This is a genomic window from Xylanibacter ruminicola (genome assembly GCF_900142525.1).
GTDB lineage: Bacteria > Bacteroidota > Bacteroidia > Bacteroidales > Bacteroidaceae > Prevotella > Prevotella ruminicola_A.
The window spans coordinates 1-115,343 of record NZ_FRBD01000011.1; the positions used below are offsets into that span (position 1 = coordinate 1).

The window sequence follows — 115,343 nt, forward strand, 5'->3', positions numbered from 1 at the left end:
GAGATTCGTCGTCTCATTTACACGACCAATACAGTCGAAGGCTATCACCGTCAGATACGCAAGGTTACGAAGAACAAGGGCGTATTCCCGTCTGATACAGCCTTGGAGAAACTCGTCTACCTGGCTTACCGTAACATTAGCGAGAAGTGGACTATGCCCCTGGCGAACTGGGCACTTATTTCACAACAAATAGCGATAAAATTTGGAGATAGGTATGAAATTATGTAACTTTGCAGCTAGAAAGGCTCCTCATCTGGAAAACACGATTAAAAATCGTGTCCCCCATCTGAGGTTAATATAATAAGGGAAATGGCCTTGACACAGTTCAACTTACACTACCGTAAAATATCGTATTCTTATGCTATGTTTTTATGTAAAATATCGCGTTTTACGTTTTTTCTTCGTATCTTTGCACCCAAAATATCATCGTTATGGTTGACAGAGAATCCTCGACCGATGGCCGAGGATTCTTCTTTGAAACGTCTAAAACATCTTATGCGTTTTTAAGCGTTACTCCACATATGACAGGATCAGATCGGCGATCTGTTCTTCGGTCTTGCCTGCGGCATTGAAGACGAGGTCGTAGTTACGGGTGTCGTAGCGCGTGGTACCTGTGAAGCGCTTCACATAGTTCTCGCGCATCTTATCCACCTTCTCGATGATCTTACGGGCCTCTTCCTCTGAGATATGCTGTTTGGCGACGACACGTGCCACACGGAAAGATAGCGGTGCCTGAATGAGGACGCTCAAATGGTTAGGATGGTTGCGGAACAGAAAGAATCCGCAACGGCCTGCAATAACACACGACTCTTCAGCTGCAATCTCATGCAGGATCTCGGTCTCTGCCTTAAACACGTTTTCAGTGGTCAGCACATTGGGCTCCTTACCGTATTTTGCAATACAGAATCTGCTATCGACCAATCCATTACCGATATCAGCTACGCGCTTGAAGTCTTCCCACCATCTGGTCTTGCGGCCCTTCAGCTTCTCTATTTCATCGGCTGTGAGGTTATACTTCTCTTTCAATGCCTTTATCAGGGCCTTGTCGTAGAAGCTAACGCCCAGTTTCTTGGCTAAGATCTCGCCAACGGTGCGACCGCCACTGCCTAACTCACGATTAATCGTAATGACAAATTGCTCATTCTTATTCATAAGTACCCAAATTCCGCAGCACTTTAATTAAACTTTCTTTATACCATGTCAGATTTTTCACTTACCTTAGTGCTGCAAATCAAGACAAGCAAAATCATCAATGACATATAGGCTATTGCATTTTCTTGGAAATGTGGTGGGTTCCTGCTGTGAATATCTTGGATTCACTCTCGCCTGGCATGGTAACGGAGGCTGTGCAACCCTCTGGAATGGTGAACTCCCATATCCATAGATCGCCTTGGTATTTCCAACAACTCTTAATTGTTCCGGCAGCTGAGGGATATTCTGCCTGGATGAAACCTAACCGCCTGTCGGGGAGTGGCTTCATGATGATATGTTTGAAACCAGGTTTGGAAATATCAGCGGAAATACCCGCAACAGTCTCCCAGAGCCACTGACAAACACAACCGTATGCATAATGGTTGAAACTGTTCATGCCGTTGGGGCCCAGACCTTTGTCTTTCATATAGCTGTTCCAGCGCTCCCAGATGGTGGTGGCACCATTGTCGATAGAGTATATCCAACTTGGGTTCTTCCTCTGGAATAGCAGTTCGTAGGCGATGTCTGCCATGCCATTGTCGGTGAGTGTTTGCATCAGGATGGAGGTGCCCAGGAAGCCTGTCTGCAGACAGTTGTCATGGGATGCGAAGTTCTGGCGCAGTCGGACTGCCATGTTCTCTTTGGCTACACCCTCCACAAGACCGTTCTTCAGTGCGAAGAGAGCTGGGGTCTGCATGGTGTTTAGAATGGGGGTCTTGAAGGTGCCGTCGCTGTTGAGGAAGTTGTCCTTTAGGTAGGCTTTGGCTGTTTCAGCCATTTCCTGGTATTTCGAGCCGTCTCGCCCTGTTGCCTTTGCCATGTCGCGCATCATTTCTGCATCGATTTGCCAGTAGCAGGCACTGAGGTAGTTCCAGTAAGTAACGGCATCAGGCTTGCGTTTCCCGTTGTCGTCAAAGGCCAGATTCGAACAAGTCTCCAATGGCTCGTAGCTCAGCCAGTCTGCCCACTGGTAGTGGTCATTCTCCTTGATGAGTGTCATGTGGTCGTACTTGGTCTCGTTGACGTGCTGCATGAAACGGTTCATGGCCTCCCAATTCTCATCAATGATAGTCGGGTCGTCGAACTGTTTCCAGATAGTCCAAGGCACGATAATACCAGCATCAGCCCAACCCAGGCGCATCAGTTCTGCACCATATTGGGCTGCGGGTGACACGCCAGGAAATGCTCCCGTCTCGCCTTGGGAGTCACGCACGTCTCGCATCCACTTATGGAAGAAACGGTCTGTATTTGCGAAGAAAGTGCCAGTCTCTGCAAAAACCTGTGTGTCGGCCATCCATCCGAGACGCTCGTCGCGCTGTGGACAGTCTGTCGGTACGGAGAGATAGTTGGAGCGCTGTCCCCAGATAGTATTGGATATGAGCTTGTTGATAAGTTCGTGGCCTGTTGTGATCTTGCCTGTTTCCATCGACTGGGCAATAGATGTGATAGGAATCGACTCGATAGTCTTGAAAGTTACATCGTCAGTAGCTGTAACAGAAATGAATCGATAGCCGAAGAAGGTGCAGTGTGGATAGTAGGTTTCAAAATCGGGCTTGCCGCTAAAGGTATAGTCCATCCTCATGCAGCTCTCTTGAAAACGGAGATTACGGCGGTGAACACTGCCTTCAGGACCGTCCATGCCCCTGCGCTCTGCTCCGTTTCCATCATTGAGAATCTCGCCTGGCAAGCAACTGAGCACGGTTCCTGATTTGGCTTTGAACACAAAATAGGGCACTCCGGAGCAGTTTTGCCCAAAGTCCACGACAAGGGACTCACCTTTCTTCAGTGTGATGGCCTGACCGCTGGCATATTGTTGCTTGATGATCACTGTGCCATGCTCTATGTCTTGTTTCTTCTCTGCCTGCCTGGCTCCTGTCACCCCTTCCCAGATGTAGGACTTGACGGGGTGGAGAGTTAGGTCTTTGCGCAGATAAACTTCAGCTCCTTCAGAAGGCAGTATCTCACCATTAAATTCCCTGTTTATCTCAGGCTTTGAAAGTTTCTCGGGTGTGTCATAGCCTGGCTGTACACGGGCATCGTATTCCTCACCGTCGAAAATGCCTGCATGCTTCACTGGTCCTGCGATGCCAGCTTTCCATGTCTCACAGTTGGTGCCATAGTTTTTTTTCGTTCCATCGGCGAAAGTCAGTTCCAGAACACAGCGGAAAGCGCATTTCTTTCCTTGCATTCCTTCCATATCTCCGGGAGTGACGATTTTGTCGGCCCACCAGCCTGGCGTTACCTGTGCCGACAGTGTATTCTTTTTTCCTTTCTCTTTGGTGAAGGCATCGGTAATGTCGTAGGTAAAGCTTCGCTTGGTCTTGGCATAATGGGTAAAGCCTGGCTTAAGTATTTCCTGTCCTACAGGCTGACCGTTCAGGTAGAGTTCATACACTCCCAGTCCGGCTGTCATCCATTTGGCAGAAGTCACAGTTTGTTCATTCCTGATGTTGGTCACGAACCAATTTGCTCCGTCAGCCGCACGTCGAATCTGGCCTGCACGCCCCTTGGCAACTGGAGCATCTGCTGCAGATATCCATTCCGAACAATCCCATGATTGGGTGTCTAGTGCAGTCACTTTCTGTCCTACGTTGTTTGTTTGTCCACAGGTAATGCCAGATATAGTCAGCAGACCTGCAATTAGCCAGAATTTGAATCTTCTCATCATCCTTTTTAATAAATCATTAATGACATGGCAAAGGTACAACAAAAATCTGAGAAAATCAGCGCTTTTGGCGGAATATTTTTCGTTTTGGACAGATTTGACTCTATTCTCTTACCTTTGCACCAGATTATAGATTATGTTCTAAATGTCCGATGTTAAACATCGTATAAGTTTAGGACATGCGGTCATGATTTTGTAGTTTTGCTAGGGATTGTGGCCGAGTGCACAAAAAGAACCGTCCCTTTTGTGTTAAAAACGTGTTCCTGAGTTAAACGTACAATCTTCATTACCTTTGCTTACTGGTTAGAAAGAAAAAGTAAGCAATGATCTGATGAAAGCCGCCCCCTTAGCAACACGCGCTTTCTCTTCGGCAGAAGCTTTTTTCTGCTTTTCCATCTCAGCTACGAACTCGTAAGCATCGTCGCCTTTCAATACTGGTGTAGGTTCAATCGGTTTTGCCATAATCTTACTTATCTAAATATTTCGGGTGCAAAGTTACAACAATCTTTTGAAACTTGCAAGTGTTTTGCAAGAAAAATGCCTCGCACCATATTCCGATGCGAGGCATTTATTATTACACTGCCACACCTGTTCGCATTACGTCGTGGTAGAGTGGCGACTGGCGGTCTTCAGCCATGAGCACTGGCTCGATGAGGAAGCTGACCTCACGGACATCACGCCATAGTTTCTTGGATATTTCGAATTTGCTGTCACCATAAGTGGGTACGATTACAGCCACGTCGATATCGCTGTCAGGGTTGGCATATCCCTTACTGTAGGAACCGAACATCATTACCTTCGGCTCCACATCGAAGCGGGCGCTTATTACTCGCTTGTATTTACGTACGAGCTCTAGGGCCTCGTCGCGGGTAAGTGTTCTTCTATCCATTGTTGCATCTGTTTGGTTTCATCTATGATATGTCGACAGGTCTGCGGTGTGAGCGTGCGGGCGAGTTCCTCTTTGTCTTCGGGGTAGCGTGCCTCGATGTTGTAGTTTGTGATGGTGTCAAGGAAGTCGCGCTGATCATCGTTCATCAGGTCGTATAATCCGCATCCTGTGGCCAGTCGCTGGTGACTGTGCGTGTAAGGTGGGTCTGTGGGCTGTGTGGCACACCAATATGCCTTGAGGGTTTTCTCTATAACCTGGTGGCACATGAAAGCGACATAGAGCCAGCGGCCCGTTTGGTGCATGGCCTCGGCTGTGTCGAGGTCGTAATTGGCTATGTCGAGCCAGTACTGCACTTGTTCGTCTCTTGTCATTTTGGGTAAATGTTGTACCTTATATTTAATATATTCTGCTGCAAAGTTACAACAATCTTTTGAAACTTGCAAGTGTTTTTCAAGAAAAAATGCCTCGCATCATTCTTCCGATGCGAGGCGTTTGCGTTATAGTTGTTATGTGTGATATGATCAGGAGCGCTTGACTCTGTGATCGTCTTGATCGCACTTTAATAAAGATCAAAGACCTTCGCAATCTTTCTAGAACCGCCGATTCGAGAGCCGAGAGGAGCTTCGTCTGAGCGGCTTTTGTCTTCTAATATGTTCCGACGAAATAGAAATTCAGGGTAGGATCGATGGTGTTATTGAGACCATCTTCGCCAAACTGCTGATTGCCGTCTATGGACAAATCACCCTGCGCTCCGCCATTCTCTCTATAGTACATGGTTGATTCACCCCAACCTGCCCATGTGCTCCAACCAAATTCGCCATTCTTGTTTTCGATATGGTCAGCGGCTTGCTGATAGGTATCGCCAGTTTGGTAGAACAAGAGCTTGGCACCTTTTAATGGGGACGTACCTTTTGGAATAATCAATGCCTTGAGCGACGATGCGTTCAGCTTCACTACAGATTGATAGTAAGAACCTGCCGTGAACGAAATGCCAGTCTTGGATTTAATATAGATGTTGCTTCCGGCACCAAAAGCGGTGAATTTGACTTCCTTGCCGCTGATGGCGGGAAGGGCAACGAAAAGCTCGTTTGTTGCAGTCGCTGGTGTAACGATGTAGTCGTACGTATCAATGGAAACGATAAAAGGTTTGACATCGATGGTAGCCGAGCCGTCGGCATTCTTGACGGTGAACTTGAAGATGGCGAACTGGTTGGTGAGCGTCACGTCATCGTTAAGTGAAGCCGTGCCACTGACCTTCAGCGTACCATTACCTTTACGCACGTCATATTTCGCAGCAACGTCATCCAATGTACCGCCGCTCTGAGCGTACAGCAGGTCGGCCTTCACATCCTTCGTATCGAGGTCGACAGCACTGTAAGGAAAGATAACCGTCACGTCCGCACCGTCGGCATCAGTCGTGATAGTACCGGAGATGGTAGCATCGTTACCGCTGACGCTGGCGACCGTCACCTTGTCGATTATGCCGTTATGAATCAATGCTACCTCTTCGTCCACAATCCATGTGGCCGTGAGACCTGAGCCGTTGTCGCTGAGTGCGCGGGTAGTGGCTTTATCTCCGCCCATGCTGATGGTGGCGGTGAAGGGGATGCCCTGAGCCTCGGCGGGCTGCTGGGCGGGGTTCTCGAAGTCGTTGTCGTCGTTGCTGCAAGCGGCAGTCATCAGAGCCAGTGCAGCCATAAAGAATAATTTCGTTGTCTTCATTGTCTTTACGTTTTTAAATTGTTCTACACTGTGATTGCTTATTCATCTTCGAACGGGTCGTAGTTGCTTTTTTCATAATTCTGGCCTTTCAGCCCGCCGTTACTGCCAGCCAGCAGTTGCTGCTGTTGTTTCAACTCGAAGACCTGCATCGAGGGCTTCTCATACTTTTTCTTTGTTGTCATAAGCTAATAGAATTAAATTGTTTATTACTATTGTTTCGTTATATCAAAATTTGACTACAAAGATATATATTTAACTGATAAAACTGTTAGTTTATTTTAACTACCCCCCCCCATTTTTAAGAAACGTTAACTTTGTGGTTTTGTTGTTATCGTGCACGTGTATTGGCGACATTAATACTACAGATTAGAAAAACATGCTGTAGTTACAAATATAGTAGTTACAATTTTCGATAAGCAGAATATTAAAAAAGAGAAAAATAAAACTGGTTGGTTAACTTTACGAAAAATTGGTGCGTTTATATTTGCTCATTTCAGAAATTTGTCGTATCTTTGCACCAGTAAGTTTAACTAAAATTTATACGATTATGAAGCAGAATGAAATGAACAGCCAGAAGGCTCAGGAGTTGACAGAGGAAGAGTTGGAGCAGGTAAACGGCGGTGATGTTACTATCGAAGATATATTGAAATCTACCACTGCTATATTGATGTTTCCGTGAACTCACAGAGGAGTACACCTGATTCATGAAGAATAAGAAAGATGCTCATAGTCTTAGGCATTGACGCGTGGATTACCATCGTGACGCTCGTTGCGGTGATGGCAGCGCTATTGTTTACGCGGCTCAGGTCTGACGTAGTCTTTCTTGGTGCCATCGGCATCTTATTCGTGACAGGTGTGCTGGACACCACTGAAGCCTTTTCCGGCCTTGTCAGTTCGACGGTCATCATTGTGGGTGTCATGTTCGTTGTCGTCACAGGACTGTCCTTCACAGGTGTTCTTCAGTGGATATCGAAACATGTGCTTGGACAGCCCAAGGGAGAGGTCCATGCCCTGCTGCGCCTGATGGTGCCCGTGGCGCTGCTGAGTTCATTTGTGAACAACACTTCCGTCGTGGCGCTCTTTGTAGGAGTTGTCAAACTGTGGTCCAGGAAATTGGGCATCCAACCCTCCAAATTGTTGATTCCATTGAGTTATGCTGCTGGAATGGGCGGCCCTATGGCCGCTATTGCCACGCCGACGGCCTTATTGCTGAGCCACATGTACGAATACAAGTCCGGTCAGCCCCTGAGCATCTTTACATCCACGCTACCAGCGTTGGTCTGTTTGGCTGTTGCCATGTCGGTCATCATCATCTTCCGCAGGCTCTTGCCCGACACCAACAACCCGGAGTCGGCTTTTGAGAATACCGGCGAGTACACCTTGGAAATGCTGGTCCCATCGAACAATCGTCATATTGGCCAGACCGTCGGCGAACTGGGGCTGAACCATGTGCCTGCCGGCAGCCTCATGGAACTGATTCACTTCGACAACGACCGGCTGGTGTTGCCGGTGCGCGAAGAGGAGCCCCTGCTGGGAAGCGACCGCCTCATCTTCTCGGGTCAGATTGACCAACTGCTGGAACTGACTAAGACCTTTCAGTTTGTCATTCCCGACCATACCGTATTCAGCGTCAAAGAGCCAGGTGGCAAACAGTGTTTCAAGACGGCATACATCTGTTTCGGCAGCAACCTGATAGACACCCGAATGGGAGATACTACTTTCGAACGAGACCATGAGATAACGCTGGTTGCCGTATCGCGACGGGGTGAACGCATCAAGGTGCCTCCACGCGATGTCGTCCTGCATGCCGGCGACTCACTGCTCTTTGTCCATCAGTCACACCAGAAGATCAATACGGAAGCTATGAAATTACAGCTGGAGTTCTTTGATTCTCCTGAAATTCCTGTGACTGGTCTGAAACCGCTGGTCTCGACGGTCATTATGATCAGCATGGTACTTTTGGCCACTACCGGCATCATGTCGCTGTTGCAGAGTGCCTTCCTCGCCGCCGGTGCCATGCTGGTGTTTGGGTGCTGTACGCCAACGCAGGCCATGAACGCCATCAAATGGAACATCCTGATATCCCTGGGAGGAGGTATTGCATTGGGTACGGCCCTTCTGAAGACAGGTCTGGCCGATCAGATGGCGACGGGTGTCCTTCATTTGTGCGGCGGCCAGCCTCTCCTGGTGATGATTGCTCTTTGTCTGTTGGCAGCAATCGTCACTGAGTTCATTTCCAATTCGGCAACCATCGCCTTGATGTTTCCCATCATCTATGAAGCTGCTGTGAACATGGGCTGCGACCCACTTCCGTTTTCCCTCGCACTCTTGCTGGCGGTGAATGCAGCCTTCCTGACTCCCATCAGCACACCCCTCAACCTGCTGGTCTACGGTCCGGGCGGTTACAGCGCCACGGACTACCTGCGCATCGGACTCCCCGTGAAGCTGGCCTATCTGGCAATTTCCATCATCGTCATCTGTCTTATTTATGGTATATAAAACAAGTGACGTTACCGAAATGTTGTGCCAATTTTACAAAACTTGTTTTTTTGCTTTGCCGATTACGGATTATTTCTTATCTTTGCCGCAGAAATCAAACAGAACAATAATATTTTAAACTTATACCACTATGGCAGAAAACAAAATCAAAAAGCAGGAAGAGCAACTCAACGAACAACAGCTCGATGATGTAACTGGCGGAAGAAATAGAAATACTGGACAAGAAGATGAAGAAGGTTTGGACCCAGGTGCTCACTATAGAGAGAGGCGGTCATTTTTTCAAACAACTTGAACGTTATCTATAGGGGAATCCAGAGCCAGAAGGTGGAGCCGTGGCCTTCGCCATCGGAAATCAAACCTATGTCGCCATGACTGGCGTCGGCAAAGGCCTTGCAGATAGACAGACCGAGACCTGTGCCCTGAACAAAGTCGTTGACCTTGAAGAAACGCTCAAAAATCTTGTCCTGGGCCTCAACAGGGATGCCTGAGCCGGTATCCTCGCAGTAAACGTAAAGACCATCATGTTGCTGCCCGTCGACTGTGCGGGCCTCGCTACGATAACCCAGCTTGATGTGGCCCTGAGTGGTGTACTTAACGGCATTGGTAACAAAGTTGATGATGACCTGCGATACGCGGTCGGCATCGACATTGATGGGGAACGAGGGGTAGGGGTTGTCGCTGATAAACTCGACGCCTATCTCCTGCACACGGGGGCGAAGCGACTCGAACAGCTCGTTGAAGGTGCGAGAGAAGTCGACATCAACAGGTTTGATTTTCATGCTGCCACTCTCGAGCGATGATGCCGTGAGGATATCGTCGACCAGACGTAACAGCATGTCGCAGTTGTTCTTGATAATCTTGATGACTTCGTTGCGGTCGTCGGAAGGCGGAAGCGATGAGAGCAGCTCGGCAAAGCCCACGATGGCATTGATGGGGGTGCGTATCTCGTGGGTCATATTGGCCAGGAACAGAGTCTTAAGCTGGCCCGACTCCTGAGCTCGCTGGGTTTCGCGGCGCAGCAGGTCTTGCTTATGCATCACATCGTTGATGTTGCGCCATACACCAAAGGCGCCCAACAGGCGGCCCTCGTCGTCGAACTCGGGGATGCAGTTGATATGCACCCACTGCAATTCGGTGGTGCTCTGGGTTACTACCGGATGCATCTGACCCACATACACAATAGGATGGCTAAGCGTCTGGCTGAGCGTAGAAAGCCCAAGCGACTTCACGAACTCGTTCTCCTGGTCAACAAAGATCTTCTGCATCTGCTTAAGATTAAACGAGCGCACCACGGTGTTAAGGCCGCTGTAGAATTCAATCACATCGCGGTCGAGACTGATGCGGAAGGCCTGCATCTGGCAGAACTGCATCAGAATGCCCAGTTCGTATTCGTAGGTTCTGATGGCATTGCTGATGCGCTGCATATCTACATCGTTCTGCCGCACACTGAGATACATGTTGCGCTCTTCGGTCACATCGCTGGCTGTAACCGAGATATACAGCAGCTTGCCGTCGGCATTGTAGATAGGGTGAACGCTGATTTCGAGATAGACGTGCATGTTGCGCTCGGGAATAATGCTGAGCGAGCATGCCCAGTAATCTTCGGGGTGGTAGCGATTAAGCACCTCGTTGAACGGCGATATATCGAAAAGATTGATCTTTGAGAAGAACTCATCGTTATTGTCGCTATCAAAGTTACATATCTTGCGCATGATGCGGTTGGCATCTACAAGCCATCCGTCGGGTGTATAGAACGACTGGCCGATAACAGAGTTCTCGAATATGCTGTGGTAACGCTCGGATATCCTCTTGATTCTGTTCTCCTTGCGAATGGTCTCGGTCTCGTCGGTCAGCGTAGAGAAGATGTTGATGGGCTTGCCATCTTCGTATTCGGCTATGGCATAACCGTACATATCGTGCCAGTCGGGGGTGTCGCCATCCCTATTGAAGTTCCAGCGGAAACGGCACTCGTCTTCCTTCGCAGTGCCATTGATAAGGCGCTGAAACAACTGGCGGAATGCGTCGAGGTCGTCGGGATGTACATAGGTGAAGCACTCCTCGAGGCCTACATTGGTTTTGAACATAGCCTCACCATGAATGTCGTACACGCGGTCGTGCACCAAGTCGAGGCACATAACGTGGCTACCACTGATGTCGAGGGCCATCTGCATGACCTGCTGCTCGTCGAATATCTTATTGTCTTCCATCATTATCTCTTTTCTTGTCGATAGTATAAGCTGTGCAAGGTATTGAAACCCAGATGCTGGTACCTTTTCTGAAATTAGACTGAATGTCGATAGTGCCGCCCATCTGCTTTGTCAGCATCTGTGTGATAGGCAGATCGAGGCCTGAACCCACCATGAGGCCCTGGTTGTTACGCGCAAAACGATCGAAGATATGAGGCAGGACTTCGGGAGGAATGCCAGTACCGGTGTCTTCGAGATGGAAGGTGAGCTCGCCGCCGTGATACTCGTAGCTGGTGATGATAGAACCACTGGTGGTTAACATGCACGACAGCTTGCACAGACGTTCGATAATCATCTGCAGGTGGGCGCGGTCTATTTCGACTTCAAGGCATGTATAGGGCTGAATCACCTCGGCCGAAACCTGAGCGTTGACAGACGAAAGGGCACTGCGGCAAATACTCTCGAAGATTGCAGCAAAGTCGGTCTTCTCGTAGGCGTATTCTTCCATATTTGCCTCAAGGCGAGAGATATACAGCACATCGTTAACCAAAAGCAGCAACTCGCCGGTGCTCTGTTTGATCTGCTCGAGGAAGAAGGGTTCGTCGGCCTCATCGTGTTCGGTAGTGAAGAGTCCGGCATATCCTACGATGTTATTAAGCGGCGTACGTATCTCGTAGCTCATATTGGTCAAGAAGGCCTGCTTAACCAGCTCGGTATCCTGCGCCTTCTTGGTCTCTACGGCAAGTTGCTGCTCGGTTTCTACCATATCGGTAATATCACGGAACATGCCGAAATAGCGTTCTACCTCTCCATTGGCATTGAGCATGGGCACCATGTGGAACAGCAGCCATATCTGGCGGCCCTTCTTATCGCGTATCTCAATCTCGATGGCCTGTGTGATACCACGCTTCGTCAAGTGGTCCATACGGTTGAGCAGACTGTTGACGGTACGGCGGAAACGCATAGTGGCCAAGCGTATGCAGCGCAGCTGCGACATGTGGAGCTTGCTGTTGTTGCTGCGGTTGATAATCTCGAAGGTGTAAGAATGAGGGTAGTAGTTCACCAACTGTACACTGCTCACACTGAGGGCGTAGTCGATATTGGCAATATACTGCCTGATATGTTCGGTGCCTTGCTGCAAATTGCGCACACCTTCCTGCAGGCGATGGAACGACTCTACCATCTCGGTGATGTTATGGCCCGCCATATAGATACCTTCGAGCTCGCCATCGTCCTTGCGTATGGGATTAATGGTCGACTCGTAATACATCTTGCCCTTCAGCTGCAGCTCATCCACACGGTACTCAGGACTCTGGAACTTGGCGAAATCGATAATGCTGCCGGTGTTAGAGTTCTCCATCTTGTCGATGGCTATCTGGCTGTAGAAGGGGTTATTCTTGAGCAGAAAACTGCCATCGAGCGCCATGTCGCGGCTGGGAACGTTGAACGACGTACAGGCGCGCTCGTTGATGTCGCGTAGCACACCGTCCTTGTCGTAGTACAGCATGTCGAGCAGCGACGAGTTGAAGATGGTCTGGTAGCGGATAAGCATCTCGTTGACTTTATCCTGACGGCGGCGCTCTTCGGTTATATCATGCTGGATGGTCATGATCAGCGAAGGCTCGCCGTTGGCATCGCGATGGGCCACAGAGATAGACATATTATAGTATCTGCAATCGGCATCATTGTCGGCACGATTGCGTATCATCACCTTGCCCTTTTCCTGTTTACCTTCGCAGACGTCGAAGATAATCTTGCGCATCAGATCGAGATCGTCGCGATGAAAGAACTGAGCAAACTCAGCTGGATTGTATTCACGCTCATATTCGCCCGTATCTGAGAGATAAAAATAATGGCGCGTAGCGGGGTGGAAAAACCAGAGACGTAATTTACTGGTTTTTAGTATCAGCGCTAAACGTGCCTTCTGTTTCATGGTGTCCATTTCTTCTCCCATAGACCTAATTATGCTTCAAATTAGTAGTATTGCGCTGCAAATATAACTAAATAATTCAGAAATAGCAAGATTTTTGTCTATTTTTTCACATAAAAGGCGTGGAGACCTGCATTTTTACATACAAGCCCCCACAGTATGAAAGAATAAATTTGGAAAAATCTAATTACTGAATGCCCTCTTCGCGCAGTTTCTGCTGCCAGCGCCATGCGGTGCGCAGAATCTCTTCGGTTGGGGTTTCGGCCTTCCAGCCAAGTACCTTGTTGGCCTTATCTACATTGCCCCATACCTGCTCGATATCGCCCTCGCGACGTGGAGCGTAGGTCCAGTTAACCTTGACGCCGGTAGCCTTCTCGAAGCCCTCAACAACCTCGAGGGTTGACAGACCCTTACCGGTACCGATGTTGAATACCTCGACAGCCTCGCACTCTGGCTTATCGAGCACGCGCTCCATAGCCTTCACATGGGCCTTGGCCAGATCAACTACATAGATGTAGTCGCGGATACAGGTCTTGTCGGGGGTGTTATAATCGTTACCGAAGATCTTGAGCTGCTCGCGAATGCCCATAGCTGTCTGGGTAACGAAAGGAATGAGGTTCATGGGCACACCGTTAGGCAGCTCGCCGATGAGTGCTGATGGGTGAGCACCAATGGGGTTGAAGTAACGCAGGATGATGCTCTTGATAGGAGCGCCGCTGTGGATGTAATCCTGGATGATCTCCTCGTTAATCTGCTTGGTGTTGCCGTAAGGGCTCATAGCCTTCTGGATAGGAGCATTCTCGGTTACAGGCAGATTCTCAGGGGCTGGCTGGCCGTAAACGGTGCAGCTGCTTGAGAAGATGATACCCTTGACATTGTACTTAGGCATGAGCTCGAGCAGGTTGACAAGCGATGTGAGGTTGTTGCGATAATAGAGCAAAGGCTTCTCAACGCTCTCGCCTACAGCCTTAGATGCTGCAAAGTGGATGATACCCTCGATGTTAGGGTACTTCTTGAACACACCCTCGAGAGCATCGAAGTCGCAGCAGTCTACCTTCTCGAAGGCAGGGCGCTGACCAGTGATCTTCTCGATACCGTCGACAACATTGGCATTAGAGTTTGACAGATTGTCGATGATGACAACTTCGTAGCCTGCTTCCTGCAGTTCTACGGTGGTGTGACTGCCGATAAAACCGGTTCCACCAGTAACAAGGATAGTTTGTTTCATAATGCTTTATTATATTAAAATAGTTGATTTGAATGTTCCTTCCTGATTAAACTCATCCAGACAGAGTGGCTGGCGTGAGAGTGCGAAGAGGGTAGAGCCAGAGCCCGACATAGCCGCATAAGTGGCACCCTGCTGATAGAGGCGATCCTTGACGGCGCCCAGCTCGGGATGAGCAGAGAAGACGCTGTACTCGAAATCGTTGGTAAGCTTATCGGCCCACTGCTCTACGGGCAGTTTCACTACGTCGCGGCAGCACACCTCAGGGCGCTGGGGCTTGATGAGCGCAAAGGCCTCGCGAGTGGGCACGGGGATATCGGGGCGTACCAGAGAGAGATACCATCCTGAGAGGTCGAGATCGATGGGCTGCAGCTTCTCGCCAATGCCCTCGGCATAACAAGGGCGGTTGAGGATGAAGAAAGCGCAGTCGGCTCCCAGACGAGCGGCATAGTCGATCATCTGCTGATCGGTAAGTCCCAACTGGAACATCTGGTTGAGCAGGGTAATCATAAAACCGCAATCGCTGCTGCCGCCGCCCATACCGGCTTGTGTGGGTATGCCCTTAAAGAGGTGGGCATGGATGCGAGGCAGGGTGGGGAAGTCGGCCTTCAACAGGTTGTAGGCACGCACCACCAGGTTGCGCTGTTCGTCGCCATCGATATGGATGTTGGAAACCTTGAGGTCGCAATCCACAGCTGATGGGAACTCAGGGTCCATAGCATACACCTCGAGCGCATCGGTGATGGGCACGGGATAGAAAACCGTCTCGAGGTTATGGTAACCGTCAGGACGTTTCTCTACGACGTTTAGACCGAGATTGATCTTTGCTATTGGCTTTGTTAGCATGGACTTATTTTACTATTTGACAATTTTCTTCTTTCCGTGACCGTGGCCTTTAGAGTGCCAACGTCCGTTACGACGGCTGGTAGGCTTCTTTTCACGTTTCTTGTATTCGGGGGCTTCGCCGAGGCCTTCGGGCAGAGCTATCTTCTCAACTTCCTTGCCCAGAAAGTGCTCGATGCCCTGGAAACGATAGATGTCGGTATCGCTGACGAAGGTGATGGCCTCGCCGTCGCGATCGGCACGGGCTGTACGGCCGATGCGGTGTACGTAGTCCTCGCTGTCGGCTGGCACATCGTAGTTGATGACCAGACGGATATCGTCTATATCAATGCCTCGGGCCACAATGTCGGTGGCTACCAGTACATCGGTCTGTCCAGCCTTGAAGCGATACATGGCTTCGTCGCGCTCGGACTGCGAGAGGTCGGAGTGCATCTGGTCGCAGTTGATGTGCATGGACTTGAGTTTGCGGGTAACCTCTTTTACGCGCTCCTTCTTGCCCGAGAAGATGATGACGCGCTGCAGGTTGCCATTCTTGAAGATGTGCTGGATAATCTTGAGCTTCTGAGGCTCATAGCACACGTAGGCCATCTGGTGAATTTTCTCAGCTGGGCGCGATACGGCTATCTGCACTTCTACAGGATGATGGAGCAGCTGTACGGCAAGCTCGCGTATCTTTTTAGGCATGGTGGCCGAGAACATGATGCGCTGGCAGTTCTTGGGCAGCTGCTGTACTATCTTCATGATGTCGTCGACGAATCCCATGTCGAGCATGCGGTCGGCCTCGTCGAGCACAAAGAAGCTGCATTGCGAGAGGTCGAGGTTGCCCACCTTAAGGTGACTGAGCAATCGGCCCGGTGTGGCAATGAGCACATCGGCACCCATACGCATAGAGCGCAGCTCCTGGTCGTAGCGGTTGCCATCGTTGCCGCCATAAACGGCTACGCTGCTCACATCGTCGAGATAGTAGCCAAAGCCCTGCATGGCTTGGTCAATCTGCTGTGCGAGTTCGCGCGTAGGCGACATGATGACGCAGTTGATGGCATCCTTGGGATAGTCGCCATCGTCGAGTTGTGAAAGAATAGGCAGCAGGTAGGCTGCGGTCTTTCCTGTTCCCGTCTGGGCGATACCCAGCACATCGTAGCCGTCCAGAATCTCAGGAATGCAACGCTCCTGGATGGGCGTCATATCTTCGAAGTGCATGTCGTAAAGCGCATCGAGAATATTATCGTTCAAATATGTTTCTTCGAATGTCATAACTGTCAATTATCAACTATCAATTAGTTGGGGGCTTGTCTGTAACACAAATAAGCTATAAATAAATATAATATGTTAGGTATCCACGCAGCCAACAGGGCTGGTGTATCGGCATTGACGGCAAAGGTGGAGCTGATGGTCTGCAACAAGATGTAGCTGAACGAGAGCGCCAGACCGATGCCAAGATAAAGACCCATGCCGCCCTTACGCTTGCGGCTGGAGAGAGAAACACCGATGATAGTAAGGATGAACGAAGCAAATGAGGTGGCTATTCGCTTGTGATACTCTACTTCGTACTGCACAACATTGGTTGAACCGCGGTCTATCTGCTTGGATATATAGCGGTGAAGCTCGCTAGATGTGAGCGTCTCAGACTGACCGTCGGAATAGATCAGGTCCATAGGCTCCATCTGTACAAGGGTATCGATGACTGCACCCGACTGGATCTCCTCGCGCAGACCTTTCAGGGTACGTATCTTGTAATTCTGTGCCTTCCAGTGATAGCGCGAATCGCTGATAGAATCGTAGCGGATGACTGAGGCCGTCATGTGGCTAACAAGCTTCTTGTTCTCGAATTTATCGAGCGAGAAGCCATAGCCGGTCTGAGTCTGGGCGTCGTACTGCTGCAGATAGGCAATAACACCTGGTGCCACCATGAGCTGCACATTGGTGGCAGAGACTGTCTTCTTGTTGTTCTTATACTTCGACTCGAACTCCATTTTGACCTGATTGCCCTTTGGAATCACAAATCCGCCCAGATAGAAATTGGCTGCAGCAATAAGTGCTGCCGAAATCATATAGGGGCGCAACAGACGCTTAAAGCTGACACCTGCTGCCAGCATGGCTATAATCTCGGAATTGCCCGCCAAGTTGGATGTAAAGAAGATGACGGCAATAAATACGAACAGTGGCGAGAAGAGGTTGGCAAAGTAGGGCACGAAGTTGGCGTAGTAATCGAATACAATAGCCTTGAGCGGTGCACCGTTAGTAGAGAACTTGGCCAGATTCTCGTTGATATCGAATACAATCGAAATAGAAATAATCAGAACGATTGCAAAGATGTAGGTTCCGATGAACTTGGCTATCAGATAGCGGTCAAGACGAGACACGTATCTGAACGGATTGATATAGTTCAGATAGCGCAGGTATTTCAGCCATCGTAAGTATTTAGCTACTTTCATCGTCTTCTGCCTAATTGGTCAATTACACTACGTTTCCACTGAACGAAATCGCCAGCGATGATATGCTGTCGGGCATCGCCTACCAGTCGGAGGTAGAATGCCAGATTATGAATCGATGCTATCTGCATGGCCAGCAGCTCCTGTGCCTTGAACAGATGGTGCAGGTAGGCCTTGGAGTGGATGCGGTCGATATCGCAGCCATCAGGATCGATAGGCGAGAAGTCGTTCTCCCACTTCTTGTTACGCATGTTCATGGTGCCCTCGTAAGTGAAGAGCATGGCGTTACGGCCGTTACGCGTTGGCATGACGCAGTCGAACATGTCGACACCACGCTCAATGGCCTCGAGGATGTTTTGAGGTGTGCCTACGCCCATCAAGTAACGGGGACGGTCCTTAGGCAGGATCTCGTTAACCACCTCGATCATCTCGTACATCACCTCGGTAGGTTCGCCTACGGCCAGACCGCCGATAGAGGCACCACCGCCATCGTTAAGCTTGCCCAGAACGTCGCACACGTGCTTGGCAGCATCCTGGCGCAGGTCCTTATAGGTACAGCCTTGAACAATGGGGAACAGCGTCTGGTTATAGCCGTAGAGAGGCTCGGTCTCGTTGAATCGCTTGACACAGCGCTCCAGCCAACGCTGGGTGAGGCGCAAACTGTTTTCGGCATACTTGTAGTCGCTCTGGCCTGGAGGGCACTCGTCGAACGCCATCATGATATCGGCTCCGATGACACGCTCGGTATCCATCACATTCTCTGGTGTAAAGATGTGGCGCGAACCATCGATATGACTCTGGAACTCGCAACCTTCCTCACGGAGCTTACGGATGCCGGTGAGCGAGAATACCTGGAAACCGCCCGAATCGGTAAGGATGGGGCGATCCCAAGTGTTGAACTTGTGCAGTCCGCCTGCCTGGCGCAGGATGTCGAGACCTGGGCGGAGATAGAGATGATAGGTGTTGCCCAGAATAATCTGAGCCTTGACCTGCTCGCGCAGTTCGCTGAAATGTACACCCTTTACACTACCTACAGTGCCTACAGGCATGAAGATAGGTGTCTGTATCTGGCCGTGGTCGGTGGTTATCAATCCGGCACGGGCGTCGCTGGCTGCATCAGTATGTTGTACTTCGAATGTCATTACTTCTTCTTTTCGTCTTCAGTTTCTTCGGGAATAGTGAAATCAAGAGGATTCTCTACAATCTCATCGGTAAGGGCATAATTCCATACATCCTGCACATTCTCTACATAATGGAATGTGACACCATTGAGGTAAATATCGGGAATCTCGAGGATGTCTTTCTCATTCTCCTGACACATCACAATATCGGTGATGCCTGCACGCTTGGCTGCAAGAATCTTCTCCTTGATACCGCCTACGGGCAGCACCTTTCCACGCAGAGTGATCTCGCCGGTCATAGCGGTGTTCTTGCGAACCTTGCGCTGGGTGAGGGCAGAGGCGATACTGGTGGCGATGGTGATACCTGCCGAAGGACCATCCTTTGGTGTGGCACCCTCGGGCACGTGGATATGAATGTTCCAGTGATCGAAGATGCGATAGTCGATGTTAAGCGTCTCGGCATGGGCCTTGACATACTCGAGTGCAAGGATGGCCGACTCTTTCATTACATCGCCCAGGTTACCGGTGAGTGTGAGCTTAGCGCCCTTGCCCTTAGAAAGTGATGTCTCGATGAAGAGAATCTCACCGCCCACAGAAGTCCACGCAAGACCAGTAACAACACCAGCATAAGAGTTGCCCTGATAGATGTCGCGATAAAAAGGTGGCTTGCCAAGCAGGTCCTCAATCTCGCTCGGGGTAATCTTCTTGTAGGCTTTGGCCTCGTCCAACTGGCGGTTGAACGCAATCTTACGAAGAGCTTTGTTGATCTGCTTTTCGAGCTGACGAACACCGCTCTCACGGGTATAGCGCTCAATAATCATCTCAATGGCAGCCTTATTGAATGTGGGCTTCATACCAGGCTTGTTAAGACCTGTATTCTCGAGCTCACGTGGAATCAAGTGACGCTTTGATATTTCAATCTTTTCCTCTGTAATATAACCACTTACGTCGATAATCTCCATACGGTCGAGTAGGGGGCTAGGGATAGTGCTGAGGTTATTGGCGGTAGCAATAAACAGCACCTTAGACAGGTCGTAATCTACATCGAGATAGTTGTCGTGGAAAGCATTGTTCTGCTCAGGATCGAGCACCTCGAGCAGTGCTGATGCAGGGTCGCCGTTATGTGTATTCTGTGTAACCTTGTCGATCTCGTCGAGAATGAATACTGGGTTGCTGGAACCTGCTTTCTGGATGCTCTTAATGATTCGGCCTGGCATAGCGCCGATATAGGTACGACGGTGACCACGAATCTCGGCCTCGTCGTGAAGTCCACCAAGTGACACACGGACATAATTACGCTTCATGGCTGCAGCAATAGACTTGCCGAGCGAAGTCTTACCAACTCCTGGAGGGCCATAAAGACAAAGGATAGGCGACTTGAGATCGCCACGCAGACCAAGCACGGCCATATACTCAAGAATACGCTCCTTGACCTTCTCCATGCCATAGTGATCTTTGTCGAGAATCTTCTGGGCACGTTTCAGATTCAAATCGTCGTGGGTATATTGGCCCCATGGCAGATTTACCAACGTCTGCAGATATGTGAGCTGTACATTGTACTCAGGACTCTGGGGATTTAAGTTGTCGAGCTTATCACATTCTTTGCGGAAGAAACGATTCATCTCGTACGACCAGTTTTTCTTCATGGCCTTACGAAGAAGTTCGCTCTTCTCGATCGATTCGCCGTTGCCCATCTCAGCCTGCATGTTCTTGATCTGTTGCTGCAGGAAGTAATTGCGCTGCTGCTCGTCGATGTCCTCACGGGTCTTATTGCGAATCTGGACCTTCAATTTCTGCAGATTAATCTCTCGGTTCAATACCTTCATAGTCATGAACAGGCGCTCCTTCACTGTTTCGGCCTCGAGCATCTTCTGCTTCTCCTTATGACTGAAAGGCATGGTGGTACACACGAAATTGAGCATCATAATCGGATTAGAGATGTTCTTGATGGCAAAGCTGGCCTCATCGGGAATCTCTTCGGTTACCGATATGTAATCGTATACTAAGTCGCGTAAATCTGCTAATGCAGTATTAAACTCTCGGTCTTTCTGTTCGGGTTCAATCTCCTCAATAGGGGAGGTTCGACCTTTAAGATAAGGCTCGAAAGATTCGATTTCCTCGAGCTTCATACGGCCAAATCCCTGTACAATAGCAGTAATGTTTCCATTGGGCAACGTAAGAATCTTCATGACTTTGGCATATACACCAACACGATACAGATCGGACATGCTGGGATAGTCGACCTCAGGGTCACGCTGGGAAACAACGCCGATAATATTGCCTTTACGTTCAGCTTTTTCTACTAGTTTCTTGCTTGAAATACGGCCAATTAGGATTGGTGTTACCACGCCAGGAAACAAGACCATATTGCGTAAAGCTAACACTGGTACTTGTTCGGGAGTTTTAACATTCAAAAAATCACTTAAATCTCCTTCGATGTCAGCAATCATCTGGAATGCTGAATTGTTATTCTGATTACTCATTATTCAAACTATTAATTTGGGCTGCAAAGTTACTAATAATAATTAAGAATTAAGAATGATAGGCTGATAATTTACAAATAATTAGTATCTTTGCTGCGATTATGGGAAAAAATAGCTTTCAATTCAAACAATTCACGATCAATCAAGAGCGCTGTGCCATGAAAGTAGGTACAGACGGAACGCTGTTAGGAGCATGGGCAAATGCACCTGAAAGACCATGCAGAATATTGGATATAGGCACCGGTACTGGGCTGCTGGCGCTGATGATGGCGCAACGTTATCCTGAAGCATCTGTTGTGGGTATTGATATTGATAAGGATGCAGCCATGCAGGCTCAGGAGAATGTTGGCGCATCGCCATTTAGTGACAGAATTACAATTATTCATGGTGATGCTACAAAAATTGAGGACAAAGAAGAATTCGATGCCATTGTATGTAATCCGCCTTATTTCGTTGATTCGTTGATTTGTCCCAAAGACCAAAGAACGTTAGCCAGACATACAGTAAGTCTGACGTACGAGCAGTTGATGGGAACTGCATATAAATTATTAAAAAATGATGGTGTATTCTCAATCGTTGTTCCAACAGAGAATAACGACGCTATAGAATCTGCAGCCGCATTTGCCGGATTTTTAATCAGCAGAATCTGTATGATAAAAACAACACCCAATAAACTTCCTAAACGACAACTTATAGAACTGAGAAAGGTCAGAACTGAGGATTTGGATTTTAAAGAAGTCATTCTAGAAGAAGTTCATAATCAGCGCAGCGAATGGTATTTCGAATTAACAAAAGAATTCTATCTTAAATAATTTACAATGAGAGTAGTACTAACAAATACTACCTTATATATCCTATTTATCATAATGCCAATTCATTTTTTAAAAGAATAGTCCGCCGAAACGGACTATCTTTAATCAAATCGCACTGTTTTAGAATGGCAGATCGTCAGATGATCCTTCGCCAGCAGGCTCCTGTGCTGGTGGGAATGGTGACGTTGCTGCAGATGGAGCTGCTACAGAACTCTGAGGAGCTACTGCAGGCTGCTGACCGCGAAGAACATTCCATGCACGAATCTCGTTGAACCAACGTCCGTTATACTCATGAGCATCGATATCAAACTGGATAGTAAGATCTTCGCCCTGCTGAATATTGAACTGCTTGATTTTGTCCTCACCAAACAGACGGAAAACGCATTTGCGTGGATATTGGCCAGGTACTTCGATTACATATTCCTGAGACATCCATGAATTGCCTGTGCGGGCTGAAACGCCACTTTGAGCTGCCATAACGGCGATAATTTTACCTGTTAATTCCATTACTTTTATTGTTTTTATTTGTTTTTATTTGTTGAAATTCTCGTTTTCACTGCGCGAAATTACTAAAAATAGTTTGAATAGAGAAAATTTCTCCTTTTTTTTTTGCTCATTACAACGTTTTTTTGTAATTTTGTACTCAATAATATAATATGTAGAATAATAAAATAACTATAAACTATGCGTTTTACATTATCAAGTACAGCATTGAGCTCTAAGCTCACCGCTCTTTCGAGAGTTATTAACAGTAAGAATGCACTCCCGATTCTGGGCGACTTTTTATTCGAGATTGACAACAATACTTTGTTTCTGACTGCGTCGGATTCAGAGAATGTTATGAAGACTCAGCTCGAACTGACAGAAAGTGACGGCAGCGTTCGTTTTGCTATCGGTAACCACGATATGCTTGAGGCTATCAAAGGTATCTCCGAGCAGCCAATCACATTCGATGTGAACCTGGAGCAGTCTCTCGTTAAGATTAGCTACCAGAACGGTTTGTTCTCGCTACCAATTGATAATGCTGATGAATATCCTGTAGCACAGACAGTTAGCGATTTTGCTAAAATTATTACTTTGCCAAATGCAATCCTTGCTGAGAATATTAATCGTAGCATTTTCGCAACAGCTCAGGATGAACTGCGCCCAGTAATGAATGGTATCTACTTCGACCTGACTGCCGATCATCTGGCTGTAGTAGCATCGGATGGTCATAAGTTGGTTCGTAATAAAGTGTTTACCATTAAGAGCGAAGAGCCATCAGCATTTATCCTTCCAAAGAAACCAGCTAACCTGCTGAAGAATCTGCTTGGAAAAGACGGCGGTGATGTAACCATCCGTTTTGACGAACGTAATGCGGAGGTTAACTATGGAGACGGTGTGCTTCAGTGTCGTCTGATTGAGGGTCGCTACCCTAACTATAACTCTGTAATCCCACAGAATAACCCTAACGAGGTTCGTGTAGACCGTCTTGGTCTGCTGGCAGCTCTGCGTCGTGTACAGCCATTTGCTAACGATTCGAGCAATTTGGTAAGATTCCACGTTGAAGGCTCTACACTGCAGCTCGATGCAGAAGACTTCGACTTCTCAAAGACTGCTACCGAGCGCATGACCTGCGATTATAATGGAATACCTATGAGCATCGGTTTCAAAGGTAATGCGTTTATCGAGGTTTTGAGCAATATCGACTGCCCAGATGTTCTTATTCAGCTGGCTGATGCAAGTCGTGCAGGACTTGTACTGCCAAACGAGCAACCAGAGAATCAGGAGGTTGTGATGCTGATGATGCCAATGCTGATTAATAACTAAACAGTGGAGAGGAAGAGAAAGTGAAACTGAATCTTATTAAACCACTGGTTATATTTGACCTGGAGACTACGGGACTTGACTTGGTTAAGGACCGTATTATCCAGATATCATATATTAAAGTTTATCCCGACGGACGCGAGGAACGTGGAAATGAGTTGGTTAACCCTGAGAAGCCCATTGAGCCTATTATTACTCAATTAACGGGTATATCAAACGAGGATGTAAAGGATAAGCCAACTTTTAAGCAGTTAGGTGCCGTATTAGCCGAGAAATTCACAGGATGTGATTTCGCAGGTTTTAATTCAAATCATTTTGATATTCCTTTGCTGGCTGAAGAGTTTCTGCGTGCTGGCATTGACTTTGATTTCAGTAAATGCAAGATGATTGATGCTCAAACCATCTTTCATAAAATGGAGCGTCGTAATCTGGCAGCAGCATATAAGTTCTATTGTGGCCGCAAAATGGAAGATGATTTCGAAGCACATCGTGCCGATCAGGATACCGAGGCTACATATCGCGTACTGATGGGTGAGTTGGATAAGTATGCTCCTGGTGCCAATGAGGATCCAGAAAAGGTGTTGGAGAACGATATGACGAAGCTGGCCGAGTTCTCACGTGTTAATAATAACGTAGACTTTGCTGGTCGTATTGTATGGGGTGAGGTAAAAGACCGTAATGGTAATCCCCTACTCGATGCTGATGGTAATCCCCAACTTACCGAAGTATTTAATTTTGGTAAGCACAAAGGCATTCCTGTTGCCGACGTGTTGCACATAGATCCCGGTTACTATAGCTGGATTCTTGCTGGAGACTTTACCTATAACACCAAACAGGTACTTACCAGAATCCGTCTGCGTGAATCAAAACTTAACGGATGATAAGGAAAGAGGCTTTATTAATAACAATACTTATGCTTGCAGTTCTTGGAATTAATGCTCAGGAACTGCAAGTTAAAGTTAATATTAATCATAGCCAGATTCAAGGAACTGATGCCAGTGTGTTCGAAAATCTGCAACAGACTATGGAACAGTTTCTTAATGAACGCACATGGACTGAACTACAGTTCCAGCAGAACGAGCGTATCCAAGCTACTATCAGCATTACCGTTAACAAGTATCTGCGTGACGAAAACCGTTTTGAGTGTACAGCGCTTATACAAGCTAATCGTCCTGTATACAATTCGGCATATAACTCTACCTTATATAATAATAGAGATGCCAATTTTAACTTTGATTTCCAACAGTTCGACCAACTGAACTTTACCGAAGAGAATGTCGACAATCAGCTGACAGCTCTCCTAGCCTACTACGCTATGCTGATTATAGGGCTCGACCTGGATAGTTTTTCACCGATGGGGGGTACTGATGTACTACAACGCTGTATGGTGTTAGTAAATAATGCTCAGAATCTGGGATTTGCTGGATGGAAATCGTTTGAGGATAACCGTAACCGCTTTGCGGTCATCAATGATTATCTCGACGAGGCAATGAAATCATTCAGGCAGTTACAGTATGATTATTACCGAAAAGGTCTTGACGAGATGGCTAATAATGCTGAAAGAGGCAGAACAGAAATAACTGATGCACTAGAAAATGATTTGCAAAAGGCTCACGCCGACAAACCTCTAAGCTTATTGCCGCAGATATGGACAGACTTCAAGAAAGATGAGTTGGCAAACATCTATAAAGGTAAAGGTACTCAGAAAGAGAAGCAACGCATATATGATATGCTGATGGGGTTAAACGCATCGCAAAACAATAGTTGGGAACAAATCATCAAATAGTAACTATTATGCTTAAGCATTTATATATTAAGAACTTTACGCTGATTGACGAGCTCGATATCTCGCTCTATGAGGGATTCTCGGTTATAACCGGCGAGACTGGAGCTGGTAAAAGTATCATACTTGGTGCCATTGCTTTATTGTTAGGTCAGCGTGCTGATTCAAAAACTATCAAGCAAGGTGCAGACAAGTGTATTATCGAAGCACACTTCGATCTGTCGCGCTACAATCTGCAGCCGTTCTTCGACGAGAACGATATAGAATATGATGCCGACGACTGTATCATACGTCGAGAACTAACTGCAGCAGGAAAGAGTCGTGCTTTTATCAACGATACGCCAGTGGCACTGTCGATGCTAAAGGAGCTTGGCGACCAACTTATGGATGTTCACTCGCAGCATCAGAATCTGTTATTGAACAAACAAGACTTTCAACTGGAGGTTGTAGACATTATTGCTAATGATGCTGCACAACTGGCAAAGTATCAACATACTTATGTTGAATATCAGAAGGCAGAAAAGGAATTGGCAGAAATGATGTTTGCCATAGAGCGTAATCGAGAAAACCGTGACTTTCTGCATTTCCAATTTGAGGAACTTGAGAATGCTCATCTGCAGGAAGGTGAGCAAGAAGAACTGGAGCAACGTAGCGAGACGATGGAACACTCTGAGGATATCAAAAGTGCTCTTTATACTACAGATAATGCTCTGTCGGCCGAACAAGTTGGTGTGATAGAGTCGCTCCGTACATCGCTATCAGCACTGCGTAGCATTGAATCCGTCTATCCAGAAGTAAGTGAGCTGGTAGAGCGTATTGATAGCAGCTATATCGACCTGAAGGACATCAGTCAGGAGATTAGCAGTCTTCTTGAATCGGTTGACTTTGATCCAGCAGAACTTGATCAAGTAAATAATCGCTTGGACAGAATTTACGAATTAGAGAAAAAGTACCACGTAGATACAGTAGAAGAACTGATTGCTAAGCGCGATGAGTTACATCTGCAATTGGAGGCGATTGAAAATGGCGATGAATCGTTGGATGCTCTCAAAGCACGTAGGCATGAGTTAGAGACTCAGGCACGTAAGGAGGCTGATACACTGACAAATCTACGCGCAAAAGCAGCAAAGACAATTGAGTTAGAAATGCAGAAGCGACTGGTTCCATTAGGAATGCCACATGTAAGGTTTAGTATACAGCTCAATCCTATTGAACTTGGTGCAAATGGTGCCGATAAGGTTTCGTTCCTCTTCAGCGCCAATACCTCTACCCCACTCCAACCTGTGTCTCAGGTAGCATCGGGAGGAGAGATAGCTCGTGTTATGCTTTCACTTAAAGCCATGATCAGCGGTGCTGTAAAGCTACCGACAATCATCTTTGACGAGATTGATACCGGTGTCAGCGGAAAGACTGCAGAAATGATGGCTCAGATTATGAAAGAGATGGGTGGTCATGGGCGACAAGTTATCAGTATCACGCACCTGCCACAGATTGCTGCACTTGGTTCTGTACACTATAAAGTAGAGAAAAATGAAACAGCTAGTGGGACAACAAGTAAGATGCGCCAGCTTGATGATAAAGAACGTGTACGTGAGATAGCCCAAATGCTTAGTGGTAGTGATATATCAGAAGCCGCCATACAGAATGCAAAAGAATTACTCAAAACAATAACAAATTAAAAACAATATTTCGATGAACAAGGATTTTTTTGTTAGATGGATAAAAATTATACTCTTACTTTTCTTCTTCTTGCCCTTAATGGCAAAGTCTCAGCCAAGTTGGGTGAAGAAGGCAACAAAATCAGTATTCACTCTGAAGACCTTTGCCGATGACGGCTCTCTCATCGGTAGTAGCAATGGTTTCTTTACCAGTGCTAATGGTGATGCTGTTAGTAACTACACGCCATTCAAGGGTGCATCGCGAGCCGTGGTTATAGATGCCACCGGTAAGGAGCTACCTGTAGTAAGTATTGTTGGTGTTAATGATATGTATGATGTGGTTAAATTCCGTGTAAGCGGCAAAACGCAGCCACTCATTATTAGTTCGACAACAACTCCTGTTGGCTCACAAGTTTGGTTATTACCTTATCACGAAGTGAAGAATGTTCCTGTGGGAACTGTTCGCAAGGCAGAGACGTTTCAGAAAGAATACGAGTATTATACCATAGCAATGACAATGCCTGCCAATACCGTAAGTACACCGCTAATTAATCAGGCCGGTGAGGTTGTGGGTATGATGCAACAGCCTGCCAATGATAAAGATACACTTAACTATGCTGTTAGTGCGCGTTTTGCTGATTCACTCAAAATATCTGGTTTTGGAATGAATGAGGCAACACTGCTACTGACTAAAATCAAAAAGGAGTTACCTGATAACATCAAAGATGCAGTGTTGGCTCTATACATGGCCAGCAGTCGTCAGGATTCTGCGACCTATGCTAGTCTTGTTGAAGATTTCATTCAGAAGTTTCCAAAGGCAGCAGATGGATATCTGTATCGTGCCCAGTTGAAGGCAAACGAGAATGATTTTGCTGCTGCCGAGAACAATATGGAGATTGCTATCAAGAATTCTACCCAGAAAGATGATATTTATTATAATTATGCGCGCATGATTTATAACAAGAATCTTTTCCGGGCTGATAAACCTTACGACAGTTGGTCGCTGGATAAGGCTCTTGAACAGATTCGCCTGGCTTACACCCTTAATCCACAGCCCACGTATCGCCAACTGGAGGCAAACATCCTATTCGGACAGAAGAAATACAACGAGGCTTATGATATTTTCATGCAGCTTACCAGTAGCAATCTTAACGGGCCTGAATTGTATTTCAGTGCAGCACGTTGTAAAGAAATGCTTAAGGATTCGACAGCGATGCTGGCCCTACTTGATAGTACAATGAATTGTTTTACCAAGCCTTATCTCAAGGAGGCTGCTCCCTATTTATGGGCTCGTGCTCAGGCTCGTATGCAGGCTAAGAAGTATCGTGAGGCAGTAGCTGATATGAACGATTACGAGGAACTGATGATGGCAAACATTAATGATAACTTCTATTATATCCGTCATCAAGCTGAAGTTGAGGGACGACTTTATCAGCAGGCTTTAAACGATATTACTCGTGCCATCGTGATGAATCCTAAGGAGTCATTCTATTATGCTGAAAAAGCTTCTCTAGAGGTTCGCGTAGGATTATATGACAAGGCTATTGCTACAGCTAAAGAAAGCCTTACTGTAGATCCTAACGATAGCGACGGTTACCTGTTCTTAGGTGTTGCCCAATGCCTTAAAGGAAACAAGAAAGAGGGAATAGCCAATTTGCAAAAGGCAAAAGAATTGGGAAATCTTCAAGCTGATAAGCTAATAGAGAAATATAAATAAAAAAATCTCTCCCCAATCAGGGAGAGATTTTTTATTTAGAATGGTAGTGGTCCATCTTCCATTGGTGGTGGTAATGGATTGTCTTCACCATTAACTTTCGAACCTATAATTTCTCCTCCGCCTATTGGAGCACGATTATCAACGGTCTTGTCTTCAGGATTCTCAAAGCGTGTAAACTCACCACGGAATGTAAGTAAGACATCACCCGTTGCACCTTTACGATGCTTGGCAATGATAATCTGGGCCATGCCATGCAAGTCGCGACCATTATCATCTTGATAAATATGATAATACTCTGGACGATGCACGAATAATACCATATCCGCATCCTGCTCGATAGCTCCTGATTCACGCAAATCGGACAATTGGGGGCGCTTACCCTCAAGGCCTTCACGACTCTCAACGCCACGGTTAAGCTGACTAAGTGCTAAGATAGGAATGTTCAGTTCCTTGGCAAGACCTTTAAGTGAACGTGAAATAGTTGAAACTTCTTCCTGTCGGCTGCTGAATCGCATGCCATTTGCATTCATCAGCTGCAAATAGTCAATCATAATCAGTTTAATGCCATGCTCACGAACTAGTCGGCGTGCCTTTGTTCTTAGTTCGAATACCGATAGACCTGGTGTGTCGTCAACATACAAAGGTGCTCCCAGCAGGTTATTGATATTCTTATCCAGTCTCTCCCACTCGTCTCGTTGCAGTTGTCCGTTCAGAATCTTAGAACCTTGAATCTCGCACGCATTCGAAATCAATCGGTTAACTAGCTGAACGTTTGACATTTCAAGAGAGAAGAAAGCCATAGGTGTACGTAGGTCGGCAGCTATGTTTTTGGCCATCGACAAAGCAAACGATGTTTTACCCATCGCAGGACGTCCTGCAATAATTACCAAGTCGGAAGGTTGCCAACCACTAGTAATATCATCAAGCTTAAAGTATCCTGTTGATACACCTGTAAGTCCATCTGTGTTCTTGGCTGCATCTTGTATTCCTTTTACTGCCAGTGCAATAACAGGGTCGATAGCAGTATAGTCTTTCTTCATATTGTGCTGAGACAGTTCAAACAACGAACCTTCAGCCTCCTGCATGAGATCTTCTACATCGATTGTTTCGTCAAAAGCTTTCGTCTGTATTGAACTTGCGAACGAAATAAGCTGACGTGCCAGCGATTTTTGTGCTATAATATTAGCGTGATACTCGATATTTGCAGAAGTTGCAACGCCAGAACTGAGTTCTGCTATATATCCTGGGCCGCCTACCTGTTCCAATTTGCCCATCTTTGCCAACATGTCGGCAACTGTGAGCATATCAACAGGTTTCTCCTCCATACTCAAGTCACGGATGGCTGTATATACCATCTGGTTTCTTGGTTCGTAGAAACTTTCAGGGCGCAATATTTCACACACTATCGCATATGCGTCCTTATCAATCATTAGTGCACCAAGTACAGCCCTTTCTATATCAGTAGCCTGCGGCTGCAGATGCCCCAAACTAGGATCAAGTGGCTGTGTGGCCTTTTTTCTTCTATTATTTGTTTGTTCTGCCATATATTTTTATTATTTTTCTTTTAGCACAGGAAGAGACAAGTGGTAACGAACTGCCAAGAAACGTATCAGGCAGGTAACGGCAAAGCTTATTCCTGCACTAACCTCTGCAGGCATGCCTAATTCTGCAAGTCCCCAATACGCTATACCGCCTATAACGCAAGCCATAGCATAAATCTCTTTATGAAATATTACAGGCTCATTGTTAAGCAGTACATCGCGGATAACGCCACCAGCTGAGCCCGTAATGCAACCCATGATAATGGCAACCCAGAAAGGCTGACCGAAAGCTAGACTCTTCTGTATTCCCGCTATGGTGAAAAGCGCCAGACCCAATGTGTCGAACACAAACCACGCATTCTTTAACGGCTCCATCCATTTTCCAAATACCACAACAGTTATCAGGGCTACTGCAGTACATATTAAATATATAGGGTTAGTCATCCAGAATGGTGTAGTACTCAACATTACGTCGCGAATAGTACCGCCACCGATTGCAACAGCAACCCCGCATACATAACCTCCAAACCAATCGAAATGCTTGGCGGCCGCATGTCTAATACCCGAAATGGCAAAGGCAAACGTACCCAGCAGTTCTATTATACCTATAATGAATCCTTGCTCCACTCTCTAAATTCTTATATCTATATTTTTAATCCTCGTATCTTTTTCCCCAATAATTTACCATCCGTTGATACATTTTCTCTTCAGTTGGGTTATGCTGTCCGTGCCAAATGCGTTCGTCTTGTAACTCGTCGGGCATATATTGCTGAGGAGTAAAATGACCGGCAAAGTCGTGTGGGTATTTATACCCGTCGTGATAACCTAAATCTTTCATCAATTTAGTAGGAGCATTCCTAATTGGCAGTGGCACAGGCTGATTACCTGTACGGCGTACTAATTCGAGTGCAGTGTCAACGCCTAGATATGCACTATTACTCTTTGGAGAAGTGGCCAGATATACTGTAGCCTCGGCCAGAGGAATTCTGCCTTCTGGCCATCCTATCTTCATCACAGCGTCAAATGCAGCATTTGCTAGGAGCAATGCGTTGGGGTTTGCCAATCCAATATCCTCGCTAGCGCTTATAACTAGTCGGCGTGCAATGAATTGCGGGTCTTCGCCCCCTTCAATCATACGGGCAAGCCAATATAATGCAGCATCAGGATCACTACCACGTATACTCTTGATGAAAGCTGAGATAATATCATAGTGCATCTCGCCATCCTTATCGTATGCCAACGGGTTCTGCTGCAGCCGATTTACCACCTTTTCATCGGTTATCAATACCTCATCTTCTGCTTCAGCTTCTACAACTAATTCTAAGATATTCAGTAATTTACGCGCATCTCCTCCGCTGTATCTAAGCATAGCATTGGTCTCCTGAAGTGTGATGTTCCGTTCCTTCAGTATGGCATCGCAGTGTATGGCTCTATCTATCAATTTCAGCAGGTCGTCCTTTTCCAACGATTTCAGAACATAGAGCTGACAGCGCGACAAAAGCGGTCTGATAACCTCGAAAGATGGGTTCTCGGTAGTAGCGCCTATCAGCGTTACTATACCCTTTTCTACCGCTCCTAGCAGCGAGTCTTGCTGCGATTTCGAAAAGCGGTGAATCTCATCTATAAATAAAATAGGTGATGCTTCGTTGAAGAATCTGCCCTTTTGCGCCTTCTCAATCACATCGCGTACATCTTTTACTCCGCTTGTTACAGCAGATAATGTGTAAAAAGGTGTTTCTAATCGGTTGGCAATGATTTGAGCTAGTGTTGTTTTGCCCACTCCTGGGGGGCCCCAAAGTATAAACGACGGTATGCGTCCTGCGTCAATCATTTTACGCAGAACTGCTCCTTCGCCTACCAGATGTTCTTGTCCAATATACTCATCTAATGTGCGAGGACGTAGTCTTTCAGCCAGTGGTTGTGCCATATTCGGGCACAAAGTTACGTTAAATTGCGAAATTTACAAAAAATAATAGCTAAAAACTTGCTAATAAAAAATAAAGTGGTTACATTTGCACAAAAATTAGTAGAATAATATGGCAAGAACAAAACAACAACAACCGGAAAGTAATCCGTCATTATCAATTAAGAGTGTAACAAAGAGTAGTGTTTGGGATATCCAAGAAAACGATGTTATCCGTATGTGGGAGGCTGCATGTAAGGATGCTGAAGTAAAGGAAAATGTTAAGCACTACCTTCAGATTTTCAAAAGTGCATTCTTCGTCGAGGATCTTCGAGAAGATTCTGCTCCAATTCGTAAAAGTTTTGAGGCTCGTGGATATAAGGTCGCAGTCATTAAGTTTGATGATAGCATGAAGTTTATCTGGGCTATTAAGAAACGCCCAATTTCGCGCGTAACGGACCTTACTTATGAGAATATTCGTCACATCACAGCAACACAGCTGCTCGAGGTAATTGATCGTAACTTTGGTGGCGGCTGGGATTCTTTGTCACAGTCAGTTCAAGACGTCATTCAGAGTGGTTTTGACATATCGACAACAACTCTGCCTAAGGATCGCCTACATAAGAAAGGTGGTATGTATGAAAAGAAAGTTGAAGATGGTTATGAAGTACTTGAAGTTGCCAAGGGTGGATGGGTTGAAGCGATTTTCGCTAAACTTAAACCCGAAGAAATTAAACTGCGTATGCAGATTAAGAATGGTGACGATGATTTTAACGAAGAGGACGATGACTCTGACGTAGTTGTTGAAGATAACTATAGTTCGCACGATGAAGAAGATGAGGAGGTAGATGGTCCAAACGACGATGATATCACTGAGGACAACTACTCTACGATGATGGATCTTGGTGGCGAAGAAGATGAAGAGGCTGCTGAGCTCATCGACTTCTCTGAGGAGTAATCCAATGAGCGATATTTCCTAATCAACAAATCCAATAAAACTAAAACCTATTATGATGATTCCCAACGTTTTCTGGCTAGTGCCCGTCGCATCGATTGTGGCACTAGGCATGGCGTATTACTTCTTCACTCAGATGATGAAGGCTGACGAGGGTACGCCACGAATGAAAGAGATTGCGCTCTATGTGCGCAAAGGTGCAATGGCTTATCTCAAGCAGCAGTACAAGGTCGTAGGCATTGTTTTTGCGGTGCTCTGTGTACTGTTTGCCTTTATGGCCTACGGACTTAATGTCCAGAACCCCTGGGTTCCATTCGCCTTCCTCACAGGCGGTTTCTTCTCTGGCTTGGCAGGTTTCTTCGGTATGAAGACAGCAACTTATGCCTCTGCCCGCACAGCTAATGCTGCCCGCGAGAGTCTTGATGCAGGTTTGAAGATTGCCTTCCGTTCTGGCGCTGTTATGGGTCTCACCGTAGTAGGTCTTGGTCTGCTCGATATCGCTATCTGGTTCATTGTGCTTAATCACTTCGATGCCGATGGCCTTATCTCTATCACCACCACCATGCTTACCTTTGGTATGGGTGCATCGTGCCAGGCACTGTTTGCTCGAGTTGGTGGCGGAATCTATACCAAGGCGGCTGATGTTGGTGCCGATATCGTTGGTAAGGTTGAAGCCGATATCCCTGAGGATGATCCACGTAATCCTGCTACGATTGCCGATAACGTAGGTGATAATGTGGGTGATGTGGCAGGAATGGGTGCTGATCTCTATGAGAGTTATTGTGGATCTGTGCTCAGTACTGCTGCTCTTGGTGCTGCAGCCTTTGGTGTAGCAGGACTCGATATTCAGCTTAAAGCTGTTATTGCTCCAATGCTGATTGCTGCTGTTGGCGTATTCCTCTCTCTGTTAGGCATATTTCTGGTTCGTACAAAGGAGGGAGCTACCATGAAGGATTTGCTACGTTCACTCTCTGTTGGTACTAACGTCAGTGCTGTGCTCATAGCGGCAGCTACCTTTGTCATTCTGTATCTGCTTGGTATCGAGAATTGGCTCGGACTTTCGTTCTCAGTAATATCTGGACTTGCTGCTGGCGTGATTATCGGTCAGGCCACCGAATATTATACTTCTCACTCTTACAAACCCACCCAACAGATTTCTGAGGCTGGACAGACAGGTGCGGCTACCGTTATCATCAAGGGTATTGGCACAGGTATGATTTCTACTTGTATACCTGTTATTACTATTGGTGTTGCCATTATGCTCAGCTACCTTTGTGCTAACGGGTTCGATCTTTCTATGTCATCCGAATCGTTGGCTCACGGTCTTTATGGTATTGGTATTGCTGCTGTAGGTATGTTGTCAACTCTTGGCATCACATTGGCTACCGATGCTTATGGTCCTATAGCTGATAACGCTGGAGGAAATGCTGAGATGTCGAGTCTTGGCGAGGAGGTTCGTCACCGAACTGATGCTCTCGATGCTCTTGGAAATACCACTGCTGCCACTGGTAAGGGTTTTGCCATTGGATCGGCTGCTCTCACTGCTCTAGCACTGCTGGCATCTTATATTGAGGAAATCAAAATTGCTATGGCCCGAGCTAATGTTGCAATGGAGAATCTGCAAGGCGATGTAATCTCGGCTGCCGATGCAAATATTCCAGACTTCATGAACTTCTTCCAGGTCAACCTCATGAATCCTAAGGTTCTGGTTGGTGCCTTTATCGGTGCTATGGCCGCCTTCTTGTTCTGTGGTATGACGATGGAAGCTGTGGGTCGTGCAGCTGAAAAGATGGTACAAGAGGTTCGTCGCCAGTTCCGCGAGATTGCTGGCATCCTTGAGGGTACAGGCACTCCCGATTATGGTCGTTGCGTTGAGATTTCAACCCGTGCTGCTCAGCACGAAATGATAGTTCCATCCGTACTAGCCATCATCATTCCTATCATCGTGGGTTGCGTGCTTGGTGTGGCAGGTGTACTCGGATTGCTGGTTGGCGGTCTGGCTGGAGGCTTTACCCTGGCTGTGTTCATGGCCAATGCCGGCGGTGCATGGGATAATGCCAAGAAGAATATCGAAGAGGGTAACTATGGTGGTAAGGGCTCGTTTGCCCACAAGGCCTGCATCGTTGGCGACACCGTTGGCGACCCATTCAAAGATACTTCAGGCCCATCACTCAACATTCTGATCAAACTCATGTCGATGGTTAGCATCGTCATGGCAGGTCTTACCGTAGCATTTATGTAATCAAAAAAAATTATTATAATGAGAAACAAAACACGAAGAAACGAAGAAACGAAGGTCAGTGCTAAGTGTATTAAAAAACTTCGCATCTTCGTATCTTCGTGTTCATTAATCCTATTTCTGCTTTGCACGCTCAGTGCACAAGGTCAGACCTTTTTTTCTCAAGCTATTCCCGATAGTGTGTGGGCAACCATGCAGGGCCGCACCTGGCACGATAATCCTTACATTAGCCGGGCCGACCTGCGCTATCTGCGTATATCGCATTACGACCTTGAGGGCCGCACTCATGTGGGAGAACTCATTTGCAACAAGTTGATTGCCGATAAGTTGATAACCATCTTTCGCGAACTGTATCGCGCCCACTACCCTATCCAGCAGATGCGCCTGCCCGATAACTATGGAGCCGACGACGAACGGCAGATGCGAGCTAACAACACCAGCTGCTTCTGCTATCGTAACGTGTCGGGGTCAAAAAAACTGTCGAAACATGCACGTGGATTGGCCATTGATATCAATCCACTTTATAATCCTTATGTCAGGAACAGCAAGAAGGATGGTAGTCAGATAGTAGAGCCCGCTACAAGCAAGCCTTACGTTGACCGCAAGGCCGACTTCCCTTATAAAATCACTACCAGTGATCTCTGCTATAAGCTATTTATCAAGCACGGATTCAGCTGGGGGGGCACTTGGCGCACTATGAAAGATTATCAGCACTTCGAGTTCCGCTTGTAAGCCTGCATTACCCTGAATCCGTAGTCAAGTATAACTGCTGATTCCACAAACCTGCTTCTGAAACTTCGACTGTTCAATAGCACTAATGTTAGTGTTATTCCGTCGCGTGTAGCCTGTGATGCTAGGCAGTATCCAGCTTGGCGTGTAAAACCTGTTTTTATTCCTGTGCACCCCTCGTAGGTATGTATCAGCGCATTGCTATTGCGGCAGTCCAGATGTCGACCGTCCATCATTGGTATCTGTTTTTCGGCAGTACCAACTATGGCGGCAAAGGCGCTATCACGCATGCAGTATCTTGCTAGCTTTATCAGGTCGGCAGCACTGCTGAAGTTATTATCGTTAGGCATACCGTTAGGATTGGCAAAGTGAGTGCTATCCATCCCTAAATACATAGCTTTGCGGTTCATCATGTCATAGAATGACAACGTGTCGCCAGCCACATGCTTAGCTAATGCATAGGCGGCGTCATTGTCACTTATCATCATCATTTCTGTTATCAGGTCTTCCATCAGGAAAGCGTAGCCTGGTTTTACACGACTATCTTTATTAATATACATATCCTTGGTTATCTCGATAGTGTCAGTCATTGTACCATTCTCAAGTGCTAACAATGCTGTCATCATCTTTGTAATTGAAGCCATATATCGCTTGCAATATGCGTTTTTGGCTGAAATCACGATACCTGTAGTATCATCTACAAGTATCCAAGCATCAGCGGTTAATGAGTCGAGTTTATGGTGTCCCTCTATTGTATCAGGGTTAACTATCATCAACAATTCTATGGTGTCCAAGCGACTTATTTCTTCTAAACGTATCTGTTCAGGTGTTTTGTATGGTTTAGATTCTTTCTGTAAACCACATGATGCTAACATTGTTGTCAGCATCATCATAAATAATACAATATATATTTTTTTCATTTTGGTATTTTCTTATTTTTGAGCAGAAGTAACATTAATATCATCTCTGTACAAAAATAGTATTATCAGAGGTGTTTTAGTGTTCGTGGATAATAATCTTGATTTTAGAAATACGATGGCCATCTATTGCTGTTGGCTCAAAAGTAAAGTTCTTATAGTCTAAATGCTCATGCAACTCAGGGAAGTCACCTTTTATTTCTAGCAACAATCCTGCCAATGAGTCGGCATCTCCCTCTACATCATCAAATATTTCGTCATCAATATCAAGAATCTTATAGAAATCACTTAATAATGTCTTACCCTCAAAAATGTATGTATTAGCATTTATACGAGTATAAGTCTTCTCTTCTTCATCATATTCATCATTAATCTCACCAACGATTTCTTCAAGTATATCCTCGAGGGTTATGATTCCGCTAGTACCTCCAAATTCATCAACTACGATGGCTATATGTACCTTATTTGCCTGAAATTCGCGAAGAAGATCGTCAATTTTCTTAGTCTCTGGAACAAAATATGGTGGACGTATAAGCGACTGCCAACGGAAGTTGGCCGGTTTAGAAATATGTGGCAAAAGATCTTTAATATAAAGAATTCCACGAATATTATCGATTGTATTCTGATATACTGGTATACGCGAATAATTGTTTTCTACGATACATTTCAATACATCAGAGAATGGTAATGAAAAATCTATATCAACAACGTCTTGACGGGAGGTCATAACCTCCTTTGCAGTTTCATCACCAAATCGCACAATACCCTCAAGCATGTTTTTCTCATCCTTGAGTTCGTCTTCATCGGTAAGTTCGAGGGCTTGTTCAAGATCGTCGACAGATAAAGCATGGTTTTCCATCTGCACCACTCTCTCGGCAATAATACCAGAGCGAATAAGAACAGATGAAAGCGGATAAAAGATCTTACGAAGTACCATTATACTGCCTGCAACGTGACGACAGAAGAAAAGAGCTCGTTGACCTGCATATACTTTAGGCATTATTTCGCCAAATAGTAGCAACAAAAAAGTTAATAAAACAGTAATAACAATAAACTGTAACCAATAAGCTTCACCAAAATCAATGATATTGGCAAAGAAATAGTTACATAACATGATAATAGTTACGTTGACTAAATTATTTGTTATTAAGATGGTCGCTAATGTGCGTTCGGAATCCTGGCGTAATTGTGTTATTTTACGATCAGAATCGTTTTTATCGACATCCAATTCACTTAAATCAGTGGGCGTAAGCGAATAAAATGCAATCTCAGACCCCGAAGCAAAGCCAGAGAATATAAGTAAAATTGCTGCTATAATAATAGCTATCAATGGTCCCCATGTAGGAACATTGACAGTTACTTCACTCAGTAGCGGTTGAAGATAATCCATTTTCTGATTTTGGTGAAAGCATTTCCATATTATCAGCCCATATCTCAGTGGCGTATCGACGTTGTCCTTGCTTATCGTCGTAAGTCGTATAACGTATACGTCCTTCTATGTAAAGCTTATCGCCTTTATGTACATACTTCTCGACAATCTCAGCTAATCTACGCCATAAAATTACATTATGCCAATCGGTATGATCAGGTACCTGAGTACCGTTTTGAAGTGTATATCCTCGTTCAGTGGTGGCCAATCGTATACGAGCCACGGCTACCCCCTGATCAACATATTTGATTTCTGGCTCTTGTCCCACATTGCCGATAAGCATTACTTTATTCATAATAAAAGCATTTAGATGATGGACACACTATATTATTTGCATTTTCCTAGGTAACGGAATTTGAAATTCTTACCTTTAGGTGATGGGAATTGACTGCGATCGTCAACACGTTCACGAAGATAATCAATCATGCGCTCGTAGCACTCCATACCTGAAATCGCTTTGAGACGGGCAACGAACTGAGTATCTCGATACTGGAATTTACCGGTACCAGGAACAAGGAGAACTCGTTTAAAATCGACGATACCTTCGTACCAGCCATCATTAATTTCATTGAGACGTATAACAGCAGGTGTAGCTTTAGATATAGGCTGTACAGTATCTATCTCGTGAACAGCTTTCTTATCCTTAAAATCCTGCATTGTTTTAGCTTCTGTTTTGATTATAATGAAATAAACTCGTGGATGAACCTTATAGCGTTTAGGATAATATACATCGCTAGCAACATATTCGCGGATATCAGCCTCAAGCAGCGGGGTCATTTCTATATCTTCGATTGAACGTAAAAAATCAATAGCCTCGTCGACAGTATACACGAGTACTTCCTTATCAAAATATCTTAAATATAAATTCATTGTTTTTGTTTTTGAAAAAGATGTGGTTTCCTTATAAAATAGAGCGGAAAACGGGACTCGGACCCGCGACCCCAACCTTGGCAAGGTTGTGCTCTACCAACTGAGCTATTTCCGCAAAATTTCAAATTAAAAATGGTGAAGAGGAGGAGACTCGAACTCCCACGTCGCAATTGACACTACCCCCTCAAAGTAGCGCGTCTACCAATTCCGCCACCTCTCCAACATACGCTGAATAAAAAAGAGTGCCCAGAACAGGACTCGAACCTGCACGCCTTGCGGCACACGCACCTGAAACGTGCGCGTCTACCAATTCCGCCACCTGGGCATTTTTATCATCTAGGCCATTCCTAAATGTCTCTTTTTTGTTCAACAAGTGAGCGGAAAACGGGACTCGGACCCGCGACCCCAACCTTGGCAAGGTTGTGCTCTACCAACTGAGCTATTTCCGCATTTTGCATCAAGACTTGCTTTATATTTTGCTTGTCTTAGCAACCTCTCTCGATTGCGGATGCAAAGGTAATGCTTTTTTTGAAACTGACAAAATTTTCGGGCGTTTTTTTTCAAAAAAGTGCGATTTTATCGAGTTTTTTGACAAATGTGGCCCTAATCCATGCGATTTCGGTAGTCTTCATACCCAAAATGGCGTAGAATCTCCAATTTTCCATCTGAGTGAAGCATACCTATTGCAGGATGTGAAATTCCGTTAAAAGTACAAGTTTTAACAGTTGTATAATGAATCATATCCTCGAAAATAACTTCTTCGCCAATTTTTAATTCGTGATCAAAACGCCATGATGACATAAAATCACCACTCAAACATGAATTACCACCGAGACGATAAACAAACTGTGAATTACATTTTTGATCTTCGGGCTCGACAATTTCTGCACCACGAACCTCTGGCATGTATGGCATTTCGAGACAATCAGGCATGTGACATGTAAAACTAACATCTAGAATTGCTGTACGAATACCTTTATCTTCAACAATATCGACAACATGTGATAAAAGTGGACCAGTTTGCCATGCAAATGCACTTCCTGGTTCAAGAATAATTTTTAGCCATGGATAACGTTTATGGAAATCGTTCATCAATTTGATTAGCAAATCAACATTATAGTCTTTTCTGGTCATAAGATGTCCTCCGCCAAAGTTTATCCACTTTAGTTGTGGAAACCATTTGGAAAATTTCTCTTCTATATGAACCAAAGTTCGTTGAAACACATCTGCCCCACTCTCACAATGACAATGACAATGAAAACCTTCAATATCAGAAGGCAATTCCTCTGGCAGTTTGTCGGCAGTAACACCAAAGCGAGTGCCAGGAGCACAAGGATTATATAATAAGGTTCCAACCTCGGAATATTCAGGATTTACACGTAGGCCTATAGAAACAGACTGGGCCTGTGAGTGGAATCGCTCATACTGCGATAACGAGTTAAACGTGAGGTGAGATGAGCACTTAACAATCTCAGGAAACTCATCCTCTGTATAGGCAGGCGAATAGGTGTGTGCGGGAGCCTTAAACTCTTCAAACGCTAAACGCGCTTCACTAAGTGAACTTGCCGTTGTGCTATTAATATACTCACGGAAAATTGGGAACGTCTTCCAAAGAGCGAATGCTTTGAAAGCAAGAATAATCTCTATATCGGCTTTCGCCGCAACTTCACTAATTAGAGCGAGGTTACGGCGAAGCTTTGTTTCTTCTATAATATAAATAGGTGTATTCATTTATTTCTTTAATGGTACAGTAAAGCTAAAAGTACTACCCTGTCCTTCGACTGATTCTACATAACAATCTCCACCGTTCTTACGGGCAAAGTCCTGGCAAAGCTGAAGTCCTAAACCTGAACCTTCTTCACCACCTGTGCCATATGTGGTATCACCTTTCTTAAAAATAGAGCCAAGTCGTTCGGCTGCTATTCCAACGCCATGGTCGGTAACGCTAATTTTTGCAAAATCGCCCATAACTCCCATTTTAATTTCAATACTAGAATTCTCTGGTGAGAACTTGATAGCATTAGAAAGGAAATTTCGCATAACTGTCTTAAGCATATCATTATCAGCTGTAACGATGAGGCTTTCGGGCGACGGTTGTAAATCAAGTTTGATATGCTTTGTCTGAGCTATCATCTCGAAAATATCAACAACACCAGGAACAATATCATTTAAATCGAGATCCTGAATGACCACTGTTAGGCGTCCTGTCTGACTCTTTGTCCACTTGAGAAGATTATCAAGCAAATCATGTACCTCTTCAGATTCACGATTGGCCTTATCTAGGAGTTCGTAAAGTTCGGGGCCAACAGTCTCAGGGGTAGCTGATGCCACAACCAAATTGAGCACCATACGTATGCTGGCCATTGGTGAACGCAAATCATGTGCGATAACCGAGTACATCTTGTCACGGTTGCTAAGTGTGGCACGCAGTTCGGCATTTTGTTGCTCGATGATACGCTTGGCGGCAACAAGAGAAATCTGTTGCATAACACGCATAACTAGCTCTTCCTTATTAAAAGGTTTAGTAAGGAAATCACTTGCTCCAACCTGGAATCCATGAACTAGATCCTGAGGTGTATTCAAAGCCGTAAGGAAGATGATAGGAATATCCTTGGTGTCCTCTTCCTTTTTTAAAACTACAGCTGCATCGAAACCACTGATATCCGGCATCATTACATCTAGAAGAATAAGATCGGGATGCTCTTTACGGGCCTGTTCTATACAGGTAGTACCATTGTTTGCGGTAATAACTTGGAATTTTTCGTTAGTGAGTAATATTTTAAGCAACAAAACATTGCTCACAACATCATCTACAATAAGTATCTTATACTCACTGCGATTTATTTTGGACTCGAGAGTGTCTGCTACATCCATAACTTTTAGCTAGTAATGCACTTATAAAACGTTTTATATGGTTGCAAAAATAGTGCAATAATTTGAAATTACCAAATTATTACACCATTTTTTTGCATTTTAGGGCTTATAATGCCTATTTCTACTTATATTCTGACCATGATTTGATACCAATACCCTCGATACCAACCGTGCAGAATGCATGGATAAATGCACTTGCCAAACGGCTGTTGGTAATAAGAGGTACATTAAGATCGATAGCTGCACGGCGGATTTTATAACCGTTTGTCAGCTCGTGGGTGGTAAGGTTCTTCGGGATGTTCACCACCATATCAATCTTATGTTCGTGAAGTAGGTCTAGTGCCTGAGGCTGGGCATCCTCAGATGGCCAATGTACCAAAGTGTTCTGGATACCATTGTCGGTAAGATACTTTGAAGTACCACCTGTGGCATAAAGTTCGTAGCCGTTTTCAACTAACTGTCGTGCAGCATCAATCATCTCTGCTTTTTGTTTGGCTGAACCTGTTGACAGCAGGACTGTCTTCTTGGGAATGCGATGGCCTACGCTAAGCATAGACTTAAGTAATGCAGTATCAGTATTGTCTCCAATACAACCAACCTCGCCAGTTGATGCCATATCTACGCCAAGAACAGGGTCGGCCTTCTGTAAACGGTTGAACGAGAACTGAGAAGCCTTAATTCCAACATAGTCGAGATCAAAGAGATTCTTCTCCGGCTTTTCTACAGGCAAGCCAAGCATTACTTTTGTGGCCAAATCAATCAGATTGAGTTTGAGCACCTTACTTACAAATGGGAATGAGCGAGAAGCACGTAGGTTACACTCAATAACAAGGATATCGTTCTCGCGAGCCATATATTGAATGTTGAAGGGACCATTGATATGTAGTGCTTTGGCAATCTGACGAGAGATACGCTTGATACGGCGAACTGTCTCTACATATAGTTTCTGTGGTGGGAATTGTATTGTGGCATCGCCAGAGTGAACACCTGCAAATTCGATATGTTCGCTGATGGCATAAGCCATAATCTCGCCATCCTTGGCTACAGCATCCATTTCAATCTCTTTGGCATTTTCGATGAACTTAGATACTACGACTGGATGATCCTCAGAGACATTTGCAGCAAGCTGCAGGAACTTCTCAAGTTCTTCCTTATTTGAGCATACGTTCATGGCTGCACCAGAGAGCACATATGAAGGACGAACCAAAACCGGGAATCCAACACGATCTACGAAGTTATCAATATCCTCCATAGAGGTGAGCGCACTCCATTCTGGCTGATTAACACCTATCTCGTTAAGCATCTGTGAGAACTTAGCGCGGTCCTCGGCTCCATCAATATCAACAGCTTGGGTACCAAGGATGTTAACGTGCTGCTCATCAAGGTAGACTGCTAGATTATTAGGTATCTGACCACCAGTAGAAACAATCACACCATAAGGCTGTTCCATATCGATAATGTCGAGAACACGCTCGAATGTTAGCTCATCAAAGTAAAGACGATCACACATATCGTAATCGGTTGAAACGGTCTCAGGGTTGTAGTTGATCATAACCGAACGCCAGCCTTCCTTACGGATGGTATTCAAAGCCTGAACTCCGCACCAGTCGAACTCTACTGACGAACCGATGCGATAAGCACCTGAACCAAGAACGATGATAGACTTCTTGTCGGCCTCGAACTTAATATCGCTTGCAACACCACTATATGTAACATACAAATAGTTAGTCTGTGCAGGATACTCAGCTGCAAGAGTATCTATCTGCTTAACTACAGGTAGGATGCCAAATTGCTTACGGCGATTACGCACCAACAGAAGTGCCTCGTGCATATTGCGGGTTTCACCCTCAAGACCAATGGCGCGAGCTATCTGGAAATCAGTAAATCCATATACTTTTGCCTGGCGAAGAAGATCCTTATCAAGTGTATTGATATTCTGCTTCTTCAGTTGCTCATCAATGTCGATGATGTGCTTCAGTTTCTGCAAGAACCACTTATCAATCTTTGTCAGCTCGTGGATGCGGTCGATATCATACTGAGGATCATGCATAGCCTTCGAGATGACAAAGATACGCTTATCGGTTGGCTCGCGCAGGGCTGCATCGATATCGGTAATCTTTAATTCCTTATTCTCAACATATCCATGCATGCCCTGACCAATCATACGCAGACCTTTCTGGATAGCCTCCTCAAAGTTACGTCCGATAGCCATAACCTCACCTACCGACTTCATTGAAGAACCAAGTTCCTTATCTACACCGTGGAACTTAGAGAGGTCCCAACGTGGAATCTTACAAACCACATAGTCGAGTGCAGGCTCGAAGAATGCACTGGTAGTCTTTGTTACGCTGTTCTTAAGCTCAAACAGTCCATAACCCATACCCAACTTAGCAGCAACGAAAGCCAATGGATAACCTGTAGCCTTAGAAGCCAAAGCCGAAGAACGACTCAAGCGAGCATTAACCTCAATAACTCGGTAATCTTCTGATTGAGGGTCGAAAGCATACTGTACATTACACTCACCCACAATACCGATATGGCGGATAATCTTAATGGCAAGTGCACGCAACTTATGATATTCAGAATTGGTAAGTGTCTGAGATGGAGCAATTACAATTGATTCACCAGTATGGATACCTAGTGGATCGAAGTTCTCCATGTTACATACTGTGATACAATTATCGTAGCGGTCACGAACAACCTCGTACTCAATTTCCTTCCATCCTTTCAGAGACTTCTCAACCAATACCTGTGGAGAGAAAGCGAAAGCTTTTTCTGCAAGTTTGTTAAGCTCTTCCTCGTTATCACAGAAACCTGAGCCCAGACCTCCAAGTGCATAAGCTGCACGAAGGATGACTGGATAGCCAAGTGATGCAGCAGCCTTACGGGCATCTTCAATATTATCGCAAGCCTGACTCTTGATGGTCTTTACACCAATCTCATCCAACTTCTTTACGAAGAGCTCACGGTCCTCAGTATCCATGATAGCCTGAACAGGTGTACCTAGAACCTTGACATTATACTTTTCGAGTACGCCACTCTGATAAAGTTCAACACCACAGTTCAATGCTGTCTGACCACCAAAGGCCAACAGAATACCATCAGGACGCTCCTTAGCTATAACCTTTTCTACGAAATAAGGCTGAACAGGAAGGAAATAAATCTCATCAGCCACACCCTCAGAGGTCTGAACTGTAGCAATATTCGGGTTAATCAAAACCGTTTTAATACCCTCTTCGCGAAGAGCCTTAAGGGCTTGAGATCCACTATAGTCGAACTCACCGGCTTCGCCTATCTTCAATGCACCTGAACCAAGTAACAGGACTTTCTTTATACTATTATCTTTCATATCTATCAATTATTAGAGGGTTTCAATAAAGCGATCAAACATAAATTCTGTATCAACAGGACCTGAACAAGCCTCTGGGTGGAACTGAGAAGAGAACCAAGGATGTGAAAGATGGCGAATACCTTCATTAGAGCCATCATTCATATTGACAAACAATTCACGCCAATCGTTTCCTAGTGTACTTGCATCAACTGCATAACCATGATTCTGTGAAGTTACGTAACAACGATTTGTGCCAACCTCACGAACTGGCTGATTGTGTGAGCGGTGACCATATTTAAGTTTATAGATGGTGGCTCCGCCCGCTTTTGCTAATAACTGGTTTCCCATACAGATACCACAGATTGGCTTGCGCGATGCAGACATCTGCTTCTTTAAGATCTCAACAGCATCTACACACATATCAGGATCGCCAGGACCGTTTGCAAGGAAAAGTCCATCAAACTGCATGTCTGTATAGTCGTAATTCCAAGGAACTCGGATAACCTCAACATCACGGTTAATGAGGCAACGGATGATATTATTCTTTACGCCACAATCAACAAGAACAACCTTACGTCCTGCACCCTCATTATAACGAACAACGTCCTTACATGAAACCTTATCAACCCAGTTAACGCCTTCGTATTCTGCTGATGGAATATTCTCTGGCTCATCGTCAAAGATAATCTGTCCCATCATAACTCCGTGCTCACGAAGTACCTTTGTTAGTTGGCGTGTATCAATACCGGTAATGCCGGGAACTCCCTCACGCTTAAGCCAATCTGCAAGACTCTCGTTAGCATTCCAATGTGAATAGGCCTCGCTATAATCGCTAACAATAATAGCAGAAGCATAAATCTTGTCGCTCTCCATAAATGTGGCCAGGCCATTCTGTTCAATAGTGAATGGTGGTACACCATAATTACCAACCAACGGATAAGTAAGTGTCATCAATTGTCCGGCATAGCTGGGGTCTGTAAGCGATTCGGGATAACCCATCATTGCTGTATTGAACACCACTTCGCCAGCTACGGCTTTCTCGCTACCAAAGCTCTTGCCGTGAAATTTTGTTCCGTCCGAAAGGACAAGTGTTACATCTCTCATATTTTTCCTTTATTATATCTTATTTCTTTTTAGAAAAAAGGCGAAACGTTAAAAAACGAATCGCCCTCTATTTATTCAACAGTAACAGATTTTGCTAAGTTTCTCGGCTGGTCAACGTTCTTACCTTTGCAAACAGCAACGTGATAAGCCAACAACTGAAGAGGAATCGTTGCAACCAATGGTTCGAGACACTCCAAAACGTCTGGAAGTTCAATCACCTCATCGGCAATCTTAGAAATGGTGTCGTCACCCTTAGATACCAAAGCAATGACCCTACCCTGACGTGCTTTAATTTCCTGAATATTCGATAGAACTTTTTCGTACATCGCGTTATGTGTAGCGATTACAACTACCGGCATGTCAGAATCAATAAGGGCGATAGGTCCGTGTTTCATCTCTGCAGCTGGATAACCTTCTGCATGTATATACGATATCTCTTTGAGCTTCAATGCACCTTCTAAAGCAACTGGATATGAGAATCCACGACCAAGATAGAGGAAGTTATGTGCATATGTAAATGTGCGTGCCAAATCAGCAACCTTATCGTTGGTCTGCAGCACCTCACGAATCTTCGTAGGAATCTCACTAAGACCTTTTACAATCTCAAGATATTCCTTGCGGTTTACAGTACCCTTTGCCTCGGATAATGCGAGGGCAAACATTGTAAGTACAGTTACCTGACCAGTAAAGGCCTTGGTAGAAGCAACGCCAATCTCAGGACCAACGTGGATGTATGTACCAGTATCGGTGGCACGTGGAATACTTGAGCCAATGGCATTACATATACCATATATAAATGCGCCCTTCTCCTTAGCCAACTGTACAGCGGCAAGGGTGTCGGCAGTTTCACCACTCTGGCTGATAGCAATAACAACATCGTCCTTGGTTACAACTGGGTTACGATATCTGAACTCTGATGCATACTCTACTTCAACCGGTATGCGGCAGAGCGTCTCTATAATCTGCTTACCGATAAGACCTGCATGCCAAGATGTTCCGCAGGCTACGATAACCACACGCTTAGCGTTAACCAGTTGGCGGCGGTAATCGATAAGAGCCGAAAGCGTAACATGATCAGCCTCTACGTTAACACGTCCGCGCATACAGTTAGTAAGGCATTCTGGCTGTTCGAAGATCTCCTTCAGCATGAAGTGCGGATAACCACCCTTCTCAATCTGTCCGAGATCTATATCAACAGTCTTAACTGCCAGCTCCTGATCTTCACCATGTATATTAACCACATGAAGATCCTCGCCACGACGGATAACAGCAATGTTACCATCTTCGAGATAAACAACCTTGTCGGTATACTCCACGATTGGGCTTGCATCTGAGCCGAGGAAGAATTCATCCTCACCTATACCCACAACCAGTGGACTCTGCTTACGTGCACAGATAATCTGATCCGGATCACGCTTGTCAAGTACTGCTATAGCATAAGCACCGATAACCTGATACAAAGCAACCTGAACAGCCTCCAAAAGAGTAAGCTGCTTATGTTCCTTAATATATTCGATGAGCTGTACCAGCACCTCGGTATCTGTATCAGAGACGAAGTGTACGCCTTTAGTCTGAAGTTTTTCCTTCAACTCGGCGTAGTTCTCTATAATACCATTATGTATTATTGCCAGATTCTTGCTTTCTGAATAATGTGGGTGCGCATTACGCGATGAAGGCTCACCATGTGTAGCCCAACGGGTATGAGCAATACCTATAGTACCGCTAATATTCTTATCGTTACAATATTCACAAAGATTGTCGACTTTACCTTTCGACTTGTAAACATTCAAGTCGCCATTATCGTTGATGAGTGCTACACCGGCGCTATCGTAACCTCGATATTCCAGTCGGCGTAAGCCTTTTATTAGTATTGGGAAAGCTTCTTTATTCCCGATGTATCCTACGATTCCACACATAACCTGTTTTGTCGTTTTGTCGTATATATTGTAATTTCGGCTGCAAAATTACAATAAAAATCCGAAACCACAAACATTTTGCTAAAAAATCTTTGTATTTTCTTACATAAAACAAAAAGTCCACCAAGATTCACATCTGGGTGGACTCTCTGCGGTGCGTACGAGATTCGAACTCGTGACCTCCTGCGTGACAGGCAGGCATTCTAACCTACTGAACTAACGCACCATTACTATGGAACGAATGAAAAAAAACTTGCGGTGCGTACGAGATTCGAACTCGTGACCTCCTGCGTGACAGGCAGGCATTCTAACCTACTGAACTAACGCACCTTAAAGCTCTCTTGCTTAATTGCGGGTGCAAAGGTAGTGATATTTTTGGAAATACCAAAACTTTTCGGCACTTTTTTGCGATTAAATCGCATTTTTTTCTAAAAAACATACTGAAAGAGCACAGAATCGCTATATTTTGCCCCATCAAAGAGCCAATCTTTGATTTCTGCACCAATCTGGAAACCTGCTTTTTTGAACAACAGAATTGATGGTTTATTATTGGTATCAACATAAGCATAAAGCTGATGAAGATGCAAAATCCTTAGTGCGTAATCAGAAATCTTGTTTAAAATAGCGGTACCATACCCCTGACGACGATAAGAATTCAATATAATCAGCCCCACCTCAGCGCGACAATTTGCAGGGTCGAAGTTGACAAGATCAACAACTCCAACTATTTTTCCTTCTATATTCTCTACCATCATACGTACCTGTCGATCGGTATAGATATCGTTTTTTGCATTTGCCACATAGTCGTGGAGCAGATAACGTGAATAAGGAACGTTAGAAGTACCAACATTCCAAAGCTCCACATCATTCTCAATGCGATAAAGAAGATCGAGGTCTTCAGGCTCGATAGCTCTCAGTTTTATCTGTTTCATCCTAAATGTAGTTTTTTACGTATTATATCAGCTAAAGCCAACGAGGCGCGAAAATATATAGCGCACTTTACTGGCAGCGTAAAGAAAAAGCTAAGATGACTATAATGCTTGCGAAAGAAGATGAGCATGGCTTGATAGAACACATGCACATAACGAAAATCAGATTTCTTGGTCGACTGCCCTTTATAATGTATAATAGAATAAGGTAGATACCAGTTCTGCCATCCTCCCTTTAATAGTCGATATGATAGGTCGATATCTTCGCCATACATAAAGAAATCCTCATCGAGAAGTCCTATCAGGTCTAGTGCTTTACGACGAACCATAAAGAAGGCTCCACTAACAACCTGAATCTGTCCAGGTTCATCCCACGAGAGATGGCTCATATAATAACGCCTGGTAAATCCCAGCATTTTGCGGGCAGCTACCCATGGTGTTGGTATAGCTCTACGACTTTCAGGAGCTAGGGTGCCATCGGCATTATGCATCTTAACGCCTGCAGCTCCAGCTTCAGGATGTTCGTCCATAAAAGTAAGGACGTTACGTATAGTGTCTTCGGCTACAACTGTATCAGGATTTAGCAACAAGACATATTCTCCCATACTCTGTCGTATGGCTATATTGTTTGCCTTTGAGAATCCAAGATTCTCTATATTATTAATAAGGTGTACCCATGGATAATCTCGGGCTATTACCTCTGCGCTATCATCCGTGCTGTTATTATCCACAACAAATACTTCGCTCTCAACATCTTTAAGAGCTAGTGCGACACTATCAATACAAGCAGTAAGGTATTGTCGAACGTTATAGTTAACAATGACTACAGATAGTTTCATTCTTCTGATTCAACCTCAGATTGACAACGGCTCATGGTGGGGAATACGAAAGGCAAACAAAGCAACTGGATGATTGCCATGTAGCCAAAGGTGGTATTCATGAACATATAATATAAATAGGTATTAGCCACCATAGGAATCAATAGAAGAGCCAAACGCAGAATGCCCCACTTAAATAGAGCATGTTCCTTCTTGGTTACAAGATCTTGGTGTACTTTGGGGAATTTAAACAAGCGCAAAGCTAAAAACACACCACCAAGAGTTAACAACTCCATGAGCGCAGTAAGAAGGAATTCGGAATTCTTTTGTTCTACAAACAAGCCTGATTCCATGAAGCCGGTCTCATAAAGCACTACCGCACCTATTGCAAATAGTAATGCAAATATAAATACAGCCATCAATTGGTTTCTTGTCTCTTTCATATTCTATAGTTTTTATTTTTCTTCAAATAATGTGCGGTTGGTGATTGAGCGTCCAAGTGTAACCTCATCGGCATACTCAAGTTCGTTGCCTACAGCTATGCCACGGGCTATCACGCTGACTTTAACCCCAAGGGGGGCAAGCTTGCGATAAATATAGAAGTTCGTTGTATCGCCCTCCATCGTAGGACTAAGTGCTAGAATAACCTCCTGCACCTCACCCTCGCCTACTCGATTAATCAGCGAGTCAATCTCGATATCAGCTGGCCCCATTCCGTCCATTGGCGAGATGACTCCGCCGAGCACGTGATAGAGTCCTTGGAATTGCTGGGTATTCTCAATGGCCATCACGTCCTGAATGTTTTCAACTACGCAAACCGTAGTCTGATCACGACGATGGTCGGCACAAATAGGACAAATATCACTATCGCTGACATTATGGCAAACCTTACAGTATTTCACTTCGGCCTTCAGTTTACTAACTGCTTCGGCAAAACTGGCTATATCAGCATCGTCCTGACGAAGCATCCAGAGCACAAGGCGCAAAGCAGTCTTTCGACCAATACCGGGAAGTTTCGAAAACTCTTGTACGGCCTTTTCCAGTAACTGTGATGGGTATTGTTGCTGTATCATATCTCTGAAAGTTCTAACCAACGCATTGATTTCTCATCTAGTTCGTCTTTAAGTAGTGGCAAACGTTTGCTCTTCTCTGTCAGTTCATCAACCGAAAGAGTTCCGCTGCATAAAGCCTCTTCAAGTTCGCGTTGTTCTGTTTCAAGTTTTTCTATATCAATCTCAAGTTGTTCCAACTCACGTTTCTCTTTGTATGTGAGTTTGCGTTTCTGCTGGGTATTATTCTCAGGTGCAGTTTTTGTTTCTTTATCTGTTTTTGTTTCCTTTGACTCTTTGGGCTCATTAGGTTGAAGCTGACTCCATTGGCGATACTGTGTGTAGTTTCCAGGGAAATCCTTTATATCTCCATCACCATTAAACACTAAAAGATGGTCTACAACTTTGTCCATAAAGTAACGGTCGTGACTTACAACAATCACGCAACCTGGAAAATCCTGCAGATATTCCTCAAGAATCTGTAGCGTTACAATATCCAAGTCGTTGGTAGGCTCGTCGAGTACCAGGAAGTTGGGGTTCTTCATCAGAACCGTACAGAGATAAAGCTTACGACGCTCACCTCCACTCAGTTTATAAACATAGTTATGTTGCTGTTCGGGGGTAAACAGAAAATACTGTAGGAATTGTGATGCTGAGAAGTGCTTACCGCCCCCCATATCTATATATTCAGCAATATCTTTTACAACATCTATCACCTTCATCTGATCGTCGAACTGCAATCCCTCCTGCGAGAAATAGCCGAAACGAACGGTGTCACCAATATCAAATTTTCCTGTATCAGGAGCCACTTGACCTAGCAGCATTTTTATAAATGTAGACTTGCCGGTACCATTATTACCTACGATACCCATTTTCTCGAATCGCGAGAAGTTGTAGTAGAAGTCCTTCAGTATAACCTTTTCATCAAAGGCCTTTGATACATATTGGCATTCAAAGATTTTAGAGCCAATATATACATTACGTGATTTCAGTCGTATCTGGCGTTCCTCAATACGCTGCTTAGCCACTTTCTCGAGTTCATAGAAGGCTTCTTCGCGATAGCGGGCTTTATGTCCACGAGCCTGAGGCATGCGACGCATCCACTCTAACTCTGTGCGATACAGATTGTTAGCTCTCGCTATCTCTGCACGACGATTGTCGATACGCTCTTGGCGTTTCTCTAGATAATAACTATAGTTGCCGCGATAGCTGTAGATAGTCTGATCGTCTAGCTCCAAAATAACAGAACAGACACGATCGAGAAAGAATCGGTCGTGAGTTACCATCAGCAGGGTTTTGTTGCCTCGATTCAAGAAACCTTCAAGCCATTCAATCATCTCCAGATCTAGATGGTTAGTAGGCTCATCCAGAATCAGCAAGTCAGGATCGGTAATCAGTACATTTGCTAAAGCTACACGCTTCTGCTGTCCGCCACTAAGTTGTCCCATTGGCTGATTAAGGTCGCGAATCTTAAGCTGGGTAAGAATCTGTTTGGCTTTCAACACCTTCTCTGGGTCATCTTTATGATTAAAGCAGGCATCGAGAACACTCTCGGCTGGATCAAAGTCGGGCGACTGCTCAAGCATACCCACGCGAAGATCACGACGAAAGATGATTTCGCCATTATCATAACCCTCTTTGCCAGACAGAATAGAAAGCAGTGTACTCTTACCAGTTCCGTTTTTAGCAATCAATCCAACCTTCTGTCCCTCGGAAACCGAAAAGCTAATGTCATTAAATAACACTAACGAGCCAAACGACTTCGTTAGGTGTTGTACGTCTAAATAAGGTATCTCTTTAGCCATTTTTCAGCTCATTATTGATACCTTCTATATAATCAAGCACTTCATCACGCCCCTGTTTCTTCTCCGAAGATGTGACGAAAATCGGCGGCAACTCCTCCCAGGTCTCGCTGAGCACTTTTTTATATGCAGCTACATTTTGTGCTGCCTTTGATGCACTCAGCTTATCGGCCTTAGTAAATATGATGGCAAAGGGAACGCTACTTGTGCCAAGCCATTCAATAAACTCTAGGTCTATCTTCTGTGCCTCCAGTCGGATATCAATTAGCAGAAACACATTCACCAGTTGCTCTCTCTGCAGAATATATCCGTTAATCATCTGCTCAAGTTTCTGAATCTCCTTTTTTGAACGCTTGGCAAATCCATAACCAGGTAGGTCAACCAGATACCATTCATTGTTAATGATGAAATGGTTTATCAACAACGTCTTACCCGGAGTAGCACTAGTCTTTGCCAGATTTTTCTTTCCTGTAAGCATATTAATCAAACTTGACTTGCCTACATTCGATCTGCCAATGAATGCATACTCGGGCTTAGTATCCTTCGGACACATCGACTCCATTGGAGCACTAAGTGTAAATTCTGCTTTCTTAATTTCCATTATATATCTATTTTGGGTGCAAAGATAAGAAAAAAAAACGAAAATATTTGGTGGTTCGCAAAAATATGCGTACCTTTGCATCGTTTTTCCAAAACAATGCTTCCAGTCGCGAAGCATTTCCACTCGTTTTTTTCGAAATAAGAATTAATTTAAGTACATATTGTATGTATACAAAAGAAGAACTAGAATCTATGGACATACCCCAGCTTGTGGGTATTGCCGACCAGCTTGGCATCAAGGTTTCGCCAGATGACCAGTTGGAATCCGTTGTCTATGCCATACTTGACAAGGCTGCTGAGAACAGCGCAAGTGCCGATGATGCGCCCAAACGCAAACGTACACGTATTGCTAAGAAAGATACAAGCCGAGTTTATACAGTTAACGGTGAGGATGGTGAGAACCTCGACTCTAAGTCGAACCGCACACGTAAGAAAACCGAAACCCCATCGTTATTTGCCGACATGCCTATAGAAGCACCAGCAGAAGAGACATCGGCAACTGTTGCTGTGGCAGAAAAGCCTAAGAAGCGTGGACGTAAAAGCAAGGCAGAGAAAGAAGCAGAAGAGGCTGCTGCCCGAAAGGCTGCAGAAGAAGCTGCAGCTGCTGAGGCTAGCGCTCATGAAGAGATGCAGGCAGCTGCCGAGGATTTCGTTGTGCCCGAGGCTGCTGAGTTTGCCGTTGGTTCAGGTAACGATGACGAAGCCACACCAAATGCTATAGAACAGTTACGTGAGAAAATGGCTGCTAACAAGCTTGTTGCTCCCGCTCCTGAGGAGCCCGAGGAATTCGCAGAAGAGAAGCATGATCCCCTGACTGACGAAGTAGACGAAAATGGTGTGTGGTTAGGTGATCCTGGTGATGGAACCGACTTTATTACAATTGTCGACATTCCCATCGAAGATCAGGCTGCTATCCCTACCCTTGACATCTTCGACCGTCCAATGGCTCCGCAAATCAACGAAGCCCCAGTTGCCAATCGTCCTGCACCCAATCCTCAGCCACGTTTTGACTTTGCTGATCTGATTGATGCTAATGGTGTGCTCGAGATGCTTTCGGATGGATATGGATTCCTGCGTTCGAGCGATTACAACTATCTCTCATCGCCCGATGATGTTTATGTATCGCCGCAGCAGATTAAGAAATATGGTCTGAAGACAGGTGATGTTGTAGATTGCAAGGTACGCCCACCTCACGATGGCGAGAAGTTCTTTGCCCTGACAGATGTGAAGTCTATCAATGGTCGCGACCCTGGTGAGGTGCGTAACCGTGTAGCATTCGAGCATCTTACACCACTCTTCCCAGAAGAGAAGTTCAATCTTTGTGGCGATCGTTCTACCGTCAATCCAAGTGTGCGTATTGTTGACCTCTTCTCGCCAATCGGTAAAGGTCAGCGTGCCTTGATTGTGGCTCAGCCAAAGACAGGTAAGACTGTGTTGATGAAGGATATTGCCAATGCCATTGCTGCCAACCACCCTGAGGCTTATATCATGATGCTGCTTATCGATGAGCGCCCTGAGGAGGTAACAGATATGGCCCGTACTGTTAATGCCGAGGTAATTGCTTCAACATTCGATGAGCCTGCCGATCGTCATGTTAAGATTGCCGGTATCGTCTTGGAGAAGGCAAAGCGTATGGTTGAGTGCGGCCACGATGTAGTTATCTTCCTTGACTCTATCACCCGTCTGGCCCGTGCCTATAATACCGTTGCTCCTACTTCTGGTAAGATTCTTACCGGTGGTGTAGATAGTAATGCCCTACAGAAGCCTAAGCGCTTCTTTGGTGCTGCTCGTAACATCGAGGGTGGTGGTTCGCTTACCATTATCGCCACAGCTCTGGTTGATACCGGTTCTAAGATGGACGAAGTTATCTTCGAGGAGTTCAAGGGTACTGGTAACAGCGAAATCCAGCTTAACCGTTCGCTCTCTAACAAGCGCATCTTCCCAGCTATCGACTTGGTTCTGTCGTCAACTCGCCGCGACGATCTGCTGCTTGACGATACAACACTGAACCGCATGTGGATTATCCGCAAGTTTATTGCTGATATGAACCCAATCGAGGCAATGAGCACTATTCGCGACCGACTTGTTACAACCCGTAGTAACGAGGAGTTCCTAATGTCGATGAACGGATAATGAAGAAAATATTATTTGTATGTCACGGTAACATCTGCCGCAGTCCGATGGCAGAGTTCGTCATGAAATACTTAGTAGAGAAAGAGGGGCTGACCGATCAATTCCTGATCGAGTCAGCCGCTACTTCTACTGAGGAGATTGGTAATCCGGTATATCCACCTGCCCGCCGCAAATTGGCCGAACACGGCATTCGTTGCGATGGACATTCAGCACGCCAAATGACCCGCGCTGATTATAACCGTTTTGATTTGTTGATTGGAATGGACCAATGGAATCTGCGAAACATGGAACGCATCTGCGGAGGAGATCCTGAAGGCAAGATTCATCCGTTACTCGTCAATAAAGACGTAGCCGACCCATGGTACACAGGCGACTTTGAGGCTACTTGGCAAGATGTTCTAAAAGGTTGTAAGACGCTTTTAGACTTATAAACCACATGTTTTAATTATTAATACCATATCCATCACAATGCAAAACAACTTGTTTTGATCAGTAAAACCTATGCATCTTTCATCTAAAACATAAGGTTTTCAACACCAAAACAAGTTGTTTTACTTTATATAGCCATACCTTTTATATTGCAATAGCTATGACTTTCTATTTCAGTTTATCTTTCATCAAATCAAGAGGACTCAATTTCTTCTTTATCATCTCACGAGCCTGTTCTTCATTTAGCGTATATACGTGATTTAATACACCTACCGAAACTAGTTGGAACTCATTGTTGTAGTCTATGAATCCCAAGCTATAGAAACGATGGTCGCGTACTAGGAAACTGGTATTCAGATATTGGTCTACAGCCGTTGTTGCAGCTACCGAAGCAATAGATGCCAACGGCCCGTCTATGTTATTATCGCGTAATTCTGCATTTACAGCACCCGATATCACTGATTTGATGGTGTCGGCATGCTGTTGTCTGTCGGGTGTTGTAGCCATCAGGGCTACAGCAATAACTGCGATAATGCCCAGGAAAATCAAGAATTTCTTCATTGCTTAGTCAAGTTTATATGTTATACGTAATATCTTTGTGGTTTCAGAAGATACCTTAAACCTGTTGTCTGTGCGGCAACCTACAAGCCACACGATAGCCCCAGAGGCATCGGTCAAAGTCAACTGTCGGCGCTTCTGTAAGATGGTGAACTTCCTATCTGTCAGATAATCGCTCACCAGCTTTCGCCCTGTCATACCGAATGGTATAAACCAATCGCCATTCTCTATCGGACGCACAGTAAGCGGAAATTCTACCTTATCCGCATCAACTGTAGCAACACCAGCCGATTTAGAGATGTTTATCTCGTCTGTAATTTCAAACTTATAAGTCGTCGATTCATCGTAGCGATATGTGCCAACTTCTGGAATCTTAATCGATTTCATCGGCTTGCTGATAGGTTCTACAATCAGCTTTTCGCGATCAATCACCAAGGTGTGAGTTGGCGATGTAAACTCCCGGCCAGGTTCGCCGTTTACTGCACCTAGAATTTGTTCTGTCTGTGATGAATTGAATCCTAATGGCATCAGCCACTCATGCAGAAATGCTGAGGGAGATGGCTGTTTGAAAAGATAAGAAATCATCATTTCGCCAGAATCAGCCTTCAAGGCAATCTGTTCTTGCACCATTTCGGCATCGTAAACCTTCTCAGCCTCGCGCAGATAATTGGCGGTTTTATCGATGTTGGCTGTAGCGCCAGGTGCGATTTCTTCGAGAAGAGGTAATACGCGCAGGCGTATCTTATTGCGAAGTACATCGTCTACTAGATTGCTTGAGTCGGTAACATAGGTTTGTCCGATGGAATCTAGATATTCTGTAATCTCTGCCCTACTTAGGCAAAGCAACGGTCGTACTATGATATCGTTCTTCGGACGAATACCGGTCAGCCCATGGATTCCTGCTCCTCGTAGAAGATTCATCAGTAAGGTTTCAACGGCGTCGTCACGATGGTGAGCAATACAGATGCCTTCGGCGCCGATATCCTTACACAACTGCCTGAAATAGCCATAGCGTAAATCGCGTGCAGCCATTTCGATGCTTACTTTATGTAAGTTGGCGTATTCTGTTGTGTCAAAGTGGATTACGTGCAACTTTATAGAGTGCTTCTTGCACAATTCGCGTACAAAATTCTCATCTCTGTCGCTCTCGTTGCCTCGCAACTTAAAGTTACAATGCGCAGCCTCAATCTGGTATCCCAGACCTCGCAGAATCAGCATCAAAGCCACAGAGTCGCCCCCACCGCTTAGTCCCACAAGATAAAGATTGTGGATGTCTAGAAGATGATTCTTCTCGATGAAATGCTGAATTCTGGATAACATGACTATTCTACGAACAGAACAAGTCCCTTCAGGTATTCGCCCTCTGGGTGGTATATGTTAATAGGATGATCGGCGGGCTGATGCAGCTGGTGCAGAATGCGCACCTTGCGTCCGGCTTGAGCAGCTGCAGTAAATACTGCATTACGGAAGTGCTCCTTTGTAACCACCTGCGAACAACTAAACGTAAAGAGTATTCCGCCTGGCTGTATCTTCTGGAACGCCTTGTTATTCAGGCGGGTATATCCTTTCAGTGCATTGTGCAGAGCACCACGATGTTTGGCAAATGCAGGAGGGTCAAGAATGATTAAATCGTAATTGTTGCCAGCCTGCTCCAGATATTTGAATGCATCTTCGCAATAGGCCTCATGGCGTTTATCGCCCTCAAAGTTCAGAGCAACGTTGCGGTTGGTTAGCTCAATGGCTTTAGCGCTGCTGTCTACAGAGTGCACCAGCTTAGCGCCTCCACGCATAGCATAAACCGAGAAGCCGCCGGTATAGCAAAACATGTTCAGCACGCTCTTACCTGCCGAATACTTCTCAAGCAGCGAACGGTTGTCGCGTTGGTCAACAAAGAATCCGGTCTTCTGTCCGCGCAACCAGTCCACATAGAATTTCAAACCATTCTCAAGTGCCACATTATCCTCAGAACCGCCGTAAATAAAGCCGTTCTCCATATCGTCCATAAATGGCAGCGTGGTCTCGCTCTTATAGTAAACATTGTCTATACGATGCCCCATAACCTTTACCAACTGCTCGGCTATCTCCTTACGGCACAAGTGCATGCCTATGCTATGAGCCTGCATAACTGCGGTACGATCGTAAACGTCGATAATCAGTCCTGGCAGGTTGTCGCCCTCGCCATGAACCAGACGATATGTGTTGTTTTGCGGATTGTCTGCAATACCGATGGATTGGCGCACTTGTAATGCCGAAGCCAGGCGCGAAGCCCAGAATTCTGCATCTATAGTTACGTCGCGGAACGAAAGAACTCGCACGGCTATCGAACCTTTCTGGAAATGACCCACAGCGATGAAATCGCCATGATTTGTAAGCACGCGAACCAGATCGCCATCCTTCAAATCTTCGTCGGCCTGCTGAATGGCGCCCGAGAATACCCAAGGATGGAATCGCAATAAACTCTCTTCCTTACCACGTTTAAGATATATTTTCTTCATCTTTCTTATTTGTTACTTCTGGAACTATAACCAGCTCATAGTCATTATGTTCCAACATTCTTTTAAACTCACTATATAATCTTACACAAGCCCATGCGTCGATAGCGGCATAACGCTTTTGCGAATCCTCAAGTACGTCGCGCTCCCAGTTGGTTAGCTGCTCTCGTTTGCTGATGCGCTCACCAAACACATTGGCATATAGTTTCATCAAACTCTGATCCTCTATTCCTATCTTGCGGGCCATATCCTGCAGGTCAACAAATGTGCCCATCTTGAATTCGCCCAGTTCCTGCAGCCCGTGGGCATCGTTGCTCCAAGCCAGTCCTACTTTTGTCACTTTGGTATCTTCAAGCAGGCGCTTCACTGCGGGACACATGCCGATGTAGTTCAAGCGGAACAAGAAACAGCAATCGGCAGCAGATACCTGCAACAGCGAACATTTGTGATGCACACCCTTCTTGAAACTTGGTCGAGTCTCCGTGTCGAAGCCAAGCACAGGTTGTGACAAAAGATAATCAACTGCACGTTCAGCCTCTACAGCCGACAGAACCACAACGATTCTGCCTGGGAAATTAACCCTGGGATAGTTAGCAATTGTCTTCTTATCTACCTTATTTTGTATCAACTTTTTCATTTCTGTGTGCAAAAATATAAAAAAAATCCCGATTTATGATGAAATCTTATTTTTTTCAGCTACTTTTGCACGAAAATATCATAAACTGTATGAAGAAGGTTAAGAAAAAGAGTACAAACAACGACAATAAAGAGCGCTTGAGTTTTATCTTGGGTGCCATACTTTTCGGTATTTCAATTTACTTGTGTTTCGCATTCGTATCGTATTTCTCTACGGGTGCGGCCGACCAAACCCTTATTGAAGAACCTCGTGATGGCGAGGTGCTCAATGAGCATCATGAATTTGCCAATACTTGCGGAAGCTTGGGCGCCTATGCATCATGGTTCTTAATCAAGCGTTGCTTCGGTTTGCCTGCTTTTCTTATTCCGTTACTGCTTTTCGTTGCAGCCATCCATCTCATGAAGGCATATCGTGTAAACCTGCTCAAATGGTGTCTTTCCGTAACTCTGCTCATGATTTGGGCTTCGGTAGCGCTGGCCACATTCCTCCAGCCACTTTTTGTCGACTCAAGCTTCTGTCCTGGAGGCGATCACGGCATGTATATCAGCCATTACATTGGCAATCTGGTTGGTGCGCCTGGTCTTACGGCCATTCTGGCCCTTATAGCCGTAGCGTTTCTCACCTATTTCAGCGCGGCAACCGTCATCTTTATCCGTAAGATGCTTAACCCTACTCTCTATATTAATAAGGTAAAATTCACGGTTGCAAAACCTAGCGACAATACTGACGATATAGAGTCTGAACCCGAAGAGAATCTGGTGTTCGATGATCCTGGTAAATCCGAGGTTATCTTCGACGATAAAGGTGGTGCTGTTGTTATCGACGAGGGTTATCGCGATGAAGACAGCAATATCAAGGAAGGTCCTGTAGTAAAACAGCCCAAGCCTGAAATTACTGATACCAAGAATACCGACGAAATAGGCATGGAGGTCGAAGTGGCCAAAGGCGACACCGAAACAGCCAACGCCAAGACTCTGGTTGAGGATGTCAATAGCATGGAGCCTTACGATCCGAAGCGCGATCTTGAGAACTACCACTACCCCACGCTCGACCTGCTGAAGAAATACGATAACGACGGCAAGCCTTATATCGATATGGCTGAGCAGACTGCCAACAAGAACCGTATTGTTGAGGTGCTGCGGACCTTTGGTGTTGAAATCAGCAGCATCAAGGCCACCGTTGGCCCTACTATCACCCTCTACGAGATTACCCTGGCTCAGGGTGTGCGCATCCAGAAGGTTAAAAACCTTGAGGACGATATCGCCCTCTCGCTGGCAGCTCTCGGCATTCGTATCATTGCTCCTATGCCCGGTAAGGGTACCGTGGGTATCGAGGTGCCAAACGCTAAGCCCTCTACCGTATCGATGGAGTCGATCCTGAACTCTAAGAAGTTCCAGGAGTCAAAGATGGAGCTGCCTTGCGCCATCGGTAAGACGATTACTAACGAGGTGTTTATGTTCGATCTGGCCAAGGCACCTCACCTGCTGGTAGCCGGTGCTACTGGTCAGGGTAAGTCAGTTGGTCTCAACGCTATCATTACCTCTTTATTATATAAGAAGCATCCTGCCGAGCTCAAGATAGTACTTGTTGACCCTAAGAAGGTAGAGTTCAGTTTCTACGAGCCTATTGCCAACCACTTCCTGGCTAAGGTTCCCGATGAAGAGGCCGATCCTATCATCACCGATGTTAGCAAGGTGGTTCGCACGCTTAACTCGCTCTGTAAGGAGATGGACTCCCGTTACGACCTGCTGAAATCAGCCCGCGCGCATAACATCAAGGAATACAACCAGAAGTTCATCGCCCGCCAGCTGAATCCTAACAACGGGCATCGTTTCCTGCCATATATTGTGGTAGTAATCGATGAGTTCGGCGATCTGATTATGACCGCAGGTAAGGAGGTTGAGCTGCCTATCGCTCGTATTGCCCAGCTGGCTCGTGCCGTGGGCATCCACATGATTATCGCTACCCAGCGTCCTACCACCAACATCATCACCGGTACCATCAAGGCCAACTTCCCAAGCCGTATTGCCTTCAAGGTTTCGGCCGGTATCGACTCTAAGACCATTCTCGACCGCACAGGCGCTCAGCAGCTCATCGGCCGAGGCGATATGTTGGCACTTGTTGGCGGTTCTGAGCCCGAGCGTGTTCAATGTGCCTTTGTCGATACGCCCGAGGTTGAGCGCATCAATGAGTATATCAGCGATCAGCAGAGCTATGGCGCTCCATTCGAACTGCCCGAGCCCGATATGCCTGAGGCTGATATGGGCGATGGTGGCGACAAGGATGTGGATATGGCGCACCTCGACCCATTATTCGACGATGCAGCACGACTGATTGTGGTTAACCAGAGTGGCTCTACATCGCTCATTCAGCGTAAGTTTGCCATCGGATACAACCGTGCCGGCCGACTGATGGATCAGCTTGAAAGAGCTGGCGTTGTGGGCGCAGCTATGGGTTCTAAACCCCGTGAGGTGCTCATTCAGGATGAAAACAGTTTAAATAACCTTCTAAATAGTTTAAGATAAAAAGATGAATACAGGAATCATCCGAGTAGCTATAACCGCATTTCTTACTTTCAGCTGCTCATTCGTTTCAGTAAACGCCCAGACAGCCAAAGATGTTCTCGACAAGGCTGCTGCTACTATTACCGCCAAGCAAGGCGTAAAAGCTAACTTCAAGATGACTGCCACAAGCGGCAGCACATCCGGTTCTATCGCCATCAAGGGCAAGAAGTTCTATGCTACCACGCCTCAGGCCACCGTTTGGTTCGACGGCAAGACTCAATGGACTTATATGAAGAACAACGACGAGGTAAACGTAAGCAATCCTACCGAGTCGCAGTTGCAGGCCATCAATCCCTACAACTTCATCAATCTCTATAAGCGCGGCTATGCATACACCATGAACGCCTCGGGCAATAACTACGTGGTTCACCTGACGGCCAACTCGGCAGAACGCAAAATCAAGGAGCTCTTCGTGTCGGTTAATAAAAAGACCTATCAGCCCGTACAGGTAAAAATGCTGCAGGGTAAAAAGTGGACCACCTTCGACATTACGAATATCAAGAAGGAGAGCCTTTCCGACAGTCAGTTCCGTTTTAACTCAAAGGATTTTCCAAAAGCAGAAATCATCGACCTCAGATAAAATATGAACAAATTTCAACTCTATCGTCTTCTTCGTAAGAATACGAACCTTAGCTATAAGCGCAGCCCAGCTTTCGAACAAAACAAATGGGCCAAAGGATTAATGTATTTCGGGGCAGCCATGTTTGCTGTCTATCTTATCATGTATGGATGCATTGCCGGTGCAGCTGCTGAGGGCGCTGCTGGCTTCATGCTTGGAGCCGCTATCATCTATCTGGCCATCGACTATCTGTTGCGATTCATCGTGCAGACCACGCCAGGCATGATGGTTAAGCCTTACATTCTGCAACCCATCTCGCGCTATACCGCCATCGAGTGTTTCCTCATGGGCCAGCACATCAGCGGCTACAACTTCTTATGGCTCTTCATGTTTGTGCCTTATGCCATCATACTTCTCTTTGCTGGCGAGGGCTTCTGGCTGGTATTCTATGAGGTGTTGACAGCCCAGCTGCTCATCATTCTGAACAGTCAGATCTACTTGTTCTTCCGCACACTTATCAATCGTACCGTGTGGTGGTTCATCCCTGCCGTAGCACTCTATGCCCTACCCTTCATACCTTTGGTATTCAAGCCTAAGGCCAGTACTTTCGATAAGGTTTTCAATCTTTATTCCAGCGTAGGCATGTCGTGGTGGTTCCTGCCAGTATTGCTGCTGGTCATTGCTGGCCTGTTCTTTGTCAACCGCCATTTCCAGTTCAAATACGTGTACGAGGAGATATCTAAGAAGGCCGAGCGCCAGCTCAAGCATGTATCTCAGTTTGCCTTCTTCAATCGCTTTGGTCTGGTTGGCGAGTATCTCAAGATTGAACTCAAGTCTAACATCCGCAATAAAACCATGCGCACCCGCTGCATCTCCAGTCTGGTGGCTGTGGTAGTATTCACGCTGTTAGTATCCTATACCAGCATCTACGACAACGAGCTGATGCAGAACTTCTGGTGTATCTATTGCTTTGCCCTTTACGGCATGACGGCCCTTATCAAGATTATGGGTCAGGAGGGCAACTACATCGAGCTGCTGATGATGCACCGTGAGAATCTGATTGCCCTGCTGCAAGCTAAGTTCTGGTTCTATACTTGTGTTCTCATCATTCCGTTTGTTATCATGCTGCCAGCAGTGTTTGCAGGCAAATACACCCTGCTGATGGTCATTGCCTACATGCTGATAACAGCCGGCTTCCTGCATTTCATCATCTTCCAGTTGGCTGTTTACAACAAGCAGACCCTCCCCTTGCAGCTCAAGGTTACTGCTAAGGGCAATTTCGAGAATGGAGCCCAGATAGCCATCGAGATGTTTGCGCTGATTGGTCCTGTTGCCATCACCGGTCTTGGTTATCTGTTAGTAGGCCTCACTTATACCTATATATTTATGTGTGTATTGGGTCTGGCGTTCATTGTAACCAACCACTTGTGGATTCGCAATATTTACAACCGAATGATGAAAAGAAGGTATGAAAACCTCGAAGGATTCATGAATACACGAGATTTTTAGCCTTTTTTGAAAGAAAATCGCGAAAAAGTTTGGTGGAATAAAAAAAAGTTAGTACCTTTGCACCCGCAAATCAGCAAGAGAGTTGATACAAAGCGAAAAATGATGCACCCGTAGCTCAGTTGGTAGAGCACCTGACTCTTAATCAGGGTGTCCAGAGTTCGAGCCTCTGCGGGTGTACTTTAAGAAGGAAAGCGACCTTCTTTTTCATTGAAAAAACGATGCACCCGTAGCTCAGTTGGTAGAGCACCTGACTCTTAATCAGGGTGTCCAGAGTTCGAGCCTCTGCGGGTGTACTAAGAAGAATAAAGCAGTAGACACACAGGTGTTTGCTGCTTTTGTTTTATAATCAGGCGCTTACGCCTGAAACCTATCTAAAATAAGCCAGTTCGTTCATAAAAAAGTTATTGTTGAACCTCACAGTTCAATTGGAACTTTTTTTGTTACCAGCTTTGAAGCGTTGCCGTATACCGCATCAGCAGCGCCTATGCTCTCCAAAGTGTCATGTAACAAGTGGCCCGGCGAATGTGGCGGGGCTTTATGCGCTGCCTCTTTCGGCTATTTTGCTTTTAAGGTGATGAGCCAAGGATTTGGCTTGTCGGTGGAACCGAAAAGGGTGGCTTTGTCACCGATGGCGCTGAAACGGCGCAGCTGCAAGTAGTCAGGATGGCCGTCGGCATCGGTGTCGTTGAAGGTGATAAGCGTGCACCAGCCAAGCTTGAGGTAGCCAGCGTTGGCATAGGTGAACGGAAGTTGTTGGCGCTGTGCGCCTTGAACGCTGTCACCTTGTACGGTGATGCTATCACCAGGAGCGAGAAGGTACATGCCTGAGTCGGACGAGTTGCCTCGTTCTTCGAGGGTGTGATTGTGTCCAAACAGTAGGACAATGTCGTGCTTCTGGGCGGCACGGCTAAGGGTGTTGAACCAGCGTAGCCCACCGGGGTTGTCATTACGAGAAGCGTGAATAGGTACGTGTGACATTACGATGATTGGGTCGTGACCGCTTAGTGTGTCAGCCCATGCCGCGAAGCGAGCAGAGGCCGATTCGGCTGAAATGCAGTAAGGGTCGGCGATGTCGATACCATTGTATGCGCGCAGACCGCCAGATGGTTGCTGTGGCATTGGCATGGTACTATCATTATTAGCAGGTGGTGGATTGTTGCCTGGAATGTTATCACCTTGCTCATCGTAAAGGGCTACTGCAGCTCGTGTCAACGAGTCAGTGGCATAAGCCATTTGAGCGTAGCTGATACCATAGATATAATAGCCATTGCACCGATGGGGACCACTAAAGAAGGCTGAATAGCCATCGGTGCAGTTCCGGTCATGTGAGCCGTAAGTAAAGAATACCTCTGTCTTGTTAGGATCGAGTGATGAGAAAATCTCTGATCGGAGGTCGGCAAGTGTGAAGGCTGGTTGTCCAGTATCTCCTGCATCAGGACCACTGCCTACGTAGTCGCCTCCGAGCAGCACAACACTTGGAGTAACAATACCATTGCGGTTGGCAACCTTTTGATTAGCTATAAATCAATTTCAGTGAAACGATTGAATCGCTTATTGTCGCGCTCAATGATTTCGAAGAACATTCGTTCAGGACGAACCCAGAATTGGTGGTTGCCATAGAGCGCCTGATAAATAACAACACGCTCCTGCGTTTCGCTATCTAGAGCTGTGTGGACGAAGCGGTATTTTCCGCCCTTGAAGTGCTGAAAATAGCGAATTCTGCCTTCTTCTATAGGGTATGTCATCAGGAGCTTCTCAATCATTGGAACATACCAAGTTTTTGTTTCCTGTTCGGTGGGCGTATGGGCACCAGGGAAATGGTATGACTGATTATAATGCTCGAGGAAAAGCGGCTCGAAATGAGCTAATGAGTCTTGTTCACCAAAAATACCCCATATACGATCTTTATAATATGGTGAGCAGCAGTTGAATTGCTGAGCTTCCAGCTCTGCGAATTCCTGAATCAATGCTTCTTCGATGATGAAGTCTTGATTACCATTGGCTCGCGGCGATTTGTATTGATGAGCACCGATACGTGGCTGCAGGAACTCAGTCATTTTGAAATGAGGATTGCCGAGCAATGCAGGAACGCCGATGATTGGTGCAATCATTTGGGCATAAAAGGAGCCGCAGCTGTTGCCGACAAGAATGTCTGGTTGTTCGCTGTCGCATAGACTGCGAATAAAGGCCAGAGCTTCCTTTGGGTGCAGAGGCATGTCTGGAGTAAGAACGACAGCCTTGCCTTCGAAAGCTTCCTTTATTGCCTTAGCGGGCACACATTGACCACTGGCAAAAAAGCCGTGTAAGAATAGTATTTTTTTCAATTCTTCTTTATCCTTATTAATTATTCATATTTTAAAAACGGTGACAAAGGTACAAAAAATATTGGGGAAACCTCACGGCTTGCCCAATATTTCGAGAAAAGTGAGTACGATTTTACTGAAAACGCTTTGGCTTGTGGATGCGGTAAGAAATGGGGAGAGTTTTAGAAAAGATACGAATTAAATGGGAGATTTGTTTGTTGTTATTGAATAAATGTGTATTTTTGCAGGGATTTTAAAAAGATAATGATTATGGCAAACAATAAGCGTTTTATTTGGGAGAAAGTCCAGAACGGCATCATGAAGGATGCAAGTATCCTTATTGATAAAGAGACAGGTGTAAACTATCTATTTGTAGAGCATGGATATGCAGGTGGACTTACCCCTTTGCTCGATAAAGCTGGTAAGCCGGTAATTACTCCACCAAATGAGATCATAGATAAGATGTAATACATAAGGAATCAAATGAGAAAAGCAAGCAGAGATTACCCTGACAGAGCCTCCTACAGGCAAGCGTAAACAGTATGACAAGGAAGGTGAAGAAATGAAACGACAGAACAGCGAGAGCAATGTCAAGTTTACTTAAACATTGCCGAGTCGTGATGGAGTTCGAACAAAGTTCAAATGGCAAAGAATGGAATGAACAGGATTGAGCGCGAGAAACAGACCGTCCAGAGGATGATAGAGCTATATTGCCATCATCATCTGAAGGTGGAAACCATGCCAGAAGAGTATCAACATCTGGCAGAGTTTGCATGTCGCCGTCTCGACCATTGCAAATATGGTGAAAACAAGACTGCATGCAAGAACTGTCCAACGCATTGCTATGCGTCAAAAGAGCGTGAGCAGATTCGTGAAATCATGCGCTGGGCAGGCCCAAGAATGATTCTGTATTCTCCAAAAGATGCCATCGTTCACACATTCTATAACATGAAGCATTGGCTGCAGTCGCTCTCGTTCAGGACGGGAGTCATCGTACTGCTATGCTGCATCCCCTTCTATATATTATCCTTCGCCCAGATGCTATTACCTATCAGCGTTACGGCAAAAGGCATCCTTTGGACGGTGCTCTTCGGACTGGCAAAGACCTGTCAGTATGGAGGTCTAACCATTCTGGGCGTCGAAGGATATAAACGACTCAAGAATAAGTTCAAACGCAATAAACAACAATCATGACAAATAGCTTCATCCGACTTGTCAGACTCTCTGAGGAGCATACCATAGTTTTCAAAGAGGAAATGCAAGAAGCCTTCCAACATGGTTTCGAAGCATATAACAAAGATGCAGCAGAAGAAACAAATCAGTGGCAGGTGCTGCCTGACAAGGACTTCTATCAGTCATAAAAGGCAGAAGGTGCCGAAGCATACGAGGCCGTCAATGAAGATGGCCAGCGTGTAGGCGGTGCCATCAATCGGCGTATTATCTTTCTTCATATATCTTCTATTTGGGGGCAAAGATACATCATTTTATGCTGATGGCCAAAGGATTATTTCTCAAAATCTCAATAATGTGCCAGTTTTATTGCAGAAATAAGAGAAATAGCTTATCTTTGCAGCATGAATCAAAGGGAACGTATAGAAGAGATTGAGAAGCATTTTGAACGTGCTTCCGAAGTGCTGGACAGGCTTTCCTCTTCACTTGAAGAGTTTGCCCAGGTTCAGGAGAGCGTGAAAGCACTCGAGGCGTATTATGGCAGTGAAGAATGGAAGAAGGACTTCCTCGATGATGAGAAAGGATTCTTGCCCCCAGATTTGAAACGCGGTGTATTGTCAGAGGATGGCGTTTGGAATCTTCTTGAAGAGATACGCGCCATCAAAGAAAGAATGCAGGATTTATCAAAATGACTAATACTGAAAAAGGCCTGTCATCGCGACAGGCCTAAATTCGTATATAACTAAACAAATACTTTATATGAACAATTGGCTAAAACTTTGTCGGTGCAAAGGTACGGGGATTTATCCGTATTTGCAATACCTAAAAAGTGGGATTTTCATTCATCGTCTTCATCATCAAAGTCATCATACTCGCCATTTTCGTGGCGCTCCTCTCTTTCGTTCTCTTCATGAGTATCTTCATTGGCTTCCATAGCCAGAAAGTCTATAGATTTTAGGGTGGATGTTCAAAATGGGTAGGAAAATGATTAAAATCAGTGATTTCGCTCATTTTGAACATAATTAAACGATAAGTGAACATCACTATGATTTTTATTTTGTATCTTTGCATCAGATTTTAATGGTTAAGGTTTATGGTTGATTAATTTAGTTTTTTAAGTAATTAAGGAAAAGGTTCGTTGTGAAACGAGCCTTTTTTGATTGCGGGGCTTACGTGCCTTCTTGGGCTTTCTGCAGATATTTCACCTTCGAAGCATCGCGGGGCTTGGCAGCGGGCTGCTCATCGGGATAGCCGATGGCAAGGATGTAGTTCAGCTTATATCCCTCGGGGATGTCAAGACGGTCGAGGAAGAACTTGCATTTCTCGTTTGACAACAGGAAACGTACAGGACCACCCAGGCAACATGTACCGAGGCCGATAGACTGAGCTGCCAGCATCATGTTCTCGCCCAACAGGCCTGCATCCAACTCACCACCACCATTTGCCGGTGTGCAAACACATATCAGGTTAGGCGCATTGCGGAACATATTCTTGAAGTCTTTATCGCGCTTCACCATTTCGGCATTTGCCTCTTTGTAAACCTCGGTTACGTCAGCAATCAGCTTCTGATCCTCAACCACGCGAACTATCCAAGGCTGACGGTTAACGGCACTTGGGGCATTGATGCCTGCACGCACCACAATTTCAAGCTTAGCGTGCTCTACAGGCTTATCAAGATACTTGCGGATGGATCGGCGCGCCATGATATTGCTCAGCACGGGATTCACCTCCATCAGCACATCAGCCTCGATATCGGCCATCTTGTCTGTGGGCTCATAGCGCTTCAGCACGCGTCCGTCAGCCGATACCAGAAACTTGGTGAAATTCCACTTGATATCAGAGTTCTTGTCGTAGTTAGCATCACGCTTGCGCATCATATCGTCGAGCAGTTTGCCCGTCTTGTCGTTGAGGTCGAATCCGCCAAAGCCTTTCTGTGACTTCAGATAGGTGTAAAGCGGATGCTCGTTGGCACCATTCACATCAATCTTGTCGAACTGCGGAAACTTGATATTGAAATTGGCCGAGCAGAACTCGTGAATCTCCTCGATAGTGCCAGGAGCCTGCTGGCCGAACTGGTTACAGGGGAAATCCAGAATCTCCAATCCTTCGCCCTGATATTTCTCGTAGAGTGCTTGTAGCTCGTTGTACTGCGGTGTGAATCCACAGCGGGTTGCGGTATTCACAATCAACAGCACCTTACCTTTATACTTGGCTAGCGACACCTCTTTACCTGTATCATCTTTCACCTTAAAATCATACACACTCTGTGCCGAGAGCGTCAGCACACTTACCAATGCCAATAGGCTTAAAAACGTTCTTTTCATACGAGTCTTTTTAGTTATGTTTAATTTCTGCTGCAAAGATAACAAAATTATCGTGAACAACCTAATTATTAAACGATAATTGTTGATTATATGAAAAAAGAGAATCCCATATCACCCGCATAACTAGGATAGGGAATTAGAGTATTATCGCGGTGAAGGAAACCTCGTACAGATATTATTTTTAGGCACATTTCGAGCCGCTATTCAGGAAATTCCCAGAAGTGTGTTAGACTTATGTCAATTTCTATTAGATTATTTGATTTTTAAGGATAAGAATGCCAATAAACCCATTTTAAATGATTACCTTTGCAGCCAATTCATAAAGACTAAGGTAAAAAGATGGTAGAAGAAATAAATAACGGGTATAAACATATCATACCATTACAGATAAGATTCAATGACGTTGACAAGTTCGGCCACGTCAATAATACTATCTATTTTCAGTTCTATGACACAGCAAAAACAGACTATATTGCTACCGTATGCAAGGATGTGGATTGGGAGCGGCTGGCTATTGTAGTAGTGAAGATTGAGGCTGATTTTATTTCTCAGATTAAAGGCAATAACCATATTGCCGGACGTACCCGCATAACCAAGATAGGAAACAAGAGTTTTCATCTTGAGCAGGACATTATTGATGCTGATACTCAGGAAGTTAAAAGCCACTGCACATCGATCATGGTGCTATACGATTTGGAGCACCAACAAACCATTCCTCTTCCTGACGAGTGGCGCCAGGCTATTAATAATTATGAAGGGCTAAAATGAAAAAGAGAAAAACATGGATCTTGCTGCTTGCTGCCGTCTTTTGCATTAGCGGCGCTTGCATAACTACTTGCTGCTGCAGCAGTAACGATAATCCTGTTGTTGAAATACAACAGCCCACCATACAACGCATTACTGAGCGAGGCAAGTTGTTGGTAGGAACCACAGGCGACTATCGTCCTCTCTCGTACCGCGAGGCCAACGGCAACTATTGGGGCTTCGGTATCGAAATTGCACAGAAGATAGCCAAGCGCATCGGTGTAGGCATTGAATTCGTAAATACTTCATGGCCAACGCTGACAGCTGATGTGCAGGCAGAACCACAGACATTTGATCTCGCCATCGGAGGCATCACCATTACCGACACACGAAAGGAGACGATGCTAATGAGTGACGGATATCTGGCCAATGGCAAGACCATCCTTTGCCGTACCGCCGATGCCGACCGCTACCAGTCGCTGGCAGATTTAGACAAGCCTGATGTGCGCGTGATGGTGAATCCGGGAGGACTTAACGAGAAGTTTGCCAATGCGAACCTTACTCACGCTCAGATTATCGTCTATCAGCAGAACGAGGAAATTCCTAATCAGGTGGCTGAAGGCCATGCCGACGTGATGATTACCGAAATTACCGAGGCTCCGTGGTATGTGCAGAATGACCCACGCCTTGCAGCCCCTCTCCTAAACAAGCCTTTCACTCATGGTGAAATTGGTGTGCTAATGCGCAAGGGACAGGACGATCTCCTCACCCTTGTCAACGCCGTAATCGCCCAGATGAAGTCTGATGGCACCCTCCGTAGCTTGCATGAGAAGTACGGATTAGTTTACGCGTATTAAGATATAAATAGGATTATTGCTGAACTGGGGTTCTTACTCCACCTTCGTCCATGTCATTGTTTGCTGGATGGTGGAGCCGTCGGTGTTCTGGCGCAGGGCGGTCCACTGCATTTGTCCGTCGGCTAGCGAGGCTATTTCCCACCACTCGCGCAGCTCCTCCTCGCTCTGGTTCTTCCAGCGGGTGGCCAGCAGCGTGCCGTCTACGAAGTAGTCCTGGAACTCGCGGGTGCTTACGGCCTGCCACTGCCCGCCTTCTTCCTTGCGATAGTAGCGGTAGGTGCCGTCGGCCATGAACTCCAGCCGTGCGTTCGCGTCGTTGTACGTCTCGATGCCCGTCAGCCCTGTGCACTCCCACAGGCCGAGGATAGGCTCAGTGTAGTCGGCGGTAGTTTTCTCGAATCGAATGACTCCTTCGTTTGAAAGCACCACGGAACCGTCAACCTTCACGGTCAGCTTGTGGTTAGCCGTAAACTCGCTGCCGCTGATGGCAGTGAAGCAGAACTCCTCTACCATTGTGGTATGCTCGTCGGATTGGTTGGTGAGGATCATCGTGTTTCCGCTGATGGCGACGTCAAGTTCTTTCTGGTCGTTCCACACAGTTTCTTCGCCTTGCTGCGGGTTGGTAGATACGCTCATATAGGCCTTGGTGGCCGAGACGAAGGTGTAAACAGCCTTCTTGTCGGTTAGCACGGGTTTCCCATCGAGCCCCGCAGGCATCCACTTCCCGATAATCATCTCGCTGAGATTGAAGTCGGGTGTCGTCGGGTTGTCATCGTTGCTCGAACATGCCGTGAACACACTTGCGCCGCAAATCAGGATGGCGGCCATCATCCATTTCATCATTTTGTTCATACTTATATAGGTGTTTTAGGTTTCTGTTGCAAAGATACATATTATTCTGTAATATTTGCAATTTCTTCTATTTTTTTTTGATACCGGTATCAAAATAGTAGGTTATAATATACACCCAGCAGCATCACTTATATCTGCGACTTTGGCTACCTGTATAATCAAGGTACGGCAGTTGACTGGCTGACACTTCACTATATTTGGAAAGGCAACGCAGAGGCTGTTTATAGGGAGAGTTGCCCGAAATTGTTGGAAATGGGCCTGATAGCAGAAGATGCTTATTTCGGCTATGTCCTTTCTACCCGTTATCTGCTTTATAAGCCACATGTAAAATCAGTCGCTGGGCAATATGACATCAATCGAATGTCATTATGAGGTATGATGATACTATAATCAAATTTTATAATTTTCCAGTACGTCTAAAGGTTCCCATCCGAGTTCCATCCGAGCCTTTTTATTACTGAAAGTGAGACTATTCGTCATTCTTTCCAACTTATAGCTGTTAATCGGGAACCAGTTGCCGACGAGGTCACCAAGTTTTGCCAGACACCAGGCAGTCCAATATGGCAGACTTATAGGCTTGCGCCTTCCCATCTGTTGAGCCACAGAAGCAGACAACTCCCCCAAAGTGGGCTGATAAGTGTCACAGACATTATATACGCCCCCCTTCTCTTCCACCAAAGGCAGAAGTCGCGCTATATCTACAGCCATCAGCACACTCTTCCGCACCTTACCGCTTGCAATGTTCATATATAGTCCTTTCCGGATGCCCTCCACCATGGCTCCAAGATTACCTGGTGCCTTGTGGCCTGCGATCAACGAAGGTCGCAGAATCCCAAGCACGACATCATTCTCAGCACACCACTCCGTCAGGTACCTCTCTGCCATGATCTTACTTTTCGCATAAGATGAAGTTCCTCTTAGCGGACACTCCTCAGTAATAAGTTCGCCTGACTCACAACCATATACAGCCACAGTACTGACAAATACTATTGCCCTTGGAACACCTGCATTCTCCATCGCCTTACAAAGGTTCACCGTCCCCTGATAGTTTATATCGTAGAAAGCCTGTCGCTCCACCTCGGTCTTAGGCACCGTGTGAGCCTTACCTGCCGCATGAAGGACCAGATCGTAGCGGGTGTTGAGAAGAGGCACCTCCTCAGCGAGATTACACTTGAAGTCATTTTCGTCAGTCAAGCCAATGGTATATACATCGTAAGTATCTTTTAGAATTGAACGAATATTATACCCTAAGAAACCTGATGCTCCAGTAAATAGTAATTTCTCCATTGCCACAACTTTAAATCAAGCTTTAATTAACCGGGATAACAAGCAGGAATATCTTGATTTCTTTAACCAGATAAAGAACAAAGATGCCGTAACGTAATAAAGACTCTCAACCGCAGACAGTCCAACCTCACGACGCATAATATGCCAGCGCCATCTCATGGCTTTCATCTTATCAGAAGACGTAGACTGGCTGGTTACCCTGTAATATGCCTCTATCGTATTGGAACTCTTGGCGATTCCCCCATCCTTCAGCACCTCCATCCACATCATATAGTCTTCATGCCCACAAGCCCTCTGATAAACCTTACCTCTTTTCCCAGCGTCATACATCCCCGTCAGATTGCCTATAAAGTTATCATAAAAAAGATGATGGTAGGAAAGAGTCGCAGGAGTTCTTACCAATCCATCCACATGCCCATTTCCATCTATTATGCTATACCACGAAAAAGCAACAACCACACCACTGTCGCCTTCAAATACTTTAAGAAGATTTTCAAGATGCGACTCCTTCCACAGGTCATCGCTGTCCAGGAATGCGATATAGTCCCCTTGCGCACGAGCTATACCAAAGTTCCTTGGGGCATAAGGAAGCCCCAGGGGGTTATCGTTAATCAGCAACTTGACACGGGCGTCCTCCTGACAGATTGCCTGAACGATATCAACAGAAGCGTCAGTTGAGGCATCGTCAATCACTAATAGTTCCCAGTTCTGATAGGTTTGTGCTAAAACAGACCTGACAGATAGCTCTATATAGCGCTCTCCATTATGACATGGCATAATGACGGATACAAGATGATGCTTCATACGACAAAGGGTTGAATAGACTTGAGTCTGTCAAACAATAATTGCGGGTTATCAATACAGTCATCCTTGCTAATGGCCTTGATGGCTGCTACTTTTTCGTCAAAATCGGCTTGATTGATAGAAGTAATGAAATCATTAAGAGAAGCGGCATCTCCCCTCTCTATCGTATAGCCGACATGGAGCTGTCTCACCCTTCCGCCCACGAAAGTATCATCTGCGACAATGATGGGGCAATCAAAATAGATAGCCTCATAAAGTTTATTAGGCTCTAAGTACAGGTCATTTTCCGATGACTTGTAATAACATAACACAATGTCTATCTGACTATAGATTTTCGGGAGATCATCAGGATTCCTGAAAGGACCGTGGTAGATCACATTCTTATACTGACCTACCAGACTCCTGATTGAATATCTGCCATTATTCTCATCAGTAAAGATACCATATAGATGAACCTCATGTTTTCCGCACTCACCAATAGCTTTTATGAGGTTATATGTGGTCTCTGTCCTAATGGCGCCAACGAAGCCGAAACGAATGTGATTCATATCCGCAGGGCTTTCCTTTGCCAACAGTTTATTCCTGCAACTGGCATTCAGTTTATTGGGAAGCACCACTGACTTTTTGGGATCTGCCCCTTTGGGGTTTAGGAACTGAACGAAACCTTCAGATGTATAAACTGATAATATGGCGTGCTTAACTGTTTCTCGGTTCATCCGGGCCAAAAGACGTGACAGAAACTTATTATTAATCGTCAGTTCCATCAAATCGGATATCTCATATATGTATTTAATATTCCGGCATGCCAACCTTGCCACAATGGCATTATCCAAACTAAACAAATAATATAAGCAACCCTTCCCCTCTTTTCTGATTACCTTTGAAATGCCACCCCAGATTATGAACAAGCGTTTCAGATAAGAAGTCTCACTCGACACCACCCCGATACATTCATGCGCGAAAGGAGGAAGAGCCCTACTGTCTCCGCCTCTGTCAAATCCATAGACTTTCACCCCGTAACCTCTGTTAATGAAGTCTTGAATCCTTCTGATGCACCGAGGTTGCCTAAGTATGTTAGTTATAAATACCACCTTTGTTTTCATGCAGATGATAAAACTTCTTCATAAATAAGATATACATCACCGTCAGGGCTCCGAATATAGCAAAGAATGCGGGGTAGCCTGGCCACATAATATAAACAACACAGCAGACTGACTGTAAAGCCATATAGATGCCGGAAACCACCAGATGCGGAATCTCCAGTTCATTTGCCATAATCTGATAGGCATGCTTCTTATGAGGTTTCATCAGATTCTCCCGTAACAGTATGCGATGCAGAATAGTCAGGCCTCCATCCACCAAATAGACCGACAGCATCGCTATCCAACTCATAGACTCCCCTCGCAGGCACAATCTCAGTACGAGATACACGAAAATAAACCCTATTGCAAGCGATCCGACATCCCCGGCAAAACATATTGTACGCAGCCTAAAATTGAAAAGATTAAAGACTATCAGCGACAGGATCATCATAACGATAAGATCTGAGGAAGCAAAATGCACAACATTGGTATTAACATAAAGCAGCGCCAGTGCAACAACAAGAGAATAGCCACCTGTCATCCCGTTTATGCCGTCCATAAAATTAAATATGTTCAATGTGCCAACACAAAAGAAAGATAGTAATAATATGACATGCGGTGAGTTCCTGACAAGACCTGAGTGATAAAGCATCAGTATGATAGCAACAAACTGACACGCCAATCTAATCTTTGGATTAACATCACGAATATCATCGATAAAACTTACTCCTGCCAAAATAGTTAGCCCTATCATGCCACCCAGCCATTGGAAATCATGAGAAAATGACCAAAGCAGGTATGCAACAAAGAAAATAATACCTCCCCCTCTCACCACGTCCCCGGTATGAGAACTCTGGCGATGCGGACTGTCCACTATTCCCATTCTCTTAGCAAATAGAATGTATGCGCATTCTAATCCTAACAGAAAGATGAATATCATCAAATAATAACCTGCCATCTGCATTCTGATTCAAAAGCGATTTATATTTGGGATAAAGCTACGATTCAAACTTACACAATTCTTAACCATACTAAAATGGTATATATATAGTATAAAATTGTAAACTTTAAAGATGTATTTTTACTTACATCCCGCAATGCCGAAAATTTGGAGGGATACATCTCATCCCATTTTTCAAAGAAATATTTAAATAAAGCCCTGTCTTTACGAAGCATTATAAGCAGATATACAGGCATTTCCATTTTCTTACACGCATGATGCTGAATCAAAAAAACATCCGATCGAAAAGCCACTTCCGCTCTTTTTTTTAACTCATCTGGTTTAGAACAAAAATCTGCAGCTAATGAATTGGAACGGAAAGTACAGACATAGAGGACTCTATCAACTGCCCTGATATTTTCAGCATAATAGCCAATAAGCAAAGAAAAATACATATCATTCGAATACACTACTTCGTCAAAACGGATGTTGTGTTTAACAATCAAACTCCTTTTTATTATCTTGCCCCATGGTACATACATTTTTGTCCTAATAGGCCATTCGACACCATCAGACAGATATTGGTCAATATTTTTATTTACATAAGAACTCCTGTTTGATTTTATGCTTATATCGTCAGAAAGAACTGCTTTGTTCTTGAAGTATATCACATCTGCTTCCGAATCAGCGTATGAGCAGATGATATCATACATATCCTCGACAAAAAAGTCATCGGCATCGGCAAACAATATCCATTTGCCTTGGGCATACTCTAATCCCACATTCCTGGCATAGCCTGCACCTCCGCCTTTCGTCGTTCTGATGAACCCCAGATAGGGGCGCGACAGCTCTGGATACTTATCCAAATAAGAATCTGCATCTGCACTGTTGTCGTCTACTACTATCACCTGAATGTCCTCAGACACAGGAATTGACCTCAAGCACCGCATTAGCAGATCCGGTATCTCTTTATGGGGTATGATGATACTGAACGTAGGAATCATAATCATTATTATCACAGAAGTCTGATCCAGACCAATAAAGAGTAGACATAGTAGAACAATCTGAATTTCCAGGAAGTTCTTTTGCTAATGCCCCTCAATGCCGATAATTTGGAGGGAAACAGTCCATTTAGTCTCTCATAATAATGTCTTAATAAAGACCGATCTTTACGGAGCATTTCCTTCATAAACCAAGGTGTGTACATCTCTCTACAGGCATCATGCTGAAGCAGGAAAACATCCTGCCGGAAAGCCACCTCTGCCCTCATCTCAAGCTCACCAGGTTTAGAGCAAAAATCTGCAGCCAGTGAATTGGAACGACAAGTCAGAATATATATGACCCTATCAGCCACTACAATTTTTTCAGCATAATAGCCAACGAGCAAAGAAAAATGCCCATCATTTGAATACTTTATTTCGTCAAAACGAATATTGTGTTTACCGACCAAACTGCCTTTGATCATCTTGCCCCATGGTGCAGGCAGTTTAAACCTTATAGGCCATTCATCTACATCAGACAGATATTGGTCAATATTTTTATTTACATAAGAACTCCTGTTTGATTTTATACTTATATCGTCAGAAAGAACTGCTTTGTTCTTGAAGTATATCACATCCGCTTCTGAATCAACGTATGAGCAGATGATGTCATACATATCATCAACAAAGAAATCATCAGCATCGGCAAACAGAATCCATTTGCCCTTGGCATGTTCCAATCCTACATTCCTGGCATAGCCAGCTCCTCCGCCCTTAGTCGTTCTGACAAACTCCAGATAAGGGCGCGACAACTCTGGATACCTTTCCAAGTAGGTGTCAGCATCGGCACTATTGTCATCGACTACTATCATCTGGATGTCCTCAGACACAGGAATTGACCTCAAGCACCGCATTAGCAGATCCGGTATGTCTTTATGAGGTATGATGATACTAAACGTAGGACTCACCGATGTCGTATTAGCCGTAATACTTACAGAATTCTTGCCCATACCATAATTGAATATAAATAGAACTTGATCTTAAACCTTAGTGATTTGCCTTTACTAATATCCCGTAATGCCGATAACTTTGACGGATAAATTTCTTCCAACCTGAAGAAGTAGAACTTGAACAAACTCCGGTCATGCATTAGCATCATATTTAAAAAAAACTTCAATCGATGCTCTCTACAAAAATCATTTTGCAGCATAAATTTGTCCATCCGAAAGGCTGCCTCTGCTCTAAGTTTCAACTCATTGGGCTTTAAACAAAAATCTGACATCTGGGAATCAGGACGAGAAGTGACAACGTAAAGGACCCTATTAACAACCTGAATTGTCCTTGCGTAATAGCCTATCTGTAAAGAACAGTAAGCATCATCAGCATACATTACTTCGTCAAAACGGATGTCGTGTTTGACCATCACATCTCTTTTAACCATTTTACCCCATGGTACATACATTTGTGCTCTAATAGGCCACTCGTCACCGTCTATCAGGTATTGATTAATTTTTTTGTTTACATGAGCATTCCGTTTTGCTTCTCTATTTATATCTGCTGAAATAACCGAATTAGATTTAAAGTATATAACATCTGTTTCTGAATCAACGTATGAGCAGATGATGTCATACATGTCTTCAACATAAAAGTCATCGGCATCGGCAAACAGCAGCCATTTGCCTTTAGCATGCTCTAATCCCACATTCCTGGCATAGCCAGCCCCTCCCCCTTTTGTCGTTCTGATAAACTCCAGATAGGGGCGTGACAGTTCCGGATACCTCTCCAAGTAGGTGTCAGCATCTGCACTATTGTCGTCTACCACAATCACTTGAATGTCCTCAGATACAGGGATTGACTGTAAGCACCGCATCAAAAGATCAGGGATTTCCTTATGAGGAATGATAATACTAAATGTAGGATGCATTGTTTTCATGTTTGTTGAATATTCACAGAATCCTTGCCCATATCAGCAATGAATATAAATACAACTTGATCTTGGTAAGCAGAGATGTACCTTTTCCTATATCATGCAATGCCAATAGTTTTGATGGATATAATTCATCTAACTGGTAAAAGTAATATTTGAATAAAGAATGGTCTCTCTTCAACATTATCAATAAATATTTTCTCATAGACCTAACTCTACAGATATTATGCCTAATCAAGAATTTTTCTTCTCGGAAAAACACTTCTGCCCTTGTTTTCAATTCTCCAGGCTTAGTACAAAATTCTGCACTTAATGATTTGGGACGAAAAGTCACGACATATAGGATCATGTTTGTAACCTTAATGATGTCTGCATGATAACCAACAAGCATGGAAAAATATACATCAGCCGAATACACTACTTCGTCAAATCGGATATTGTATTTAATAACTAAATCCCTTTTAACCATTTTGGCCCATGCAACAAACAACTTAAATCTTACAGGCCATTCATCACCATCTTTCAAACATTGATCAATCTTTCTATTCATCCAAGAACATCGATTTGATTCTATGTTTATATTCTCCGAAAGAACCGCCTTGTTTTTGAAGTATATGACATCTGCTTCCGAATCAACGTATGAGCTGATGATGTCATGCATATCTTCAACAAAGAAGTCATCCGCATCGGCAAACAGAATCCATTTTCCTTTGGCATGATCCAATCCTACATTCCTGGCATAGCCAGCCCCTCCTCCTGTTTTCGTCCTGATAAATTCCAGATAGGGTCGCGACAATTCTGGGTACGTATCTAAATAAGTATCAGCATCCGCGCTGTTGTCATCCACTACTATCACCTGTATATCCTCAGATACAGGTATGGACCTCAAGCACCGCATCAGCAGATCCGGTATTTCCTTATGAGGAATGATGATACTATACGTTGGAGTCATCGTTTTAATATTTGCGACAATACTTACAGAATCCTTGTCCATACTAAAAATGAATATAAATAGAATTTAATCTTGAATCTTAGGGGTTTGTTCTTGCAAAAATCCCGCAGTGCCGATAACTTTGACGGATAAATCTCATCAAGTTTAAAGAAGTAGTATTTGAACAGTTTCCGGTCATTATTGAACATGAGTAACAAATATTGTTTCATGGACCTTTCCTTACACATTTGATGCTGATGCAAAAACAGATCAGAACGATAATGCACTTCTGCCCTTATTCTTAACTCATTTGGTTTTGAACAATAATTAGCCACTAACGAATCGGGGCGGGAAGTCAAGACATAAAGGACTTTATTAACTACCTCAATAGTTTCAGCATGATATCCTACAAACAAAGAGAAAAACGCATCATTTGAGTATCTTATTTCTTCAAAGCGGATGTTAAATTTATTAATCAAATCTCTTTTGATCATCTTGCCCCATGTAGGACAATACATAAATCTTAAAGGCCATTCGTCACCATTCGCATAATAATTATTAATCATTCTATCAATATAAACATCCCTATCTGTTTTTTGGATAATATTTTCTGAACATACAGATTCTTTCTTGAAATAAATGACATCTGCTTCTGAGTCTGAATTTGAAGTAATGATATCATACATGTCTTCCACAAAAAAATCATCGGCGTCAGCAAATAGCAACCATTCACCCTTTGCATGATCCAATCCTATATTGCGAGCATAGCCAGCGCCTCCACCTTTTGTCGTTCTGATAAACTCCAAATAAGGACGCGACAACTCTGGAAATCTCTCCAAGTAGGTGTCAGCATCCGCACTGTTGTCATCCACCACAATCACCTGAATATCCTCAGATACGGGTATGGACTTCAGGCACCGCATCAGCAGATCCGGTATCTCTTTATGAGGTATGATGATACTAAACGTTGGACACACCAATGGCATATTACCCGTAATACTTACCGAATCCTTATCCATACTAACAATGAATATAAGTAGAACTTGATTTTAAATCTCCAGGATTTGTTCCTGCTAATATCTCGTAATGCCGACCATTTCGACGGATAAATCTCATCAAGTTTAAAAAAGAATTCTTTGAACAGCTTGCGGTCTTGATTATACAACTTCGTTAAATAACACCTCGACATCCGCTCCCTGCAAAACCCATTTTGAAGCATAAATATGTCACAACGAAAAGCCACCTCTGCTCTTTGTTCCAACTCACCAGGTTTAGAACAAAAATCTGCACTCAATGAATCAGAGCGATAAGTAACAACATAAAGGACTCTGTTGACAACATTAATGGTTTCAGCATAATAACCAACGAGCAAGGAGAAAAACACATCTGCCGAATACACTATTTCGTCAAAACGTATGCTGTGTTTGACAAGCAAATCCCTTTTGATCATTTTGCCCCACGGAGTAGGCAATTTGAACCTTACAGGATATTCATCACCATCCGTCAAATATTGATCAATGATTTTATCGATGTAAGAACTTCTGTTGTTTTCTACACCTATGTCTTCTGAGAGCACCGACCTCTTCCTAAAGTATATCACATCCGCTTCAGAACCTACATAGGAACAGATGATTTCATTAAGGTCATCAACAAAAAAATCATCTGCGTCAGCAAACAGAATCCACCTTCCTTCAGCATGCTCCAAAGCCACATTCCTGGCATAGCCTGCACCTCCGCCTTTCGTCGTTCTTACGAACACCAGATAGGGGCGCGACAACTCTGGATACCTTTCCAAGTAGGTGTCAGCATCGGCACTATTGTCATCGACTACTATCACCTGAATATCCTCAGATACAGGTATGGACTTCAAGCACCGCATCAGCAGATCCGGTATCTCTTTATGAGGTATGATGATACTAAACGTTGGAGTCATAGTTTTATTATTTGTCGTAATACCTACAGAATCCTTATCCATACTAAAAACGAGTATAAATAGAACTTGATTTTGAACCTTCTGGATTTGTTCTTGCTAATATCTCGTAATGCTGACAACTTTGTAGGATAGATTTCATCTATTCTCCTGAGATAATATTTGAATAAAGGCCGGTCTTTTTGTAGTAACAGCAACAAATATTTCACGACAGGCCTTTCCCTACACATGTTATACTGTATCAATAGCTTATCCGAACGAAAGTACACATCAGCCTTAATCCTTAGCCCGTTTATATTGTTTTCAAAACTCTTACTCAACGAATTGGGGCGATAAGTAATAACATAAAGGACTTTATCGACAACCTTAATTACAGATGCTTTACAACCAATCAACAAAGAACAATAATGATCTTCATAACACATTATTTCTTCAAAACGAATGTGGTATTTATCAACCAAATTCAGTTTAATCATTTTGCCCCATGGCACATATATTTCAGCCCTTATGAGCCGTTCATCACCGTCAGCCAGATATTTGTCGATATTTTTATTTATCCAAGGACATCGCTTCGCTTCTATACTCGTATTTCCCGAAAGAACCGATTTGTTTTTGAAGTATATGACATCCGCATCTGAATCAACGTATGAGCAGATAATGTCATACATATCATCGACAAAGAAGTCATCCGCATCGGCAAACAATATCCATTTGCCCTTGGCCCGATCCAGTCCCACATTCCTGGCATAGCCTGCCCCTCCGCCTTTCGTCGTTGGGATGAACTCCAGATAGGGGCGCGACAACTCTGGATACCTTTCCAAATAGGTGTCAGCATCGGCACTATTGTCATCGACTACTATCACCTGAATATCCTCAGATACAGGGATGGACTTCAGGCACCGCATCAGCAGATCCGGTATCTCTTTATGAGGTATGATAATACTAAACAAAGGAGACATAAACATTCATTATTTGGGTTAACCGATTAAATATTTACTACCAGGAATCAGTGAGATGAGTTTTGTGACGACGGCGCAGCACAGAAACGTTAGCAGGCCAATAACGGGAATAGCCAACCATACAGGCAGTAGCGGATGAGCGACATCGCCACCAATGATCCATTCTGCTATAGACCTCAGGAAGAATACATGCATCAGATACATGCCGAAGGACAGTTTGGCAAGACTGGTAATCCAACTGGGAGCCTTCTGGATGCAGGTGAACAACAGGAAGGCTCCGAAGGTGGCAAGGAGCATATTGGGCGTGCAGGCCTCCATTGACAATTCCAGCATCGATTTGTCTATTAGCATGCCGGGCACGGTCTTGTACCAGACGTACCATGCAGTAAACAGAGTGCCAAGTAGGAAGCAAATTGTTCCAATGAACAGCCGCTTCTGCTGACTCCACTTCAGATGCACACGAATATAATGAGCCAGAACAAGATACCCCAAGTAACCTGAGCAGTACCACAGAGCATGGAACTGATTCCAATTACATTCACCCCAGAGTCTGGGCGAAACAAACCGATGCAGCCAAGGGATGAGTGTCGAGAAGGCGAATAGACCAAGGAACATCAACTCGTCTTTGGCACTGGCCTTTTCGAGCCAAGGTGACACCACTGGAATAATGAGGTAGATACCGATGAGCGGGTACATGAACCACAGATGATAGGCCCCTGACGGAAAGTTGAAAGGCAACATCAGTAGTCGAGATACAGCCTTGCTCCATGTAAAAGCTCCCCACGTGGCGGGCAACACGGCATAAAGTAGCAGGAAGAAGATGAAGGGCGGCAGGATGCGCAAGAAGCGCCGACGATAGAACTGGCTCATCGTCACACCAGGCTTCAAGGGTACTAACAGAAATGCTGAAAGCATCATAAACAGCGGTACGGATACATGACAACAACCATCATAGACTGATACCCAAAAACGATTGCTTTCGTTGGCGATTAGAATTCCCCCCCCTACATTAATGAATTTTCCGCAGGCATGGGCAACCATCACCGTCAGACAGGCCATCACGCGAATGTAATCTGCAAGTGCAATTCGATTTTCGAAAGTCTTTTGTTGCTTATTTTCCATATACTTCTCTGAATTGTGACGAAGCGTTTATTTCCATTTTAAGTATTCCTGGCCGAGGCTTCCCTAAATATGGGTCATCGGGGAAAGCGTCTTCAACCATAAAGGGGTGGGAATATTTTTCGCAGATACGATATTTGTTTTTCTCTCCCATCCAAATCGTCATATAATACTTGCCTCGATTGAGCATAAATGGCGGCAGAGAGAATTCGACAACGTATTCACCAATTTTAGACTGGCAATGAGGACTAACGACTTTACCGCTATTAAATATAATGGTATCGTCTGCTGTATGTAGGACAAAGGCTGCATCCAAATGGAAAGTCGGATAGTAATTCATAAATGTCAGCCGGAAATGGATGCCCGAGGCGACACTCACCACGTCGCCCTTTACCGGCAGCACCTCGAATGACTTGATACGAACTTTGTCATTGCCTGGGGCCGTTGACAAATCATCATAGAACACGCTTTGCGAGGGTGTGGTGCCATCATCAATGTACATTCTGACAGTGTCCTCAATTCCACCCGAGTATTTCACTGCTCCATCTTCGAGCAGGATACCTCTTTTGCAGAGTTTCTGCACGGCTGCCATATTATGACTCACAAACAGCACGGTCCTTCCTTCCCCCTTCGATACATCCTGCATCTTGCCGATGGCTTTCTTCTGGAACTCGGCATCGCCTACAGCCAACACTTCATCAACCACCAGAATCTCTGGCTCCAGATGAGCGGCTACAGCAAAACCTAAGCGTACCTTCATACCCGAAGAATAGCGCTTGACTGGGGTATCGATATAGCGTTCGCAACCAGAAAAATCGACAATCTCGTCGAGTTTGCGGGTAATCTCTGCCTTGGTCATGCCCATGATGGCACCATTCATATAGATATTCTCACGGCCTGTCATCTCTGGATGAAAGCCCGTTCCCACCTCAAGCAGCGAGGCTATGCGCCCACAGACGTTAATCTCGCCAACGGTTGGAGCAGTCACACGAGAGAGTAATTTCAGCAAGGTACTCTTACCAGCACCATTCTTGCCAATGATACCAATCACATCGCCTTGCTCAACACTGAAATTGATATCCTTCAGCGCCCATACGAATTCGCTCTCGCCCTTCTTGGAACGGATGTTGGTATCGCCAATCTTCAAGAAGGGGTCTTCCTTTCCCAAGACATTCATGGCCCACCAACGGCTCAGGTCGTGGCTGAAGGTTCCCGTAGATACCAGCCCCAAGCGATACTGCTTGCCTACATGATTAAACTCAATAGCCTTCATACCTATTCCAATGAAGAAAGCACCTCTTCTTTAACTATTTTAGAGAATTTGTTTGCCCCAATATCAGTCAAATGACTTGAATCATAAAAATCTTCGTCGATAAAGCGTTCGTCGGTACTATAGTCATAGTATTCGACATTTGGATATTTTTGTTTTAAGTTAGCCACAAAAGACTCCATTTCTTTAATAACAACAGGATTTGTTGAGTTGTTGTAGGTTTTGTACAATGGCGTAAAAATCAGAACAAGTTTTGCTCCTTGGTTCATTGCAAGTTCTGCAAGAGTACAATAACGAGAAAATAGGAGTTTTTGTTTTTCTCGATTGGCATCTATTGTGGTGTCAATAATCTTTGGCAGAGACCTATCCTTCCAATTAGCATTTCTCTTTGACAAACTCCGCTTAACATATCCCAAAGAATCACACTCTCTGGCATCTACGTCATTTTTCAGGAACCTTTTCATATAGTCTTGTTTTGAATTCAACAATTCAGGCCAGTACCAAAAGCCATCTACTCGGATGCCCATATATTTATAATACATACACTTATATGTACCTTCACGCCCTAATGGCTTCTTCATCTCATTAGGATTGTTTTTCTCTCTGCCAAAATAGAATCTATAATAATCCAAAGGCATGATTAATATCTTTAATTGAGTCATTTGAGGAACATATCTTTTTGCTAATTCTATGTCATATACAATATTTCTACCAGCAATTGCCATATTGAAAACACCATTACCAAGAATATTGGGCTTTAATGCATGATCTATGTGTGAATTGCCTAAAAGCAAACAACTTATATCGTTAATATGTTTTTCAACATACATTCTTTTATATGAATATGTGTTAGGCCGTAAAAACAACAGAAACTCTATCGCTATATTGATAAGCAATAGTATTATGCCTATAATTGTGATATTATGTATAAACTTTTTCATGATTTATCAGAACTGGAAATAAAAAAACGATTGACTTTGCCCAGTATTAAACAGAATCAACAGATAGATTATGATATACAACGCCCACCTTGTGACTTTTTTACTAAACAACCTGTTATTAGGGAACTGTAGTGCATGCTGCTTGTCTCTTTGTAGCCATTCAACAGCAAGAAGAGCAAGGCCAAAACAAAGATAGGTTCTTCCGTTCTGGGGAATGGAACCAAAGAACTTGTTCGTGACCATTGCCGACAGATACCCAACGGCTTGTGTCATAGACTCAGCACGGGGTAGTACCAAACTGGTAACGAAAAGGAAGAAAGTAAATGCCATTTGAAGTGCTTCCTTGACATTGGGCAGGTAATGACCGTATGCTACCACATTCTTGTATTTTGTGTTAATGCCTAAAAGATTATAGATGATGAGCAGGGTGGCGTGGAACAGCATCCAACATACATAAGTCCAATTGGCTCCATGCCATAAACCACTGAGGGCCCAAACGATATAGATATTGCGAAAGGTTTTCCATTTATTGCAACGACTACCACCCAAGGGAAAATATACATAGTCGCGGAACCATGTAATAAAGGAGATGTGCCAACGACGCCAGAACTCAGGGATGCTTCGTGAGAAATACGGAAAGTTGAAGTTTCGCATCAGATTGATGCCAAACAAACGGGCGCAACCGATGGCGATGTCTGAATAACCGGAAAAGTCACAATAAACTTGAAATGCAAATAGGATACAAAGAAGGAAAAGTGTCACCCCCGGTAGTTCAGCATAGTTCCCCCAATTGTCGTCAATAACAGTTGCACAATTGTCTGCAATAACGAGTTTCTTAAAAAAACCCCATAGCATCTGCCGCATTCCGTCAACGGCCTTGGCATAGTCGAAATGCCTTTGTTGCTGGAACTGGGGTATAAGGTTCGTAGCCCGTTCAATAGGACCTGCCACCAACTGCGGAAAGAAACTGATATAGGCAAAGAACTCTACAGGGTCATGAGTAGCAGGTAGCTTCTTTTGGTAAATGTCAATGGTATAGCTGAGTGCCTGGAACGTATAGAAACTGATGCCTACGGGCAATACAATGTTCATGGTCACCCAGTCCAAATGCCAACCAAATGCACCCAACATTACATCAAGGTTTTCTACAAAGAAGTTATAGTACTTGAACACTCCAAGGATGCTGAGGTTCAGAACAATGTTTGATGCACTTACCCACTTCTGCTTTTGCCTCTGTCCCTCGTAGTGTTCCAAAAGGAGGCCACTACCATAACTGCAAAATGAGGTTAGGGCAATTAAGAATAAGAATCGCCAATTCCACCATCCATAGAAGATGTAACTCGCAATGACAATCAGCATGTTTTGCCATCGTCGCTCACGAAACACAAACCAATAGAGCAGGAACACTATCGGCAGGAATGCCAAGAACTCTAAAGAATTGAAAAGCATAATTCGTCAATTATTATTTGCAAAGCTTTAATCTTTTAATTCCATAAGGTTCTAAACAGTATCCATAAAATTACGTTGTACCTTATTAAATATAACGACGCTGAATAGCAACAGCACACTCATAAACAGGAAGCTATAGCCTAAGGCGAGCCAAGAGAAATAGCCCTGTCCCAAAGTGGCATATTTGAAAGCCTCGATAATGGAGGTCATCGGGTTGGCCATAATCAGTGTGCGTAGGGGCCCTTCTTCCACCATGCTGAGTGGATAGACAATAGGCGTGGCATACATCCAGAGTTGGACGATAAAAGTGAAGAGGATAGTAAAGTCGCGATACTTGGTGGTGAGCGAGGATATCAGGATGCCAAAACCAAGTCCCAGTCCTGCGAGCATCACGACCAACAGAGGAATGAGCAGAATGGCCCAGTTGGGGACTATCGGTGCACCCCCCACAAAGAAATAGAGATAGAGTGCCACAAAAAGCCCCAGCTGAATGACAAATCGCAACAAATTGGATATCACCACAGCGATGGGCACCACCAGACGAGGGAAATAGACCTTGCCAAACATGTTCTGATTGGCTGTGAATGTGTTTGACGTCTGATTCAGACAGTCGGAGAAATAGAACCAACAGATGTTGCCAGCCATATAGAAAAGGGCTTGGGGCATCCCGTCGGTGCTCATCTTGGCGATGCCGCCAAACACCACCATATTCATGATGACGGTCAGAATGGGTTGTATCAGATACCATAGCGGGCCCAAAATGGTCTGCTTATACTGCACCACGATATTGCGCCTGACAAACAGTTCTATCAGGTCACGATAACGCCAGATTTCCTTGATATCAATATGCCACAGCTTTTCATGCGGCCTTATTTTCATTGTCCAGACTTGCTGTTGCATATAATTGTTTAAACTGATTCTTTGTTTTCAACCTTTTCAAGACAGTAAGATGGAATATAAGCGGTGGTCAAGCCGGATTGAAGGCCTTTGATGGTAATGACCACCCTCCTTTGTCCTGCTATACGGGCGACACGGCCTGTTATATCTTTAAAGGGGCCATCGTTGATACGCACTAAATCGTTAGAAAGAAACCGGCAGGTATTGGTGTCGATTTCCATCACATGCTCGTCGAGCAGAGCGGTAACTCTGACTAATGGTTCCATATCTTTGGAACGGACTGTCAACGGTGGGTTGTGGCCGTTCTCGTCCGTGATGAAATGATTGTAATAGTAAGTGGTGTATTGCGACATTTTGGAATGCCTGACATACTTTTCCGCTTCTTGCTCCGTCATATAGGCAAAAAGAAGGTTCATGAAGGGGAACAGCTTTCTTTGCTTCTTGCCCGTCTCTTTGTTCCTGATGTCTTTCCAAATCTTCGCCAGATAGACGTAGGTACCGTCTTCAATGAGGGTATCTGCAACCGTCTGCGCCTGCCCATACTTGATACGGAGGACATACCAAGCCTTGTCTTCACACGGCACATATCTTACCGACACCCCTGTTTTTGAGCTTTTCGCTTCGGGGATGGCAAAGGAGACAAATCCTGAGCAATTCTCGTCCTTGATATTAGCATTATCCAATGCGTTCATATCCAACGGTCTATTATATTTCATAGCGCCAACACGAAATCCCTGTGTCGGTACTTGCAGGTGCAAATATAGGAAAAAGATTTGGATCAAACAAGCGTTTTTGTCCAAATCTATACTTTTTACCCCACATTTGGACAAAAATGTCTATCTTTGCATCGTCAGAGTCCACCACGCTTCCCGTCAGAACAGCGTACCAGGGTGGAACTTTTTTATTTATAGCCACAATGAAGTACAACAAGCAACCGCTCGACATTCCTGCACAGATAGCCATGCTGAAAAGGCGTGGCCTGAAGGAAATAACGTAAGTGACTATTTCGCCGATTTTTGGGGTTTTTGAAGCCTTGAACAGTTATTTATATTTAAAAATATGGTGAATTATTCACGAAATATGAATTTATATTTGGTTTTTCAGCTTTCTTGTTGTATATTTGCACTCAAAATTCAATTATTTAATGGTACGACTATGATACAGGAGTTTCAAGTACAGAATTTCTACAGCATCAGGGAGCGGCAAACTATTAGTTTTGTGCCGACCAACGATGGTAATATGCGTGAACAATACGTACACGAAGTGGCAGAAGGAGTGGAACTCCTGAAGATTGGCATCGTGTATGGTAGTAATGCCAGCGGTAAAACTACCTTGCTCCAAGCCCTGTCGTTTTTCCGTAGCGTTATGCTCAACAAGCCCGAATCAAAAAATGAAGGCATGGGTTACTTCCCATTCCTGCTCGACAAACACAGCAGGGATGAGCATTCGCAGATGCAGATGACATTCTGGCTAAACGGAGAAAAGTACGTCCTGAACCTGGAATTCGATAGCAAGCGAATCTACGAAGAATCGCTGATGGTATATACCAGCGCTCGTCCTACCTCTCTTTACAAACGTGTCTATCAATCGGAGTCCGACCATACGGAGGTGCTTTTTGGCAATAAGGCTGGTATTGACAAGGCCACTCAGCGTGCTATTGAAGGCAACACCACTAACAATTGCACGGTGATGGCTGCCTTTGGACAATCGAATGCTCACGTGTCAAAGTTGAACGATGTGTTTGATTTCTTCTTTGCTGGTTTACAGAATATCTTGACTCCTAGAGACTATCTGTCGTATGATGTTAAAAACGAACTACGAAATGACAAGGACGGCAAGAAAAAGCGCTTCCTGCTCCAGTTGTTGAAAGCCAGCGACTTCAACATCGTTGACATGACACTCGACGAGCGCGAAGAGCCTATCACTCCTGAAATGGAGAAGACCATCAAGAGTGCTCCGATATCTGAGGAGGCTAAGATAGAAATGCTAAAGCGCGGCACCATCAAGTTTGATGATATTATGTTCAGACATACTGGTGAGGATGGGGAATATGAGTTGCATGAGAAGCTGGAGTCTGCCGGTACGCATCGGTTCTTGGGCATGTCAATCGTGCTGTACTACGTGTTGCACGAGAACAATTTCATCCCTATCGATGAGATTGAGACCAGCATCCACTATGAGCTGCTTGCCTATTTCATCAAACTGTTCCTGGCTAACAGCGAGGGTTCATCGCAGTTGCTGATGACCACCCATGACATCAATCTGCTGAATGAGGACTTTATTCGCAGGGACATCGTGTGGTTTACTGATAAGAGTAGCCAGGGTGCTACGCAGTTGAAGCGACTCTCTTCACTCGGCCTGCACAAGACGATGAATCCATACAACGCCTACAAGCAGGGCAAGTTGGTGGACCTGCCATTCCTTGGAAGTATTTACCTTGAAACTGAGTAGCACATGGCAGTCAAGAAGAGTATAGCAATCATTGGCGAGGGCGAGTATAAGAATAGGAAGTATAAGATAAAGAAGTTATTTTAGAATAAAGATGTTTTGTTTATGGATAACAAGAAGGAAGAAATAAGACAGGCATATTACTATACAGACATCGAGCCGACGCTTGAGAATCTACATGAGATTATTAGAATCTGCGAAATCTTCTTAAAAGAAGGTGGAGACAGATTGATGTGCGCTATGGATATGCGCAAGTGGGATCTTGACGAGATAGATCGCTTAGCTGTCTATATCGTACAATCTCGGCAGAAGATGGAAACGGAACTAAACAGACTCAAGAAATACCAGGATGATTTTAATGACATGTTTGCAACCGACCATAACGATTACTATAATTCTGTCGCAATTATGTTGAGACACATCAGGAGTCATACAAGTCCGCTGAATAATTTGCTCAAGAAGACTTGCAGCCGTAAGCATCCCAACCAAAAGGCGTGTCAGCGTCATCATATCAAGCCCAAATCGGTAAGAAAAGAATCAGTTTTGGCCTCTGATACATATCAAAAGCCTATTTTCAGTATTGACGATCCGACTACACCTGCTCAAGTGTCGGGTCTATTTCGCGAACTAAAGAAATTCTTTGCTGATGAAAATGAATGTATGAAAATTTGCGTAAAAGTGTTGAATGATGAAGCTGAAATTCGGAAAGATCCAGTTAAGAGTAAATACGTTCTTGACAAGTATAGGCGTAAGGCTTTTGAGAAGTTGAGAGGCCAGATTCTGCTGATTTCTGATGATACGATAAGTACACTTAAAGAAATTACCCCAGCTTACCAACGCTTCAAGAGTTTTGCAACAGACGAAGCATTTGCACAGGAAGAGTTCCATAAGCACAACATAACAGACATGGACCATTTTTGTCTGATAGAGTTGGCTGTAGCCAAGCATAAAAACAAATTAGATAATGATGAACTGGCCAATTGGGGCGACAATCCTGCATGGATAAAAAGAATCAAGTATGTTATCAAGCATTTCGATGAATTGCTTCCTGATAATTTCTCACACAAGATGATGGGCAAGTTCCAATATTATTTCTGCAAATGGGCACTTCCTGGTAATATAAGCAACGCCACAAAATACTTTATCAAGCATTATAACGGCAAATGGAAAGTCTCAAAATATGCAGCTGTTAATAGTCACGGAAAAGAATATGACCAGCATTCTGCCGAAGTAATAGAATTCCATTCTGCTATTGACACCTTGCTAAAGAAGGCAAACTTGTCAGAAATGACGGCTCAAAGCGCATAGAAATTAGATTTCTACATCGTAAGTATAGCGGCAAAATACACGATAATATATCGACCTCAAAAGGGTCGATATATTTTTTTGTATAGTAACATAGATCGTAATCTATTCAACTCTGGAATAGATTCAAAATGTCTGATTTTTGATTTACCAAAGCCTCTATAATCTAAAACTAAATAACGGCAAATCTAAAACCACCCAACAAAATCTAAAACCATTGAAAAGCAGCCTTATATATCACTAAAAATCAGTATAATACGAGCCTATTCCAATTCTATTTTGTTTTATGGTAGATTGCGAAATAAGATGTAATTTTGCATCAGAATTCGACACCTCAGGTATTAACCGAGCACGGGCCTGGGGGGCGGACAAGGCGAAATCGTAACCACTATACCGAAGTCCGTTTGTGCAAGTGGGATAACCTCATACAATAAAAAATATGTTTAGTATGGAGGCAAAAAATAACGCAACAATCACCAACAGCTGGAATCCGGCTGAGGTGCGCATGAGCTTCTTCACGAAGCCTATCACTAACAAATGGCCTAGCGGACAGCCACTGTCGCTGTTTCAGGTCTACCGTTACATTATTACTCGTAGGTATAAGCCTGAGACAGAGCTGCTCAGAACAATCACCGACGACAACAAAGCCCGCGACTTTAAGGGGGAAAACCTGGACTACGTGACTCCGAGTGGTGTTTTCAGCTATTGCTCAGACAATTCACTCGTCAGTCATTCCGGCATACTGTGCATGGATCTGGACCATCTGGACAACCGAGTAGAGGAGTTGTTCCAACTGCTGATTCATGATCCGATGTTCATGACGCTGTTGTTGTTTCGTTCGCCACGCGGCTCAGGACTGAAATGGTTTATCCATATCGACCTCTCGCGCTGCGATCACCGTACTTGGTTTATAGCAGTACGCAACTACCTTATGCACACTTATCACCTGGACGACAAACAGGTAGATAAAGCTTGCGGTAACACGTCGAGAGCATGCTTCTTGTGTTACGATGCAGAAGCGTATATTCTCCCCTTACTCGTTGAGTATTTTTAATTAGTAAACCCAAATCATAAATAAAATAGATTAGTATGAACAACAATACAATCTTTGATCCGATGGCATGGGCAGCAGCCACTGGCAACAACAAGACTGCCAACAACAACGACCAAACCAAGTCTGGTCAAGTACCCAACCCAAAGTCGGCCATTCCCTTCATCGGGAATGAGCTGGAAAAGGCCAAGGCCACCGTTGAAGAGCTCATCCGTCTTGGGGCCAACATTGCCGAGAGTTATGATGATTGGTGGAACTGCGGCTGTGCACTAGCCGAACTTGGTCCAGAGGCCGGCAACCTGTTTCATCAGATTTCGAGCCAAAGCACTAAGTACCGAGAGACTGACTGTGAGAAGAAATGGCAGGAATGCCTGTCGAAACATGACGGCAGGATCACTATCGCAACTTTTTACAAAATGGCACAGAACGCCGGCGTAGACCTGAGCGCTATCGGTAGACAGTTTCCCTCAGCACCCTCAAACCCTCACACTGCGGGAATTAATCATTCAGAAGTAAGCAACAACAACGTTTATCAGTCTGAAAACACTGATTATAATAAAGGTATAGACGATAACAGTATTCTTGCTTCACAAACATCAGGAAACTCCCTCGGCCATGAGGGAAATGCGGGAATTGAGGGAAACGGCGAAAGCGATTCTGTCAATCCGAGTCAAGACTTTGCGCAGTACACCGAAACTTTTTCTGACAAACTTGACGTATCTCGACTTCCTACCATGCTTCGAGATCTCATAGAGACACAGACAGATGCAGAAGGGCGCGACAAAGTTACACTTGCTACATTGACACTTTATTCGGGAGCAATGCCTGGAGTTTATGGCATATACGACGGCAAGCGTGTATATCCACCATTCTATACACTCATTGATGCACCTTCAGGAGCCGACAAGGGTGTTATCTCTGATTGTCGCCAGTTAGTGAAACCTATAGAATGGGAGATTCGAAAAGCCTATGATAGCCAGCTTGAGGAATACCAACAGGAATATGCAAAATGGACGGCACTTGACAAAAAACAGCGTGCTTCACAAAACGAACCTGTCAAACCACCCTATCGTTCTCTTTTCATTGCAGCTAATTCATCTGCCACATCAGCTTATCAGGCGCTGTCGGATAATAATGAATGGGGCATCATATTTGAAACAGAAGCCGACACGCTAACCCAAGCACTTAAGCAGGATTATGGCGATTATAGCGATGGACTTCGCAAGGCTTTCCACCACGAAGCTATCAGTTATAGTCGCAGAAAGGATGACGAGCATGTTAATCTAGACTGCCCTCGACTAGCAGCCTTGTTGACCTGTACTCCAGGACAGGTGCCACAACTTCTGTCGCCGCAGCAGGTGGAGAACGGATTGGCAAACCGTTTCCTGTTCTACAACTTGAAGAGTCATCATGCATGGCGAAATGTCTTTGCCGAATGTAACGAGCCCATTGCCGACCGCTTCCTGAAAATCGGTCAACGTTATCTGACACTGTATCATGAGCTGGAGAAGCAAATGGAACATCCGATTCAGTTTGTACTAAGCATAGAACAGCAAAAACAGTTCAACGAATATTTCTCCGGTTTATTGCTTGAGCAGATTGGACTCTACGGTGAACAGTTAGATGCCTTTGTTAAGCGTCTTGGTCTTACCACATTCCGTATGGCAATGGTTCTTACCGTGCTTCGCTGTGAAGAGCGTGCTCCCATGCTCGATCCATTGTCACAGACTCTTGTTTGTACAGAAGAGGATTTTCAGACAGTGATGACCATCACGAACTGCCTGATTAACCATACTACTCACGTTTATGCCAATCTATTGCCTCATGATGATACGCAAAAACATAATGGTGTATTACTATCAACAACTGAGAAAGCACTATTCGATGCTTTAAGCCATGAGTTTACCACACAGGATGGCAAACAAGTTGCTAAAAAACTTGGCATACCTTGGAAATCTGCTGAACGATACATAGGATTCTTTGTCAGCAAGTATCACATTGCCAATCGTATCAAAAACGGATATTATATGAAGAAATCATAACTCATTTTTTTAACGAGACGTAATGTCGTTAGTAGCGAGCCGTAACCTCATCAATAACGAGATTATGGCTCGATTTTTATTTACAATAATTAATAAAAATAGTCTCTAAAATATTTGGTTATTTCAAATAAATTTAGTACCTTTGTAACCAAGAAAGGCAGGAAAATCCTGACCTGGATAATGTCTCACTTAATAATCTAATATCATGAGTAAAATTCTGTACGAAGTGTACAAAAACGACATCAAGGACTCTGAGAGTGTGATGTACGGGAAGTGGTACGCAAGGCTGAAGAGCATCGAGACGATGAGCATGACCAAACTGGCCAAGCACATCTCTGAACATGGCTCGGTTTACACCGAAGACGTGGTGGAGGGAGTGATGAAGAAGTTTAAGTCTTGTCTGATTGAGATGCTGCTGGAGTCGAAGAAGGTAAAGGTAGCTGGTCTGGGTACATTCTACCTGACGGCTGAGTGCCAGAAGGGCGGTTCAGACAAGGAAGAGGACTTCAACGTGAAGGAGCACCTGAAGGCTCTGCACATCCGCTTCCTTCCTGACCAGACGGCCGAGGACAACCTCTCAAGCCGTGAGTTCATCAAGAAGGCCGAGTTCGTGAACATCAAGAACCTGCTGTCGGGCAACACCGACGAGGAGACTGGCGATGACGAGAATTCTGATGACGGTCCAACTGGAGGTCTGACTCCTAATCCAGGAGACTAAGCGCTCAGCCTGGTACCCTCCCCGAGACTCAATGGGTCTCGGGGTTTTTACATAATACCATATTGCCAGAGTATGATATTTGTTCACGCTGGCGGGATTGAACAGTGAGCGATGAACTGCCGTTGTCGAACACCATCAGACTATATAAATAGGTGTCTTCGTTGTTGGCCACACTGATTTCTATATCACGCCTACCGTTTTTCTTAATCGTCTCATTATAACTGCTTATGGGGGCCGAGAAGTTCAGTCCGTTACCACCACCGTAAGGCACATTGTAGGCCCTTCCGATGTAAGGAAGATACGAAATAAGCGAATCGTTTCTCACCTCGATCGAATAGGTAGACACGCTCCTGGAAGGCCCTTTACCTGGAATCATGCGGGTTATGTCGATTTTGTACTTACGAGCGCCCAATGCATCGGTCACCATCTTGGCTTGTTCAGCTTTTCGGGCGGCTCGCTCTTCCTGCGTAGCACATGACACAAACACCACATCGCACGAAATAAACATTGCTATGACCAGCGAAAGGATTGAATTCTTTTTCATCATCTATTCTTATTTTCGATTTATCACAATCACACTGTCTGCCTTTACTCTTGTCTGCAGCCAGTTGTGCAGTTTCTTGCTGTCTTCTTTAGAAAGCTCTTTCTTTCCCACAGATTCTATGATAGCCGCCACATACGTATTCCGTTTTGTAGAATCTCTATTTACTTCGATCACCCTTTGGAGTGCAAGTTTACTGATCTGCGGGAAGAGCGAGGCTAACTCTGGTCTGATCTCGGCAGCAAGCGCCTCGTATCTTTTATATTCCTGCAGTTGCTCGCTAAGCTGCGCATTATCGGTAGTGAGCTGCAACAGCTGCTTTTGCTCGGTTGCGCGACTGGTAGTCAGTGTCGTCACCTGATTACTCAGCGCAAGCACGCTGTCGCTCTGAGTACCTTGTATAACACGGAGCGAATAGTTGTTCAATCCGTATTCTTTCATCCTGCGCTCGGCCTCTGCCTGAGTGCTACTGCTAATTTCGCGACCCACTGCCACCACACGCAGGTACATACTGTCCTTGTCTACAGTGTTCGAGATAATCTGCGTACCGCGCTGCATCAGTTCTGTTTTTACAAATTTACGCACGTTGTTATCGAATATGCTTTGCTGCACAATGTGAACCGTCATATAAGCAGCAGGCAATATGGTGACCACGACAATAGAAACCAGTATGCGGCGCCCCTTGATGGCTTTCTCGCTTAACCGATAATCTTGCTTCTGGAAGTGCATCAATCGCACACCACAATATGTGGCGAGTGCGATAAACACCGTGTTGATGAAAAACAGGTAGAACGCTCCAAGAAAATAGAGCAGATGACCGGTGGCCAGTCCGAACCCCGCCGTACAGAGCGGTGGCATCAGCGCAGTAGCGATGGCAACACCAGGTATAACGTTGCCTTTACCACGAGTACAGAGGGCTATGATACCCGCAGCACCACCGCAAAAGGCTATAAGCACATCGTAAAGCGTAGGCGATGTACGGGCTAACAATTCCGACTGCGCCTCGCTGAGGGGCGATGTCAGGAAATAAGCTGTGGCCGTGAGCACACTAATCAGAGTAGCCACGCCATAGTTCTTACCAGCCCGCTTAAGCAGACTGAGATCGTTGATGCCCACAGCCAATCCCATACCTACTATAGGCCCCATTAGCGGCGAAATAAGCATGGCGCCGATGATAACCGCTGTAGAATTTACGTTCAGACCTAGTGAGGCGATAAAGATAGCAAAGATGAGCACCCACAGATTGGCCCCCCTGAAACTCACGCCCTCAGTAATCTGGGCTATAATCCTCTGTTCGTCCTCCTTATCGGGCATCAGATTAAAATAGACGCCCGCTCTATCAATAAACTCTTTGACTGCCATATCATGTTTCTATTTATGGTTCCACATTTTGTGGGCAAAGATATAAATAAATCCGCTTAATTGTTGGCCACGCTGTTCTGTTATAGCTATACGTTATGTGTACTATAATTTGTATCCTAATGTTACAACGATGACTTGGTTACGAATAGATTTTGCAGCACCTGATACTACTTTGGTGAGGCCGAAGTTGTAGCGGGCATCGAGGGTTAATCCACCGTACTCGTAAGAGAAGCCAACGGGAATGGAGAGATCGAATTTGTTGAACTTGAAATAATCATTATCGAAGAGAAGATCAATGGCTTTATCTACATCATACGATTTACCGTCAGCCTTCAACTTGGTCTTTACCCTAAAGGCTGGTTGCACGCCTGCTTTCAGAGCAAGGCCTGGCAGCACATAATAATTGACCGTTATGGGCACAGCTATATAATGGTTGTCTAACTTACAGGCTGTACCATCATCGGTTGTGTCTTTTACACCCTGATTGGTGTATAACACACCTGCTGCCAAACCTAACTGATCGGTAAGATAGTGTTCAACCTCGACGCCATAGGTAAGGTCGAGTTTCATCTTGCCGTCCTCATAGTTAGTCAAGTTTGATAAGGTGATACCAACTCTGGGCTGGATAGTGATATCGCCTTCCTCGTGCTGGGCATTTGCATTTACGCTAGCCATCATGGCGGCTACGACCATTAAAATAATCTTTTTCATAATCTTCTAAGTTTTAATATATTGTTTCAGAATTGTATTAATGTCATCTAATATCGGTTGTTAATATTGTCTGTATTTGGGTTTTCTGTGGCAAAGGTAAATAAAAAATCCTGTTAAATAGCGAACAACACCTTTAAATTATGTTAATGATATATCATAAAATTCTCGCATTAAATCGCGCATATCTGATGATTTTTGTGTAATTTTGCAGCGGAAATATGAAGGAAGTGAATCGGACATATATAGCCATCGACCTGAAGAGTTTCTATGCTTCGGTAGAGTGTGTGGACAGAGGATTAGACCCGCTGACCACAAACCTTGTGGTGGCCGATGTTTCGAGGACCGAGAAGACCATCTGTCTGGCGGTGTCGCCCAGTCTGAAGGCTTACGGCGTAGGTGGTCGGGCACGACTGTTTGAAGTGGTGCAGCGCATGCGTGAGGTGAACTACCAAAGGCAGAGCCAGCTGCCTACGCACAGATTAACCGGCAAGTCGGTATTTGAGCACGAACTGAAGGCGCATCCTGATTGGGCCGTAGATTACATCGCTGCCCCACCCCGAATGGCCTATTATATAGAGGTGAGCAAAAAGGTGTACAGCGTGTATCAGAAATATATCGCACCTGAAGATATCCATGTTTACTCGATCGACGAGGTGTTTATGGACGTAACCAACTATCTGGGAACCTACAAGATGACGCCTCACGAGCTGGCTATGACAATGATACGCGACGTGCTGAAGCTGACAGGTATTACGGCAACGGCCGGCATCGGCACCAACATGTATCTATGCAAGGTAGCTATGGACATTATGGCCAAGAAGATGCCGGCAGATAAAGACGGTGTGCGCATAGCCGAACTCGACGAGATGGCATATAGGCGCGAGCTGTGGGACTATACGCCGATAACCAAGTTCTGGCGTGTGGGCAAAGGTATTGCCAGCAAACTGGCCGTTTATGGCATCGACACCATGGGCAAGCTGGCTCGCATGTCGGAGCAGAACGAAGAACTGCTTTACCGCATGTTTGGCGTAAATGCCGAACTGTTGATAGACCACGCATGGGGCTGGGAACCATGCACGATAGCCGAGGTGAAAGCCTATCGACCGGAAACCAATTCTTTTAGCAGCGGCCAGGTGCTGCAGGAGCCTTACGACTTTAGCAAGGCGCGTGTAGTGATCAAGGAGATGGCCGAGGGTATGGCGCTCGATTTGGTAAGAAAACAGCTGGTAACTGATCAGGTTGTGCTGACGGTAGGCTACGATGCCGAAAGCCTGACTCGCCCAGAGATACGCGCTAAGTATCATGGCGAGATAACAACGAACTATTATGGTAAGGCTGTACCTAAGCACACTCACGGCACGCAGAACTTCGACAGGCCAACCTCTTCATCGCGACAGTTGATGGATGCTGCAGCTGCGCTATTCGACAGGTTGGTAAATCCTGATTTGCTGATTCGACGACTTAACCTTACAGTTAACCGCGTGGTGCCTGAGTCGGTATTGGAGGCACAAAGCAAAGAGCCTGTGCAGCTTGATTTGTTTACCGATTACGAGGCACTGAAAAAACAGCAGCAGGAGGAGCAAGCACGCCAGGCCAAGGAGCGGCGGATGCAGGAGGTGCAGCTAAAGATCAAACAGAAGTTTGGCAAAAATGCCATTCTTCGTGGGTTAAACTTCGAGGAAGGTGCCACGGCCAAAGAACGCAACGCTCAGATAGGAGGACATAAAGCTTAATTGATAATGGATAATGGATAAATACGACGATATCATCAACTTGCCACATCATGTGTCGAAGCGGCATCCACAGATGTCGATGTGGAACCGTGCGGCACAGTTTGCACCCTTCTCCGCGCTAACAGGCTACGAAGATGCCATACAGGATTCCATTCAAGAGAATCTAAAGGCTTTTGAAGAGTAGTAGAATTCCCCCTTAGATTTTCCTTACCGGGAAGGTGAAGTAAGTTTCGGGGAAGGGCTCGTTCTTTAGAGTGAAGTGCCACCACTCGGTGTCGAAGGGCTTGAAACCGTGGCGCAGCATAGCCTGACGCAGAATCATGCGATTCTTGAACTGCTGCTCGGTAATGCTGCGACCTGCAGAGCTCTTCGAATTGTCACCATTATACTCGCCCGTTTCAGGATTGCCGCAAAAGTCGGGATGACTCTCGGGACCGAACCAGTCGAACGTACCGCCCATGTCAACCTCTTTCTCGGTGGTCATGTCGAACAGCGTCAGGTCGAGCGTTGAGCCACGTGTATGACCGCTCTTCAGGCAGATATACTCCTGAGGAAACAGCACGCTCTTGTCAAGGTCGGGATAGAAATAAGGCTTCATCAGCGAGTCGTTGATATTCTCAGCCCAGCGCACAAAGTGGTCTACACCTTTCTGCGGACGGTAAGCATCGTATATCTTCAAACGATAGCCTTGCTTCATCACATCATCGCTTACTGCCTTCAAACTGTCGGCAGCCTGACGGGTGAGCAATGCTGTAGGCTCTTCGTAGCCATCGATGCGCGTGCCTACAAAGTTGTATGTACCAAAGTAGCGTATCTCGAGTATCACATCGGGCACCACGTCGGTAATGGTTACAAACTGGCTGATATCATCGGTAGCGATGACCTCTGCATGTTTCTTAGTGTCAGTAAAGCACGACACCATTGTGATGCCGCTGAATGACAGGATGGCGGTAAACATCCATAGTCTTGTTTTCTTCATTCTCATACCTTATTATTATTTATTAGGAAGCGGTGCAGATTTGCGATAGCCCATACCAGTTACATGGCAAATCAAGCGCCCCACTTGGTTAGTTACGCGGACTTCGACAGAAGGAATCTTGTGGTGATCGGCCACGAATACAGCTTCGGCCGAAAGGATATCGCCCTCTTTGGCACTAGCCACAAACATGATATTGTTTGCAATACCGAAAGTAAGCTCTCCGTGCTGATTCATTAATGCTGCTATGGCCAAATCGGCTAAGGTAAAGAGCGCACCTCCCTGGCACACATTACCCCCGTTGAGATGCTGTGAGCCGACGGTCATTTCGGCCACAGCGTGATGTTCGTCAACTTCTATTATCTTGCAGCCTGCATTTTTAGCAAAGCGATCGGTTTCGTTCAATAAATCCTTGATATTCATTTTAGATTAATATGTATTACGGCTACAAAAATACAAAAAAATAATTCAAAACTTTGCTGATTCAGAAAAAAATAATTATTTTTGCGGTGTATTTATAATATCAACTATTATTTGTACTAACCGAATATGAAGAGAATTCTAACATGTCTGCTATTAGCAGGCTCTGTAGCCACACAGGCACAGGTACAACGTTTTTCAGGTAAGACGGCACTCGAGGAGATTACTGCCGACAAGTTTCTTGCAGCTGGCAATATGACCGACTACGACCATCTGCCCCGTACTGCCCTTACGCCGGCACCTAAGGGCTACGAACCTTACTATTTTTCGCACTACGGACGCCACGGAGCTCGATTCATGCTGGATGAGAACGACTACGCCATGCCAGTTAAAACCCTGCAACAAGCTAAGTTTGCAGGCAAGCTGACACCGCTGGGCAACAAGGTGCTGGCAAAGCTCGACTCGATGCAGAATACCACCAAGGACCGACTGGGCGACCTGACCGCCACAGGACAGCGACAGCACCACGGTATAGCCAAGCGAATGGCGCAGAACTTCCCAGAGATATTCAAGAAGCCCAACCTGCCCATTCACTCGGTATCAACCACATCTATCCGTGCTATCATATCGATGATGGCAGAGTGCGAAGAGCTGCAGGCTGCCAACCCATCGGCCAAGATATACAACGATGCCAGCAAGGCCGACATGGTGTATATGAACTACTCGCCCCCACGCGGCGAAGGAGGCGGCATGTTCCGCCCTGACCTGATGAAGGCCATACAGAAACAGCAGCAGATGAGCGACAGCTTGAAGCACCCTGAACGACTGATGCAGCAGCTGTTTAACGACCAGCATTGGGTATACCTGAATGTTGCCACCGGACAGCTGATGAGCAAGATAGCCGATATAGCTCTGAACATGCAGAGCCACGACGGTGATGCCACGCTGCTGCAGCTGTTTACCCCCGAGGAGCTGCGCGACCTGTGGCGTAGCAACAACCTGTACTGGTATCTGCTGTACAGCAACGCGCCTCAAACTGGCGGTCGCATGCAATGGAACCAGAAGAATCTGTTGAAGAACATCATCGAGACTGCCGACACCGTGACTCAGGTACAGGCATCGCTGCGATTCGGACACGACACCGTGGTGCTGCCTTTGGCGTGTATGCTGGATCTGGATGGAGCCGCTGTGCAGGTGGAGAATCTGGACGAGCTGGAGAATTCGTTCCGCACCTATTATCTGATTCCAACCGGCAGTAACGTGCAGTTTATCTTCTATCGCCCCAAAAGCTCTGCCAAAGGACGCTTGCTACCGGAGGGACGCAAGAAGGGAATGCAGGGCGATGTGCTGTTGAAGGTACTGTTTAACGAACGCGAGGCCCACTTGCCTCTGGCTACCGACAACTGGCCCTACTACAAGTGGAACGACTTTAAAGAATATTATCTGAAAAAGATAGCCGAGAACACTATGAAGTAATAATAAAAATAAATAAGTAACAATTTAAATTAACCTAATAATAATGATGATACTTGGATTTAATGTCTATGCCTGGATTACAATTGCTACAGTACTAACCATGTTCAGCGTGCTGCTGTTTACCAAGCTGCGCGCCGACTTGGTGTTTCTTGGCGCTATAGGCGTATTGTTTGTTACAGGTGTGCTCGATGCCAAAGAGGCATTCACGGGCTTTAGCAGCACATCGGTCATAGTTATTGGCGTGTTGTTTGTAGTTGTGGCTGGTCTGACACATACAGGCGTGCTGCAATGGATAGTAAAGCATTTGTTGGGGCAGCCTAAGACCTACGCCAGATCGGTAGTAAGACTGATGCTGCCTGTGGCTGCGCTCAGCTCGTTTCTTAGCAACACCACCGTGGTGGCTCTGTTTGTGAGCATCGTAAAAATGTGGTCTAAAAAGCTGGGCATTTCACCCTCAAAGCTGCTCATCCCGCTTAGCTATGCCTCGGGCATGGGTGGTGTGTGTACATTGATAGGTACACCACCAAACCTGATTATATCGGGCCTTTATGCCGATCATACCGGCAAAACGATGAACGTGCTTGCCACCACTATCCCCGGATTGTTCTGTCTGTTTATCGGCGTGCTGAGCATCATTGCTATGCGCAAGCTGCTGCCCAACCGTCAGGCACCCGAATCTGACTCGGAGGATACGGCAGATTATACCGTTGAGATGCTGGTGCCATCGAACAATCAGTTTATCGGCGAGACACTAGGTTATGCCGGGCTATGTAATGTAAAAGGAGGCCGACTGATAAAGATGCACCACTTTGACAACGTGAAGGTGTCCATCAGCGAGAACGAGTTTATTATGGGTGGAGACCACCTGATATTTGCCGGTAACATCAAGGATATACTGGAACTACAGAACACCCACGGACTGGTTAAGGGCGAGGAGGTGATAAACGTAGGCACAAAAACGCTGATTTCTACCGCTATCATGATAACTATGGTAGTGCTGTCGGCACTCAATATCATTCCGCTGTTGCAATGTGCTTTCCTGGCTGCTTTGGCCATGCTGCTGTTCCGTTGCTGTACACCCGATCAGGCCATGAAGGCTATCAACTGGGATATATTGATGGTGTTTGCAGGCTCGGTAGTACTGGGCTTGGCCATACAGAAAACGGGTATTGCTGAGCGACTGGCCTTTGGTATTCTGGATGTGTGCGGCACTAACCCTATTGTAGTGATGACCGCCATCTGCTTTGTAGGAACGTTTATCACCGAGTTTATATCTAATACCGCTGCCGGTGCCATGTTCTTCCCCATTATGTACGAAGCTGCCGAGAAACTGGGCTACGAGCCCTACCCCTTCCTCATAGCCCTAATGATAAGCGTGAGCAGCAGTTTTGCCACACCTATCGGATCGCCAACCCACATGCTAGTGTATGGCCCGGGTGGATATCGGTTCAGCGACTTTATGCGTATAGGACTGCTGATGAACCTCATAATTCTGGCGGCCAACATATTTATAGTAAATATTGTATATCCGCTTACACCATTACAATAAAAAATAAGTAGCCGATTGGCTACTTATTTTTTTGAGTCTCATCGAAGTGTCTCGGACCACGACGCTTTTCGCGCATCTTCTTCTGATCGGCCTGATAACTCTTGTACTGATCGGCGGTCATGATCTTCTTGATTTCATCATCGTAAGCCTTCATCGTGGCCTCCATCTCCTTGCGGTGCTCCTTCATCTTGCTGTCGTCCTTTGGTGGCTCTGGGCGTTGGCCCTTTTCGTCCTTTGGAGGCATTGGTGGGCGACCTGCGCCTGGACGGCCGTGATGGTGAGGACCGCGTGGACCCATCTTGTCGGCATACTTGGTGTTAAGCTCCAGCAGCTGCTTGGCCTGCTTGTCGCTTAGTTTGTAGCGACTCACGGTCTCGTCGGTGCGATGCTTAATCATCTCGGTCTTGTCAAACTTACGTGGTGGGCGCTGTTCGTTCTTAGCATCCTGAGCCATCGCTGCGGTACTAACCAGCATAGCGGCCATCATTGTTACAATCATCTTTTTCATTGTTCTACTTTTTGTTTAATTGTTTATAATTCAAGTTATTAATCTCGTTTGTTGCAACTATCTTTTTGACGCTTCAGTTGGCCTCAAGTTTAATGCCAATCCTGCTTGTTTCAGCCAAACCACCTTTCATTTCAGCTAACGGGCTGTTTCAATCAGTTAACCCAAGCCAGGAAAGAAAAATAACCATTCATTCGAAAATAATGGGCCAAAAATTTGCATGTACAAAATAAAATGAGTACTTTTGCACCCGCTAAAGGAGACCTGCCGATATGGCTCAGTTGGTAGAGCAACGCATTCGTAATGCGTGGGTCGCCGGTTCGAGTCCGGCTATCGGCTCTCCAAAGCAAAATAATCAGTGATCATTTTTTTCATCGGCGGAATTAGCATATCGGTAGTGCATGGGCTTCCCAAGCCTAGGAGGCGGGTTCGATTCCCGTATTCCGCTCATAAAGTAGTAGGGAACTGTGAGGCTCCCTACTCTTTTTATTGTCATCTCTGTGTTTTATCTCAATCTAAGCGCCTCACCCACCTTTATTTGGTGGTCAGGCTCCAGGTGGTTCATCTTGTAGAGCTTCTTTAAACGTATACCATACTTCTGGGCAATGGTGTACATCGACTCGCCAGCACGCACGTAGTGCAGTCGGCCCTTGTAGTCCTTAGGCGCCTTGCTCTGCTTCTTCTTAAGCCAGATAATCTCGCCCTCCTCTAACTGGTCCTTGCGGTTACGCTCATTATACTTAGCTATCTTACGGTAGCTGATGCCTATTTCCTGTCCGATAGACTTGAAGGTATCGCCACGGCGAGCTATCAGGTAATAGTTCTTATTAAATATCTTGATGGTGTGGAGCGAGGCACCACCAACTTCATGATCCTTGGTTCGCTGGGCCATAAAATGGTCGTAACCTTTAGCGCTATCGTACTGATAGAGCTTATACAACTGAATAATTTCAATCAGCTTTTCGGCATAAATCGGGTTTGTGGCATAACCAGCAGCCTTTAATCCCTTAGCCCAACCCTTATAATCGGTAGTTTGTAGCTGGAACAGCGAACGGTAGCGCTGATTGCCAGCCAAGAACTTAGAGTGGTCTTCGTAAGATTCGTAGGCCGAATCGTACACACGGAAGCAGTCGTTGCGCTGATCATCGTCGTGGTATGTGCGACGGCCAGTCCAACCATTATTACATTTAATGCCGAAGTGATTATTGCTAGTACGGGTGAGCTCGCTGCGACCGGCTCCGCTTTCAAGCAAACCTTGAGCCAAGGTGATAGATGCCGGGATGCGATAGCGCTTCATCTGCTCGATGGCAATATCCTTATATTGGTCTACATATAGTTGATATGCCTGATTCCACTTTATCTGAGAAAAGGCAGATGAAGACATGGAAATGGCTATGAATAGAATGAATTTTCTCATATTTTTGCGAATAATTTGTGCAAAAGTAATGATTTCTCTCGAATTATTTGTAATTTTGCCCAAAAATATAGCAATTTATGAGGGAACTGGAGCTAAAGTCGATTATTAAGGTATGCGACATGGAGGAACTGAGTGCTGAAGAAAGACACTTGGTAGAATTGGCTATCGAGGCCACAAGCCGTAGTTATGCGCCCTATTCGAAATTCCATGTAGGAGCAGCCGTTAGATTGGATAATGGAGTAGAAATAATAGGTTGTAATCAAGAGAATGCAGCCTATCCTTCAGGTCTGTGTGCTGAGCGTACAGCGCTATTTGCTGCTGGTGCGCAATATCCAGATGTACCCGTAAGAATGCTTGCTATAGCAGCAAGAGGTACTAACGGCGAAATGGAAGAAGAACCGGTGGGGCCATGCGGTTCGTGCCGACAGGTGATTATTGAATCAGAAACGAGGGCAAAAGCACCTATACGCATACTGCTATATGGAAAGAAGTACGTGTACGTAATTGATGGTATCGGGGAACTGATGCCGCTTACGTTCTCTAAATTCTAACGATAACATCCTAATCCTACTGCTGGCGAAGCATCGTCGAGGTGGAAATCATAATCAAGATAGTCTTCATCTATCTTGATGAAATGGCCTTTTCCTTGGATAGAATCCTGAGGTGTTTCCCAAATAATATCGTTGAAATGGGCAGAATCGTCGGTAACTGCAGGTGTGCGCAGCAAGCAATGCTCAAATCGGTAATTAAAGTCTTTATCGGCCGAACCGTTACCCATCAACACATCGTCGTCATATCCGGTTAGTATGGAGCTCTGGCAAAACAGACTGTACAACGGGGCACTCTGATTGCCGAAGCTAAGTGCTGCCCCACTTCCGCCTGCAAAAGGATAGAATTGAGCGAGGGTGCAATTGTTAATTTCAACGAATCCACCGTCAATGGAAAGGCAATGCCCCATAGCGTTGGTGAGCTGGCAGCTAAGCAATACGGCTGATGCGTGGTTTAATGTAACACCATTGCCCTGAGTATTATGAACAACTGATTGAATCAAGAAGAGTCGAGGATTGAGAGAATCGACTGCTGACGAATCGCAAACCAATCCTTCACAAGAATTACGTATCTCGGTGTTATTCAACACATTATCTCTTGAAGTAGAAAAGAATCTAACGCCTCGCCACTGGCCCGGCACACGATCGTAAGGCAGGTATGAGAACATATAGTCCAATCGGTCGCCACGCATGGTGCAGTTGTCGGTTATCAGACTTCCATGAACATTCAAACCCGCTCCATCATGGAAATATAGAGTGGTGTTTACAATTGCTAATGATACACCTTCTTTAACGGTGAAATCGCCATAAATAATCAAAGGCTTATCTGATTCGATAACAGAATCTCTATCGATGACGGGCGAATACAACTTAACGGCATCCCAAGCCCAAGCCTGAAGACAGATACTCTGCTCAACCCCACTCTCAAGCGTGAACACTAGTAGATCGGTGATAGATTCGGGTTCTGGGCGATAGGTCTCGTAAGGCGTAATCTCTACAAACACCAAGATGCTATCGTTCTTGCGTATTTCAATGTCGTTGGTCTGCGAGCCGTTGGCATTATCGAGATAGATACCATCCACATTGACACGGAAACCGGTCTGGTTGCCTCGTTTCAGCCGTACACTTTGCAATCTGACGCCATCGTTGTTGCGGTTATGCACCCAGAAAGTATATGTAGACGATGCTGTACGACTGAATACGGTATCGAGCATAATAGTGTCGTATGGCAGTTCGAGTCGTAAACCTGTAGATGTTGAGAACGACTCATCATCTACACAAGCCACTAGAGAGGCTATTGCCATCAGGAAAAATAAAATCCGTTTCATCTTAATGATAAAACGGATTATAAGCAGTTTTATTGTATAGATTACTTGCCAAAATAACGTTTGAGCAATCCTGCAAAGCCTGCGCCATGACGAGCCTCGTCCTTAGCCATCTCATGAACGGTGTCGTGGATAGCATCGAAACCTGCAGCCTTAGCGTTCTTAGCAATACGGAACTTATCCTCACATGCACCTGCCTCGGCAGCAGCACGCTTCTCAAGATTTGTCTTGGTATCCCATACACACTCGCCCAGTAACTCTGCAAAGCGTGAAGCATGATCGGCCTCCTCGAAAGCATAGCGCTTGAATGCCTCGGCAATCTCAGGATAACCCTCACGGTCAGCCTGACGAGCCATAGCCAGATACATACCAACCTCACCGCACTCGCCATTGAAGTGAGCACGCAGGTCATTAATCATCTCCTCTGATACACCCTCAGGCTTACCATCGCCAATACGATGAACAGTAGCATAAGTCACATCGCCATCATCCTTAAGCTCAGAAAACTTAGAAGCAGGAGCCTTACAGATTGGGCACTTCTCAGGAGCTGAATCACCTTCGTGAATGTAACCACATACGGCACAAATAAATTTCTTTGTCATAATTCAAATTTGTTTAGTTATTAATAATGAGATCAATTTACGTTAGTAAAAACACTTCCGTTTGCAAATATAGAAATAAAAAATAAATCCCACAAGTTTTTTGCAGGATTTATTTTCTATTTAAGCAAATTTACGTAATTCTTAGCCTTGAATTGTTTTGATGATTTCATCAATGGTAACCAGACTCTGCTCGCCGCTCTCCATGTTCTTGAGCGTCAGTTTGCCTGCAGCCATCTCGTTTTCACCAGCCAGTGCTACATATGGAATCTGCTTGGCATTGGCATACGACATCTGCTTCTTCATCTTGGTAGAATCAGGGAAAATCTCAGTACGAATACCAGCCTCACGAGCCTTTGATACAGATGGCAGACAATAAGCAGTCTCCTTTTCGCCAAAGTTGATGAACAGCAGCTGAGTGCCGTTGGTGGCATCCTTGGGATAGCAATCGAGAGCATTGAGTACATCGAAGATACGATCGACACCAAATGAGATACCTACGCCCGATATGCCCGGCATACCAAAGATACCAGTAAGATTATCATATCGACCACCACCTGTGATAGAACCAATCTGAACATCGAGTGCCTTCACCTCGAAGATGGCACCGGTATAATAATTCAGACCACGAGCCAGAGTTAGATCGAGCTGAATCTCGTTCTTCAGGCCAAGAGCCTTGAGAGTATCAAGAATGAAACGAGTCTCCTCAACTCCCTTCAGTCCTGTTTCGCTTGACCCCAGAACATCAGCAATCGTGTTCAGCTTCTCATCGTTGGTGCCTTCGAGCGAGATGATAGGCTGTAGCTTCTCGATCTGCTCATCGGTGAGTCCGTCTTCACGAAGCTCCTGATTTACATTGTCGAGTCCGATTTTATCGAGTTTGTCGATAGCAACGGTGATATCTACTATCTTTTCGGCAGCGCCGATAACCTCGGCAATACCTGTCAAAATCTTTCGGTTGTTGATCTTAATCTGAACGCGAACGCCGAAACGAGTGAACACGGTATCAACAATCTGCATCAGCTCTACTTCATTCAGAAGTGAATCAGAGCCAACAATATCACCGTCAAACTGCCAGAACTCGCGATAACGGCCCTTCTGAGGACGGTCAGCACGCCATACTGGCTGCATCTGATAACGCTTGAAAGGCAATTGGAGTTCATCGCGATGCATCACCACATAACGGGCAAAGGGAACAGTCAGATCATAACGTAGTCCCTTTTCACACAGCTTAGCTGCCAAATGTAGCGAGTTGCGCTCAGCCAGTTCCTCAGGGGTTACTTTTGAGAGGTAATCGCCTGAATTAAGTACTTTAAAGAGCAGTTTATCTCCCTCTTCGCCATATTTTCCCATCAATGTGCCGAGGGTTTCCATAGCGGGAGTTTCAATCTGCTGGAATCCATAAAGCTGGTAAACCTGCTTAATGGTATCGAAAATATAATTGCGCTTCGCCATCTCTAATGGTGAGAAGTCGCGGGTTCCTTTGGGTATACTTGGTTTCTGTGCCATTTATTACTTTCTTACAATTGTCTGGTCGCGATCTGGACCGATAGAAATAATTCTAATAGGAGTTTCTAACTGCTTCTCCAAGAATGAGATATAATCGTTGAACTCCTTAGGGAACTGATCTTCGCTAGTAAACTTAGTCATATCAGTCTTCCAGCCTGGCAGCTCCTGATAAACAGGCTCAATGCCCTCCTCGATGTTGTATGGGAAGTAATCAATTTCCTGTCCGTTCTGCTTATAAGCCACACAAGCCTTGATGGTATCGAATCCATCAAGTACATCGCTCTTCATCATGATGAGCTGAGTAACGCCATTCACCATGATTGAATACTTCAGAGCAACAAGGTCGATCCAACCACAACGGCGCTCACGACCAGTTACTGCACCATATTCGTGGCCCAGATCACGGATCTTCTTACCGGTTTCATCGAAAAGCTCTGTAGGGAATGGACCTGCACCAACACGTGTGCAGTAAGCCTTCATGATACCGTAAACATCACCAATCTTGTTAGGACCGATGCCAAGGCCCGTGCATGCACCGGCGCAGATAGTATTTGATGATGTTACAAAAGGATATGAACCAAAGTCAACATCGAGCATAGTGCCCTGAGCGCCTTCGCAAAGTACACTCTTTCCGTTCTTCAGAAGGTTATTGATCTCGTGCTCAGAATCAACGATTGGGAACTGACGCAGGTATTCAACGCCCTCAAGCCACTTCTTCTCGACTTTGTGAAGCGTTGTAAGTTGATTATTGAGCGCAAAGCGTTGCTCCTTATCCAGATTTATAGAGTTGATGATGTTCAGGTGACGCGCCTTGGCCTTAGCATACTTCTCCTCGAAGTTTTCAAGGATATCGCCTACACGCAGACCTGTACGACTTACCTTATCGGTATAAGTAGGGCCAATACCCTTACCGGTGGTACCTACCTTGTCCTTACCCTTCTGAGCCTCGTAGGCAGCATCGAGTACGCGGTGGGTTGGCATGATGAGATGGGCTTTCTTTGAAATGTGCAGACGGCTACGCAGCTCATGACCACTAGCCTCGAGTGCTTTAGCTTCATCCATAAACAAGTCGGGAGCCAGTACTACGCCGTTACCGATAATGTTTACCTTATCGCCCTGGAAAATACCTGATGGAATAGAACGAAGCACATACTTCTGCCCCTCAAACTCAAGTGTATGACCAGCATTAGGACCTCCCTGGAAACGGGCTACTACATCATACTTAGGGGTTAACACGTCAACCACCTTACCTTTTCCTTCATCGCCCCACTGCAATCCGAGCAGGACATCAACTTTTCCTTTGTTCATTTTTTAGATGTATTCTTGTTATTACTTTTTGTTCCTGTTGTCTTCCTACGCTTTGACATCTTTAACTGGCATGTGCTGCAGATACCGTAAATATAAAGCGTAAAGCCGTCTTTTCTGAATCGCTTGAGATGTAAGTTCTCAACGGCTGAGATAATTTCGGGAGATTTTATCTCGGTTACCTTTCCGCATACTGAACAGATCTGATGGCAATGACTCTGGTTGTCGTAACATGCCTCATACTTAGTTGAGCCTTGGAATCGATGCCTGATAACCAATCTGAGCGATAAAAACAGATTGAGCGTATTATACAGGGTTGCTCTGCTTACAGGGAAATCCATATCCTTGGCTAGGCGGGCTTTCAAATCATCAATGGTGAAGTGGCCGTTCATGCTGTAAATGGCTCTAAGAATGCTATAACGCTCTGGCGTCTTGCGATGATTATTCATCTCAAGATAGTTATCCAGAAGCCTTTCTACAGCAGAAATAACACTTTCTTTCATCTGATTATTTCACGAAAACCGCACAAAGGTACACATTTTCCGTCAGATAAAAGAAACATTCTCTATAAAAAATCCAAATTAGCTCGTTTTAATGCACTTTTTGCAAGTCTTTCGTATACTAATCCAAGATCAGCAAAACGCATCATGGCATTCATGGCGGCTTTTTTTACCATCAGACTATCGCCCTGTAGGGCGGCCAACGCCTGATCGATGAACTCGTTGATACCGCGTTCGTTAGGCTCCTGATGATTCATAAACAATCGCGAAAGGACATGAAAACCACATAGCTGATACAACTCCTTATCAGATGCCATCCAGGTGTAGGCTTTATCTGGAGCATAAGGCAGATATTGATAAAGATTGAACGTTGCCTGCTCGGCTATCTCTTGGCAGTCAGTCTGTTCCATCCAAATATCTACTACTTCGGGCAGCATCTTGTCGGGCGGCATCAACATTGTAGCCAGAATCTTACATTCTCTGACGTTTTCTTTCCAAAGCGCAATAGCCAAATCGTAATTCTGTCCGATTTCATCAGCTTTTGCCTTCAGTCTGGGTAATGTAGCTCCCCAGTTAAGTTTATATTGCAGTCCTTTCTGACGCATAGAAGTAGCAACCATCCCGTCCATCATCTGACGGAATGATTGCTTGATCTCCTTTATCTGTTCCTTAATCTCCATTCAATGTTCAATCTTCAATGTTCAATCAAATAAGAGTTCCATACTCAGCACTATAACGAAGCATCTGATGAGCATAACTTTCGCCATAGTTAACCTGAATATCACGGATTTCGTTGTTTTCATCGTAAACTGGCAACAGTTGAGGATTAATAAAGCCTTTATACGGTGCCAGATTCAAACGTTTATATCGATCCAAGATCTCTGCATGCAAATCGGCATCTACCTTAACAGCATAACGCTCAACCAAAACGCGTGCCGCCTCGTAATCTCCCTCGCTCTTAATGCGCTGAATTTCTGCCAGCAGTTGGGCTATAAGTGCTCTTAGACCTGGATAATCGGTAATTTCAACGTAGGTCTTACCATCACGCTTTGTCATCTTGATAACATCGCCATTCTCATAGCACCAATGTGCTATGAGTGCACGGTTGCGCATATGAGCCTCTTCAAGCTGATTGCCAGGAGTAATGCGGATGAGTTGGGTCATCAGTCCATTCATCATATAGGTGTAATATTGCGACTGATATGCCTTTTCATCGGGAACAAGTCCCAGTTCAACCAACTTAGAGTCAGCAATGTAATAAAGACCGAAAAGGTCTGCCCTAGCTTCCTCGATAGTGCTGCTATAAGCCTTTAACGAATCAGGATCTACACCAGGCAACAACTGACCACTGCCATGTCCTAAGCACTCATGGAGGTCGGTATGCAAATCATCGCACACATCGCCATATTTCTCGATCAGATCGAGCGTTTCCTGATTGATAACAAACTCTTCCTTGAATCCACTACCACGAGAGGCTTTGTTATAAGCATCGGTAATATTGCTGATGGTAATGCTCTTGCTGCCGTACTGAGCCCTGATCCAGTCGGCATTAGGCAGATTGATACCTATAGCCGTAGCAGGATACTCATCGCCGCCAAGCATAGCAGCACAGATAACATTGGCCGAAACACCCTTGACAACAGGCTTGCGGAATCGTGGATCGACTGGTGAGTGATCTTCGAACCACT

Annotated in this window: 108 protein-coding genes and 10 tRNA genes (1 of these 118 running past the window's edge); 39 read left to right on the forward strand and 79 right to left on the reverse strand. The window is 45.1% G+C overall.

Annotated elements, in window-relative coordinates:
• Positions 1-228, forward strand: a 228-nt coding sequence (locus BUB86_RS08015; RefSeq protein WP_139261521.1) for a transposase, incomplete at its 5' end; no start/stop codon positions are given.
• Positions 229-510: 282 nt separating this feature from the next.
• Here the strand turns inward: BUB86_RS08015 and BUB86_RS08020 are convergent.
• From BUB86_RS08020 to BUB86_RS17610, 7 genes are all read right to left on the reverse strand, one after another.
• Positions 511-1,152 carry an AAA family ATPase gene (locus BUB86_RS08020; protein ID WP_073208110.1) on the reverse strand — a complete coding sequence of 214 codons (642 nt, stop codon included), beginning with the start codon at positions 1,150-1,152 and terminating at the stop codon, positions 511-513.
• Between the two features lie 112 nt (positions 1,153-1,264).
• On the reverse strand, positions 1,265-3,859 hold the full coding sequence (locus BUB86_RS08025) for a family 78 glycoside hydrolase catalytic domain (protein ID WP_410543934.1): 2,595 nt from the start codon (positions 3,857-3,859) through the stop codon (positions 1,265-1,267).
• Between the two features lie 300 nt (positions 3,860-4,159).
• On the reverse strand, positions 4,160-4,318 hold the full coding sequence (locus tag BUB86_RS17605) for a hypothetical protein (RefSeq protein ID WP_175549445.1): 159 nt from the start codon (positions 4,316-4,318) through the stop codon (positions 4,160-4,162).
• A 112-nt stretch (positions 4,319-4,430) separates the two neighbouring features.
• Positions 4,431-4,745 (reverse strand): nucleotidyltransferase family protein, encoded by a 315-nt coding sequence (locus BUB86_RS08030; protein WP_073208114.1) that lies wholly within the window; start codon positions 4,743-4,745, stop codon positions 4,431-4,433.
• Entirely contained in the window at positions 4,709-5,116 is a 408-nt protein-coding gene (locus BUB86_RS08035; protein ID WP_073208118.1) for a HEPN domain-containing protein, read from the reverse strand. The genes BUB86_RS08030 and BUB86_RS08035 overlap by 37 nt, the downstream gene beginning before the upstream one ends.
• Before the next feature lie 274 nt (positions 5,117-5,390).
• A complete protein-coding gene (locus tag BUB86_RS08040) occupies positions 5,391-6,467 on the reverse strand; it encodes a hypothetical protein (protein WP_073208121.1) in 1,077 nt (358 codons plus the stop codon).
• Between the two features lie 38 nt (positions 6,468-6,505).
• Positions 6,506-6,649 (reverse strand): hypothetical protein, encoded by a 144-nt coding sequence (locus BUB86_RS17610; protein ID WP_175549446.1) that lies wholly within the window; start codon positions 6,647-6,649, stop codon positions 6,506-6,508.
• A gap of 365 nt (positions 6,650-7,014) precedes the next feature.
• Between BUB86_RS17610 and BUB86_RS17200 the strand changes: the two genes are divergently transcribed.
• The 3 genes from BUB86_RS17200 to BUB86_RS17615 all read left to right on the forward strand — a co-directional run bounded on the left by BUB86_RS17200 (position 7,015) and on the right by BUB86_RS17615 (position 9,258).
• Positions 7,015-7,146, forward strand: coding sequence for a class IIb bacteriocin, lactobin A/cerein 7B family (locus BUB86_RS17200; protein ID WP_139261522.1), 132 nt, complete (start codon positions 7,015-7,017; stop codon positions 7,144-7,146).
• A 41-nt stretch (positions 7,147-7,187) separates the two neighbouring features.
• Complete coding sequence (locus BUB86_RS08045; RefSeq protein WP_081373161.1) at positions 7,188-8,966, forward strand: SLC13 family permease; 1,779 nt, start codon at positions 7,188-7,190, stop codon at positions 8,964-8,966.
• Positions 8,967-9,096: 130 nt separating this feature from the next.
• On the forward strand, positions 9,097-9,258 hold the full coding sequence (locus BUB86_RS17615) for a hypothetical protein (protein ID WP_175549447.1): 162 nt from the start codon (positions 9,097-9,099) through the stop codon (positions 9,256-9,258).
• Positions 9,259-9,265: 7 nt separating this feature from the next.
• Here the strand turns inward: BUB86_RS17615 and BUB86_RS08050 are convergent, their stop codons facing one another.
• The 8 genes from BUB86_RS08050 to lon all read right to left on the reverse strand — a co-directional run bounded on the left by BUB86_RS08050 (position 9,266) and on the right by lon (position 21,186).
• Positions 9,266-11,176: a PAS domain-containing sensor histidine kinase gene (locus BUB86_RS08050; protein WP_073208129.1), complete on the reverse strand. Its 1,911-nt coding sequence runs from the start codon at positions 11,174-11,176 to the stop codon at positions 9,266-9,268.
• Positions 11,160-13,106 (reverse strand): PAS domain-containing sensor histidine kinase, encoded by a 1,947-nt coding sequence (locus BUB86_RS08055; protein ID WP_081373162.1) that lies wholly within the window; start codon positions 13,104-13,106, stop codon positions 11,160-11,162. Before BUB86_RS08055 ends, BUB86_RS08050 begins: the two co-directional genes overlap by 17 nt.
• Before the next feature lie 163 nt (positions 13,107-13,269).
• On the reverse strand, positions 13,270-14,310 hold the full coding sequence (gene galE / locus BUB86_RS08060; RefSeq protein WP_073208134.1) for a UDP-glucose 4-epimerase GalE: 1,041 nt from the start codon (positions 14,308-14,310) through the stop codon (positions 13,270-13,272).
• 9 nt (positions 14,311-14,319) lie between these two features.
• Entirely contained in the window at positions 14,320-15,153 is an 834-nt protein-coding gene (gene ispE / locus BUB86_RS08065; RefSeq protein WP_073208137.1) for a 4-(cytidine 5'-diphospho)-2-C-methyl-D-erythritol kinase, read from the reverse strand.
• Between the two features lie 12 nt (positions 15,154-15,165).
• The gene (locus BUB86_RS08070) at positions 15,166-16,404 is read right to left on the reverse strand and encodes a DEAD/DEAH box helicase (protein WP_081373163.1); all 1,239 of its coding nucleotides are present in this window, start codon (positions 16,402-16,404) and stop codon (positions 15,166-15,168) included.
• 23 nt (positions 16,405-16,427) lie between these two features.
• Positions 16,428-17,585 (reverse strand): LptF/LptG family permease, encoded by a 1,158-nt coding sequence (locus BUB86_RS08075; RefSeq protein WP_073208140.1) that lies wholly within the window; start codon positions 17,583-17,585, stop codon positions 16,428-16,430.
• Complete coding sequence (tgt, locus tag BUB86_RS08080; protein ID WP_073208143.1) at positions 17,582-18,724, reverse strand: tRNA guanosine(34) transglycosylase Tgt; 1,143 nt, start codon at positions 18,722-18,724, stop codon at positions 17,582-17,584. Before tgt ends, BUB86_RS08075 begins: the two co-directional genes overlap by 4 nt.
• Positions 18,724-21,186, reverse strand: coding sequence for an endopeptidase La (gene lon / locus BUB86_RS08085; protein ID WP_073208147.1), 2,463 nt, complete (start codon positions 21,184-21,186; stop codon positions 18,724-18,726). Before lon ends, tgt begins: the two co-directional genes overlap by 1 nt.
• Before the next feature lie 98 nt (positions 21,187-21,284).
• Between lon and BUB86_RS08090 the strand changes: the two genes are divergently transcribed.
• Positions 21,285-21,998, forward strand: a complete 714-nt coding sequence (locus tag BUB86_RS08090) for a tRNA1(Val) (adenine(37)-N6)-methyltransferase (RefSeq protein WP_262503385.1) — start codon at positions 21,285-21,287, stop codon at positions 21,996-21,998.
• 120 nt (positions 21,999-22,118) lie between these two features.
• On the opposite strand, the gene BUB86_RS08095 is transcribed toward BUB86_RS08090, so the two are convergent.
• A complete protein-coding gene (locus tag BUB86_RS08095; protein WP_073208153.1) occupies positions 22,119-22,505 on the reverse strand; it encodes a DUF3127 domain-containing protein in 387 nt (128 codons plus the stop codon).
• A 177-nt stretch (positions 22,506-22,682) separates the two neighbouring features.
• Between BUB86_RS08095 and dnaN the strand changes: the two genes are divergently transcribed.
• The 5 genes from dnaN (at position 22,683) to BUB86_RS08120 (ending at position 28,962) form a co-directional block, all read left to right on the forward strand.
• Positions 22,683-23,807 (forward strand): DNA polymerase III subunit beta, encoded by a 1,125-nt coding sequence (gene dnaN / locus BUB86_RS08100; RefSeq protein WP_073208157.1) that lies wholly within the window; start codon positions 22,683-22,685, stop codon positions 23,805-23,807.
• Positions 23,808-23,827: 20 nt separating this feature from the next.
• Positions 23,828-24,685 (forward strand): 3'-5' exonuclease, encoded by an 858-nt coding sequence (locus BUB86_RS08105; RefSeq protein WP_073208159.1) that lies wholly within the window; start codon positions 23,828-23,830, stop codon positions 24,683-24,685.
• A 32-nt stretch (positions 24,686-24,717) separates the two neighbouring features.
• A complete protein-coding gene (locus tag BUB86_RS08110; protein ID WP_254795127.1) occupies positions 24,718-25,590 on the forward strand; it encodes a DUF4835 family protein in 873 nt (290 codons plus the stop codon).
• An 8-nt stretch (positions 25,591-25,598) separates the two neighbouring features.
• Positions 25,599-27,266, forward strand: a complete 1,668-nt coding sequence (recN, locus tag BUB86_RS08115; RefSeq protein WP_073208165.1) for a DNA repair protein RecN — start codon at positions 25,599-25,601, stop codon at positions 27,264-27,266.
• Positions 27,267-27,345: 79 nt separating this feature from the next.
• Positions 27,346-28,962, forward strand: coding sequence for a serine protease (locus BUB86_RS08120; RefSeq protein WP_081373164.1), 1,617 nt, complete (start codon positions 27,346-27,348; stop codon positions 28,960-28,962).
• Between the two features lie 35 nt (positions 28,963-28,997).
• Here the strand turns inward: BUB86_RS08120 and dnaB are convergent, their stop codons facing one another.
• From dnaB to BUB86_RS08135, 3 genes are read right to left on the reverse strand one after another with little or no spacing between them, the layout of a single operon-like run.
• Entirely contained in the window at positions 28,998-30,506 is a 1,509-nt protein-coding gene (dnaB, locus tag BUB86_RS08125; RefSeq protein WP_073208169.1) for a replicative DNA helicase, read from the reverse strand.
• Positions 30,507-30,515: 9 nt separating this feature from the next.
• Positions 30,516-31,130 carry a trimeric intracellular cation channel family protein gene (locus tag BUB86_RS08130; protein WP_073208171.1) on the reverse strand — a complete coding sequence of 205 codons (615 nt, stop codon included), beginning with the start codon at positions 31,128-31,130 and terminating at the stop codon, positions 30,516-30,518.
• 25 nt (positions 31,131-31,155) lie between these two features.
• The gene (locus tag BUB86_RS08135) at positions 31,156-32,430 is read right to left on the reverse strand and encodes a replication-associated recombination protein A (protein WP_073208173.1); all 1,275 of its coding nucleotides are present in this window, start codon (positions 32,428-32,430) and stop codon (positions 31,156-31,158) included.
• Positions 32,431-32,539: 109 nt separating this feature from the next.
• Here BUB86_RS08135 and BUB86_RS08140 point away from each other — a divergent pair, with 109 nt between their 5' ends.
• The 3 genes from BUB86_RS08140 to BUB86_RS08150 are packed head-to-tail and all read left to right on the forward strand — an operon-like array spanning position 32,540 to position 36,332.
• Positions 32,540-33,364, forward strand: coding sequence for a hypothetical protein (locus tag BUB86_RS08140; protein ID WP_073208176.1), 825 nt, complete (start codon positions 32,540-32,542; stop codon positions 33,362-33,364).
• Positions 33,365-33,413: 49 nt separating this feature from the next.
• Positions 33,414-35,603, forward strand: coding sequence for a sodium-translocating pyrophosphatase (locus BUB86_RS08145; protein ID WP_139261523.1), 2,190 nt, complete (start codon positions 33,414-33,416; stop codon positions 35,601-35,603).
• An 18-nt stretch (positions 35,604-35,621) separates the two neighbouring features.
• Positions 35,622-36,332, forward strand: coding sequence for a M15 family metallopeptidase (locus BUB86_RS08150; RefSeq protein WP_081373165.1), 711 nt, complete (start codon positions 35,622-35,624; stop codon positions 36,330-36,332).
• On the opposite strand, the gene BUB86_RS08155 is transcribed toward BUB86_RS08150, so the two are convergent.
• The 21 genes from BUB86_RS08155 to yihA form a co-directional block, all read right to left on the reverse strand.
• The gene (locus BUB86_RS08155) at positions 36,308-37,249 is read right to left on the reverse strand and encodes a D-alanyl-D-alanine carboxypeptidase family protein (RefSeq protein WP_081373166.1); all 942 of its coding nucleotides are present in this window, start codon (positions 37,247-37,249) and stop codon (positions 36,308-36,310) included. The two genes, BUB86_RS08150 and BUB86_RS08155, sit on opposite strands and share 25 nt — an antisense overlap.
• A 76-nt stretch (positions 37,250-37,325) precedes the next feature.
• Positions 37,326-38,636, reverse strand: coding sequence for a gliding motility-associated protein GldE (gene gldE, locus BUB86_RS08160; protein ID WP_073208182.1), 1,311 nt, complete (start codon positions 38,634-38,636; stop codon positions 37,326-37,328).
• Positions 38,608-38,970 (reverse strand): single-stranded DNA-binding protein, encoded by a 363-nt coding sequence (locus BUB86_RS08165; protein ID WP_073208185.1) that lies wholly within the window; start codon positions 38,968-38,970, stop codon positions 38,608-38,610. The genes gldE and BUB86_RS08165 overlap by 29 nt, the downstream gene beginning before the upstream one ends.
• A gap of 32 nt (positions 38,971-39,002) precedes the next feature.
• Positions 39,003-39,545, reverse strand: a complete 543-nt coding sequence (locus BUB86_RS08170; protein WP_073208189.1) for a hypothetical protein — start codon at positions 39,543-39,545, stop codon at positions 39,003-39,005.
• Positions 39,546-39,587: 42 nt separating this feature from the next.
• Positions 39,588-39,660: transfer RNA gene (locus tag BUB86_RS08175), tRNA-Gly, on the reverse strand.
• A gap of 18 nt (positions 39,661-39,678) precedes the next feature.
• Positions 39,679-39,765: transfer RNA gene (locus BUB86_RS08180), tRNA-Leu, on the reverse strand.
• A gap of 23 nt (positions 39,766-39,788) precedes the next feature.
• A tRNA-Leu gene (locus BUB86_RS08185) sits at positions 39,789-39,870 on the reverse strand.
• Between the two features lie 51 nt (positions 39,871-39,921).
• A tRNA-Gly gene (locus BUB86_RS08190) sits at positions 39,922-39,994 on the reverse strand.
• A 154-nt stretch (positions 39,995-40,148) separates the two neighbouring features.
• Positions 40,149-41,276, reverse strand: coding sequence for a carboxynorspermidine decarboxylase (nspC, locus tag BUB86_RS08195; RefSeq protein WP_073208194.1), 1,128 nt, complete (start codon positions 41,274-41,276; stop codon positions 40,149-40,151).
• A complete protein-coding gene (locus BUB86_RS08200; RefSeq protein ID WP_073208197.1) occupies positions 41,277-42,419 on the reverse strand; it encodes a hybrid sensor histidine kinase/response regulator in 1,143 nt (380 codons plus the stop codon).
• A 121-nt stretch (positions 42,420-42,540) separates the two neighbouring features.
• Complete coding sequence (gene carB / locus BUB86_RS08205; RefSeq protein ID WP_073208200.1) at positions 42,541-45,768, reverse strand: carbamoyl-phosphate synthase (glutamine-hydrolyzing) large subunit; 3,228 nt, start codon at positions 45,766-45,768, stop codon at positions 42,541-42,543.
• Positions 45,769-45,780: 12 nt separating this feature from the next.
• Positions 45,781-46,854 (reverse strand): glutamine-hydrolyzing carbamoyl-phosphate synthase small subunit, encoded by a 1,074-nt coding sequence (gene carA / locus BUB86_RS08210; RefSeq protein ID WP_073208203.1) that lies wholly within the window; start codon positions 46,852-46,854, stop codon positions 45,781-45,783.
• Positions 46,855-46,925: 71 nt separating this feature from the next.
• On the reverse strand, positions 46,926-48,770 hold the full coding sequence (gene glmS, locus BUB86_RS08215) for a glutamine--fructose-6-phosphate transaminase (isomerizing) (protein WP_073208206.1): 1,845 nt from the start codon (positions 48,768-48,770) through the stop codon (positions 46,926-46,928).
• Between the two features lie 152 nt (positions 48,771-48,922).
• Positions 48,923-48,996, reverse strand: a tRNA-Asp gene (locus BUB86_RS08220).
• Between the two features lie 30 nt (positions 48,997-49,026).
• Positions 49,027-49,100 (reverse strand) — tRNA-Asp (locus BUB86_RS08225).
• Between the two features lie 98 nt (positions 49,101-49,198).
• Positions 49,199-49,702: a GNAT family N-acetyltransferase gene (locus BUB86_RS08230; protein WP_073208209.1), complete on the reverse strand. Its 504-nt coding sequence runs from the start codon at positions 49,700-49,702 to the stop codon at positions 49,199-49,201.
• Positions 49,699-50,538, reverse strand: a complete 840-nt coding sequence (locus BUB86_RS08235; RefSeq protein ID WP_073208212.1) for a glycosyltransferase family 2 protein — start codon at positions 50,536-50,538, stop codon at positions 49,699-49,701. Before BUB86_RS08235 ends, BUB86_RS08230 begins: the two co-directional genes overlap by 4 nt.
• A complete protein-coding gene (locus tag BUB86_RS08240; RefSeq protein ID WP_073208215.1) occupies positions 50,535-50,960 on the reverse strand; it encodes a hypothetical protein in 426 nt (141 codons plus the stop codon). Before BUB86_RS08240 ends, BUB86_RS08235 begins: the two co-directional genes overlap by 4 nt.
• A gap of 12 nt (positions 50,961-50,972) precedes the next feature.
• Positions 50,973-51,590, reverse strand: a complete 618-nt coding sequence (recR, locus tag BUB86_RS08245; protein ID WP_073208219.1) for a recombination mediator RecR — start codon at positions 51,588-51,590, stop codon at positions 50,973-50,975.
• Positions 51,587-53,371: a ribosomal protection-like ABC-F family protein gene (gene abc-f, locus BUB86_RS08250; protein WP_073208222.1), complete on the reverse strand. Its 1,785-nt coding sequence runs from the start codon at positions 53,369-53,371 to the stop codon at positions 51,587-51,589. The genes recR and abc-f overlap by 4 nt, the downstream gene beginning before the upstream one ends.
• Positions 53,364-53,969 (reverse strand): ribosome biogenesis GTP-binding protein YihA/YsxC, encoded by a 606-nt coding sequence (gene yihA, locus BUB86_RS08255; RefSeq protein WP_073208226.1) that lies wholly within the window; start codon positions 53,967-53,969, stop codon positions 53,364-53,366. Before yihA ends, abc-f begins: the two co-directional genes overlap by 8 nt.
• Positions 53,970-54,133: 164 nt before the next feature.
• Here yihA and rho point away from each other — a divergent pair, with 164 nt between their 5' ends.
• Together rho and BUB86_RS08265 are read left to right on the forward strand one after the other, a co-directional pair.
• Complete coding sequence (gene rho, locus BUB86_RS08260; protein WP_073208229.1) at positions 54,134-56,101, forward strand: transcription termination factor Rho; 1,968 nt, start codon at positions 54,134-54,136, stop codon at positions 56,099-56,101.
• Positions 56,101-56,532 (forward strand): low molecular weight protein-tyrosine-phosphatase, encoded by a 432-nt coding sequence (locus tag BUB86_RS08265; RefSeq protein WP_073208232.1) that lies wholly within the window; start codon positions 56,101-56,103, stop codon positions 56,530-56,532. The genes rho and BUB86_RS08265 overlap by 1 nt, the downstream gene beginning before the upstream one ends.
• A 166-nt stretch (positions 56,533-56,698) precedes the next feature.
• On the opposite strand, the gene BUB86_RS08270 is transcribed toward BUB86_RS08265, so the two are convergent.
• From BUB86_RS08270 to BUB86_RS08285, 4 genes are read right to left on the reverse strand one after another with little or no spacing between them, the layout of a single operon-like run.
• Positions 56,699-57,091, reverse strand: coding sequence for a hypothetical protein (locus BUB86_RS08270; protein WP_073208235.1), 393 nt, complete (start codon positions 57,089-57,091; stop codon positions 56,699-56,701).
• A gap of 3 nt (positions 57,092-57,094) precedes the next feature.
• Entirely contained in the window at positions 57,095-58,408 is a 1,314-nt protein-coding gene (tilS, locus tag BUB86_RS08275) for a tRNA lysidine(34) synthetase TilS (RefSeq protein ID WP_073208238.1), read from the reverse strand.
• Between the two features lie 2 nt (positions 58,409-58,410).
• On the reverse strand, positions 58,411-59,583 hold the full coding sequence (locus BUB86_RS08280; protein ID WP_073208241.1) for a class I SAM-dependent rRNA methyltransferase: 1,173 nt from the start codon (positions 59,581-59,583) through the stop codon (positions 58,411-58,413).
• On the reverse strand, positions 59,564-60,217 hold the full coding sequence (locus BUB86_RS08285) for a 3'-5' exonuclease (protein ID WP_073208244.1): 654 nt from the start codon (positions 60,215-60,217) through the stop codon (positions 59,564-59,566). Before BUB86_RS08285 ends, BUB86_RS08280 begins: the two co-directional genes overlap by 20 nt.
• An 89-nt stretch (positions 60,218-60,306) precedes the next feature.
• Here BUB86_RS08285 and BUB86_RS08290 point away from each other — a divergent pair, with 89 nt between their 5' ends.
• The 5 genes from BUB86_RS08290 (at position 60,307) to BUB86_RS08310 (ending at position 65,142) form a co-directional block, all read left to right on the forward strand.
• Entirely contained in the window at positions 60,307-62,742 is a 2,436-nt protein-coding gene (locus BUB86_RS08290) for an FtsK/SpoIIIE family DNA translocase (RefSeq protein ID WP_073208247.1), read from the forward strand.
• A gap of 4 nt (positions 62,743-62,746) precedes the next feature.
• Positions 62,747-63,361, forward strand: coding sequence for a LolA-like putative outer membrane lipoprotein chaperone (locus tag BUB86_RS08295; protein WP_073208250.1), 615 nt, complete (start codon positions 62,747-62,749; stop codon positions 63,359-63,361).
• Positions 63,362-63,364: 3 nt separating this feature from the next.
• A complete protein-coding gene (locus BUB86_RS08300; RefSeq protein ID WP_073208252.1) occupies positions 63,365-64,849 on the forward strand; it encodes a DUF5687 family protein in 1,485 nt (494 codons plus the stop codon).
• 104 nt (positions 64,850-64,953) lie between these two features.
• Positions 64,954-65,026, forward strand: a tRNA-Lys gene (locus BUB86_RS08305).
• 43 nt (positions 65,027-65,069) lie between these two features.
• A tRNA-Lys gene (locus tag BUB86_RS08310) sits at positions 65,070-65,142 on the forward strand.
• Positions 65,143-65,404: 262 nt separating this feature from the next.
• Here the strand turns inward: BUB86_RS08310 and BUB86_RS08315 are convergent.
• Positions 65,405-66,319: a metallophosphoesterase gene (locus BUB86_RS08315; protein WP_073208255.1), complete on the reverse strand. Its 915-nt coding sequence runs from the start codon at positions 66,317-66,319 to the stop codon at positions 65,405-65,407.
• A 47-nt stretch (positions 66,320-66,366) separates the two neighbouring features.
• Positions 66,367-67,173, reverse strand: coding sequence for a YqiA/YcfP family alpha/beta fold hydrolase (locus tag BUB86_RS08320; protein WP_073208259.1), 807 nt, complete (start codon positions 67,171-67,173; stop codon positions 66,367-66,369).
• A gap of 249 nt (positions 67,174-67,422) precedes the next feature.
• Between BUB86_RS08320 and BUB86_RS08325 the strand changes: the two genes are divergently transcribed.
• The 4 genes from BUB86_RS08325 (at position 67,423) to BUB86_RS08335 (ending at position 69,014) form a co-directional block, all read left to right on the forward strand.
• On the forward strand, positions 67,423-67,620 hold the full coding sequence (locus BUB86_RS08325; protein ID WP_073208467.1) for a DUF6440 family protein: 198 nt from the start codon (positions 67,423-67,425) through the stop codon (positions 67,618-67,620).
• Positions 67,621-67,809: 189 nt separating this feature from the next.
• Positions 67,810-68,346 carry a nitrous oxide-stimulated promoter family protein gene (locus tag BUB86_RS18130; protein WP_073208469.1) on the forward strand — a complete coding sequence of 179 codons (537 nt, stop codon included), beginning with the start codon at positions 67,810-67,812 and terminating at the stop codon, positions 68,344-68,346.
• Positions 68,343-68,513: a hypothetical protein gene (locus BUB86_RS17620; protein ID WP_175549448.1), complete on the forward strand. Its 171-nt coding sequence runs from the start codon at positions 68,343-68,345 to the stop codon at positions 68,511-68,513. The genes BUB86_RS18130 and BUB86_RS17620 overlap by 4 nt, the downstream gene beginning before the upstream one ends.
• 213 nt (positions 68,514-68,726) lie before the next feature.
• Entirely contained in the window at positions 68,727-69,014 is a 288-nt protein-coding gene (locus tag BUB86_RS08335) for a DUF4298 domain-containing protein (protein ID WP_073208263.1), read from the forward strand.
• Between the two features lie 477 nt (positions 69,015-69,491).
• Here the strand turns inward: BUB86_RS08335 and BUB86_RS18290 are convergent, their stop codons facing one another.
• The gene (locus tag BUB86_RS18290) at positions 69,492-70,646 is read right to left on the reverse strand and encodes a nitroreductase family protein (protein ID WP_073208266.1); all 1,155 of its coding nucleotides are present in this window, start codon (positions 70,644-70,646) and stop codon (positions 69,492-69,494) included.
• 339 nt (positions 70,647-70,985) lie between these two features.
• Here BUB86_RS18290 and BUB86_RS08345 point away from each other — a divergent pair, with 339 nt between their 5' ends.
• Both BUB86_RS08345 and BUB86_RS08350 read left to right on the forward strand, forming a co-directional pair.
• On the forward strand, positions 70,986-71,414 hold the full coding sequence (locus tag BUB86_RS08345; protein WP_073208269.1) for an acyl-CoA thioesterase: 429 nt from the start codon (positions 70,986-70,988) through the stop codon (positions 71,412-71,414).
• Positions 71,411-72,247, forward strand: a complete 837-nt coding sequence (locus BUB86_RS08350; RefSeq protein ID WP_073208272.1) for a transporter substrate-binding domain-containing protein — start codon at positions 71,411-71,413, stop codon at positions 72,245-72,247. The genes BUB86_RS08345 and BUB86_RS08350 overlap by 4 nt, the downstream gene beginning before the upstream one ends.
• A gap of 33 nt (positions 72,248-72,280) precedes the next feature.
• On the opposite strand, the gene BUB86_RS08355 is transcribed toward BUB86_RS08350, so the two are convergent.
• The 18 genes from BUB86_RS08355 to BUB86_RS08445 form a co-directional block, all read right to left on the reverse strand.
• Positions 72,281-73,045, reverse strand: coding sequence for a hypothetical protein (locus BUB86_RS08355; RefSeq protein ID WP_139261524.1), 765 nt, complete (start codon positions 73,043-73,045; stop codon positions 72,281-72,283).
• A 444-nt stretch (positions 73,046-73,489) separates the two neighbouring features.
• A complete protein-coding gene (locus BUB86_RS08365; protein WP_073208278.1) occupies positions 73,490-74,386 on the reverse strand; it encodes an NAD-dependent epimerase/dehydratase family protein in 897 nt (298 codons plus the stop codon).
• Positions 74,387-74,401: 15 nt separating this feature from the next.
• On the reverse strand, positions 74,402-75,190 hold the full coding sequence (locus BUB86_RS08370; RefSeq protein WP_073208281.1) for a glycosyltransferase family 2 protein: 789 nt from the start codon (positions 75,188-75,190) through the stop codon (positions 74,402-74,404).
• A complete protein-coding gene (locus BUB86_RS17205) occupies positions 75,187-75,906 on the reverse strand; it encodes a hypothetical protein (RefSeq protein WP_217653236.1) in 720 nt (239 codons plus the stop codon). The genes BUB86_RS08370 and BUB86_RS17205 overlap by 4 nt, the downstream gene beginning before the upstream one ends.
• Positions 75,907-76,264: 358 nt before the next feature.
• Positions 76,265-77,155, reverse strand: coding sequence for an MraY family glycosyltransferase (locus BUB86_RS08380; protein ID WP_175549449.1), 891 nt, complete (start codon positions 77,153-77,155; stop codon positions 76,265-76,267).
• A 128-nt stretch (positions 77,156-77,283) separates the two neighbouring features.
• Positions 77,284-78,216: a glycosyltransferase family 2 protein gene (locus BUB86_RS08385; protein ID WP_175549450.1), complete on the reverse strand. Its 933-nt coding sequence runs from the start codon at positions 78,214-78,216 to the stop codon at positions 77,284-77,286.
• An 11-nt stretch (positions 78,217-78,227) separates the two neighbouring features.
• Complete coding sequence (locus tag BUB86_RS08390) at positions 78,228-79,202, reverse strand: glycosyltransferase family 2 protein (protein ID WP_073208292.1); 975 nt, start codon at positions 79,200-79,202, stop codon at positions 78,228-78,230.
• Positions 79,184-80,125 (reverse strand): glycosyltransferase family 2 protein, encoded by a 942-nt coding sequence (locus BUB86_RS08395; RefSeq protein WP_073208296.1) that lies wholly within the window; start codon positions 80,123-80,125, stop codon positions 79,184-79,186. Before BUB86_RS08395 ends, BUB86_RS08390 begins: the two co-directional genes overlap by 19 nt.
• A gap of 13 nt (positions 80,126-80,138) precedes the next feature.
• Positions 80,139-81,071: a glycosyltransferase family 2 protein gene (locus tag BUB86_RS08400; RefSeq protein ID WP_175549451.1), complete on the reverse strand. Its 933-nt coding sequence runs from the start codon at positions 81,069-81,071 to the stop codon at positions 80,139-80,141.
• Positions 81,072-81,094: 23 nt separating this feature from the next.
• The gene (locus tag BUB86_RS08405) at positions 81,095-82,069 is read right to left on the reverse strand and encodes a glycosyltransferase family 2 protein (RefSeq protein WP_073208303.1); all 975 of its coding nucleotides are present in this window, start codon (positions 82,067-82,069) and stop codon (positions 81,095-81,097) included.
• On the reverse strand, positions 82,051-82,983 hold the full coding sequence (locus BUB86_RS08410; RefSeq protein WP_175549452.1) for a glycosyltransferase family 2 protein: 933 nt from the start codon (positions 82,981-82,983) through the stop codon (positions 82,051-82,053). Before BUB86_RS08410 ends, BUB86_RS08405 begins: the two co-directional genes overlap by 19 nt.
• A gap of 23 nt (positions 82,984-83,006) precedes the next feature.
• Entirely contained in the window at positions 83,007-83,885 is an 879-nt protein-coding gene (locus tag BUB86_RS08415) for a glycosyltransferase family 2 protein (RefSeq protein WP_197018833.1), read from the reverse strand.
• Positions 83,886-83,957: 72 nt separating this feature from the next.
• Complete coding sequence (locus tag BUB86_RS08420; RefSeq protein ID WP_073208308.1) at positions 83,958-85,061, reverse strand: acyltransferase; 1,104 nt, start codon at positions 85,059-85,061, stop codon at positions 83,958-83,960.
• The gene (locus BUB86_RS08425) at positions 85,051-86,337 is read right to left on the reverse strand and encodes an ABC transporter ATP-binding protein (protein ID WP_139261526.1); all 1,287 of its coding nucleotides are present in this window, start codon (positions 86,335-86,337) and stop codon (positions 85,051-85,053) included. Before BUB86_RS08425 ends, BUB86_RS08420 begins: the two co-directional genes overlap by 11 nt.
• Positions 86,334-87,269, reverse strand: coding sequence for a hypothetical protein (locus tag BUB86_RS08430; protein WP_073208315.1), 936 nt, complete (start codon positions 87,267-87,269; stop codon positions 86,334-86,336). Before BUB86_RS08430 ends, BUB86_RS08425 begins: the two co-directional genes overlap by 4 nt.
• Before the next feature lie 6 nt (positions 87,270-87,275).
• Positions 87,276-88,718, reverse strand: a complete 1,443-nt coding sequence (locus BUB86_RS08435; protein WP_073208317.1) for an MBOAT family O-acyltransferase — start codon at positions 88,716-88,718, stop codon at positions 87,276-87,278.
• A 51-nt stretch (positions 88,719-88,769) separates the two neighbouring features.
• A complete protein-coding gene (locus BUB86_RS08440; RefSeq protein ID WP_073208320.1) occupies positions 88,770-89,618 on the reverse strand; it encodes an ABC transporter permease in 849 nt (282 codons plus the stop codon).
• Positions 89,619-89,626: 8 nt separating this feature from the next.
• Positions 89,627-90,331 (reverse strand): transcription termination/antitermination NusG family protein, encoded by a 705-nt coding sequence (locus BUB86_RS08445; protein ID WP_073208322.1) that lies wholly within the window; start codon positions 90,329-90,331, stop codon positions 89,627-89,629.
• A gap of 116 nt (positions 90,332-90,447) precedes the next feature.
• On the opposite strand from BUB86_RS08445, the gene BUB86_RS17625 reads away from it, so the two are divergent.
• The 6 genes from BUB86_RS17625 (at position 90,448) to BUB86_RS08475 (ending at position 97,179) form a co-directional block, all read left to right on the forward strand.
• Positions 90,448-90,612, forward strand: coding sequence for a hypothetical protein (locus BUB86_RS17625; protein WP_175549455.1), 165 nt, complete (start codon positions 90,448-90,450; stop codon positions 90,610-90,612).
• A gap of 158 nt (positions 90,613-90,770) precedes the next feature.
• Positions 90,771-92,066 (forward strand): AAA family ATPase, encoded by a 1,296-nt coding sequence (locus BUB86_RS08455; RefSeq protein ID WP_073208328.1) that lies wholly within the window; start codon positions 90,771-90,773, stop codon positions 92,064-92,066.
• A 102-nt stretch (positions 92,067-92,168) separates the two neighbouring features.
• Positions 92,169-93,371: a hypothetical protein gene (locus BUB86_RS08460; RefSeq protein WP_073208331.1), complete on the forward strand. Its 1,203-nt coding sequence runs from the start codon at positions 92,169-92,171 to the stop codon at positions 93,369-93,371.
• 445 nt (positions 93,372-93,816) lie between these two features.
• On the forward strand, positions 93,817-94,422 hold the full coding sequence (locus BUB86_RS08465; protein WP_175549456.1) for a BT4734/BF3469 family protein: 606 nt from the start codon (positions 93,817-93,819) through the stop codon (positions 94,420-94,422).
• Between the two features lie 35 nt (positions 94,423-94,457).
• Positions 94,458-96,461 carry a DUF3987 domain-containing protein gene (locus tag BUB86_RS08470; protein WP_081373169.1) on the forward strand — a complete coding sequence of 668 codons (2,004 nt, stop codon included), beginning with the start codon at positions 94,458-94,460 and terminating at the stop codon, positions 96,459-96,461.
• Positions 96,462-96,666: 205 nt separating this feature from the next.
• The gene (locus BUB86_RS08475; protein WP_073208339.1) at positions 96,667-97,179 is read left to right on the forward strand and encodes a hypothetical protein; all 513 of its coding nucleotides are present in this window, start codon (positions 96,667-96,669) and stop codon (positions 97,177-97,179) included.
• Between the two features lie 28 nt (positions 97,180-97,207).
• On the opposite strand, the gene BUB86_RS08480 is transcribed toward BUB86_RS08475, so the two are convergent.
• From BUB86_RS08480 to BUB86_RS08490, 3 genes are all read right to left on the reverse strand, one after another.
• Positions 97,208-97,726, reverse strand: a complete 519-nt coding sequence (locus BUB86_RS08480) for a DUF4251 domain-containing protein (protein ID WP_081373170.1) — start codon at positions 97,724-97,726, stop codon at positions 97,208-97,210.
• A 6-nt stretch (positions 97,727-97,732) separates the two neighbouring features.
• On the reverse strand, positions 97,733-99,082 hold the full coding sequence (locus BUB86_RS08485) for a DUF389 domain-containing protein (protein WP_073208343.1): 1,350 nt from the start codon (positions 99,080-99,082) through the stop codon (positions 97,733-97,735).
• Positions 99,083-99,184: 102 nt separating this feature from the next.
• Entirely contained in the window at positions 99,185-99,793 is a 609-nt protein-coding gene (locus tag BUB86_RS08490; protein WP_073208346.1) for a porin family protein, read from the reverse strand.
• A 218-nt stretch (positions 99,794-100,011) separates the two neighbouring features.
• Here BUB86_RS08490 and BUB86_RS08495 point away from each other — a divergent pair, with 218 nt between their 5' ends.
• Positions 100,012-101,526, forward strand: coding sequence for a DNA methylase (locus BUB86_RS08495; protein WP_073208349.1), 1,515 nt, complete (start codon positions 100,012-100,014; stop codon positions 101,524-101,526).
• 13 nt (positions 101,527-101,539) lie between these two features.
• Positions 101,540-101,710, forward strand: coding sequence for a hypothetical protein (locus BUB86_RS17630; protein ID WP_175549457.1), 171 nt, complete (start codon positions 101,540-101,542; stop codon positions 101,708-101,710).
• A gap of 12 nt (positions 101,711-101,722) precedes the next feature.
• Here the strand turns inward: BUB86_RS17630 and BUB86_RS08500 are convergent, their stop codons facing one another.
• Positions 101,723-102,505 (reverse strand): M15 family metallopeptidase, encoded by a 783-nt coding sequence (locus BUB86_RS08500; protein ID WP_139261527.1) that lies wholly within the window; start codon positions 102,503-102,505, stop codon positions 101,723-101,725.
• A 15-nt stretch (positions 102,506-102,520) separates the two neighbouring features.
• Positions 102,521-102,907 carry a PaaI family thioesterase gene (locus BUB86_RS08505; protein ID WP_254795128.1) on the reverse strand — a complete coding sequence of 129 codons (387 nt, stop codon included), beginning with the start codon at positions 102,905-102,907 and terminating at the stop codon, positions 102,521-102,523.
• A 144-nt stretch (positions 102,908-103,051) separates the two neighbouring features.
• Between BUB86_RS08505 and BUB86_RS08510 the strand changes: the two genes are divergently transcribed.
• Both BUB86_RS08510 and BUB86_RS08515 read left to right on the forward strand, forming a co-directional pair.
• Positions 103,052-104,398 (forward strand): histidine-type phosphatase, encoded by a 1,347-nt coding sequence (locus BUB86_RS08510; RefSeq protein ID WP_073208361.1) that lies wholly within the window; start codon positions 103,052-103,054, stop codon positions 104,396-104,398.
• A gap of 43 nt (positions 104,399-104,441) precedes the next feature.
• Entirely contained in the window at positions 104,442-105,947 is a 1,506-nt protein-coding gene (locus BUB86_RS08515) for an SLC13 family permease (RefSeq protein ID WP_073208363.1), read from the forward strand.
• A gap of 19 nt (positions 105,948-105,966) precedes the next feature.
• Here BUB86_RS08515 and BUB86_RS08520 read toward each other — a convergent pair whose 3' ends face one another.
• A complete protein-coding gene (locus BUB86_RS08520) occupies positions 105,967-106,455 on the reverse strand; it encodes a DUF4890 domain-containing protein (RefSeq protein ID WP_073208366.1) in 489 nt (162 codons plus the stop codon).
• A 263-nt stretch (positions 106,456-106,718) separates the two neighbouring features.
• Between BUB86_RS08520 and BUB86_RS08525 the strand changes: the two genes are divergently transcribed.
• Both BUB86_RS08525 and BUB86_RS08530 read left to right on the forward strand, forming a co-directional pair.
• Positions 106,719-106,791 (forward strand) — tRNA-Thr (locus tag BUB86_RS08525).
• 38 nt (positions 106,792-106,829) lie between these two features.
• Positions 106,830-106,900 (forward strand) — tRNA-Gly (locus BUB86_RS08530).
• A 57-nt stretch (positions 106,901-106,957) separates the two neighbouring features.
• Here the strand turns inward: BUB86_RS08530 and BUB86_RS08535 are convergent.
• On the reverse strand, positions 106,958-107,869 hold the full coding sequence (locus BUB86_RS08535; RefSeq protein WP_073208369.1) for a glucosaminidase domain-containing protein: 912 nt from the start codon (positions 107,867-107,869) through the stop codon (positions 106,958-106,960).
• Between the two features lie 77 nt (positions 107,870-107,946).
• Between BUB86_RS08535 and BUB86_RS08540 the strand changes: the two genes are divergently transcribed.
• Positions 107,947-108,420, forward strand: coding sequence for a cytidine deaminase (locus tag BUB86_RS08540; RefSeq protein ID WP_073208371.1), 474 nt, complete (start codon positions 107,947-107,949; stop codon positions 108,418-108,420).
• On the opposite strand, the gene BUB86_RS08545 is transcribed toward BUB86_RS08540, so the two are convergent.
• The 7 genes from BUB86_RS08545 to BUB86_RS08575 form a co-directional block, all read right to left on the reverse strand.
• Positions 108,417-109,745, reverse strand: coding sequence for a right-handed parallel beta-helix repeat-containing protein (locus BUB86_RS08545; RefSeq protein ID WP_139261528.1), 1,329 nt, complete (start codon positions 109,743-109,745; stop codon positions 108,417-108,419). The two genes, BUB86_RS08540 and BUB86_RS08545, sit on opposite strands and share 4 nt — an antisense overlap.
• 41 nt (positions 109,746-109,786) lie before the next feature.
• Positions 109,787-110,344 carry an NADH peroxidase gene (locus BUB86_RS08550; protein ID WP_073208379.1) on the reverse strand — a complete coding sequence of 186 codons (558 nt, stop codon included), beginning with the start codon at positions 110,342-110,344 and terminating at the stop codon, positions 109,787-109,789.
• Between the two features lie 141 nt (positions 110,345-110,485).
• Positions 110,486-111,850, reverse strand: a complete 1,365-nt coding sequence (gene hisS, locus BUB86_RS08555) for a histidine--tRNA ligase (RefSeq protein ID WP_073208382.1) — start codon at positions 111,848-111,850, stop codon at positions 110,486-110,488.
• Positions 111,851-111,853: 3 nt separating this feature from the next.
• Positions 111,854-113,158, reverse strand: coding sequence for an adenylosuccinate synthase (locus tag BUB86_RS08560; RefSeq protein WP_073208385.1), 1,305 nt, complete (start codon positions 113,156-113,158; stop codon positions 111,854-111,856).
• On the reverse strand, positions 113,155-113,658 hold the full coding sequence (locus BUB86_RS08565) for a Fur family transcriptional regulator (protein WP_073208388.1): 504 nt from the start codon (positions 113,656-113,658) through the stop codon (positions 113,155-113,157). Before BUB86_RS08565 ends, BUB86_RS08560 begins: the two co-directional genes overlap by 4 nt.
• Before the next feature lie 62 nt (positions 113,659-113,720).
• Complete coding sequence (locus BUB86_RS08570; RefSeq protein WP_073208391.1) at positions 113,721-114,335, reverse strand: DNA alkylation repair protein; 615 nt, start codon at positions 114,333-114,335, stop codon at positions 113,721-113,723.
• Between the two features lie 25 nt (positions 114,336-114,360).
• On the reverse strand, positions 114,361-115,343 hold the 3' portion of the coding sequence (locus tag BUB86_RS08575) for a dipeptidyl-peptidase 3 family protein (protein WP_073208395.1). Its footprint extends 925 nt past the window's final position; only the last 983 of its 1,908 coding nucleotides appear in the window; its start codon lies off the right edge, out of view; it ends in the stop codon at positions 114,361-114,363.

Bases quoted from the DNA above. Each gene is read 5' to 3' on its own strand.
- BUB86_RS08170 (WP_073208189.1), bottom strand. From the start codon at position 39,545: ATGAATTTATATTTAAGATATTTTGATAAGGAAGTACTCGTGTATACT.
- BUB86_RS08435 (WP_073208317.1), bottom strand. From the start codon at position 88,718: ATGCTTTTCAATTCTTTAGAGTTCTTGGCATTCCTGCCGATAGTGTTC.
- abc-f (WP_073208222.1), bottom strand. From the start codon at position 53,371: ATGGCTAAAGAGATACCTTATTTAGACGTACAACACCTAACGAAGTCG.
- BUB86_RS18130 (WP_073208469.1), top strand. From the start codon at position 67,810: ATGAACAGGATTGAGCGCGAGAAACAGACCGTCCAGAGGATGATAGAG.
- BUB86_RS08420 (WP_073208308.1), bottom strand. From the start codon at position 85,061: ATGGAAAATAAGCAACAAAAGACTTTCGAAAATCGAATTGCACTTGCA.
- BUB86_RS08570 (WP_073208391.1), bottom strand. From the start codon at position 114,335: ATGGAGATTAAGGAACAGATAAAGGAGATCAAGCAATCATTCCGTCAG.
- BUB86_RS08165 (WP_073208185.1), bottom strand. From the start codon at position 38,970: ATGAATAAAGTAATGCTTATCGGCAATGTGGGACAAGAGCCAGAAATC.
- carA (WP_073208203.1), bottom strand. From the start codon at position 46,854: ATGAGAGATGTAACACTTGTCCTTTCGGACGGAACAAAATTTCACGGC.
- BUB86_RS08350 (WP_073208272.1), top strand. From the start codon at position 71,411: ATGAAAAAGAGAAAAACATGGATCTTGCTGCTTGCTGCCGTCTTTTGC.
- BUB86_RS08140 (WP_073208176.1), top strand. From the start codon at position 32,540: ATGGCAAGAACAAAACAACAACAACCGGAAAGTAATCCGTCATTATCA.
- BUB86_RS17615 (WP_175549447.1), top strand. From the start codon at position 9,097: ATGGCAGAAAACAAAATCAAAAAGCAGGAAGAGCAACTCAACGAACAA.
- hisS (WP_073208382.1), bottom strand. From the start codon at position 111,850: ATGGCACAGAAACCAAGTATACCCAAAGGAACCCGCGACTTCTCACCA.
- BUB86_RS08485 (WP_073208343.1), bottom strand. From the start codon at position 99,082: ATGGCAGTCAAAGAGTTTATTGATAGAGCGGGCGTCTATTTTAATCTG.
- BUB86_RS08040 (WP_073208121.1), bottom strand. From the start codon at position 6,467: ATGAAGACAACGAAATTATTCTTTATGGCTGCACTGGCTCTGATGACT.
- BUB86_RS08460 (WP_073208331.1), top strand. From the start codon at position 92,169: ATGGATAACAAGAAGGAAGAAATAAGACAGGCATATTACTATACAGAC.
- BUB86_RS08035 (WP_073208118.1), bottom strand. From the start codon at position 5,116: ATGACAAGAGACGAACAAGTGCAGTACTGGCTCGACATAGCCAATTAC.
- BUB86_RS08150 (WP_081373165.1), top strand. From the start codon at position 35,622: ATGAGAAACAAAACACGAAGAAACGAAGAAACGAAGGTCAGTGCTAAG.
- BUB86_RS08280 (WP_073208241.1), bottom strand. From the start codon at position 59,583: ATGAAGAAAATATATCTTAAACGTGGTAAGGAAGAGAGTTTATTGCGA.
- BUB86_RS08070 (WP_081373163.1), bottom strand. From the start codon at position 16,404: ATGACATTCGAAGAAACATATTTGAACGATAATATTCTCGATGCGCTT.
- BUB86_RS17620 (WP_175549448.1), top strand. From the start codon at position 68,343: ATGACAAATAGCTTCATCCGACTTGTCAGACTCTCTGAGGAGCATACC.
- BUB86_RS08560 (WP_073208385.1), bottom strand. From the start codon at position 113,158: ATGAACAAAGGAAAAGTTGATGTCCTGCTCGGATTGCAGTGGGGCGAT.
- BUB86_RS08050 (WP_073208129.1), bottom strand. From the start codon at position 11,176: ATGATGGAAGACAATAAGATATTCGACGAGCAGCAGGTCATGCAGATG.
- BUB86_RS08235 (WP_073208212.1), bottom strand. From the start codon at position 50,538: ATGAAACTATCTGTAGTCATTGTTAACTATAACGTTCGACAATACCTT.
- tgt (WP_073208143.1), bottom strand. From the start codon at position 18,724: ATGACATTCGAAGTACAACATACTGATGCAGCCAGCGACGCCCGTGCC.
- BUB86_RS08490 (WP_073208346.1), bottom strand. From the start codon at position 99,793: ATGAAAAAGATTATTTTAATGGTCGTAGCCGCCATGATGGCTAGCGTA.
- BUB86_RS08295 (WP_073208250.1), top strand. From the start codon at position 62,747: ATGAATACAGGAATCATCCGAGTAGCTATAACCGCATTTCTTACTTTC.
- rho (WP_073208229.1), top strand. From the start codon at position 54,134: ATGTATACAAAAGAAGAACTAGAATCTATGGACATACCCCAGCTTGTG.
- BUB86_RS08120 (WP_081373164.1), top strand. From the start codon at position 27,346: ATGGCAAAGTCTCAGCCAAGTTGGGTGAAGAAGGCAACAAAATCAGTA.
- BUB86_RS08465 (WP_175549456.1), top strand. From the start codon at position 93,817: ATGGAGGCAAAAAATAACGCAACAATCACCAACAGCTGGAATCCGGCT.
- BUB86_RS08550 (WP_073208379.1), bottom strand. From the start codon at position 110,344: ATGACAAAGAAATTTATTTGTGCCGTATGTGGTTACATTCACGAAGGT.
- BUB86_RS08030 (WP_073208114.1), bottom strand. From the start codon at position 4,745: ATGGATAGAAGAACACTTACCCGCGACGAGGCCCTAGAGCTCGTACGT.
- BUB86_RS17200 (WP_139261522.1), top strand. From the start codon at position 7,015: ATGAAGCAGAATGAAATGAACAGCCAGAAGGCTCAGGAGTTGACAGAG.
- BUB86_RS08335 (WP_073208263.1), top strand. From the start codon at position 68,727: ATGAATCAAAGGGAACGTATAGAAGAGATTGAGAAGCATTTTGAACGT.
- BUB86_RS08430 (WP_073208315.1), bottom strand. From the start codon at position 87,269: ATGAAAAAGTTTATACATAATATCACAATTATAGGCATAATACTATTG.
- galE (WP_073208134.1), bottom strand. From the start codon at position 14,310: ATGAAACAAACTATCCTTGTTACTGGTGGAACCGGTTTTATCGGCAGT.
- BUB86_RS08155 (WP_081373166.1), bottom strand. From the start codon at position 37,249: ATGAAAAAAATATATATTGTATTATTTATGATGATGCTGACAACAATG.
- BUB86_RS08455 (WP_073208328.1), top strand. From the start codon at position 90,771: ATGATACAGGAGTTTCAAGTACAGAATTTCTACAGCATCAGGGAGCGG.
- BUB86_RS08515 (WP_073208363.1), top strand. From the start codon at position 104,442: ATGATGATACTTGGATTTAATGTCTATGCCTGGATTACAATTGCTACA.
- BUB86_RS08480 (WP_081373170.1), bottom strand. From the start codon at position 97,726: ATGATGAAAAAGAATTCAATCCTTTCGCTGGTCATAGCAATGTTTATT.
- BUB86_RS08395 (WP_073208296.1), bottom strand. From the start codon at position 80,125: ATGAAAACAATGCATCCTACATTTAGTATTATCATTCCTCATAAGGAA.
- BUB86_RS08415 (WP_197018833.1), bottom strand. From the start codon at position 83,885: ATGCGGTGCCTGAAGTCCATCCCTGTATCTGAGGATATTCAGGTGATA.
- lon (WP_073208147.1), bottom strand. From the start codon at position 21,186: ATGAGTAATCAGAATAACAATTCAGCATTCCAGATGATTGCTGACATC.
- BUB86_RS08535 (WP_073208369.1), bottom strand. From the start codon at position 107,869: ATGAGAAAATTCATTCTATTCATAGCCATTTCCATGTCTTCATCTGCC.
- ispE (WP_073208137.1), bottom strand. From the start codon at position 15,153: ATGCTAACAAAGCCAATAGCAAAGATCAATCTCGGTCTAAACGTCGTA.
- gldE (WP_073208182.1), bottom strand. From the start codon at position 38,636: ATGGATTATCTTCAACCGCTACTGAGTGAAGTAACTGTCAATGTTCCT.
- BUB86_RS08365 (WP_073208278.1), bottom strand. From the start codon at position 74,386: ATGGAGAAATTACTATTTACTGGAGCATCAGGTTTCTTAGGGTATAAT.
- tilS (WP_073208238.1), bottom strand. From the start codon at position 58,408: ATGTTATCCAGAATTCAGCATTTCATCGAGAAGAATCATCTTCTAGAC.
- BUB86_RS08510 (WP_073208361.1), top strand. From the start codon at position 103,052: ATGAAGAGAATTCTAACATGTCTGCTATTAGCAGGCTCTGTAGCCACA.
- BUB86_RS08200 (WP_073208197.1), bottom strand. From the start codon at position 42,419: ATGGATGTAGCAGACACTCTCGAGTCCAAAATAAATCGCAGTGAGTAT.
- dnaB (WP_073208169.1), bottom strand. From the start codon at position 30,506: ATGGCAGAACAAACAAATAATAGAAGAAAAAAGGCCACACAGCCACTT.
- BUB86_RS17605 (WP_175549445.1), bottom strand. From the start codon at position 4,318: ATGGCAAAACCGATTGAACCTACACCAGTATTGAAAGGCGACGATGCT.
- BUB86_RS08240 (WP_073208215.1), bottom strand. From the start codon at position 50,960: ATGAAAGAGACAAGAAACCAATTGATGGCTGTATTTATATTTGCATTA.
- BUB86_RS08445 (WP_073208322.1), bottom strand. From the start codon at position 90,331: ATGAAATATAATAGACCGTTGGATATGAACGCATTGGATAATGCTAAT.
- BUB86_RS08270 (WP_073208235.1), bottom strand. From the start codon at position 57,091: ATGAAGAAATTCTTGATTTTCCTGGGCATTATCGCAGTTATTGCTGTA.
- BUB86_RS08400 (WP_175549451.1), bottom strand. From the start codon at position 81,071: ATGACTCCAACGTATAGTATCATCATTCCTCATAAGGAAATACCGGAT.
- BUB86_RS08285 (WP_073208244.1), bottom strand. From the start codon at position 60,217: ATGAAAAAGTTGATACAAAATAAGGTAGATAAGAAGACAATTGCTAAC.
- BUB86_RS08300 (WP_073208252.1), top strand. From the start codon at position 63,365: ATGAACAAATTTCAACTCTATCGTCTTCTTCGTAAGAATACGAACCTT.
- BUB86_RS08520 (WP_073208366.1), bottom strand. From the start codon at position 106,455: ATGAAAAAGATGATTGTAACAATGATGGCCGCTATGCTGGTTAGTACC.
- BUB86_RS08410 (WP_175549452.1), bottom strand. From the start codon at position 82,983: ATGACTCCAACGTTTAGTATCATCATACCTCATAAAGAGATACCGGAT.
- BUB86_RS08095 (WP_073208153.1), bottom strand. From the start codon at position 22,505: ATGGAATTAACAGGTAAAATTATCGCCGTTATGGCAGCTCAAAGTGGC.
- BUB86_RS08540 (WP_073208371.1), top strand. From the start codon at position 107,947: ATGAGGGAACTGGAGCTAAAGTCGATTATTAAGGTATGCGACATGGAG.
- BUB86_RS08380 (WP_175549449.1), bottom strand. From the start codon at position 77,155: ATGGGAATAGTGGACAGTCCGCATCGCCAGAGTTCTCATACCGGGGAC.
- BUB86_RS08025 (WP_410543934.1), bottom strand. From the start codon at position 3,859: ATGATGAGAAGATTCAAATTCTGGCTAATTGCAGGTCTGCTGACTATA.
- BUB86_RS17205 (WP_217653236.1), bottom strand. From the start codon at position 75,906: ATGAACCGAGAAACAGTTAAGCACGCCATATTATCAGTTTATACATCT.
- recR (WP_073208219.1), bottom strand. From the start codon at position 51,590: ATGATACAGCAACAATACCCATCACAGTTACTGGAAAAGGCCGTACAA.
- BUB86_RS08495 (WP_073208349.1), top strand. From the start codon at position 100,012: ATGAAGGAAGTGAATCGGACATATATAGCCATCGACCTGAAGAGTTTC.
- BUB86_RS08565 (WP_073208388.1), bottom strand. From the start codon at position 113,658: ATGAAAGAAAGTGTTATTTCTGCTGTAGAAAGGCTTCTGGATAACTAT.
- BUB86_RS08470 (WP_081373169.1), top strand. From the start codon at position 94,458: ATGAACAACAATACAATCTTTGATCCGATGGCATGGGCAGCAGCCACT.
- carB (WP_073208200.1), bottom strand. From the start codon at position 45,768: ATGAAAGATAATAGTATAAAGAAAGTCCTGTTACTTGGTTCAGGTGCA.
- dnaN (WP_073208157.1), top strand. From the start codon at position 22,683: ATGCGTTTTACATTATCAAGTACAGCATTGAGCTCTAAGCTCACCGCT.
- recN (WP_073208165.1), top strand. From the start codon at position 25,599: ATGCTTAAGCATTTATATATTAAGAACTTTACGCTGATTGACGAGCTC.
- BUB86_RS08345 (WP_073208269.1), top strand. From the start codon at position 70,986: ATGGTAGAAGAAATAAATAACGGGTATAAACATATCATACCATTACAG.
- BUB86_RS08135 (WP_073208173.1), bottom strand. From the start codon at position 32,430: ATGGCACAACCACTGGCTGAAAGACTACGTCCTCGCACATTAGATGAG.
- glmS (WP_073208206.1), bottom strand. From the start codon at position 48,770: ATGTGTGGAATCGTAGGATACATCGGGAATAAAGAAGCTTTCCCAATA.
- yihA (WP_073208226.1), bottom strand. From the start codon at position 53,969: ATGGAAATTAAGAAAGCAGAATTTACACTTAGTGCTCCAATGGAGTCG.
- BUB86_RS08230 (WP_073208209.1), bottom strand. From the start codon at position 49,702: ATGAAACAGATAAAACTGAGAGCTATCGAGCCTGAAGACCTCGATCTT.
- BUB86_RS18290 (WP_073208266.1), bottom strand. From the start codon at position 70,646: ATGAAAAGAACGTTTTTAAGCCTATTGGCATTGGTAAGTGTGCTGACG.
- BUB86_RS08110 (WP_254795127.1), top strand. From the start codon at position 24,718: ATGCTTGCAGTTCTTGGAATTAATGCTCAGGAACTGCAAGTTAAAGTT.
- BUB86_RS08475 (WP_073208339.1), top strand. From the start codon at position 96,667: ATGAGTAAAATTCTGTACGAAGTGTACAAAAACGACATCAAGGACTCT.
- BUB86_RS08405 (WP_073208303.1), bottom strand. From the start codon at position 82,069: ATGGATAAGGATTCGGTAAGTATTACGGGTAATATGCCATTGGTGTGT.
- BUB86_RS08055 (WP_081373162.1), bottom strand. From the start codon at position 13,106: ATGGGAGAAGAAATGGACACCATGAAACAGAAGGCACGTTTAGCGCTG.
- BUB86_RS08265 (WP_073208232.1), top strand. From the start codon at position 56,101: ATGAAGAAAATATTATTTGTATGTCACGGTAACATCTGCCGCAGTCCG.
- BUB86_RS08370 (WP_073208281.1), bottom strand. From the start codon at position 75,190: ATGAAGCATCATCTTGTATCCGTCATTATGCCATGTCATAATGGAGAG.
- BUB86_RS08500 (WP_139261527.1), bottom strand. From the start codon at position 102,505: ATGAAGAAAACAAGACTATGGATGTTTACCGCCATCCTGTCATTCAGC.
- BUB86_RS08545 (WP_139261528.1), bottom strand. From the start codon at position 109,745: ATGAAACGGATTTTATTTTTCCTGATGGCAATAGCCTCTCTAGTGGCT.
- BUB86_RS08020 (WP_073208110.1), bottom strand. From the start codon at position 1,152: ATGAATAAGAATGAGCAATTTGTCATTACGATTAATCGTGAGTTAGGC.
- BUB86_RS08385 (WP_175549450.1), bottom strand. From the start codon at position 78,216: ATGATTCCTACGTTCAGTATCATCATACCCCATAAAGAGATACCGGAT.
- nspC (WP_073208194.1), bottom strand. From the start codon at position 41,276: ATGAATACACCTATTTATATTATAGAAGAAACAAAGCTTCGCCGTAAC.
- BUB86_RS08075 (WP_073208140.1), bottom strand. From the start codon at position 17,585: ATGAAAGTAGCTAAATACTTACGATGGCTGAAATACCTGCGCTATCTG.
- BUB86_RS17630 (WP_175549457.1), top strand. From the start codon at position 101,540: ATGGATAAATACGACGATATCATCAACTTGCCACATCATGTGTCGAAG.
- BUB86_RS17625 (WP_175549455.1), top strand. From the start codon at position 90,448: ATGTCTATCTTTGCATCGTCAGAGTCCACCACGCTTCCCGTCAGAACA.
- BUB86_RS08045 (WP_081373161.1), top strand. From the start codon at position 7,188: ATGCTCATAGTCTTAGGCATTGACGCGTGGATTACCATCGTGACGCTC.
- BUB86_RS17610 (WP_175549446.1), bottom strand. From the start codon at position 6,649: ATGACAACAAAGAAAAAGTATGAGAAGCCCTCGATGCAGGTCTTCGAG.
- BUB86_RS08390 (WP_073208292.1), bottom strand. From the start codon at position 79,202: ATGGGCAAGAATTCTGTAAGTATTACGGCTAATACGACATCGGTGAGT.
- BUB86_RS08440 (WP_073208320.1), bottom strand. From the start codon at position 89,618: ATGCAACAGCAAGTCTGGACAATGAAAATAAGGCCGCATGAAAAGCTG.
- BUB86_RS08290 (WP_073208247.1), top strand. From the start codon at position 60,307: ATGAAGAAGGTTAAGAAAAAGAGTACAAACAACGACAATAAAGAGCGC.
- BUB86_RS08325 (WP_073208467.1), top strand. From the start codon at position 67,423: ATGGCAAACAATAAGCGTTTTATTTGGGAGAAAGTCCAGAACGGCATC.